At 71.7% G+C, this 112,785-nt stretch carries 109 protein-coding genes, 1 tRNA gene and 1 riboswitch (2 of these 111 cut by a window edge); of the genes, 45 read left to right on the top strand and 65 right to left on the bottom strand.

Going from position 1 to position 112,785, the window contains the following annotated elements; translation table 11 throughout:
• The 8 genes from BM127_RS10395 to BM127_RS10430 all read left to right on the top strand — a co-directional run.
• Positions 1–959, top strand: the 3' portion of a protein-coding gene (locus BM127_RS10395; protein WP_091198309.1) for an ABC transporter substrate-binding protein. It extends 292 nt beyond the left edge of the window; 959 of the gene's 1,251 nt are visible here — the last part of the coding sequence; the start codon falls outside the window, past its left edge; it ends in the stop codon at positions 957–959.
• 1 nt (position 960) lies between these two features.
• A complete protein-coding gene (locus BM127_RS10400; protein ID WP_091198311.1) occupies positions 961–2,061 on the top strand; it encodes an ABC transporter ATP-binding protein in 1,101 nt (366 codons plus the stop codon).
• The gene (locus tag BM127_RS10405) at positions 2,058–2,972 is read left to right on the top strand and encodes an ABC transporter permease (protein WP_091198314.1); all 915 of its coding nucleotides are present in this window, start codon (positions 2,058–2,060) and stop codon (positions 2,970–2,972) included. Before BM127_RS10400 ends, BM127_RS10405 begins: the two co-directional genes overlap by 4 nt.
• A gap of 1 nt (position 2,973) precedes the next feature.
• Positions 2,974–3,843 (top strand): ABC transporter permease, encoded by an 870-nt coding sequence (locus tag BM127_RS10410; protein ID WP_091198316.1) that lies wholly within the window; start codon positions 2,974–2,976, stop codon positions 3,841–3,843.
• A gap of 14 nt (positions 3,844–3,857) precedes the next feature.
• A complete protein-coding gene (locus tag BM127_RS10415) occupies positions 3,858–5,153 on the top strand; it encodes a saccharopine dehydrogenase family protein (RefSeq protein WP_231263201.1) in 1,296 nt (431 codons plus the stop codon).
• Between the two features lie 61 nt (positions 5,154–5,214).
• The gene (gene gabT, locus BM127_RS10420) at positions 5,215–6,564 is read left to right on the top strand and encodes a 4-aminobutyrate--2-oxoglutarate transaminase (protein ID WP_091198322.1); all 1,350 of its coding nucleotides are present in this window, start codon (positions 5,215–5,217) and stop codon (positions 6,562–6,564) included.
• Positions 6,565–6,576: 12 nt separating this feature from the next.
• Positions 6,577–8,025: an NAD-dependent succinate-semialdehyde dehydrogenase gene (locus tag BM127_RS10425; protein ID WP_091198325.1), complete on the top strand. Its 1,449-nt coding sequence runs from the start codon at positions 6,577–6,579 to the stop codon at positions 8,023–8,025.
• Entirely contained in the window at positions 8,022–9,395 is a 1,374-nt protein-coding gene (locus tag BM127_RS10430) for a transaminase (protein ID WP_091198327.1), read from the top strand. The genes BM127_RS10425 and BM127_RS10430 overlap by 4 nt, the downstream gene beginning before the upstream one ends.
• Positions 9,396–9,429: 34 nt before the next feature.
• On the opposite strand, the gene BM127_RS10435 is transcribed toward BM127_RS10430, so the two are convergent.
• Complete coding sequence (locus BM127_RS10435) at positions 9,430–10,017, bottom strand: mismatch-specific DNA-glycosylase (RefSeq protein WP_091198329.1); 588 nt, start codon at positions 10,015–10,017, stop codon at positions 9,430–9,432.
• A gap of 69 nt (positions 10,018–10,086) precedes the next feature.
• Here BM127_RS10435 and BM127_RS10440 point away from each other — a divergent pair, with 69 nt between their 5' ends.
• Positions 10,087–10,509: a hypothetical protein gene (locus BM127_RS10440; protein WP_101228809.1), complete on the top strand. Its 423-nt coding sequence runs from the start codon at positions 10,087–10,089 to the stop codon at positions 10,507–10,509.
• 208 nt (positions 10,510–10,717) lie between these two features.
• On the opposite strand, the gene tuf is transcribed toward BM127_RS10440, so the two are convergent.
• The 7 genes from tuf to BM127_RS10475 all read right to left on the bottom strand — a co-directional run bounded on the left by tuf (position 10,718) and on the right by BM127_RS10475 (position 18,609).
• Entirely contained in the window at positions 10,718–11,911 is a 1,194-nt protein-coding gene (gene tuf / locus BM127_RS10445) for an elongation factor Tu (RefSeq protein WP_091198335.1), read from the bottom strand.
• A gap of 78 nt (positions 11,912–11,989) precedes the next feature.
• Positions 11,990–14,053 (bottom strand): elongation factor G, encoded by a 2,064-nt coding sequence (fusA, locus tag BM127_RS10450; RefSeq protein ID WP_231263233.1) that lies wholly within the window; start codon positions 14,051–14,053, stop codon positions 11,990–11,992.
• A 137-nt stretch (positions 14,054–14,190) separates the two neighbouring features.
• Positions 14,191–14,661: a 30S ribosomal protein S7 gene (gene rpsG, locus BM127_RS10455; protein ID WP_091198340.1), complete on the bottom strand. Its 471-nt coding sequence runs from the start codon at positions 14,659–14,661 to the stop codon at positions 14,191–14,193.
• Positions 14,661–15,032, bottom strand: a complete 372-nt coding sequence (gene rpsL, locus BM127_RS10460; protein ID WP_056599611.1) for a 30S ribosomal protein S12 — start codon at positions 15,030–15,032, stop codon at positions 14,661–14,663. The genes rpsG and rpsL overlap by 1 nt, the downstream gene beginning before the upstream one ends.
• Positions 15,033–15,219: 187 nt before the next feature.
• Positions 15,220–16,491, bottom strand: coding sequence for an MFS transporter (locus tag BM127_RS10465; protein WP_091198343.1), 1,272 nt, complete (start codon positions 16,489–16,491; stop codon positions 15,220–15,222).
• 39 nt (positions 16,492–16,530) lie between these two features.
• Entirely contained in the window at positions 16,531–16,974 is a 444-nt protein-coding gene (locus tag BM127_RS10470) for a MarR family winged helix-turn-helix transcriptional regulator (RefSeq protein WP_091198346.1), read from the bottom strand.
• 156 nt (positions 16,975–17,130) lie between these two features.
• Positions 17,131–18,609: an NCS2 family permease gene (locus BM127_RS10475; protein WP_231263199.1), complete on the bottom strand. Its 1,479-nt coding sequence runs from the start codon at positions 18,607–18,609 to the stop codon at positions 17,131–17,133.
• 70 nt (positions 18,610–18,679) lie between these two features.
• On the opposite strand from BM127_RS10475, the gene BM127_RS10480 reads away from it, so the two are divergent.
• The gene (locus BM127_RS10480; protein ID WP_231263198.1) at positions 18,680–18,967 is read left to right on the top strand and encodes a DUF2530 domain-containing protein; all 288 of its coding nucleotides are present in this window, start codon (positions 18,680–18,682) and stop codon (positions 18,965–18,967) included.
• Positions 18,964–19,605 carry a class I SAM-dependent methyltransferase gene (locus BM127_RS10485; protein ID WP_091198351.1) on the top strand — a complete coding sequence of 214 codons (642 nt, stop codon included), beginning with the start codon at positions 18,964–18,966 and terminating at the stop codon, positions 19,603–19,605. Before BM127_RS10480 ends, BM127_RS10485 begins: the two co-directional genes overlap by 4 nt.
• 20 nt (positions 19,606–19,625) lie before the next feature.
• Here BM127_RS10485 and BM127_RS10490 read toward each other — a convergent pair whose 3' ends face one another.
• The gene (locus BM127_RS10490; protein ID WP_091198354.1) at positions 19,626–20,405 is read right to left on the bottom strand and encodes a DUF3027 domain-containing protein; all 780 of its coding nucleotides are present in this window, start codon (positions 20,403–20,405) and stop codon (positions 19,626–19,628) included.
• Between the two features lie 113 nt (positions 20,406–20,518).
• On the opposite strand from BM127_RS10490, the gene BM127_RS10495 reads away from it, so the two are divergent.
• The gene (locus tag BM127_RS10495) at positions 20,519–21,952 is read left to right on the top strand and encodes an MFS transporter (protein ID WP_231263196.1); all 1,434 of its coding nucleotides are present in this window, start codon (positions 20,519–20,521) and stop codon (positions 21,950–21,952) included.
• A gap of 21 nt (positions 21,953–21,973) precedes the next feature.
• Here BM127_RS10495 and BM127_RS23015 read toward each other — a convergent pair whose 3' ends face one another.
• Positions 21,974–22,369 carry a cold-shock protein gene (locus tag BM127_RS23015; RefSeq protein WP_139227709.1) on the bottom strand — a complete coding sequence of 132 codons (396 nt, stop codon included), beginning with the start codon at positions 22,367–22,369 and terminating at the stop codon, positions 21,974–21,976.
• Between the two features lie 219 nt (positions 22,370–22,588).
• Here BM127_RS23015 and BM127_RS10500 point away from each other — a divergent pair, with 219 nt between their 5' ends.
• Complete coding sequence (locus BM127_RS10500; RefSeq protein ID WP_175507370.1) at positions 22,589–24,685, top strand: S8 family serine peptidase; 2,097 nt, start codon at positions 22,589–22,591, stop codon at positions 24,683–24,685.
• 60 nt (positions 24,686–24,745) lie between these two features.
• On the opposite strand, the gene BM127_RS10505 is transcribed toward BM127_RS10500, so the two are convergent.
• From BM127_RS10505 to BM127_RS10530, 6 genes are all read right to left on the bottom strand, one after another.
• Positions 24,746–26,116: an MFS transporter gene (locus BM127_RS10505; protein ID WP_091198362.1), complete on the bottom strand. Its 1,371-nt coding sequence runs from the start codon at positions 26,114–26,116 to the stop codon at positions 24,746–24,748.
• A gap of 53 nt (positions 26,117–26,169) precedes the next feature.
• Positions 26,170–26,943, bottom strand: coding sequence for a 3-hydroxybutyrate dehydrogenase (locus BM127_RS10510; protein WP_091198365.1), 774 nt, complete (start codon positions 26,941–26,943; stop codon positions 26,170–26,172).
• Between the two features lie 93 nt (positions 26,944–27,036).
• Complete coding sequence (locus BM127_RS10515) at positions 27,037–28,893, bottom strand: helix-turn-helix domain-containing protein (RefSeq protein WP_091198368.1); 1,857 nt, start codon at positions 28,891–28,893, stop codon at positions 27,037–27,039.
• Between the two features lie 14 nt (positions 28,894–28,907).
• Positions 28,908–30,038, bottom strand: coding sequence for an RDD family protein (locus BM127_RS10520; protein ID WP_091198372.1), 1,131 nt, complete (start codon positions 30,036–30,038; stop codon positions 28,908–28,910).
• A gap of 14 nt (positions 30,039–30,052) precedes the next feature.
• Positions 30,053–31,204: an FHA domain-containing protein gene (locus BM127_RS10525; RefSeq protein WP_091198375.1), complete on the bottom strand. Its 1,152-nt coding sequence runs from the start codon at positions 31,202–31,204 to the stop codon at positions 30,053–30,055.
• Entirely contained in the window at positions 31,201–32,016 is an 816-nt protein-coding gene (locus tag BM127_RS10530; RefSeq protein WP_091198377.1) for a PP2C family protein-serine/threonine phosphatase, read from the bottom strand. Before BM127_RS10530 ends, BM127_RS10525 begins: the two co-directional genes overlap by 4 nt.
• 69 nt (positions 32,017–32,085) lie before the next feature.
• Here BM127_RS10530 and BM127_RS10535 point away from each other — a divergent pair, with 69 nt between their 5' ends.
• The 3 genes from BM127_RS10535 to BM127_RS10545 all read left to right on the top strand — a co-directional run bounded on the left by BM127_RS10535 (position 32,086) and on the right by BM127_RS10545 (position 36,726).
• Entirely contained in the window at positions 32,086–34,353 is a 2,268-nt protein-coding gene (locus BM127_RS10535; RefSeq protein ID WP_091198379.1) for a helicase C-terminal domain-containing protein, read from the top strand.
• Positions 34,354–34,446: 93 nt separating this feature from the next.
• Positions 34,447–34,974, top strand: a complete 528-nt coding sequence (locus BM127_RS10540; RefSeq protein ID WP_091198382.1) for a CGNR zinc finger domain-containing protein — start codon at positions 34,447–34,449, stop codon at positions 34,972–34,974.
• 102 nt (positions 34,975–35,076) lie between these two features.
• On the top strand, positions 35,077–36,726 hold the full coding sequence (locus BM127_RS10545) for a DNA repair helicase XPB (RefSeq protein WP_091198385.1): 1,650 nt from the start codon (positions 35,077–35,079) through the stop codon (positions 36,724–36,726).
• 57 nt (positions 36,727–36,783) lie between these two features.
• On the opposite strand, the gene BM127_RS10550 is transcribed toward BM127_RS10545, so the two are convergent.
• Together BM127_RS10550 and BM127_RS10555 are read right to left on the bottom strand one after the other, a co-directional pair.
• Positions 36,784–37,824, bottom strand: a complete 1,041-nt coding sequence (locus BM127_RS10550; RefSeq protein WP_091198388.1) for an NAD(P)-dependent alcohol dehydrogenase — start codon at positions 37,822–37,824, stop codon at positions 36,784–36,786.
• A 66-nt stretch (positions 37,825–37,890) separates the two neighbouring features.
• Positions 37,891–38,352, bottom strand: a complete 462-nt coding sequence (locus BM127_RS10555; protein WP_091198391.1) for a MerR family transcriptional regulator — start codon at positions 38,350–38,352, stop codon at positions 37,891–37,893.
• 93 nt (positions 38,353–38,445) lie between these two features.
• Between BM127_RS10555 and BM127_RS10560 the strand changes: the two genes are divergently transcribed.
• Together BM127_RS10560 and BM127_RS10565 are read left to right on the top strand one after the other, a co-directional pair.
• The gene (locus BM127_RS10560; RefSeq protein WP_198554238.1) at positions 38,446–39,315 is read left to right on the top strand and encodes an oxygenase MpaB family protein; all 870 of its coding nucleotides are present in this window, start codon (positions 38,446–38,448) and stop codon (positions 39,313–39,315) included.
• Positions 39,312–39,890 carry an HD domain-containing protein gene (locus BM127_RS10565; protein ID WP_091198393.1) on the top strand — a complete coding sequence of 193 codons (579 nt, stop codon included), beginning with the start codon at positions 39,312–39,314 and terminating at the stop codon, positions 39,888–39,890. Before BM127_RS10560 ends, BM127_RS10565 begins: the two co-directional genes overlap by 4 nt.
• A gap of 3 nt (positions 39,891–39,893) precedes the next feature.
• Here the strand turns inward: BM127_RS10565 and BM127_RS10570 are convergent, their stop codons facing one another.
• Positions 39,894–40,616, bottom strand: coding sequence for a GntR family transcriptional regulator (locus tag BM127_RS10570; RefSeq protein WP_091198396.1), 723 nt, complete (start codon positions 40,614–40,616; stop codon positions 39,894–39,896).
• A gap of 126 nt (positions 40,617–40,742) precedes the next feature.
• Between BM127_RS10570 and BM127_RS10575 the strand changes: the two genes are divergently transcribed.
• On the top strand, positions 40,743–41,357 hold the full coding sequence (locus BM127_RS10575; protein WP_372476582.1) for an alpha-ketoglutarate-dependent dioxygenase AlkB: 615 nt from the start codon (positions 40,743–40,745) through the stop codon (positions 41,355–41,357).
• Between the two features lie 10 nt (positions 41,358–41,367).
• On the opposite strand, the gene BM127_RS10580 is transcribed toward BM127_RS10575, so the two are convergent.
• The 18 genes from BM127_RS10580 to BM127_RS10665 all read right to left on the bottom strand — a co-directional run bounded on the left by BM127_RS10580 (position 41,368) and on the right by BM127_RS10665 (position 60,272).
• On the bottom strand, positions 41,368–42,084 hold the full coding sequence (locus tag BM127_RS10580; RefSeq protein WP_091198402.1) for an SRPBCC family protein: 717 nt from the start codon (positions 42,082–42,084) through the stop codon (positions 41,368–41,370).
• A complete protein-coding gene (locus BM127_RS10585; protein WP_091198405.1) occupies positions 42,084–42,932 on the bottom strand; it encodes an FAD binding domain-containing protein in 849 nt (282 codons plus the stop codon). Before BM127_RS10585 ends, BM127_RS10580 begins: the two co-directional genes overlap by 1 nt.
• Entirely contained in the window at positions 42,929–45,397 is a 2,469-nt protein-coding gene (locus BM127_RS10590) for a xanthine dehydrogenase family protein molybdopterin-binding subunit (protein WP_091198407.1), read from the bottom strand. Before BM127_RS10590 ends, BM127_RS10585 begins: the two co-directional genes overlap by 4 nt.
• The gene (locus BM127_RS10595) at positions 45,394–45,867 is read right to left on the bottom strand and encodes a (2Fe-2S)-binding protein (protein ID WP_091198410.1); all 474 of its coding nucleotides are present in this window, start codon (positions 45,865–45,867) and stop codon (positions 45,394–45,396) included. The genes BM127_RS10590 and BM127_RS10595 overlap by 4 nt, the downstream gene beginning before the upstream one ends.
• A 421-nt stretch (positions 45,868–46,288) precedes the next feature.
• Positions 46,289–47,512, bottom strand: a complete 1,224-nt coding sequence (locus BM127_RS10600; protein ID WP_091198412.1) for a GAF domain-containing protein — start codon at positions 47,510–47,512, stop codon at positions 46,289–46,291.
• A 109-nt stretch (positions 47,513–47,621) separates the two neighbouring features.
• Positions 47,622–48,521, bottom strand: a complete 900-nt coding sequence (locus BM127_RS10605; RefSeq protein ID WP_091198413.1) for an exonuclease/endonuclease/phosphatase family protein — start codon at positions 48,519–48,521, stop codon at positions 47,622–47,624.
• Between the two features lie 65 nt (positions 48,522–48,586).
• Positions 48,587–49,720, bottom strand: coding sequence for an XdhC family protein (locus BM127_RS10610; protein WP_175507372.1), 1,134 nt, complete (start codon positions 49,718–49,720; stop codon positions 48,587–48,589).
• Positions 49,713–50,840, bottom strand: coding sequence for a vWA domain-containing protein (locus BM127_RS10615; protein WP_091198415.1), 1,128 nt, complete (start codon positions 50,838–50,840; stop codon positions 49,713–49,715). The genes BM127_RS10610 and BM127_RS10615 overlap by 8 nt, the downstream gene beginning before the upstream one ends.
• Positions 50,837–51,703, bottom strand: coding sequence for an AAA family ATPase (locus BM127_RS10620; protein ID WP_091198416.1), 867 nt, complete (start codon positions 51,701–51,703; stop codon positions 50,837–50,839). The genes BM127_RS10615 and BM127_RS10620 overlap by 4 nt, the downstream gene beginning before the upstream one ends.
• Positions 51,704–51,758: 55 nt before the next feature.
• Positions 51,759–52,310, bottom strand: coding sequence for a nucleotidyltransferase family protein (locus BM127_RS10625; protein WP_091198418.1), 552 nt, complete (start codon positions 52,308–52,310; stop codon positions 51,759–51,761).
• Positions 52,307–52,813 (bottom strand): hypothetical protein, encoded by a 507-nt coding sequence (locus tag BM127_RS10630; protein ID WP_139227711.1) that lies wholly within the window; start codon positions 52,811–52,813, stop codon positions 52,307–52,309. The genes BM127_RS10625 and BM127_RS10630 overlap by 4 nt, the downstream gene beginning before the upstream one ends.
• Positions 52,814–52,901: 88 nt before the next feature.
• Positions 52,902–53,507, bottom strand: coding sequence for a hypothetical protein (locus BM127_RS10635; protein WP_091198421.1), 606 nt, complete (start codon positions 53,505–53,507; stop codon positions 52,902–52,904).
• 92 nt (positions 53,508–53,599) lie between these two features.
• Positions 53,600–55,234, bottom strand: a complete 1,635-nt coding sequence (gene groL / locus BM127_RS10640; RefSeq protein ID WP_091198423.1) for a chaperonin GroEL — start codon at positions 55,232–55,234, stop codon at positions 53,600–53,602.
• Between the two features lie 193 nt (positions 55,235–55,427).
• Positions 55,428–56,948, bottom strand: a complete 1,521-nt coding sequence (locus BM127_RS10645; protein ID WP_091198425.1) for a pilus assembly protein TadG-related protein — start codon at positions 56,946–56,948, stop codon at positions 55,428–55,430.
• Positions 56,945–57,376 carry a TadE/TadG family type IV pilus assembly protein gene (locus tag BM127_RS10650; RefSeq protein ID WP_091198427.1) on the bottom strand — a complete coding sequence of 144 codons (432 nt, stop codon included), beginning with the start codon at positions 57,374–57,376 and terminating at the stop codon, positions 56,945–56,947. Before BM127_RS10650 ends, BM127_RS10645 begins: the two co-directional genes overlap by 4 nt.
• A 323-nt stretch (positions 57,377–57,699) precedes the next feature.
• Positions 57,700–58,587, bottom strand: a complete 888-nt coding sequence (locus tag BM127_RS10655; protein ID WP_091198429.1) for an ATP-grasp domain-containing protein — start codon at positions 58,585–58,587, stop codon at positions 57,700–57,702.
• Complete coding sequence (locus BM127_RS10660) at positions 58,584–59,426, bottom strand: hypothetical protein (protein ID WP_091198431.1); 843 nt, start codon at positions 59,424–59,426, stop codon at positions 58,584–58,586. Before BM127_RS10660 ends, BM127_RS10655 begins: the two co-directional genes overlap by 4 nt.
• 9 nt (positions 59,427–59,435) lie before the next feature.
• Positions 59,436–60,272, bottom strand: coding sequence for an SGNH/GDSL hydrolase family protein (locus BM127_RS10665; RefSeq protein ID WP_198554239.1), 837 nt, complete (start codon positions 60,270–60,272; stop codon positions 59,436–59,438).
• Between the two features lie 128 nt (positions 60,273–60,400).
• Between BM127_RS10665 and BM127_RS10670 the strand changes: the two genes are divergently transcribed.
• Complete coding sequence (locus BM127_RS10670; protein WP_175507373.1) at positions 60,401–61,624, top strand: DUF2157 domain-containing protein; 1,224 nt, start codon at positions 60,401–60,403, stop codon at positions 61,622–61,624.
• A complete protein-coding gene (locus BM127_RS10675; RefSeq protein ID WP_091198434.1) occupies positions 61,621–62,118 on the top strand; it encodes a GDYXXLXY domain-containing protein in 498 nt (165 codons plus the stop codon). The genes BM127_RS10670 and BM127_RS10675 overlap by 4 nt, the downstream gene beginning before the upstream one ends.
• 3 nt (positions 62,119–62,121) lie before the next feature.
• Here BM127_RS10675 and BM127_RS10680 read toward each other — a convergent pair whose 3' ends face one another.
• The 6 genes from BM127_RS10680 to BM127_RS10705 form a co-directional block, all read right to left on the bottom strand.
• Positions 62,122–62,583, bottom strand: a complete 462-nt coding sequence (locus BM127_RS10680) for a DUF6174 domain-containing protein (RefSeq protein ID WP_091198436.1) — start codon at positions 62,581–62,583, stop codon at positions 62,122–62,124.
• A gap of 60 nt (positions 62,584–62,643) precedes the next feature.
• Positions 62,644–62,919 (bottom strand): MoaD/ThiS family protein, encoded by a 276-nt coding sequence (locus BM127_RS10685; protein WP_091198438.1) that lies wholly within the window; start codon positions 62,917–62,919, stop codon positions 62,644–62,646.
• Between the two features lie 51 nt (positions 62,920–62,970).
• A complete protein-coding gene (gene thrC / locus BM127_RS10690; protein ID WP_091198440.1) occupies positions 62,971–64,242 on the bottom strand; it encodes a threonine synthase in 1,272 nt (423 codons plus the stop codon).
• 9 nt (positions 64,243–64,251) lie between these two features.
• Positions 64,252–64,392: riboswitch (SAM riboswitch) on the bottom strand.
• 68 nt (positions 64,393–64,460) lie between these two features.
• Complete coding sequence (gene otsB / locus BM127_RS10695; RefSeq protein ID WP_091198442.1) at positions 64,461–65,291, bottom strand: trehalose-phosphatase; 831 nt, start codon at positions 65,289–65,291, stop codon at positions 64,461–64,463.
• 55 nt (positions 65,292–65,346) lie between these two features.
• Positions 65,347–65,880 carry a LytR C-terminal domain-containing protein gene (locus tag BM127_RS10700; protein ID WP_091198444.1) on the bottom strand — a complete coding sequence of 178 codons (534 nt, stop codon included), beginning with the start codon at positions 65,878–65,880 and terminating at the stop codon, positions 65,347–65,349.
• 47 nt (positions 65,881–65,927) lie between these two features.
• Positions 65,928–66,221 (bottom strand): DUF3263 domain-containing protein, encoded by a 294-nt coding sequence (locus BM127_RS10705; RefSeq protein WP_091198445.1) that lies wholly within the window; start codon positions 66,219–66,221, stop codon positions 65,928–65,930.
• A gap of 179 nt (positions 66,222–66,400) precedes the next feature.
• Between BM127_RS10705 and BM127_RS10710 the strand changes: the two genes are divergently transcribed.
• On the top strand, positions 66,401–67,843 hold the full coding sequence (locus tag BM127_RS10710; RefSeq protein ID WP_091198447.1) for an alpha,alpha-trehalose-phosphate synthase (UDP-forming): 1,443 nt from the start codon (positions 66,401–66,403) through the stop codon (positions 67,841–67,843).
• A gap of 4 nt (positions 67,844–67,847) precedes the next feature.
• Here the strand turns inward: BM127_RS10710 and BM127_RS10715 are convergent, their stop codons facing one another.
• The 4 genes from BM127_RS10715 to BM127_RS10730 all read right to left on the bottom strand — a co-directional run bounded on the left by BM127_RS10715 (position 67,848) and on the right by BM127_RS10730 (position 71,547).
• Complete coding sequence (locus BM127_RS10715; RefSeq protein ID WP_091198449.1) at positions 67,848–69,413, bottom strand: FMN-binding glutamate synthase family protein; 1,566 nt, start codon at positions 69,411–69,413, stop codon at positions 67,848–67,850.
• Between the two features lie 102 nt (positions 69,414–69,515).
• Positions 69,516–70,238 carry an anti-sigma factor gene (locus tag BM127_RS10720; RefSeq protein ID WP_139227713.1) on the bottom strand — a complete coding sequence of 241 codons (723 nt, stop codon included), beginning with the start codon at positions 70,236–70,238 and terminating at the stop codon, positions 69,516–69,518.
• Positions 70,225–70,863 (bottom strand): RNA polymerase sigma factor, encoded by a 639-nt coding sequence (locus tag BM127_RS10725; protein ID WP_198554240.1) that lies wholly within the window; start codon positions 70,861–70,863, stop codon positions 70,225–70,227. Before BM127_RS10725 ends, BM127_RS10720 begins: the two co-directional genes overlap by 14 nt.
• A gap of 42 nt (positions 70,864–70,905) precedes the next feature.
• The gene (locus tag BM127_RS10730; RefSeq protein WP_198554241.1) at positions 70,906–71,547 is read right to left on the bottom strand and encodes a fasciclin domain-containing protein; all 642 of its coding nucleotides are present in this window, start codon (positions 71,545–71,547) and stop codon (positions 70,906–70,908) included.
• Positions 71,548–71,644: 97 nt separating this feature from the next.
• Between BM127_RS10730 and BM127_RS10735 the strand changes: the two genes are divergently transcribed.
• The 6 genes from BM127_RS10735 to pdxY all read left to right on the top strand — a co-directional run bounded on the left by BM127_RS10735 (position 71,645) and on the right by pdxY (position 78,115).
• Positions 71,645–72,892 (top strand): alpha/beta fold hydrolase, encoded by a 1,248-nt coding sequence (locus tag BM127_RS10735; protein ID WP_091198457.1) that lies wholly within the window; start codon positions 71,645–71,647, stop codon positions 72,890–72,892.
• Positions 72,889–74,244 (top strand): MFS transporter, encoded by a 1,356-nt coding sequence (locus BM127_RS10740; RefSeq protein ID WP_091198459.1) that lies wholly within the window; start codon positions 72,889–72,891, stop codon positions 74,242–74,244. Before BM127_RS10735 ends, BM127_RS10740 begins: the two co-directional genes overlap by 4 nt.
• Positions 74,241–75,686 (top strand): pyridoxal phosphate-dependent decarboxylase family protein, encoded by a 1,446-nt coding sequence (locus BM127_RS10745; RefSeq protein ID WP_198554242.1) that lies wholly within the window; start codon positions 74,241–74,243, stop codon positions 75,684–75,686. The genes BM127_RS10740 and BM127_RS10745 overlap by 4 nt, the downstream gene beginning before the upstream one ends.
• Entirely contained in the window at positions 75,683–76,372 is a 690-nt protein-coding gene (locus BM127_RS10750) for a uracil-DNA glycosylase (protein ID WP_091198461.1), read from the top strand. Before BM127_RS10745 ends, BM127_RS10750 begins: the two co-directional genes overlap by 4 nt.
• Positions 76,373–76,402: 30 nt before the next feature.
• On the top strand, positions 76,403–77,176 hold the full coding sequence (locus BM127_RS10755) for a dioxygenase family protein (RefSeq protein WP_091198463.1): 774 nt from the start codon (positions 76,403–76,405) through the stop codon (positions 77,174–77,176).
• Between the two features lie 75 nt (positions 77,177–77,251).
• A complete protein-coding gene (gene pdxY / locus BM127_RS10760; RefSeq protein WP_091198465.1) occupies positions 77,252–78,115 on the top strand; it encodes a pyridoxal kinase PdxY in 864 nt (287 codons plus the stop codon).
• Between the two features lie 74 nt (positions 78,116–78,189).
• Here the strand turns inward: pdxY and BM127_RS10765 are convergent.
• Positions 78,190–78,262: transfer RNA gene (locus BM127_RS10765), tRNA-Thr, on the bottom strand.
• 61 nt (positions 78,263–78,323) lie between these two features.
• Here BM127_RS10765 and BM127_RS10770 point away from each other — a divergent pair.
• Positions 78,324–80,168 (top strand): glycoside hydrolase family 13 protein, encoded by a 1,845-nt coding sequence (locus BM127_RS10770; RefSeq protein ID WP_198554243.1) that lies wholly within the window; start codon positions 78,324–78,326, stop codon positions 80,166–80,168.
• Positions 80,169–80,493: 325 nt separating this feature from the next.
• The gene (locus tag BM127_RS10775; RefSeq protein WP_091198469.1) at positions 80,494–81,702 is read left to right on the top strand and encodes a DUF4032 domain-containing protein; all 1,209 of its coding nucleotides are present in this window, start codon (positions 80,494–80,496) and stop codon (positions 81,700–81,702) included.
• A gap of 1,612 nt (positions 81,703–83,314) precedes the next feature.
• On the opposite strand, the gene BM127_RS10785 is transcribed toward BM127_RS10775, so the two are convergent.
• The 3 genes from BM127_RS10785 to cysS form a co-directional block, all read right to left on the bottom strand.
• Entirely contained in the window at positions 83,315–84,820 is a 1,506-nt protein-coding gene (locus tag BM127_RS10785; protein ID WP_091198473.1) for a metallophosphoesterase, read from the bottom strand.
• Entirely contained in the window at positions 84,817–85,788 is a 972-nt protein-coding gene (gene rlmB / locus BM127_RS10790) for a 23S rRNA (guanosine(2251)-2'-O)-methyltransferase RlmB (protein ID WP_091198475.1), read from the bottom strand. The genes BM127_RS10785 and rlmB overlap by 4 nt, the downstream gene beginning before the upstream one ends.
• A 62-nt stretch (positions 85,789–85,850) precedes the next feature.
• The gene (gene cysS / locus BM127_RS10795; protein ID WP_091198477.1) at positions 85,851–87,251 is read right to left on the bottom strand and encodes a cysteine--tRNA ligase; all 1,401 of its coding nucleotides are present in this window, start codon (positions 87,249–87,251) and stop codon (positions 85,851–85,853) included.
• Positions 87,252–87,363: 112 nt separating this feature from the next.
• Between cysS and BM127_RS10800 the strand changes: the two genes are divergently transcribed.
• Complete coding sequence (locus BM127_RS10800) at positions 87,364–88,572, top strand: peptidase C39 family protein (protein WP_091198479.1); 1,209 nt, start codon at positions 87,364–87,366, stop codon at positions 88,570–88,572.
• A gap of 12 nt (positions 88,573–88,584) precedes the next feature.
• Here BM127_RS10800 and BM127_RS10805 read toward each other — a convergent pair whose 3' ends face one another.
• A complete protein-coding gene (locus BM127_RS10805; protein ID WP_091198481.1) occupies positions 88,585–90,102 on the bottom strand; it encodes a molybdopterin-dependent oxidoreductase in 1,518 nt (505 codons plus the stop codon).
• A gap of 37 nt (positions 90,103–90,139) precedes the next feature.
• On the opposite strand from BM127_RS10805, the gene ispF reads away from it, so the two are divergent.
• A complete protein-coding gene (gene ispF, locus BM127_RS10810) occupies positions 90,140–90,637 on the top strand; it encodes a 2-C-methyl-D-erythritol 2,4-cyclodiphosphate synthase (protein ID WP_091198483.1) in 498 nt (165 codons plus the stop codon).
• Positions 90,637–91,320 carry an IspD/TarI family cytidylyltransferase gene (locus BM127_RS10815; RefSeq protein ID WP_091198485.1) on the top strand — a complete coding sequence of 228 codons (684 nt, stop codon included), beginning with the start codon at positions 90,637–90,639 and terminating at the stop codon, positions 91,318–91,320. The genes ispF and BM127_RS10815 overlap by 1 nt, the downstream gene beginning before the upstream one ends.
• Here the strand turns inward: BM127_RS10815 and BM127_RS10820 are convergent.
• Together BM127_RS10820 and BM127_RS10825 are read right to left on the bottom strand one after the other, a co-directional pair.
• A complete protein-coding gene (locus BM127_RS10820) occupies positions 91,301–91,771 on the bottom strand; it encodes a 2-C-methyl-D-erythritol 4-phosphate cytidylyltransferase (protein WP_231263193.1) in 471 nt (156 codons plus the stop codon). The two genes, BM127_RS10815 and BM127_RS10820, sit on opposite strands and share 20 nt — an antisense overlap.
• A gap of 113 nt (positions 91,772–91,884) precedes the next feature.
• Positions 91,885–92,370 (bottom strand): CarD family transcriptional regulator, encoded by a 486-nt coding sequence (locus tag BM127_RS10825; RefSeq protein WP_091198488.1) that lies wholly within the window; start codon positions 92,368–92,370, stop codon positions 91,885–91,887.
• 157 nt (positions 92,371–92,527) lie between these two features.
• Here BM127_RS10825 and BM127_RS10830 point away from each other — a divergent pair, with 157 nt between their 5' ends.
• The 3 genes from BM127_RS10830 to BM127_RS10840 are packed head-to-tail and all read left to right on the top strand — an operon-like array spanning position 92,528 to position 94,461.
• Positions 92,528–93,226, top strand: a complete 699-nt coding sequence (locus BM127_RS10830; RefSeq protein ID WP_091198490.1) for a UbiA family prenyltransferase — start codon at positions 92,528–92,530, stop codon at positions 93,224–93,226.
• A 21-nt stretch (positions 93,227–93,247) separates the two neighbouring features.
• Positions 93,248–93,721: a hypothetical protein gene (locus BM127_RS10835; protein WP_091198492.1), complete on the top strand. Its 474-nt coding sequence runs from the start codon at positions 93,248–93,250 to the stop codon at positions 93,719–93,721.
• The gene (locus BM127_RS10840) at positions 93,718–94,461 is read left to right on the top strand and encodes a phosphoglyceromutase (RefSeq protein ID WP_091198493.1); all 744 of its coding nucleotides are present in this window, start codon (positions 93,718–93,720) and stop codon (positions 94,459–94,461) included. Before BM127_RS10835 ends, BM127_RS10840 begins: the two co-directional genes overlap by 4 nt.
• Positions 94,462–94,717: 256 nt before the next feature.
• On the opposite strand, the gene phoU is transcribed toward BM127_RS10840, so the two are convergent.
• Complete coding sequence (phoU, locus tag BM127_RS10845; RefSeq protein ID WP_091198495.1) at positions 94,718–95,368, bottom strand: phosphate signaling complex protein PhoU; 651 nt, start codon at positions 95,366–95,368, stop codon at positions 94,718–94,720.
• 119 nt (positions 95,369–95,487) lie between these two features.
• On the opposite strand from phoU, the gene BM127_RS10850 reads away from it, so the two are divergent.
• From BM127_RS10850 to BM127_RS10860, 3 genes are all read left to right on the top strand, one after another.
• Positions 95,488–96,717: a sensor histidine kinase gene (locus tag BM127_RS10850; RefSeq protein ID WP_091198497.1), complete on the top strand. Its 1,230-nt coding sequence runs from the start codon at positions 95,488–95,490 to the stop codon at positions 96,715–96,717.
• Positions 96,714–97,391 (top strand): response regulator transcription factor, encoded by a 678-nt coding sequence (locus BM127_RS10855; RefSeq protein WP_091198499.1) that lies wholly within the window; start codon positions 96,714–96,716, stop codon positions 97,389–97,391. The genes BM127_RS10850 and BM127_RS10855 overlap by 4 nt, the downstream gene beginning before the upstream one ends.
• A gap of 206 nt (positions 97,392–97,597) precedes the next feature.
• The gene (locus BM127_RS10860; protein WP_231263192.1) at positions 97,598–98,518 is read left to right on the top strand and encodes a DMT family transporter; all 921 of its coding nucleotides are present in this window, start codon (positions 97,598–97,600) and stop codon (positions 98,516–98,518) included.
• A 6-nt stretch (positions 98,519–98,524) separates the two neighbouring features.
• Here the strand turns inward: BM127_RS10860 and BM127_RS10865 are convergent, their stop codons facing one another.
• The 4 genes from BM127_RS10865 to BM127_RS10880 all read right to left on the bottom strand — a co-directional run bounded on the left by BM127_RS10865 (position 98,525) and on the right by BM127_RS10880 (position 101,728).
• Positions 98,525–99,046, bottom strand: a complete 522-nt coding sequence (locus BM127_RS10865) for a type III secretion system chaperone family protein (RefSeq protein ID WP_091198501.1) — start codon at positions 99,044–99,046, stop codon at positions 98,525–98,527.
• Positions 99,043–100,299, bottom strand: a complete 1,257-nt coding sequence (gene mshA / locus BM127_RS10870) for a D-inositol-3-phosphate glycosyltransferase (protein WP_231263191.1) — start codon at positions 100,297–100,299, stop codon at positions 99,043–99,045. The genes BM127_RS10865 and mshA overlap by 4 nt, the downstream gene beginning before the upstream one ends.
• Before the next feature lie 121 nt (positions 100,300–100,420).
• Positions 100,421–100,795, bottom strand: a complete 375-nt coding sequence (locus BM127_RS10875) for a hypothetical protein (protein WP_091198503.1) — start codon at positions 100,793–100,795, stop codon at positions 100,421–100,423.
• Between the two features lie 51 nt (positions 100,796–100,846).
• A complete protein-coding gene (locus BM127_RS10880; RefSeq protein WP_091198505.1) occupies positions 100,847–101,728 on the bottom strand; it encodes an RNase H family protein in 882 nt (293 codons plus the stop codon).
• Between the two features lie 25 nt (positions 101,729–101,753).
• Between BM127_RS10880 and BM127_RS10885 the strand changes: the two genes are divergently transcribed.
• Together BM127_RS10885 and BM127_RS10890 are read left to right on the top strand one after the other, a co-directional pair.
• Positions 101,754–102,506: an SDR family NAD(P)-dependent oxidoreductase gene (locus tag BM127_RS10885; RefSeq protein WP_091198506.1), complete on the top strand. Its 753-nt coding sequence runs from the start codon at positions 101,754–101,756 to the stop codon at positions 102,504–102,506.
• A 20-nt stretch (positions 102,507–102,526) separates the two neighbouring features.
• Positions 102,527–103,216 carry an aspartate/glutamate racemase family protein gene (locus tag BM127_RS10890; protein ID WP_091198508.1) on the top strand — a complete coding sequence of 230 codons (690 nt, stop codon included), beginning with the start codon at positions 102,527–102,529 and terminating at the stop codon, positions 103,214–103,216.
• Here the strand turns inward: BM127_RS10890 and BM127_RS10895 are convergent.
• A complete protein-coding gene (locus tag BM127_RS10895) occupies positions 103,213–104,097 on the bottom strand; it encodes a hypothetical protein (protein WP_139227714.1) in 885 nt (294 codons plus the stop codon). The genes BM127_RS10890 and BM127_RS10895 overlap by 4 nt on opposite strands.
• Positions 104,098–104,221: 124 nt before the next feature.
• Between BM127_RS10895 and BM127_RS10900 the strand changes: the two genes are divergently transcribed.
• Both BM127_RS10900 and BM127_RS23020 read left to right on the top strand, forming a co-directional pair.
• Positions 104,222–105,616 (top strand): OFA family MFS transporter, encoded by a 1,395-nt coding sequence (locus BM127_RS10900; protein WP_091198512.1) that lies wholly within the window; start codon positions 104,222–104,224, stop codon positions 105,614–105,616.
• Positions 105,613–105,741: an MFS transporter small subunit gene (locus tag BM127_RS23020; protein WP_269213067.1), complete on the top strand. Its 129-nt coding sequence runs from the start codon at positions 105,613–105,615 to the stop codon at positions 105,739–105,741. The genes BM127_RS10900 and BM127_RS23020 overlap by 4 nt, the downstream gene beginning before the upstream one ends.
• Here BM127_RS23020 and BM127_RS10905 read toward each other — a convergent pair.
• The 3 genes from BM127_RS10905 to BM127_RS10915 all read right to left on the bottom strand — a co-directional run bounded on the left by BM127_RS10905 (position 105,731) and on the right by BM127_RS10915 (position 109,383).
• On the bottom strand, positions 105,731–106,975 hold the full coding sequence (locus tag BM127_RS10905) for a class I SAM-dependent methyltransferase (RefSeq protein ID WP_091198514.1): 1,245 nt from the start codon (positions 106,973–106,975) through the stop codon (positions 105,731–105,733). The two genes, BM127_RS23020 and BM127_RS10905, sit on opposite strands and share 11 nt — an antisense overlap.
• 225 nt (positions 106,976–107,200) lie before the next feature.
• Positions 107,201–108,499, bottom strand: coding sequence for a hydroxyacid-oxoacid transhydrogenase (locus BM127_RS10910; protein WP_091198517.1), 1,299 nt, complete (start codon positions 108,497–108,499; stop codon positions 107,201–107,203).
• The gene (locus BM127_RS10915) at positions 108,496–109,383 is read right to left on the bottom strand and encodes an NUDIX domain-containing protein (RefSeq protein WP_091198519.1); all 888 of its coding nucleotides are present in this window, start codon (positions 109,381–109,383) and stop codon (positions 108,496–108,498) included. Before BM127_RS10915 ends, BM127_RS10910 begins: the two co-directional genes overlap by 4 nt.
• A 30-nt stretch (positions 109,384–109,413) precedes the next feature.
• On the opposite strand from BM127_RS10915, the gene BM127_RS10920 reads away from it, so the two are divergent.
• Entirely contained in the window at positions 109,414–110,436 is a 1,023-nt protein-coding gene (locus tag BM127_RS10920) for an acyltransferase family protein (RefSeq protein WP_139227715.1), read from the top strand.
• Here the strand turns inward: BM127_RS10920 and BM127_RS10925 are convergent.
• Both BM127_RS10925 and BM127_RS10930 read right to left on the bottom strand, forming a co-directional pair.
• A complete protein-coding gene (locus tag BM127_RS10925; protein WP_091198523.1) occupies positions 110,372–111,196 on the bottom strand; it encodes a lysophospholipid acyltransferase family protein in 825 nt (274 codons plus the stop codon). The two genes, BM127_RS10920 and BM127_RS10925, sit on opposite strands and share 65 nt — an antisense overlap.
• A 37-nt stretch (positions 111,197–111,233) precedes the next feature.
• Positions 111,234–112,505 carry a geranylgeranyl reductase family protein gene (locus BM127_RS10930; protein ID WP_231263190.1) on the bottom strand — a complete coding sequence of 424 codons (1,272 nt, stop codon included), beginning with the start codon at positions 112,503–112,505 and terminating at the stop codon, positions 111,234–111,236.
• A gap of 108 nt (positions 112,506–112,613) precedes the next feature.
• On the opposite strand from BM127_RS10930, the gene BM127_RS10935 reads away from it, so the two are divergent.
• Positions 112,614–112,785, top strand: the 5' portion of a protein-coding gene (locus BM127_RS10935) for a TlpA family protein disulfide reductase (protein ID WP_091198526.1). It continues 410 nt past the right edge of the window; only the first 172 of its 582 coding nucleotides appear in the window; its start codon is at positions 112,614–112,616; the stop codon falls past the right edge of the window.

The following is a 112,785-nucleotide window of genomic DNA, read 5'->3' on the forward strand; positions in this document are numbered from 1 at the left end:
TCATGGAGCAGACCGGGATCGACGTGTCCTACAGCGAGGACATCGAGGACAACGACTCCTACTACGCGAAGGTCGCGCCGCAGCTGCGGGCCGGTCAGAGCATCGACCGTGACATCTTCACGCTGACCGACTGGATGGCCACGCGCGTCATCCGCGACCAGCTCTGCCAGCCGCTCGAGCTGATCCAGATGCCCAACGTCGTCGGGAACCTCCTGCAGCCGCTCAAGGACGCCTCCTTCGACCCGGGCCGCGCCCACTCGATCACCTGGCAGAGCGGCTTCGCCGGGATCGGCTACAACCGCGACAAGGTCGGGCGCGAGCTCAAGTCGCTCGACGACCTGTGGACCGACGACCTCAAGGGCCGCATCGTGGTGCTGTCGGAGTTCCGCGACACGGCCGCCCTGGTCATGCAGAGCCAGGGCGTCGACATCGAGAGCGACTGGGGCCGGGCCGAGTTCGAGAACGCCGTCGGCTTCATCGAGCAGAAGATCGACGAGGGCTACATCCGCAAGGTGAAGGGCAACTCCTACCTGGAGGACCTCACCAGCGGCAACGCCGTCGCCGGCATCACGTGGAGCGGTGACATCTTCGTCCTCGCCTACGACACCCAGGACCCGAGCTGGACCTTCACCATCCCGGAGTCGGGCGGGACGCTCTGGTCGGACAACATGATGGTGCCGATCACCTCCACCCGTCGGCGCAACGCCCAGCGGCTCATGGACTACTACTACGACCCGGCGGTGGCCGCCCAGGTCGCGGCCTGGGTCAACTACGTCTGCCCGGTCGACGGTGCGCAGGCGGAGATGGAGAAGATCGACCCCGACCTCGCCGAGAGCCCGTGGATCTTCCCGACGGCGGAGTTCATCGCCGACAACAACATCCAGCAGTTCCGGGTGCTCAACAGCGACGAGGACATCGAGTACTCCGACATGTGGTCCAGCAACGTGATGGGGAACTGACATGGCCGGGTTCAAGGAAGCCCAGGGAGACCTCCGCCTGGAGAGCGTCACCAAGACCTTCGGTGACTTCGTGGCGGTCGACGACATCGACCTCCACGTGCCGCGGGGGTCGTTCTTCGCCCTGCTCGGCCCGTCGGGCTGCGGCAAGACCACCACGCTCCGGATGATCGCGGGCCTCGAGCAGCCGACCTCGGGGCGGGTGCTCATCGGCGACACCGACCTGACCGGCTCACGTCCCTACGAGCGCCCGGTCAACACCGTCTTCCAGTCCTACGCGCTGTTCCCCCACCTGACGATCCGCGACAACGTCGCCTTCGGCCCCAAGCGCCGCAAGGCCGCCGATGCCGCCACCCTCGCGGCGGACGCCCTCGAGCTGGTCCAGATGACCCAGTTCGCCGGCCGCAAGCCGGCCCAGCTCTCCGGCGGCCAGCAGCAGCGCGTGGCGCTGGCCCGGGCGCTGGTCAACCACCCCGAGGTGCTCCTGCTCGACGAGCCGCTCGGTGCTCTGGACCTCAAGCTGCGTCGCGAGATGCAGGTCGAGCTCAAGCGCATCCAGACCGAGGTGGGCCTCACCTTCATCCACGTCACCCACGACCAGGAGGAGGCCATGACCATGGCCGACACCGTCGCGGTGATGAACAAGGGCACCATCGAGCAGCTCGGCGCTCCCGCCGACCTCTACGACCTCCCCCGCACCCGCTTCGTGGCCAACTTCCTCGGGCAGGCCAACACCGGCGTGGGCGCGATCGAGGGCACGGACGGCGACCACCTGGTGGCGGACGTCCTCGGGACCAAGGTCCGCATCAACAAGGCCCGCTCGCAGGTCCACGACGGCAACGTCCTGTTCGGCGTACGGCCCGAGAAGGTCCAGGTCTCGCGGACCAAGCCCGACGGTGTCGGCAACGACGTCAAGGGCGTGGTGCGCGACGTGTCCTTCCTCGGGGTCGCCACCAGCTACCTGGTCGACATGCCCAGCGGCACGACGTGGAGCTGCTACGAGCAGAACCTCGACGTCGACCCGATCGACCTGCGCCCCGGTGACGAGGTCTGGCTGACGTGGAACCCCGGCCACGCGTTCGGTGTCGCGGCGGAGGACCAGTGACAGCCCTCGCCCACGCTGCGGTCGACCCCGGGGGCGTCGACCCGGCGCCACCCGCGCCCGAGGCAGCCAAGCGGAGCTGGACGGCGTACCTACTGCTCCTCCCCGGCGTCCTGTGGCTCGGCGTCTTCTTCCTCCTGCCGCTCGTCCAGCTGGCCGCGGTCAGCCTGCAGAGCCGCTACCCCGGCTTCGCCGGCTACTACTACCGCGACCTCAACTTCGCCAACTACGCCAGCGCGCTGACCGACTACGCCCCGCACTTCGCGCGGTCGTTCCTCTACGCCGGGCTCGCGACGCTGCTCGCCTTCGCGCTGGCCTACCCGCTGGCCTACGCCATGGCCTTCAAGGCGGGCAAGTGGCGCAACCTGATGATGATCTGCGTGATCGCGCCGTTCTTCACCTCCTTCATCCTGCGCACCTTCGCGTGGTCGCAGATCCTCGCCGACGAGGGCTGGGTCGTGGGCGGCCTGGAGCTCCTGCACCTGCTGCCGGGTGGACAGATCATCAACACGCCGGTCGCGGTCGTCGCCGGCCTGACCTACAACTTCCTGCCGTTCATGGTGCTGCCGATCTATGCCTCGCTCGAGCGTGCCGACCCGCGCGTGATCGAGGCCGGCGGCGACCTCTACGCCAACGGCTTCACCACGTTCCGGACCGTGACCCTGCCGATGTCGATGCCGGGCGTGCTCGCCGGCACGCTGCTGACCTTCATCCCCGCTGCCGGTGACTTCGTCAACATGGAGCTCCTCGGGCCTCAACAGGGGAAGATGGTCGGCAACGTCATCAACGACCAGTTCCTCGCCATTCCCGGCGGCTACCCGGTCGCCGCCGCGCTGTCCTTCACGCTGATGGCCGCGATCCTGGTGATGGTCTTCCTCTACGTACGCCGCTTCGGCACCGAGGAGCTGGTGTGAGATGAGCACCACGACGACCACCACCGCGAACGGGCCGGCCTACCGGCCGTCGGCCGCCAAGCGTGCCCAGGTCTGGCTCGCCAACCACTTCGCCATGCTCACCGCGATCCTGGTGCTGCTCTACCTGTTCCTGCCCGTGGCCTACACGTTCGCGTTCTCGTTCAACGACCACGGCAAGACCAACATCGTGTGGCAGGGCTTCACGTGGGAGCACTGGCAGGACCCGTGCGGGGTGCCCGGCGTCTGCGGGTCGCTGGTGACCTCGCTGCAGGTCGGTGCGATCTCCACCCTTGTGGCGACCGTGCTCGGCACGATGATGGCGCTCGCCATGGTCCGCTACCGCTTCCGCGGCAAGGCGGCCAGCAACGTGCTGATCTTCGTGCCGATGGCGACGCCCGAGATCGTGATGGGCGCCGCGCTGCTGACGATCTTCGTGCAGGGCTTCTCCAACATCGGCATCAGCCTCGGCTTCACGACGATCGTCTTCGCCCACATCATGTTCTGCCTGAGCTTCGTGGTCGTGACGGTCAAGGCGCGGATCCAGTCCCTCGACCCGCGCATCGAGGAGGCGGCGCAGGACCTCTACGCCAGCCCGATGCAGACCTTCTGGAAGGTCACCTTCCCGCTGATCCTGCCCGGCATCGCCGGTGCCGCGATGCTCGCCTTCTCGCTGTCCTTCGACGACTTCATCATCACCAACTTCGTCTCCGGCAACGAGAGCACGTTCCCCAAGTTCGTCTACGTCGCCTCACGCCGGGGCATCCCCGCCGAGGCCAACGTCATCGGGTTCTCGATGTTCGTGCTCGCCGTCCTCCTGGTGGTCGGCGCCCAGTTCGTCGGGTCGGTGCGGGCCTCGCGGGTCAAGGAATGAGTACGAGGAGCCACATGCCTGAGTCAGGGTCCGAACCGATGCGCGTGCTGATGGTCGGCGCCGGTGGCGTCGGCGACGCCGCAGCGAGGATCGCCGTCGAGCGCGACTTCTTCGAGGCGTGGGTCGTCGCCGACTACGACCTCGGGCGCGCCGAGCACACCGTCGCCGCGGCGACCGGACGGCGCAGCGGCGAGGAACGCTTCAGCGCCGCGCAGGTCGACGCGTCCGACGCCGACGCGGTGGGCGCACTGGCACGCGAGGTCCGCGCGACGCACGTCTTCAACGCCGTCGACCCGCGCTTCGTGATGCCGATCTTCACCGGCGCCCTGGCGGCCGGGGCGAACTACCTCGACATGGCGATGAGCCTGTCCGCACCGCACCCCGATGCGCCCTACGAGAAGGTCGGCATCAAGCTCGGCGACGAGCAGTTCGCCCTGGCCGGCGAGTGGGAGGCAGCCGGAAGGCTGGCGCTGCTCGGCATCGGTGTCGAGCCCGGTCTCTCCGACGTCTTCGCGCGCTACGCCGCCGACGAGCTGTTCGACCACATCGATGAGCTCGGCACCCGTGACGGCGCCAACCTGGTGATCCGCGACGACGACGGCAACGAGGTGTTCGCGCCCGGTTTCTCGATGTGGACGATCATCGAGGAGTGCCTCAACCCGCCCGTGGTGTGGGAGCGGGAGAGGGGCGGTGGTGACCTGGAGTCGGGGTTCTTCACGCTGCCGCCCTTCTCCGAGCCCGAGGTCTTCGACTTCCCGGAGGGGATCGGTCCGGTCGAGTGCGTGCACGTCGAGCACGAGGAGGTGCTCCTCATGCCGCGCTGGGTCGACGCCGACCGGGTGACGTTCAAGTACGGCCTGGGCGAGGAGATGATCAGCATCCTGCGCACGCTCCACACCCTCGGGCTCGACTCCACCGAGCCGGTCACGGTCAAGGGGGTGCAGGTGTCACCACGCGACGTGGTGGCCGCCTGCCTGCCCGATCCCGCGACGATCGGTCCCCGGATGGAGGGCAAGACCTGCGCGGGGCTGTGGGTCACCGGCACCGGCAAGGACGGCGCCCCGCGCTCGACGTACCTCTACCACGTGGTCGACAACGCCGACACGATGCGCGACTACGGCGCCCAGTGCGTGGTGTGGCAGACCGCCATCAACCCGGTGGTCGCCCTCGAGCTGCTGGCCACCGGCACCTGGTCGGGCACGGGCGTGCTCGGTCCCGAGGCGCTGGCGCCGAAGCCGTTCCTCGACCTGCTCGCCGCACCCAAGCCCGAGGGATACGGGTCCCCCTGGGGGATCGAGGAGAAGTCATGAGCACCCCACGACGTTCTTCTCCCCGCTCCGCTCCTCCGAACAACGCCGTAGGGACCCCGCAATGACGCTCTCACAGGAACGGATCCTCGCCACCGAGATCCCCGGCCCCCGCTCGCGCGCGCTCCAGGAGCGCAAGGTGGCGGCGGTCTCGGCCGGGGTCGGCACCACGCTGCCGGTGTACGTCGAGCAGGCGGGCGGCGGCATCCTCCGCGACGTCGACGGCAACCAGCTCATCGACTTCGGGTCGGGCATCGCGGTCACCACGGTCGGCAATGCCGCGCCGCGGGTCGTCGAGGCGGTGCAGCGGCAGGTCGCCGACTTCACCCACACCTGCTTCATGGTCACTCCCTACGAGGAGTACATCGACGTCTGCGAGAAGCTCGCCGAGCTCACCCCCGGCGGCCACGAGAAGCGCTCGGCGCTCTTCAACTCCGGCGCCGAGGCGGTCGAGAACGCGGTCAAGGTGGCGCGCCACCACACCGGTCGCGACGCGATCGTGGTCTTCGACCACGCCTACCACGGGCGTACGAACCTCACGATGGCGCTGACCGCCAAGAACATGCCCTACAAGCACGGCTTCGGGCCGTTCGCCGGGGAGATCTACCGCGCCCCCATGGCCTACCCCTACCGCTGGCCGGGCGGCGCCGAGGCGTGCGCCGACGAGGCCTTCGACGCCTTCGTCACCACCGTCCACACACAGGTGGGCGAGGACAACTGCGCCGCCGTCCTGATCGAGCCGATCCAGGGCGAGGGCGGCTTCATCGTGCCACCCGCGGGCTGGCTGGCGCGGGTGGCCGACTGGTGTCGCGACCAGGGGATCCTCCTCATCGCCGACGAGATCCAGACCGGCTTCGCGCGCACCGGCGACTGGTTCGCGTGCGAGCACGAGGGCGTCGTGCCGGACCTGGTGACCACCGCCAAGGGCATGGCCGGAGGCCTCCCCCTGGCTGCTGTCACCGGCCGCGCCGAGGTGATGGACTCCGTCCACGTCGGCGGACTCGGCGGCACCTACGGCGGCAACCCGGTGGCGTGCGCCGCCGCCCTCGCCGCCATCGGCACCATGGAGGACCTCGACCTCCCTGCCCGCGCCCGGGAGATCGAGGCGATCTTCGTGCCCCGCCTCCAGGCCCTCGCCGACCGCCACCCCGACCGGGTGGGCGACATCCGGGGCCGCGGCGCGATGCTGGCCGTCGAGCTGGTCAGCGACGGCGCCGGACGTACGCCCGACGCGGCGCTCGCGGGCGCCGTGCACCGCGCCTGCTCGGCGCAGGGGCTGGTGACGCTCACCTGCGGCACCTTCGGCAACGTGTTCCGCTTCCTCCCCCCGCTCTCCATCGACGACCGCCTCCTGTCGGAGGGCCTCGACATCTTCGAGGCCGCCTTCGACGAGGCAGCCGCCGCACGCCAGTGAGAGGCTGCTGACATGCCTGACCTGATCGAGACCGTGCCCCGACAGCTCCTCATCGGCGGCGAGTGGGTGGATGCCGCCGGAGGCGCGACCTTCGAGGTGACCAACCCTGCCGACGACGAGGTGCTCACCCGCATCGCCGACGGTGCGCCGGCTGACGGCGAGCGCGCCCTGGCCGCCGCGGCCGCTGCCCAGAAGGAGTGGGCGGCGACCGAGCCCCGCACGCGCGGCGAGATCCTGCGCAGCGCCTTCGAGCTGCTCACCGAGCGGGCCGACGACTTCGCCCGGTTGATGACGCTCGAGATGGGCAAGACGCTGGCCGAGGCGAAGGGCGAGGTCGCCTACGGCGCCGAGTTCTTCCGGTGGTTCTCCGAGGAGGCCGTCCGGATCCACGGCCGCTACTCCCCCGCGCCCGCCGGCAACACCCGCCTGATCACGATGAAGGCGCCCGTGGGCCCCACGCTGATGATCACGCCCTGGAACTTCCCGCTGGCGATGGGGACCCGCAAGATCGGGCCGGCGATCGCCGCCGGCTGCACCATGGTGGTCAAGCCGGCCCACGAGACCCCGCTGACCATGCTGGCGCTGGCGGCGCTGATGGAGGAGGTCGGGCTCCCGCCGGGCGTGCTCAACGTCGTCACCACCACCGACTCCGGCGGGGTGTGCGAGCCGATCATCCGCGACCCCCGGCTGCGCAAGCTGACCTTCACCGGCTCGACCGCGGTGGGCAAGGTGCTGGTGGCCCAGGCCTCGGAGCAGCTGCTGCGCGTGTCGATGGAGCTCGGCGGCAACGCCCCGTTCATCGTCTTCGGCGATGCCGACCTCGACGCAGCCGTCGACGGCGCGATGCTCGCCAAGATGCGCAACATCGGCGAGGCCTGCACCTCGGCCAACCGCTTCCTCGTGCACTCCTCGGTCGCCGAGGAGTTCGCCGGGCGGTTCGCCGAGCGGATGGGCGCCCTCACCGTCGGCGACGGCACCGAGGAGGGCGTCGACGTCGGGCCCCTCATCACCGAGAAGGCCAGGGCCGGCGTGCACGAGCTGGTGGAGGACGCCGTCTCGGCGGGGGCGACCGCGCTCGTCGGTGGCAAGGTCCCCGAGGGGCCGGGCCACTTCTACCCGCCCACGGTGCTGGTCGACGTACCCGAGTCGGCGCGCGTGTTCCGCGAGGAGATCTTCGGACCGGTCGCGCCGATCACCACCTTCGACAGCGAGGCCGAGGCGATCGAGCGCGCCAACGACACCGAGTACGGCCTGGTGGCCTACGTCTTCTCCCGGGGGCACGCCCGCGTGCTGCGGGTCAGCGAGGCGCTGGAGTTCGGCATGGTCGGGGTCAACACCGGCATCGTGTCCAACCCCGCCGCACCCTTCGGCGGGGTCAAGCACTCCGGCTTCGGCCGCGAGGGCGGCTTCGAGGGCATCGAGGAGTACCTCGAGACCAAGTACGTCGGCAGCGCGCTGTGAGCCCGGCCGCGACCAGCATCGACCGTGCCCGCCTCGCGGCACTGCACGCCGCGGAGGAGCAGCGCTTCGTCGACCTGCACCCCACCTCGGCGCGGCTCGCCGCGGAGGCCGGCGAGCACCTCCTGGCCGGCGTCCCGATGCCGTGGATGACCCGCTGGCCGGGTTCGTTCCCCCTGTTCGTGGAGTCTGCGGCGGGCGGCGGCTTCACCGACGTCGACGGCATCTCCTACGTCGACCTGTGCCTGGGTGACACCGGGTCGATGACCGGCCACTGCCTGCCGGCGGTCGCGGACGCCGTGCGCGAGCGCACCGAGCGCGGCATCACCACGATGCTCCCCTCGACCGACGCGTCCTGGGTCGCCGGCGAGCTCAGCCGCCGCTTCGGTCTCCCCCGCTGGCAGATGGCGATGACCGCCACCGACGCCAACCGCTTCGTCCTGCGCTTCGCGCGCCACCTGACGGGTCGCCCGAAGATCGCGGTGATGGACTGGTGCTACCACGGCACCGTCGACGAGACCCTGGGCGTGCTCGAGCACGGCCGGGCCGGTGACCGGGTCGTGGCCCGCCCCGGCGCGCTGGGCCCGCAGGTCGACGTCGCCCTCACGACCGCGGTCGTGCCGTTCAACGACCTCGACGCGCTCGAGGCACGGCTCGCCGAGGGCGACGTCGCCTGCCTGCTGATGGAGCCGGCACTGACCAACATCGGCATCGTGCTGCCCGACGAGGGCTATCTCGCGGGGGTCCGCGAGATCACCCGCCGGCACGGCGTGCTCCTGGTCAACGACGAGACCCACACGATCTGCGCCGGTCCGGGCGGCGCGACCGCCGCCTGGGACCTCGACCCTGACTTCGTCGTGATCGGCAAGCCGATCGGCGGCGGCATCCCCGTCGCGGCGTACGGCATGAGCGCGGAGGTCGCCGCACAGCTGGAGGGTCCGATGCTGGGCCACGACATCGACGTCGCGGGCGTCGGCGGCACGCTGTCCGGCTCCGCGCTCGCCATGGCGGCCGTACGGGCGACCCTGTCGACGGCCCTGCGCCAGGAGGACTTCGACGTCGCCGTTCCGCTGGCCGAGCTCTTCACCGACGGCATCCGCGGCGTCATCGACGAGCACGGCCTCCCGTGGCACGTCCAGCGGCTCGGGTGCCGTGCCGAGTACTGGTTCTGCCCGCCGCCCCGCGGCGGGGCCGAGGCAGCCGCGGCCGTGGACGAGGAGCTCGACGCGTTCTTCCACCTCTGGACGGTCAACCGGGGCGTGCTGCTCGCGCCGTTCCACAACATGTCGCTCTTCTCGCCCTTCCACACCTCCGCCGACGTCGACGCCCACACGTCCGCGTTCCGGGGTGCGGTCGAGGCCCTCGTCGGCTGACCTGACGGACTCGCGTGCCCCCGGGGGTTCGGGCTCAGGTTCCCGGTGCGCCGATGACCCCTGCCGCCCGCGCCGCCTCGGCGTAGGCGGCGGCCAGCGTGTCGACGCTCTCGTGGGCGTTGAGGCCCGACGGGTTGGGCACGACGAAGACCCGGGAGTCGCCCCAGCCCTCGGGCTGCTCGCCGACGCGGGCGCGACGCTCGCCGAACGCGGAGCGGTAGGCCGTGACGCCGGCGATCGCCACCACGTCCGGACGCCGCTCGGCCACGAGTGCCCGCAGCCGTTGCCCGCCCAGCCGCAGCTCCTCCGGCGTCAGCTCGTCGGCGCGGGCGGTGGCCCGTGCCGCCACGTTGGTGATGCCGATCCCCTGCCGCACGAGGGCGTCGCGGTCAGCGGCGGTCATGCCCGCGGACGGGTCGACCGGCTCCGTCAGGATCCCGGCGCGCAGGAGCGCGGGATAGAAGCGGTTGCCCGGTCGGGCGAAGTGGGTCTGGGTCGCCGCCGTCCACAGCCCGGGGTTGATCCCCACGAACAGCAACCGCAACGGCTGCCCGGCCTCGGGCAGGAGGTCGGGGACCTCGATGTCGCGGAACGTCTCCAGCTCGGCCCTCGTGAACCCCATGGCACCATCGTGCCGGGTCGCGTTCCGCCGGCTCTCGCCGACGCCCGGATCCGGGCGTACGGTGAGTGGATGCGGAGCTGGCTCCAGGACTTCGGTCTGCTGCTGCTGGCCTGGATCGCGATCCAGGTCGTCTTCGACGCGGTGTTCTGCAGCCCCTGGGAGTGGGAGCGGCGGACCGTCGGGCGACTCCTCCGGCGCGTGAGACCCACGCCCCACACGGCCGAGGTGGTGCGGCTCCGCCGGCCCATCGAGCAGGTGGGCGCCGACGTACGCCGCCTGCGTCGGGCGTTCGGCCAGGAGGGCATGCGCTTCGCGAAGTACGAAGGGACCCGACAGGCCTACGACGGCGTCCTCGCCGAGGCGGCCGACACCCTCGAGCTCACCCACTTCCTGGCCGACCTGCCGCCCGGCGTCGACCGGGACCTCGAGCGCGTACGGGTCGAGGGGCTCCTCGAGGACGCCGGGCTGCTCCCGCCGCTGCACGCCGCCTGAGCCGGGCGCCCCTGCGTGTCGGACAGGACAAACCCCATCCACCGGAGGGGGCGGCCCGCCTGCCGGTGCTCAGGGAGGTCGACTTCGTCCTGTCGGACGCGCACGCCCGCACCTGGTCGTACGCACTGCCAGGGAAGCACGAGACCCCGCCTCCCTTGCGGGAGACGGGGTCTCGGATGATGCGGTGCCGGTCAGTGACCGGCGGTGATCACTTGGTGATCTTGACGACCCGGCCGGCGCCGACGGTGCGGCCACCCTCACGGATCGCGAACCGGAGGCCCTCGTCCATGGCGATGGGCTGGATGAGCTCGACCGACATCTCGGTGTTGTCACCCGGCATGACCATCTCGGTGCCCTCGGGCAGGGTCACAACACCGGTCACGTCAGTCGTACGGAAGTAGAACTGGGGACGGTAGTTGTTGAAGAACGGCGTGTGACGGCCGCCCTCGTCCTTGCTGAGGATGTAGACGGACGCCTCGAAGTTGGTGTGAGGCGTCGTGGTGCCCGGCTTGATGACGACCATGCCGCGCTCGATGTCCTCGCGCTTGGTGCCACGGAGGAGCAGACCGACGTTCTCGCCCGCCTGGCCCTCGTCGAGCAGCTTGCGGAACATCTCGACACCGGTGACGGTCGACTTCTGGGCGACCTCGCGGATGCCGATGATCTCGACCTCCTCGTTCACCTTGACGATGCCGCGCTCGATGCGACCGGTGATGACGGTGCCACGACCGGTGATCGTGAAGACGTCCTCGACGGGCATCAGGAACGGCTTGTCGGTCTCGCGCTCGGGGGTCGGGATGGACTCGTCCACCGCGGCCATGAGCTCGACGATCGACTCGCCCCACTTCTCGTCACCCTGCAGGGCCGGGAAGGCCGCCACGCGGACAACGGGGATGTCGTCGCCCGGGAACTCGTACTCGGAGAGGAGCTCGCGCACCTCCATCTCGACGAGCTCGATGAGCTCCTCGTCGTCGACCATGTCGCACTTGTTGAGCGCCACGACCAGGGCCGGCACGCCGACCTGGCGGGCGAGCAGCACGTGCTCACGCGTCTGGGGCATCGGGCCGTCGGTGGCGGCAACCACGAGGATCGCGCCGTCCATCTGAGCGGCACCGGTGATCATGTTCTTGATGTAGTCCGCGTGACCCGGGCAGTCGACGTGCGCGTAGTGGCGCGCCTCCGTCTGGTACTCGACGTGCGCGATCGAGATCGTGATGCCGCGCTGACGCTCCTCGGGAGCCTTGTCGATCTGGTCGAAGGCCGAGGCCTCGTTCAGGTTCGGGTACTTGTCGTGCAACACCTTGGTGATCGCCGCGGTCAGCGTCGTCTTGCCGTGGTCGATGTGACCGATCGTGCCGATGTTGACGTGCGGCTTGGTCCGCTCGAACTTCGCCTTAGCCACTGGGGCTCCTCCTGGTTGGGTTTGTACTGAAATCGTGGATGTGGAACGGGTGGTGCTGGACCGAGGGTCCGGGTGGAACTACTCGCCGCGAACCTTCTTGACGATCTCCTCGGCGATGTTCGAGGGAACCTCGGCGTACGAGTCGAACTCCATCGAGTACGACGCCTGACCGGAGGTCTTCGACCTCAGGTCGCCAACGTACCCGAACATCTCGGACAGGGGCACAAGGGCGTTCACGACCATGTCGCCGTGACGCTCCTCCTGCGCCTGGATCTGGCCGCGGCGCGAGTTGATGTCGCCGATGACCGTGCCGAGGAACGTGTCGGGCGTGGTGACCTCGACAGCGAACATCGGCTCGAGGAGCACGGGCTTGGCCCGGCGTGCGGCCTCCTTGAACGCCTGGTTGCCGGCGATCTTGAAGGCGAGCTCGGACGAGTCGACGTCGTGGTAGGCGCCGTCCTCGAGCGAGAACTTCACGTCGACCATGGGGTAGCCGGCGAGCACGCCGAACTCCATGGCCTCCTGGCCGCCCTGGTCGACCGAAGGGATGTACTCCTTCGGCACGCGGCCGCCGGACACGTTGTTCTGGAACTCGTAGCCGCCACCGGTGCCCGTCTCGGGGTCGATGTTGGGGCCGAGGTTGACCACGACCTTGGCGAACTGGCCCGACCCACCGGTCTGCTTCTTGTGGGTGTAGGAGTGCTTCTCGACCAGGTTGCGCACGGTCTCGCGGTAGGCCACCTGCGGCTTGCCGACGGTGGCCTCGACGCGGAACTCGCGCTTCATCCGGTCGACGAGGATCTCCAGGTGGAGCTCGCCCATGCCGGCGATGATCGTCTGACCGGTCTCCTCGTCCGCCTTGACGGTGAACGTCGGGTCCTCGTCCGACAGGCGCTGGATGGCCGTGCCGAGCTTCTCCTGGTCACTCTTGGTCTTGGGCTCGATCGCGACCTCGATCACCGGGGCCGGGAACGTCATCGACTCGAGCACGACCTGGTGCTGCGGGTCGCAGAGCGTGTGACCGGTCTTCGTGTCCTTGAGACCCATGACGGCCACGATCTGGCCGGCGCCGACCGACGCGATCTCCTCACGCTTGTTGGCGTGCATCTGGTAGACCTTGCCGATCCGCTCCTTGCGGCCGTTGACCGAGTTGACCACGGTCGAGCCGGCCTCGAGCTTGCCGGAGTAGACGCGGACGTAGATCAGCTTGCCGAGGTGCGGGTCGGTGGCGATCTTGTAGGCGAGGCCGGAGAACGGCTCGTCGTCGGACGGCTGGCGGACGATGACCTCGTTCTCGTCCTTGACCGAGTGGCCCTGGATGCCGTCGATGTCGAGCGGCGAGGGCAGGTAAGCGACGACCGCGTCGAGCAGGGGCTGGACGCCCTTGTTCTTGAACGCGGTGCCGCACAGGACGGGGTTCAGCTTGTCGGCCAGCGTGGCGCGACGGATCGCGGCCTGGAGGTCCTCGACGGAGAAGTTCTCCTCGCCCTCGAGGTAGCGCTCCATGATGGCGTCGTCGGCGTCGGCCAGGGTCTCGATGAGCATCGCGCGGTACTCGGCGGCCTGCTCGGCGAGCTCGGCCGGGATCTCCTCGACCTCGTAGTCCTCACCCATCGTGGTCTCGCCGCGCCACACCAGGGCGCGCATGCCGACCAGGTCGACGACACCGATGAAGTCGCCCTCGGCGCCGATCGGCAGCTGGAGGACCAGGGGCGTCGAGTTGAGGCGCTCCTTCATCATGTCGACGCAGCGGAAGAAGTCGGCACCCGTGCGGTCGAGCTTGTTGACGAAGCACATGCGGGGGACCGAGTACTTGTTGGCCTGGCGCCACACCGTCATGGTCTGCGGCTCGACACCGGCGACACCGTCGAAGACCGCCACGGCGCCGTCGAGGACGCGCAGCGAGCGCTCGACCTCGGCGGTGAAGTCCACGTGGCCGGGCGTGTCGATGATGTTGATCTGGTGCTCTTTCCACCAGCAGGTCGTCGCGGCGGACGTGATCGTGATGCCGCGCTCCTGCTCCTGCTCCATCCAGTCCATGGTGGCACCACCGTCGTGCACCTCACCGATCTTGTAGGTGATGCCGGTGTAGAAGAGGATGCGCTCGGTGGTGGTGGTCTTGCCGGCGTCGATGTGCGCCATGATGCCGATGTTGCGGACCTTGTTGAGGTCGGTGGTGATGTCGACGGCCACGTCTGTGTCTCAGTCCCTCGAAGTAGTGGGGTTGTGGGGGTGAGAGGCCGTACGCCGCGCGGAGCGGGTCGTACGGCCTCTCGTCCTCACCAGCGGTAGTGGGCGAAGGCCTTGTTGGACTCGGCCATCTTGTGGGTGTCCTCGCGCTTCTTCACAGCGGCACCGAGGCCGTTGCTGGCGTCGAGGATCTCGTTCATGAGTCGCTCGGACATGGTCTTCTCGCGACGGTCGGCGGCGTAGCCGACGAGCCAGCGCAGGGCCAGCGTCGTGCTGCGGTTGGCCTTGACCTCGATCGGGACCTGGTAGGTCGCGCCGCCGACGCGGCGGGACTTGACCTCGATGGCCGGCTTGACGTTGTCGAGCGCGCGCTTGAGCGTGACGACCGGGTCGGTGCCGGTCTTCTCGCGGCAACCCTCGAGGGCGGTGTAGACGATGCGCTGGGCAACGGCCTTCTTGCCGTCCTGCAGGACCTTGCTGACGAGCTGGGTGACCAGCTGCGAGCCGTAGACCGGGTCAGAGACGAGAGGGCGCTTGGGAGCGGGACCCTTGCGAGGCATTACTTCTCCTTCTTCGCGCCGTAGCGGCTGCGGGCCTGCTTGCGGTTCTTGACACCCTGGGTGTCGAGCGTGCCGCGGATGATCTTGTAGCGCACACCGGGAAGGTCCTTCACACGGCCGCCGCGGACGAGCACGATGGAGTGCTCCTGCAGGTTGTGACCGACACCCGGGATGTAGGCGGTGACCTCGACGCCACTGCTCAGGCGCACGCGGGCGACCTTGCGGAGGGCGGAGTTCGGCTTCTTCGGGGTGGTGGTGTAGACGCGGGTGCAGACGCCACGGCGCTGCGGGGATCCCTTCAGGGCAGGCGTCTTGGACTTCGACACCTTGTCCTGGCGGCCCTTGCGGACCAGCTGGTTGATGGTGGGCACCTGGTGGTTCCCTCTCTCTGTTTCTCGTCTCGGTCCGACGCTGTGCCGGACTCGGTGGTGTTGCGTTCGTGCTGTGCCTGTCGCCGGCTGGGCCGGGCTCAGAGACTGAGCAGTGGCTTCCGAGCATGCGGATGGGTCTGGTCGTGCCAGACACAAGGAATGAGGCTACTCGGGCCCTACGACAGGGTCAAAATGCCGCGGGAGCCGCTGCGACGGCCGCTTCCTCGCCCGGTTCGCCGGTGGGCGCGACCCGGTCGCGCCGGACCCGCTCCGCGCGCAGGTAGACCGCTGCCGACACCGCCACGCCGGTGATGGTGAGCAGTCCCCCACCCAGCAGCGTCCAGCGGGCGCCGTACTCGTGACCGATCCACCCGATGATGGGTGCACCGACCGGGGTGCCGCCCATGAAGATCATCAGGTAGAGCGCCATCACCCGCCCCCGGACGCCGGCGTCGGTGTGCAGCTGCATGTAGGTGTTGGCGCTGGTGATGAAGGTCAGCGCGGTCAGTCCGGTGATCGGGGTCAGCAGCGCGAAGGTGAGGTAGGTGGGCATCAGGCCCGCCAGCACCACCGTGGCGCCGAACGCGAGCGCGGAGCCCACGACCAGGCGGTGGCGTACGTGCTCGCGACGCGCGGCCAGCAGGGCCCCGGTCAGCGAACCGACGGCCAGGAAGCTGCCCAGCAGGCCGAACTCGGTCGGTCCCTTGCCGAAGACCTCGGTGGCCATCAGCGCGGAGGTGATCTGGAAGTTGAGGCCGAAGGTGCCGGCGAAGAAGACCAGGCTCAGCACGAGCAGGAGGTCGGGGCGGGCGCGGACGTAGGCGACGCCCTCGCGGATCGCACCCGGCCCGCGGTCGGCGGGGGCGGCGGCGTCGATGCGGCTGGCGTCGAGGTGGCGCAGGGACCAGATCGGCGCGGCGTACGACACGGCGTTGACGAGGATGACCCAGCCCGTGGCGACCGCTCCCCCGCCCAGCGCGGCGATGAGCAGTCCGGCCAGGCCGGGGCCGACCAGGCGCGCGGCGTTGAAGCTCGCCGAGTTGAGGCCGACCGCGTTGGTCAGGTCGACCGGGTCGACGATCTCCGACACGAACGACTGGCGGGCCGGGGCGTCGAACGCCGAGGCCGTGCCGAGCAGGAGGGCCAGGACGTAGACGTGCCACACCTCGGCCGTGCCGGTGACGGCGAGCACGCCGAGGACGGCGGCAGGCAGCGCCATGCCCAGGTTGGTCAGCTGGAGCAGCCGCTGCTTGGGCATCCGGTCGGCGACGAGACCGGCGAACGGGGTCACCAGCAGGAACGGCAGGAACTGCAGTCCGGTGGTGATCCCGAGTGCGGTCGCGCCGGAGCCCACGGCGAGCTGGAGGACCAGCCAGTCCTGGGCGACGCGCTGCATCCAGGTGCCGGTGTTCGACACGACGCCGCCCGCTGCGTAGCGGCGGTAGTTGGGGTTGCTCAGGGAGCGGAACGTGGGGCTCGTGGTGACTCCTCGGTCAGGTCAGTCGGTCAGGGCAAGTCGGGCGAGGATCGGTGCGGCCTCGCGGAGGGTGGCGCGCTCGGCCGGCGTGAGCCTGCCGAGCTGCTGGGCGAGCCAGGCGTCGCGGCGCTGCCGGTCGGCGAGCACGGCCGCCCGGCCGGAGTCGGTGAGCGAGACGACGACCTGGCGGCCGTCGGTCTCGTGCGGGCGGCGTACGACGTAGCCGTCGGTCTCCAGACAGTTGACCGTCCGGGTCATCGACGGCGGCTGCACGCGCTCGGCGCGCGCCAGCTCGCCGACGGTCTGCTCACCGAGGCGTACGAGGAGCCCGAGGACGACCATCTGCCCGATGCTCAGGTCGTTGTCGGGGTGGCGCTCGGACACCAGGCGGCGGCGCATGCGCATCACGGACGCCCGGAGCTCTGAGGCGAGCCCGGCGTCGGTGCGGAGGTCGGCGGTCGGCATGGTAGTTAGCATAACTCATTACCTGTGCTAACAATTCCGCAGCTGTAGGAGTCACCGCCTCAGCGGTGACCCCCGCGCGGATGGGCCGTTGCAACAGCCGAACCGCGCAGGAGTCACCGCTTCAGCGGTGACTCCTGCGCGGTTGGGGGAAGTCCGTCAGGTGAGCCAGGAGGTCAGCGGGGCGATCGCGAAGTAGACGACGAAGAGCGCTGCCACGAGCCACATCAGTGGGTGCACCTCGCGGAACTTCCCGATGACCAGCTTGATCAGGACGTACGCCAGGAAGCCGGCGCCGATGCCGACGCTGATCGAGTAGGTGAACGGCATGAGCACGATGGTGAGGAAGGCCGGGATGGCGATCTCGAGGTCGTCCCAGTCGATGCCCTTGACCTGCTGCATCATCAGGAACCCGACGAGCACCAGCGCCGGGACGGCCGCCTCCGACGGGATCGCCTCGACGATCGGGGCGAAGAACGTCGTCAGCAGGAACAGCAGGCCGGTCACCACGGACGCGAGGCCGGTGCGGGCGCCCTCGCCGACGCCGGACGCCGACTCGATGTAGGACGTGTTCGACGAGACTCCCGCGGCGCCACCGGCGACGGCGCCGATCGAGTCGACGATGAGGATGCGCTGCGAGTGGGGCGGGATGCCCTCCTCGTCGTTGAGCCCGGCCTCGGCGCCGATCGCCGTCATGGTGCCCATGGTGTCGAAGAAGTCGGCGAGCAGCAGCGTGAAGGCAAGGAGCAGCGCGGCCAGGAAGCCGACGGACGAGAAGGCGCCGAAGAGGGAGAACTCGCCGAGGGTGCCGAAGTCGGGCACGTCGACGAACCCGTTGAACTCGGGCACGTTGAGCGACCAGTTGCCCGGACCGTCGACGGCGACCGACCCGAGGTCGAGCACGGCCTGGAGGACGAACGCCAGCACGGTGGTGGCGACGATCGAGATGAGGATCGCCCCGCGCACCTGGCGCACCCAGAGGGCGATGATGAGGATGACCCCGATCGCGAAGACGAGGACCGGCCAGCCGGTGAGCGTGCCGCCGTTGCCGAGCTGGACCGGGACGGTCGTCTGGAATGCGTCGGGGATGCGGGTCACGAAGCCGGCGTCGACGAAGCCGATCAGGGCGATGAACAGGCCGATGCCGACCGAGATCGCGATCTTCAGCTGCTGCGGAACGGCGTGGAAGACCGCCTTGCGGAAGCCGGTCAGCACCAGCACGAGGATGATCAGGCCCTCGAGGACGACCAGGCCCATCGCGTCGGCCCACGTCGACCGCGTCGCGATGGCGTTGGCCACGAACGCGTTGAGCCCGAGACCGGTGGCCAGCGCGAGGGGGAAGTTGGCCACCGAGCCCATCAGGATCGTCAGCAGGCCCGCGACCAGGGCGGTGCCGGCGGCGATCACGGGGAGGTTGGACCCGTCCCCGGGACCACCACCGAGGAAGGCCCCCGTCGAGTCCGGCACGAAGCCGAGGATCAGCGGGTTGAGCACGACGATGTAGGCCATCGTCAAGAAGGTGACGACGCCGCCGCGGACCTCGCGGCCGACGGTCGAGCCTCGTGCAGTGATCTGGAAGAACCCGTCGAGGCCGGTGGCCTTCCGGGGAGGGGGCGCGGTGGTGGTGTCATCAGTCACGGGACGGGAGTGTGGCAGAACGGTGCTACGTCCGTGTTTCGTGCACCGTCTCGCGTGTAGCGTGCTCGACGTGGACCTGGGCGACGAGCAGCCGACGCAGCACGAGATCGGCAACCGGACCTTCATCGTCGCGCAGGTCGAGCCTCTCGACGTCGACGGCGTCCGCACCACGGAGGTCGGCACCGCCCTGTGGTTGCTCGGCTTCCTCGGCCTGCTCCCCTTCTGGGGCACCCTCGAGGAGAGCGGCCGCACGTGGTGGCTCTGGACCTGCCTGGCCGGCTTCGGCCTCGGGCTGTGCGGTCTGGAGTACTGCCGCCGTCGCCGCAAGGAACGCGCCGCTCAGCAGGCCGGCGGATGAGCACCCCGCCCACCCGGTGGGCGCTCGCCGGCGCGGGCAACCGCGGCTACGGGGCGAAGTTCGCGCAGCTGGTCGAGGAGGGCGCCGACGTCGACGGTGAGGCCCGCCTCGCCGACGTGCTCGTCGCACGCCGCGCCCGCATCCTCGACATCGGCTCCGGGATGGGTCGCGTGGCTGCCGCGCTGCAGGCACGTGGACACGAGGTGACCGCGGTGGAGCCCGACGCGGACCTGGTCGCGCAGTCGCGACGGACCTACCCCGACCTGTCCGTCATCCATTCCGACGTCCTCGACGTGGACCCCGCCGACCTGGGAGCGGCCTTCGACCTCGTCGTCCTGGTCGGCAACGTGATGGTCTTCCTCGCCGCCGACACCGAGCGCGAGGTGCTGCGGCGGGTGCACGACGTCCTGGCACCGGGCGGTCGCGTCCTGGTCGGGTTCCATCCCGTCGACGGGCCTGCGACGGCACGCGCCTACAGCCCCGACGAGTTCGCCGCCGACGCAGCCGCCTGCGGACTTCGCGTCGACCTGCGCGCGGGCTCGTACGAGCTCCACCCGCCGGCCGCCGACTACGCCGTGTGGGTGCTCTCGCGCGACGACCGGCCGCAGACGCTGACGTCGTTCGGCCACGCCCTCTAGCCGGACAGCGGCTGGGCGGCTCAGATCCGCTCGTACTCGTCGTCGGTGAGGGTGTCGAAGGCGTGGTCGGGCATCGGCAGCGGCTGCTGCTTGCGGGCCAGCTTGACCTCGGAGTGGGCGCCGCAACCGTGGTCGAGGCTCACGACCTTGCCGTCGTCGTTGGCGTTGCCGTTGGCGCAGACACCGAAGGACTCGGACAGCGACCCGTTGATGCGCAGGAGGAAGCCGCAGGTGGTGCAGGTGTCCGGGGCGCTCTTGGCCAGCGGCGACTCGGGGCCGGCGGGGCCGGCGTACCAGCGCTCCGCGGCCATGTCGATGCCCTCGCGGCTCAGCGTGCGGATGCGTCCCAGCCCGAGGTCCTCGGCCACGCGGCGCACCTGGGCGCGGGCGTCGCCGTCCAACGGCTCGTCGAGCGGGTCGTCGCCGACGAGGTAGGTCGGCACGAGCCGCGGGTCCTCGTCCTCGACGGGCAGCAGGTCGCCGGGCGACAGGTCGCCGGGCTGGAGCCGCTCCTTGTAGGGCACCCAGGCCGGCGCGACGATCGCGTCGTCGCCGGGGAGCAGCACGACCTCGTTGACGGTGAGGTCCTTGCCGCGCTTGGCCCGCGTGAGCGTGACCGACCAGTACCAGCCGGGGTAGCCGGGGCGCTCGCACGCGAACTGGTGCGTCACCACGCGCTCGCCCTCGGCGTGCGCGCCGAGGTGCTCGCCCACCTCGGACGGCTCAGCGACCTCGAGGACGATGCCTCGGGCCACGTCGACAGCCTTGACGAGGGTCGAGTCCGGCTTGCCGGCACGCATGGGGAGAGAGATCACGGGTGCATCATCGCAAACGGTCGGTGGTCCTGTCCCGCCGGGACCGAAGCCGGGACGGCGCGGCGCCGGTGTCAGGGCGGTAGTCCAAGATGGTGCCCGTGACCACCGACCGCCCTGACCCGACCCCGGGTCCGCGGCCGGAGTCCGCCCGTCCGGCACCGTCCGGTGCCGTGCGCCGCTCCCTGTCGGGGGCCGCGAAGGGCGCGAAGGCGGCCGGTCGTGGTGCCAAGGTCGCCGGCCGCGGAGCCGGCACCGCAGGCCAGTACGCCGTGTCGCAGGCGCGGCGGGCGACGCGGGCCGAGGGCGCCGGCGACTCGGGCCTCTCGCGGCTCATCGAGCTGCACGCCTTCAACGCCGCCGGCGACGCCGCCGTGGCGATCTCGCTGGCAGGCACCCTCTTCTTCCAGGTCCCCACCGGCGAGGCGCGCGGACAGGTGGCCCTGTTCCTGGGCCTGACGATGCTCCCGTTCGCGATCGTCGCCCCCCTGATCGGCCCGTTCCTCGACCGCTTCAGCCACGGCCGCCGCTGGGCGGTCGGGGCGACCATGGCGATCCGCTGCTTCCTCTGCTGGGTGCTGGCCACCGCCGTGATCACCGAGTCGCCGTGGCTGTTCCCCGCAGCGCTCGGCGTCCTCGTGGCGTCCAAGGCGTACGGAGTCACCCGCGCGGCCGCCGTGCCGCGGCTCCTGCCACCCGACCTGACCCTGGTCAAGGCCAACGCGCGGGTCTCCCTCGCCGGCATCGTCGGCGCCGGCATCTCGGCCCCGCTCGCCATCCTCGCCTCGACCTTCGGGCCGGAGTGGTCGCTGCGCTACGGGTTCGTGGTGTTCGTGCTCGCCACCATCTGGGCGATCCGCCTGCCGGAGAAGGTCGACGCCAGCCAGGGCGAGGGCGAGCTGGTGCTCACCGGTCCGACGACCACGGGCACCACTGCGAGCACGAGCCGCCGACCGAAGACCCGCATCCCCGCGGCTGTGGCGTTCGCCCTCCGCGCCAACTGCGGACCGCGGTGGCTCTCGGGGTTCCTCACGATGTTCATGGCGTTCCTGCTGCGCGACAACCCGATCGGCGACTGGAAGCCCGAGGTGCTGCTCGGCCTGGTGATCGGCGCGGCCGGCCTCGGCAACACCCTCGGCATCGCCATCGGGTCACTCCTGCAACGCCTCAATCCGGCCATGACCGTCGTGCTCGCCCTGCTGGCCGACGCGGTCGTCGCCGTCGTGGCAGCACTGTTCTACGGCCTGCCCACGCTGGTGCTGCTCGGCCTCACTGCCGGCCTGGCGCAGTCGCTCGCGAAGCTGTCGCTCGACTCGACCATCCAGCGCGACGTGCCCAGCCGGATCCAGGCGAGTGCCTTCGCCCGGTCCGACACCACCCTTCAGCTGGCCTGGGTGATCGGCGGGTTCGTCGGCATCGCCATGCCGCTGGTGCCGCAGCTGGGCCTCGGCATCGCGGCGGCCGCGCTGGGAGCCTGGGCGACCTTCGTGCTGGTCAGCCGCCCGCCCGGCACGGCAGCGACCGCGCGGACCTGACCGCCCGACTGCGGAACCGGCTCAGAGCTCCAGCTCGTCGGCGAGGGCGCGCAGCACCTTCGCCGTGCCGCTGCTGGCGGCACGCTCGGGGTGGCGACCCCGGCGGTAGGTCTCCTCGACACCCTCGAGCATCTTGATCAGGTCCTCGACGATCGTGACCATCGCCTCGGGCTGCTTGCGCTGGGCGCTGCGCTGGTTGCGGGTGACCGAGGCGGGGGCGTCGACGACGCGGACCTGGAGGGCCTGGTCGCCCCGGCGGCCCTGGGCGATGCCGAACTCGACCTTGGTGCCCGCCTTGAGGGTCCCGGTGCCCTCGGGCAGGGCGTCGGAGTGCACGTAGACGTCCGGGCCGTCCTCCTGGGACAGGAAGCCGAAGCCCTTCTCCGCGTCGTACCACTTCACCTTGCCACTGGGCACGGGACTTCTCCGCTCGACTCAACATCCTGGGGCCACGTGGGTTCACGGGCGCGGCACAGGATAGGCGTCCGGACCGGCGCTCCACCAACGGGTTCGGCAGCCCCGGGCTTTGATTTGCGTGCACACGTGCTGGGACCATGGGACCCTCGGTGGTTCCGCCCGCACCTGGCGGGCACGAGTGAGGCGACGAAGGGGTGGGGCACCGTGTGGTCACGACCGGTGGGACGGATCCTCGGATGCAGCCTGCTCGCGCTCGGGCTCGCACTCCCCGCCGCCGGAGCCGCGCTCGCCGACGACGCTCCGGCGTCCGGCTCCCCCGCGACCGGACCGCTGACCCTCGTCACCCTCCAGGGCGCCGGGACCAGTGCGGGCTCGAAGGACGCCGCCGAGCTGCTCGCCCGCCAGGACGCCCTCCTGGCCGCCATCGGCGCGGGCGAACCCGTCTACCGCTGGACCACCGCACTCAACGGCTTCGCCGCCCACCTGAGCGAGGACCAGCTCTCCGTCCTCGACGACCAGCCCGGCATCGCTGCGATCGAGGCCGACCAGGTCCGCCCGCTGGCCGGTCGTACGACGATGGCGAGCGTGCGGGGCGCCACCACTCCCCGCCTGCGCGGTGGAGCGGGTGTGGTGATCGGCGTGGTCGACTCGGGCATCGCACCGGAGTCCCCCGCCTTCGCCGACGTCCCCGGCCTGGGCCGCGACCCGCGGAGCTTCGCCGGCGCGTGCGCCGAGGGCGAGGGCTGGTCGAGCGCGGACTGCACCCGCAAGGTCGTCGGGGCCCGCTGGTTCGTCGAGGGTTTCGGCGCGGACCGGGTCCGCTCCTCGGAGTCGCTGTCGGCGCGTGACGTCCTGGGCCACGGCACCCAGGTCTCCTCGGTCGCCGCCGGCAACGCCGGGATCAGCGTCCGCGTCGACGACCGCGATGCCGGCCGGTACGGCGGCGTCGCCCCACAGGCGCGGATCGCCGCCTACAAGGCCTGCTGGGGTGCGCCCGACCCCGCCGGCGACGGCTGCTCGACGGCCGACGTGGTCGCCGCGGTGGACGCTGCCGTCGCCGACCGCGTCGACGTGCTGAGCCTCGCGCTGGCCGGCGGCGAGGGCATCGACACCTTGCAGCGCGCCCTGCTCGGCGCCGCGGAGGCCGACATCGTGGTGGTCGGTGCGTCCGGCAACACGTCCGGCTCGGCGTACGCCGCGCACGCGGGGCCGTGGGTGACGACCGTGGGCTCGGCCGTGGGCCGGATGTCGCGCGGGCTGGTCGCGCTGCCCGGCGGGCGCTCCTGGACCGGCGGCGGCCGACCTGCTGCCGTGGCGGGACGCGCCGTGCTCGCCCAGGACGCACCTGCTCCCGGGGTCTCGCGCCGCGCTGCGGGTCAGTGCCGTCGCGGTGCCCTCGACTCGCGGCGCGTCGCGGGCCGCATCGTCGTGTGCCGACGGGGCGGCATCGGCCGCATCGACAAGTCGGAGGCCGTCTCCCAGGCAGGTGGACGCGCGATGGTGCTCGTCAACCTGCGTCCGGGCGCCGTGTCGGCCGACTTCCACTCCGTGCCGACCGTCCACCTGTCCGCGGCTGCCGGTCGGGAGCTCGGCCGCTGGGTCGCCCGCCACCCCGGCGTACGGGTGCGGATGTCCCGCGCGAGCGGCACCCCCGGCACCCGGCGTACGGCACCGTGGAGCGCCTCGGGCGACCCCCGCGGCGTCGCCCTCAAGCCGGACGCGGTCGCCGACGGCGACGCGGTGCTCGGTGCCGTGCCCGAGACGAGCGGACGCAGCTGGGGTGTCTTCAGCGGCAGCTCCGCGGCCACCGCCCACGCGAGCGGGCTGGCCGCCCTCCTGCTGGCCGAGCGCGACGCCCCGGCCGCCGTGGTGCGCTCCCTGCTCGTCACCTCGGGCACGCCCATCCGCGGTTCGTCGGTCCTGGCCCAGGGCAGCGGAGCCCTGCCGGGCGTCGCCCCGACCGGTCACCTGGCCCTCGACGTGCCACGTCACGCCTGGCGTCGCGCCCTCCGTACGCACCGGCTGGACGCGCTCAACACCAGCTCGCTCCTGATGTCGGCGCGGCAGACGACGGCGGTCCGCACGGTCACCAACGTCGGCCCACGCCCGGAGTACTTCTCGGTGACGGCGCGCGGGTTCACCTCGCACCGGGTCACGGTGCGCCCCCTGGCCGTACGCCTCCGGCCGGGTCAGTCCGCACGCTTCACCATCACCGTGTCCGGGCCCACCGGGCCCGGTCGCCTCGACGACGGTGAGCTCGTCTGGCTCGGCGCCCTCGGCGGCACCACCCGCGTGCCGGTCGCCCTGACCCGCTGACGTACGACGACGGGCCGCCGCCCCCGGAGGGACGACGGCCCGTGCCGACCGGAAGTGCGCTCAGGTGTCGAGCACCCGGTCGTGGCGCAGGGAGGTCGCCTTCGTCTCCTGGGCGAACAGGACCGCGATGACTGTGAGCACCGAAGCGATCGTCATGTAGATCGCCACCTTGTCGACGTTGGCAGTGCCCTCGCTGGCGCTGCCGAGGAGGTCGATCGCGATGATCGGGGCGAGCGCGCCGGCGAAGATCGAGGCGAGCTGGTAGCCCACGGAGGCGCCGGTGTAGCGCACCGAGGTGCCGAACAGCTCGGAGAAGAACGCCGCCTGCGGGGCGTACATCAGCGCGTGCAGGACCAGGCCGACGCAGATCGCGAGGATGATCTTGGGCTCGGAGCGCGAGGCGATCAGGTCGAAGAAGAACCACGACCACACCGCGACCCCGACGGCACCGGCGAGGTAGAGCGGACGCCGACCGACCTTGTCGCTGAGCGCGCCGACCAGCGGGATGGTCACGAAGTGGACGACCGAGCCGATGAGCAGCGCCTTGAGGATCAGCGGCTTGTCGTCGGCCGTGCCGGCGTAGAGGGTGAGGAACGAGATCGAGATGATCGTGAAGAGGTAGTAGGAGATGTTCTCCGCCATCCGCATCCCCATGGCCACGAAGACCTCCTTGGGGTACTTGCGGAAGACCTCGATGATCGGCATGTGGGCCGACTCCTTGGTCTCCATCTCGGCCTTGGTCTCCGCGAAGACCGGCGACTCCTCGATCGACAGGCGGACCCACAGGCCGACACCCACCAGGACGGCGCTCAGCAGGAACGGGATCCGCCAGCCCCACGCCTCGAACGCGGCGTCGGACTGCACGGCGGCCAGCACCCACAGCACGCCGGTGGCGAACAGGTTGCCCAGCGCCACACCGGCCTGCGGCCACGACGACCAGAAGCCGCGCTGCGAGTCGTCGCCGTGCTCGGCTGCCATCAGGACGGCACCACCCCACTCACCACCGACCGCGAAGCCCTGGACCAGGCGGCACAGCAGCAGGAGCAGCGGGGCCGCGACGCCGATGGCGGCGTACGTCGGGAGCAGGCCGATCGCGAACGTCGCCACGCCCATGAGGAACAGCGAGAAGACCAGCATCTTCTTGCGACCGACCTTGTCGCCGAAGTGGCCGAAGACGACCCCGCCCAGCGGACGCGCCACGAAACCGAGCGCGTAGGTGCCGAAGGCCAGCAGCGTGGCGGTGGCGGGCTCGCTCTCGGGGAAGAACAGCGTGCCGAACACGAGCGCCGCGGCCGAGCCGTAGAGGAAGAAGTCGTACCACTCGACGGCGGTGCCGATCAGGGACGCGAAGACGACCTTGACGATGCCGGTGCGCTCGGGCTGAGCACCCGGCGCGCCGGTCCCGGTCGTGGTGGAGGTGTCGGTGGACATGAGCTGCCTTTCATCGGGGGGAGGTGCTGGCGTGGTGGTGCGGAGCCACGGGGTCAGGCGGCGGTCCAGCCGCCGTCGAGGAGCAGGGAGGTGCCCGTCATGGACGTGGCGGCGGGACCGCAGAGGAAGGCCACCGCGTCGGCGACCTCCTCGGGCTCGACGAGACGCTTCACCGGGGTGCGGGCCAGCAGCACCGTGTCGAGGACCTCGTCCTCGGCGATGCCGTGGGTGCGCGCCTGGTCGGCGAGCTGGCCCTCGACCAGCGGCGTACGCACGTAGCCGGGACAGACGGTGTTGCTGGTGACGCCCTTGTCGGCGGCCTCGAGCGCGATGACCTTGGAGAGTCCCTCGAGGCCGTGCTTGGCGCTGACGTAGGCGGACTTGTAGGCCGAGGCGCGGTGGCCGTGGACGCTGGAGACGTGGACCAGCCGACCCCAGCCGCGGTCGTACATCCCGGGCAGGACGCGGCGGGCCAGCAGGAAGGGGGCGTGGAGCATCAGCGCGTGGATCGTGCGGAACTGCTCGGGGTCGAAGTCCTCGACGGGTGCGACGTGCTGGATGCCGGCGTTGTTGACGAGGATGTCGACGTCCAGGTCCAGCGCCTCGATGGCAGCCTGGTCGGTGAGGTCGACGACGTGCGGCGTGCCGTGCACCTGCGCAGCGACCTTGGCCACGCCCTCCTCGTCGCGATCGAGGAGGTGGACCTCGGCCCCGCTCTCGGCGAGGCGGGCCGCGACCGCGGCACCGATGCCGCTGGCCGCCCCGGTCACCAGGGCCCGGCGTCCGCGCAGGGCGGGTCCGGCGGAGCGTGCGAGGTCGGTGGTCATGCCCTCACCGTAGGGAGGCGCGTGACGGACAGCACATGGTCTTCAACGCCACATTTCAGCACTCAGCATGTTCTCCGGGCACATGGCCGAGGGTCAGTCCGCCTGCAACCTGGCCAGCTTCAGCGCGAGCTGGAGGTCCAGCGCGCGGACCGGCCCGCGCCAGTCGGGACCGAGGAGCTCGCCGATCCGGTCGAGCCGTTGGGTCACGGTGTTGGGGTGCACGTGCAGGGCGGCCGCAGTGTCCTTGAGGTGCCCGCCGCTCGCGAACCACTCCTCGAGGGTGGCCACCAGCCCGGTGCCACGCCGCGCGTCCCACTCCCGCACCGGACCGACCATCGTCTCGACGAAGGCCGCGACGTGCTCGGGGTCGTTGTCACCGAGGAGCAGCCGGGCGACGCCGAGACCGGCGGGGTCGCTCACGTCGCCGACGCGTCCCAGCCGGACGAGGGTGTCCAGGCAGCGCCGGGCCTCCGCGTGCGCGGCCACCAGCCGGTCCTCGTGGAGCGCGTCGCTCGTCGCCGCCACGCCCACCGTGGCCACACCGCCGGCGCCGGACATCGCCGCCTGCAGGTCGGTGCCCACGCGCTGCGGGTCCTCGCTCGGCACCACCATCACCACGGCTCCGCGGTGCTCCCCGGCCAGCCCCGACATCCGGCGGGCGAGGGACACGGCGGCGCGGCTCGCACGGTGCCGGTCGGCGCCGTCGATCGATGCCGCGGCCACGACCACGGGTCCGTCGAGGCTTGCGCTGTGACGTCGTACGCGGTCACGCAGGCGCTCTCGCGCCTCCGGCCCGGCCTCCAGCAGGTCCACGAGCAGCTGGCCGCCGAGGCGCTCCTCGGCATCGCTGACGGACCGCGCGAAGAGCAGCACCAGCGCGGTCACGAGGGCGCCGCGCTCGAGCGTACGACGACCGGCGAGGTCGAGCGGCGCCTCGCGACGCAGCACCAGGGTGGCGACGTGCTCCGTGCCGGCGCGGGCAGCGGCCACGAGCCCAGACTCGACCACGACGCAGCGTCCCGAGGCCACCGCGGCGGGCACCGCGTCGGTCCAGGCAAGTCCGATGTCCTCACCCGCCTGGAGCTCACCGGCGGGCGTCCACACCGACACCGCACCGTCGAGCACGCTGGACAGCACCTCGGCCACCTCTGCGACCCCTCCCCCGCCGAGCAGGAGGTCGGTGAGGCGGTCGTGTGCCAGCGCCGCGGCGTCGACGGCCTCGGTGTGGCGGGTCAGCGAACGGTTGGCCTCGTCGAGCTCGACGAAGAGGCGCGCGTTCTCCAGGGCGACCACGGCGTGCGCCGCGAACGAGGTGAGCAGGCTGACCTCCGACTGCGGGAAGCGGCGCACGGTGCGGTGGACCGCCAGCAGGGCCCCGATGACCACGCCGTCGAGCACCAGCGGGACGCCCAGGATCGCGCGGATCTGCTCGCCCGCCACGGCCTTGTCGATGAAGCCCTTGTGCACGAAGCGGTCGTCGGCGGCGTAGTCCTCCGTGAAGTAGGCGGCGCCGGTCTGGGCGACCAGTCCGAGCAGGCCGGTGCCGAGCGGCAGCCGCAGCGTCTGGAACTCCCGGGTCAGGGCACCGTCGGTGACCTTCATGTAGGACGCGCCGTCGCCGTCGCCCTCCCCGTCGTCGTTGAGCGACAGGTAGGTCATGTCGCAGTGCAGCAGCTGGCGCGCGCGCCGCACGATCGCGGCCAGGATGGTGTCGACGTCGCGGATCGCGGTGAGGTCGGAGGCCGTCTCGTAGAGCGCCGACAGTTCGGCCTCGCGCGAGCGCATCCGCGTCATCAGGTCGCGCAGCCGCAGGGCGACGTCGTACTCCGTGCGGAGCGCCGCCGCCTTGTCGTCACCGACGCCGCGCTCGAGCTGCGCGAGGTGCTCGTCGAAGGCGGCACGAGGCGCCTCGTCGTAGAGCAGGTCGAGGAAGGTCGGCACGAGGCCCATCCTGCCGTGCGGGCTCAGGCCTCGCGCGTGAGCGTCATCTCGCGGTCGCCGTAGACGACCTTGTCCCCGTCGACGAGCGACGCGGGCTTGCCGGGGGCGAGCTGGCGCGTGACCCCCTGGCGGACCAGGACCGTCCCGTTGGTCGAGCCGCGGTCCATCACCACGATCGTCCCGTCCGGCGCCGGCCCGAACTGCGCGTGCGTCTTGGAGACCGACATGTCGGCGGACGACAGCGGGATCAGGTGGGCGACCTGCTCGCCGTTGCGCGCCTCGGGGCGCCGCCCGACCAGGGCCAGGCCGGCGATCACGAAGCTCTCACCGTTGTCGAAGTGCACCCGCCACCGCAGGGGCGGGGCCGCCGGGCGCTGCTGGGGCGGCAGCTGCGGCTGCTGCGGCTGAGGGGGGCGCTGCTGGGGCGTGGCCTGCTGCGGCGGAGCCGGCTGCGAAGGGGCCGGCTGCGAAGGGGCCGGCTGTGCGACGTGCGCGGGCGGCGGCTGCATCCCCGGTGGAGGACCCGGCCGGGTCTCCGGCGGCGCGACGACGTCGGCCGGGAGCGGCTGCCGGCGCACGGACTGCTCGGTGCGCTCGGGCGTGCGGACCGACTCGACCGGCGGCGCCGGGACCAGGCGCATCGCGGTGAGGTTGACGATGTGGCGCGGGCCCTCGTCGGCTCCGGTGTCGGCGACCTCGACCGCGGGGCGTACGTCGACCACGACGGACCTGGCGAGGTGGTCGTGCCACCCACGGCGCTGACGACCCCGGTCCTCCACGGCCGTCCAGGCGAGGGTGGCGATCCCGATCCCGAAGGTGAACAGGCCGGCCGCACCGAGCACCAGCGAGCGCAGCAGCGCGGGTCCGATCCCGATCGGCGTGCCGGTGCCGTGGTGGACGACCCGCAGACCGGCGGCCGCCTTGCCGGGCGAGTTGCCGGTGACGCCGAGCACGATCGCGAGGACCAGCCAGAACAGCACCATCGCGCCGCCGACGGCCGCGACCGTGGTCCACACGTCGTCGGTGACGATCGCGGTGACCACTCCGACGGCGACCAGCAGCCCCCAGGCGAGGAGGCGGTCGACGGCGAACGCGGTGAAGCGTCGCTCGAGCTGGGCGATCGGGTACGTCAGGGGGACCTGCTGCTGCGTCACGGCGGTGGGGGTCCTCAGGGGTTCGTGACCTGGATGGTGACGCCGTCGCCGAGGTCGAGGACCGCGCCGGGGATCAGGCTGACGGCGATGCCGGGGGTGAGCTCCTCGGGGTCCAGGCCGGGCTGGGCCAGGACGGTGCCGTTGGTGGAGCCCAGGTCGGTCGCGATCGCCGAGCCGTGGTCGGCACCGGCGCCCGGTCGGATCTCGAGGTGCGTCGAGGAGATCTCCTGGTGGGGGCTGGACACCGTCACGACGTGGGGCTGGTCGTGGGAGGCGAAGCGGCGGGCCTCGGGGGCCCGGCCGACCAGGATCGTGCGGTCGACGGAGATCACGTCACCGGTGGAGAAGACCAGCGAGGCCACCGGCTGCGACACGACGTCGGGCGCGATCTCCTGGCCGGGGACGGGCGGCCGGTCGAAGTCCACCTGCGGCGGGCCCGCCATGGTCTGGCCGTCGCGGTCGGTCCAGTCGTCCTCGACGACCGGCGTCTCGCCGGTCGGGGTGGGGTCGTCCTCGGGCTCGCCGAAGGTCAGCGGTGCCGCGGAGGCCGGCACCTCGACCGGCACGGGTTCGGGCTCGGGGGTGGGGTCCGGCTCGGGGGTGGGTTCGGGCTCGGGGTCCGGGGTCGGCTCGGCGTCCGGGGTCGGCTCGGGCACGACGGCCAGGACCGGCTCCTCCGGCTCGGCCGGGGGCGCGGGGGCCTCCGGGACCTCGGCTGCGGGCGCTGCGCCGGCGCCGGACGGCGTACCGAACTCGACCACCGACACCCGCGACAGCCCGGGGGTCAGGACGTGCTCGACGGCGCTGTCGCCGGTCAGGGTGACGCGGATGCTGGAGACGCCGGTGAGGACCTGCTCGCTCCAGGCGGTGCCGGGCGCGGCGCTGACGATCTCGTCCCCGGCGGTCGTGGAGACGGACGCCGTCGGCGCACCGCGGACGAGCAGGCGCGTCGAGTCGTCGCTGTGGGCGACGAGCGCGAAGTGGTCGAGCGAGGACAGTCCCCCGGCGAGCAGGGCGTCCAGGACGGCGTCGGCAGTGGCACCGGTGTCGGCGAGGTCCCACAGCTCGGCCACGCGACCGCGCTGGCTGCCGGGCAGCAGGACCGTCACGTGGTCGCCCACGACGGCGTACCAGTCCCCCGGCGCGAACCTGGCCTCTGCACTCACTGTCGTCCCCCGAGCTTGGATTCGAGACTCTGCAGCTGGCGCTGCGAGTCGTAACTGGCGTCCTTGACCAATCCCACCACATCCACCACGACCGCCGTGGCGTTGTCGCGCCCCCCGGCCGCCACTGCCGCGCGGACCAGCCTGTCGGCCGCGTCACGCGGGTCAGGGACCGTCTCGAGGATGTCCTCGATCTCCTGGTCCTCGATCATCCCGGTGACGCCGTCGCTGCAGAGCAGCAGGCGCTCGACCGAGCCGAGGGGCAGCAGGAAGAAGTCGGGCTCGATGCCCTCGGGGCTGCCGAGCGCGCGGGTGATGACGTGCCGCTCCGGGTGGACGGCCGCCTCCTCGGGGGTGATCTGGCCGGCGTCGATCAGCTCCTGCACGACCGAGTGGTCGACGCTGATCTGCTCGAGCCGGCCCTCGGTGATGCGGTAGATGCGGGAGTCACCCACGTTGGCCAGCAGCCACTTGGTGACCCCGTGGTCGTCGACGAGCACCGCGACGACGGCCGTGGTGCCGGCGTGCCAGCCCGGCGAGAGCGCACGGTGGGCGTTGCCGTAGTCGACGATCCGGGCCTGCGCGCGGGCGAACGCGTCGGCGACGTGCTCGGCGCCGCGGGCCGGGTCGTAGACCTCGGCGAGGCGCTGGAACTCCTCGACGACCATCCGGCTGGCCACGTCGCCCCCGGAGTGGCCGCCCATGCCGTCGGCGACGACGAAGACCGGGGGCGCGACCAGGAAGGAGTCCTCGTTGACCTTGCGCACGAGGCCGACGTCGCTCGACGACCCGTGGTGCAGATCGACGTTCCTCATGCCCAGCCCTCTTCGCCCGGTGTCGAGATGTGGGGCGGCGGCGCCGACCCGGCGAGTAGCGTAAGAGGGATGTCCAGTCGTGGGCGGGCGACACCCGCACGAACACTTGCCGACCAGCTCAGGAGCTGGCCGGACGAGCGGCTCGTCGCGCTGCTCAGGGCCCGTCCGGATCTCGCCACACCCGCCCCTCAAGATTCGTCGCAGCTGGCCTCCCGGGCCGCCACGCGCTCGTCGATCCACCGCGCCCTCGACGGCCTCGACCGTCTGGAACTTTCCGTGCTTGATGCCCTGCTGGTTGCAGGTCAAACCACTTCTGCGGACCTGATCTCGATCGTCCACGCCGACGAGGCCCGGACGTCGCGCGCGCTGCAACGGTTGCTCGACCTCGCCCTCGCGTGGGAGGCCCCCGGCGGCATCCGCGCGCTGAGCGGCGTGGCCGACGCGATGCGGGGCCTGCCGGTCGGCACCAGCGGACTCCGGCCCTGCAGCCCCGAGCCCGCCGCCCCCGAGGAGGTGGCCGCCCGGCTCGCCGAGCTGGGCCCGGCGGCGACCGCACTGCTGCGCCACGTGGACGCCCACGGCGGGGAGGGCACCACCGGGTCCGCGCGCCGCACGGTCACGCCCGCCCAGGCCGCCACCCCCGCCGAGGAGCTGATCAGCCGCCGCCTGCTGGTGCCGCGTGAGGGCGACGCCGTCGTGCTGCCGGGCGAGGTGGGCCTCGCGCTGCGCGGCGGTCGCACGACCACCGATCCGGTCGACGAGGTCCCGGACCTGGCCACCACCGCACGCGACGCCGCACTGGTCGCCCGGACGGCGGCGGGCGCCGCCTTCGACGTCGTACGACGGGTGGAGCTGCTGCTGGACCACTGGGGCCTCCAACCGCCGAGCGTGCTCCGCAGCGGTGGGCTGGCCGTGCGCGACCTCAAGCTGGTGGCGCGCGAGCTGCACGTCGACGAGGCCGGGGCCGCCCTCATCGTCGAGGTGGCCCTGGCCTGCGGGTTGATCGCCGAGGGCACCGAGCCTGACGGGACGCCCGCCTGGTTGCCCACCGAGGAGTTCGACATCTGGTCGGGGACCCCGATCTCCGAGCGGTGGGCCCGCCTGGTCGGCGGATGGCTGTCCAGCAGCCGCGTGCCCTCGCTCGTGGGCTCACGTGACGCCGCCGGCAAGTCGTGGAACGCGCTGGCCCCCGAGCTCTCCAGCGGGCTCGCCGAGGAGGCGCGGCGGCTGGCCCTCCAGGTCCTGGCCGAGGTCCCGGACGGCAAGGTGCTCGCCGTCGGCACCGGCGTCGCCTCCCTGGTGCAGCGCATCGGTTGGCTGCGCCCGCGCCGCCCCACGGTCTTCGCCGAGCTCGTCTCGGCGGCGTTGGTCGAGGCTGCCGCCCTGGGTGTCAGCGGCGCCGGAGGCCTGCCGCCCAGTGGCCGGCTGGTGGCGGAGGGCGACCTCCCCGCCGCCGCCCGGGCCATCGAACCGCAGCTTCCGCGGGCGGTCGACCAGGTCCTGCTCCAGGCCGACCTCACCGCCGTGGCCCCTGGGCCGCTGGAGACCGAGGTGGCCCGCCGGATGCACCTGCTCGCCGACGTCGAGTCGCGCGGCGGTGCGACGGTCTACCGCTTCACGTCCGGATCCTTGCGCCGAGGCTTCGACGCCGGCTGGTCGGCCCTCGAGGTGCGCGAGTTCCTCACCTCCGTGTCGCAGACCCCGGTCCCCCAGCCGCTGGACTTCCTCGTCGACGACGTCGCCCGCACCTTCGGGTCGGTGCGGGTGGGGCACGCCGAGGCGTTCCTGCGCGCCGACGACGAGGCCGCGCTCGCTGCGCTCGTCCACGACCCGCGGGCGCGGACGCTGGGCCTGCGGCTGCTCGCCCCGACGGTCGCCATCGCGACCTCCCCGATCGACGTGCTGCTGCCGCGGCTGCGCGAGCTGGGCGCCGCGCCGGTGGTCGAGGCCGCGGACGGGACGGTCCGGGTGAGCCGGCCGGACCTCCAGCGGGCGCGCAGCCGGCGCGGACGTCGTCCCGCCGGCGCCGTCGAGGCGCGCCAGGCCGCTCAGGTGCAGGCGGTGGCCACGGCGATCCGCGCGGGCGACCGGGCCGAGTCCTCGCGGCCGTCGACCGCGACGACCACGAGCCCGTCCGGGGCACTGGCAGCACTGCGCGAGGCGATCGAGTCCGGCAGCACCGTGGTCATCGGCTACGTCGACAACCACGGTGCCACGGGCGAGCGCGTCGTCGACCCGCGACGCCTCGACGGTGGCCGGCTCTCGGCCTTCGACCACCGCGCGGACGACGTACGCGAGTTCGCGGTGCACCGCATCACCGGAGTCCGTCGGGCCTAGGCCCCACCCCACGACGTCCTTCTCGTCTGCTCCGCTCCTCCAACAACGCCGCGGGGACCCGGCGCTCCGATGCTCGACCCGTAAACTTGCGCTGTGGACTTCATCCGCTACGCCGAGCGTGCCGCGGCGCTCGTCAACGCCGAGCTCGCGGACGAGGCGGCGCTCCGCGAGCACCTGGCGGACCGGTCGTGGCTGCACCGCTCGGTGGACGAGGCCGACGTGACCTCGCTGCGGGCGTTCCAGGCCGAGCTGCGACCCGTGTTCGAGGCCTCCGGGGTGGACGACGTGTCCCTCGTCGTGAGCTCGCTCAACGACCTCCTCGCCACGCACCCGGTCACGCCGATGATCTCCGACCACGACCCCGACCACCTCCACATGCACGTCGCCAACCGGGCAGCGTCCGTGTCGGAGCTGTTGGTCGGTGAGTCGCTGATGGGGCTGGCCACGCTGGTGTGCGACCTCGGGGCGACCCGGCTCGGCATCTGCTCGGAGCCGCGCTGCGAGCACGTCTTCGTCGACACCTCCCCCAACCAGTCGCGCCGCTACTGCTCCGACCGCTGCTCCTCGCGGGCCAACGTCGCCGCCTTCCGGGCCCGGCAGCGGGCAGCGTCCGCCAGCTGAGCCGTACGCCGCGGGCACCGCGTGCGTCCGTCCGTAGACTCGTCAGGTGCTGATCACCCCACGAGATCGCTCGCTGCGCTCGCGATCCTCCAAGGACCCCGCATGAGCGACGGTCCACTCATCGTCCAGTCCGACAAGACGCTGCTCCTCGAGGTCGACCACCCGTCGGCACCGGAGGCGCGCAAGGCGATCGCGCCCTTCGCCGAGCTCGAGCGATCGCCCGAGCACATCCACACCTACCGCCTGACGCCGCTCGGCCTCTGGAACGCCCGCGCCGCCGGCCACGACGCCGAGCAGGTCGTCGACGCGCTGCTGAAGTGGTCGCGCTACGCCGTCCCGCACGCGCTGCTGGTCGACGTCGCCGAGACCATGGGCCGCTACGGCCGGCTCCGGCTGGAGAAGCACCCGGTCCACGGCCTGGTCCTGTCCTCGACCGACCGCCCGGTGCTCGAGGAGGTGCTGCGCGCCAAGAAGATCGCCGGCATGGTCGGCGCCCGGCTCGACGACGACACCGTCGCCGTCCACCCGAGCGAGCGGGGCAACCTCAAGCAGGCGCTGCTCAAGATCGGCTGGCCCGCCGAGGACTTCGCCGGCTACGTCGACGGCGAGGCGCACGCCATCGACCTCGACCAGTCGACCTGGACGCTGCGGCCCTACCAGAGCGAGGCCGCCCAGTCCTTCTGGGACGGCGGCTCCGGCGTCGTCGTCCTCCCCTGCGGCGCGGGCAAGACCCTGGTCGGCGCGGCCGCGATGGCGCACGCGCAGGCCACCACGCTGATCCTGGTCACCAACACGGTCAGCGCGCGCCAGTGGAAGGACGAGCTGATCGCCCGCACGTCACTGACCGCGGACGAGATCGGGGAGTACTCCGGCGCCGTCAAGGAGGTGCGCCCGGTCACCATCGCGACCTACCAGGTGCTGACGACCCGGCGGAAGGGCGTCTACCCGCACCTCGAGCTGCTCGACGCCCGCGACTGGGGCCTCATCGTCTACGACGAGGTGCACCTGCTGCCCGCCCCGATCTTCCGGATGACCGCCGACCTGCAGGCACGGCGTCGCCTCGGCCTCACCGCCACGCTGGTGCGCGAGGACGGTCGCGAGGGCGAGGTCTTCTCGCTCATCGGGCCCAAGCGCTACGACGCGCCGTGGAAGGACATCGAGGCGCAGGGCTACATCGCACCGGCCGACTGCGTGGAGGTGCGGGTCACCCTGCCCGACGGCGAGCGGCTGGCCTACGCCACGAGCGACCCCGACACCCGCTACCGCCTCGCCTCGTGCACCCACGCCAAGATCGACGTCGTACGAGATCTCGTGCGGCAGCACGCCGGGCAGCCCACGCTGGTGATCGGGCAGTACATCGACCAGCTCGACGAGATCGCCGCCATGCTCGACGCCCCGGTCATCAAGGGCGAGACGCCGGTCAAGGAACGGCAGCGGCTCTTCAACGCCTTCCGCTCCGGCGAGATCGGCCTGCTGGTCGTCAGCAAGGTCGCCAACTTCTCCATCGACCTGCCCTCGGCCGAGGTGGCCATCCAGGTGAGCGGGTCGTTCGGCTCGCGCCAGGAGGAGGCCCAACGCCTCGGCCGGCTGCTGCGCCCCAAGACCGAGGGACGCAGCGCGCACTTCTACACGATCGTCTCGCGCGACACCGTGGACGCCGACTTCGCGCAGAACCGGCAGCGGTTCCTCGCCGAGCAGGGCTACGCCTACCGGATCATCGACGCCGGGGACCTCACGGCCGAGCCGAGCTGAACGACCGGTCGACAGTGGCGCCCGGGGACGGCAGGTCCCCGGGCGCCACTGTCGTGCTCAGGCGAGGGTGCTGGCGTCGATGACGAAGCGGTAGCGCACGTCCGAGGCGAGCACGCGCTCGTAGGCCTCGTTGACCTGGTCGACCGGGATCACCTCGACCTCGGAGGCGATGCCGTGCTCGGCGCAGAAGTCGAGCATCTCCTGGGTCTGCGCGATCCCGCCGATCATCGAGCCCGAGAAGGAGCGTCGGTTGGTCAGCAGCGAGAAGACGTTGACGTCGAGCGGCTCAGCGGGCGCGCCGACGTTGACCATGGCGCCGTTGACGGCCAGCAGCCCGAGGTGGGCGCTGATGTCGATCTTCGCGCTGACCGTGTTGATGATCAGGTCGAAGGTGTCGGCGAGCGCCTCGAAGGTCTCCGGGTCGCTGGTCGCGTAGTAGTGGTCGGCGCCGAGGCGCAGGCCGTCCTCCATCTTCTTCAGCGACTGAGACAGCACGGTGACCTCGGCCCCCATGGCGTGGGCGATCTTGACCGCCATGTGGCCGAGGCCGCCGAGACCGACGACGGCCACCTTCTTGCCGGGACCGGCCTGCCAGTGCTTGAGGGGCGAGTACGTCGTGATGCCCGCACACAGCAGCGGCGTGGCGGCCGCGGCGTCGAGGCTCTCGGGGACCGACAGGACGTAGTCGGCGTCGACGACGACGTGCGTCGAGTAGCCACCCTGCGTCGTCGTGCCGTCGCGGTCGGTGGCGGCGTACGTCCCGACCATGCCCTGGCGGCAGTACTGCTCGTCGCCGGCGCGGCAGTTGTCGCACTCGCCGCACGAGTTGACCATGCACCCGACGCCGACGCGGTCGCCCACCGCGTGGCGGGTCACGTCGGACCCGACCTCGGTGACGGTGCCGACGATCTCGTGCCCGGGGACGAGCGGGAACGGCTGGGGGCCCCAGTCCCCGTTGACGGTGTGGATGTCGGAGTGGCAGATGCCGGCGTACTCGATGGCGATCAGTACGTCGCCCGCGCCGACGTCGCGGCGCTCGATGGTGGTCGGGGCCAGGGGCTGGCCGGAAGCGGGTGCTGCATAGGCGTTGACGCGCATGCTGAAGTCCTTCGTCTCGGGGTGGCGGTGCTCCGGGTCCCGAGGTCGGGTCCCGGTGGGTGGCGACTAGGCGCCGGTGGCCTGTCGGAGCTCGTCCGCGAGCTCGAGCGCCTGCGCCGAGATCTGCTCGGCGTGGGCGTTGTCACCGACGCGGACGGCCTGCCAGTAGGCGATCTTGAGGGCGACGTAGCGCTGGCGCAGGACCAGGGCCTCGGCCTCGGCCGCCAGGCGCTGCTGCTGCTCCTCGAGCAGCCGCTGCTGGTCGGCTGCCGCGTCTGCGCCCAGCCGGTTGTTGGCCATGTAGCGACGCATGTCGCTGACCGACATCCCGGTCGCGGCGAGGCACGACACCCACATCAGCTGGTCGAGGTCGCCCTCGTCGTACACCCGGTGCCCGCTGCTGGCCCCACGGCTGACCGGCGCGATGACGCCGATCTGCTCGTAGTAGCGCAGCGTGCTGGCGGGCAGCCCGGTCAGGGCGGCCGCCTCCTTGATGGAGTAGCTGCGGGCACTGGCGTGGATGGTCACGTCATCGACGGTAGGAACTTCGAGTACTCGAAGTCAAAGACCGGCGGGGTGACGTGGCTCTCGTCCGTGGACCCCTTGGCTAATCTCGGGAGCGTGACCCTCCGCGAGCGCCTCGGCGCCGAGCTGTTCCGCAAGGTGGCAGGCCCCAACGGCGACCAAGCGCGCGAGCGCGTGCACGGCACGCCCGGACCGCGGTGGTTCGCTCCCGACTCCCCCATCGCCCGCGTCCACGGCGACGCCTCCATGTTCATCGGCGGGATCCGCGCCATCATGCTGCAGTCGCTCCACCCCGCGGCGATGCAGGGGGTGGCCGACCACTCCGGCTACCAGGGCGACATGTGGGGCCGGCTCGCACAGGTCTCCACCTACCTCGCGATGACGACCTTCGGCACCGAGCGCGACGCCCTGCAGATCATCCGCGCGGTCCAGCGCGCCCACGAGTCCGTCACCGGCACGATGCCCGACGGCACGCCGTACGCCGCCAACGACCCGCACCTGCTTGCGTGGGTGCACGTCGCGGAGATCGACAGCTTCCTCACCGCCCACGACCGCTACGGTCAGCGCCGGCTCGTAGGACCCGAGCGCGACGAGTACGTCGCCCAGACCGGCGTCGCGGCCGGCCACCTCGGCGTCGTCGACCCGCCCCAGACCGAGGACGAGCTGCGCCGGATGCTCGCGGCCTACGGCCCCGAGCTGCGCGGCACGCCGGCGGCACACGACGCCATCCGCTTCCTCCTGCTGCATCCCGACCTGCCACTGGCGGCCCGCCCCGGCTACCTGTCGCTGGCCGCGGCCGCGATCGGGCTGCTGCCGACCGAGGCGCGCCGCGAGCTGCGCCTGCCCCCGGTGCCCCCGGTGACCAACCGCGTGCTCGGCACGCTCGGCACCCGCACGATCCGCTGGGCGATGTCGACCGGGCACGAGCAGGCCCGGACGCTCCAGCGGGAGACCGCGCAGGCATGAGCCTCACCGACCGCTGGCCGCTGGCCGACCAGCACGACCTGCGCGACGAGCTGCTCGCCGCGTGGGACCGGCCGGGCTACCACGACCGGCTCCACCTCACGGAGGTGCTCGACCGGCTCGACCTGATCGCGGGGGCCGGCGCGGACATCGACCCCACGACCGTCGGCCTCGCTGCGTGGTTCCACGACGCGGTCTACGACGGTGGCGACGACGACGAGGAACGCTCCGCCCAGTGGGCCGAGCGCGCCCTGCCGCCCGCGTACGCCGACGAGGTGGCGCGCCTGGTGCGGATAACCGTCCACCACCGGCCCGCCGACGACGACCCTGCCGGGTGCGCCCTGAGCGACGCCGACCTGGCGATCCTGGCGGCACCGAGGGAGCGCTACGACGTCTACGTCGCCGGCGTGCGCGCCGACTTCGCCGACGTGGCCGAGGCGGACTTCCGGGCCGGGCGGGCCGCGGTGCTGCAGGACCTGGCGTCGAAGCCGTACCTCTTCCACACGCCGCAGGCGCGTGGGCTCTGGGAGTCCGCGGCGCGCGCCAACCTCGCGAGGGAGATCAGCGAGCTGACGTGAGGCTCAGCGGTCGGCGAGCTGGAGGTAGACGGTGAAGCGGTCGTGGCGGTAGCACGTGCGTGACACCTCGACGATCCGACCGTCGGACACCGCACGACGCGAGTGGCGCAGCACCGGGTCGCCCTCGGCGATCTCGAGCACCGTCGCCTCCTCCGCGCTGGCGCGGTCGGCACTGATGGAGTCCTCGACCTCGGTCGGCCTGAGGCCGCGGGCGGCAAGCGCTTCGTACAGGCTGGTGGGCGTGCCGTGCTGGAGGAAGCCCGGCAGCAGGACCTCGTTGAGGTAGGCGTCCTCGACGCAGACGATCCCCTGGTCGGCGCGACGGAGCCGACGCCAGTGCAGGACGGGGTCGCCCGGCGAGATGTCGAGCGCACGGGCCACGCCGGGACCGGCCTGCTCGACACGGGCGAGCAGGGTCTGCGACTCGGGGAGCATGCCGCGGCGGCGGATCTCCTCGGTGAAGGAGGTGAGACGGCCGGCGTTCTTGGGCGGCTGCGCGACGAAGGTGCCCCGCCCGGGGATCCGCTCGAGCAACCCCTCCGCGACGAGCGCGTCGAGCGCCTGTCGTACAGTCATCCGCGCCACGCCGAAGCGGGCCACGAGCTCACGCTCGGAAGGTGCCGCGGAGCCCGGCGGCTGCGCCTCGATGAGGCTGCGGACGTGCTCGCGGACCTGGACATGCTTCAGCGCCCGCTGGCGGGGCACGACGAGATCGACCTGGTCCATACCTTTCAAGATAGGACTGGGCTGGACCGCCGTCTAGAAATTGACAAAGCCTGTGGTAAAGCCTTGACGGTACCTTCGATTTCAGGCCCTCGAACATGCGTTCGACACATCGGGTATGCTCGTGCGGTGGACTTCCAGACGTCCCTGTTCGCCGACGCCACCGCCCACTCCGCGGCGGTGCTCGCCCCTGAACGTCGCCACCTCTCCCGGGGCGCGTGGGTCGACGTGCAACGCGACTGGCTGACCGATCCCGATGACGTCTTCACCGCGCTCGTCGAGCGGGTGCCGTGGCGCTCGGAGCGACGCGAGATGTACGACGCCGTGGTCGAAGTCCCGCGACTCGTCCACACCTACCTGGCCGAGGATCCGCTGCCGCACCCCGCCCTCGCCCGGGCCCGTACGGACCTGAGCGAGCACTACCTCCCCGAGCTCGGGGAGCCGTTCGTGAGCGCCGGGTGCTGCTACTACCGCGACGGCCGCGACTCCGTCGCCTGGCACGGCGACACGATCGGTCGCGGCCGCACCGCCGACACCATGGTGGCGATCGTCAGCGTCGGTGACCCGCGACGGTTGCTGCTCCGGCCCAGAGGCGGGGGCACCTCGGTCGCCGTGACCATGGGCCACGGCGACCTGGTGGTGATGGGGGGCACGTGCCAGCGCACCTGGGAGCACGCGGTGCCGAAGGTGGCCCACTCCGGCCCGCGCCTGTCGGTGCAGTTCCGCCCGCTCAACGTCTTCTGAGCGGGCGGAGTCAGGACCGTCGCTGGACCAGGCGCCGCAGGATCGCCAGGCCGACGAGTGCCGCGAGGGCCTGCTTCCAGTAGGACTTCAGGATGATCGGCAGCACGGCGCTGCCGAGGTCGAGCGCCTCGACCGGCTGCGGTGCCGGCGGCGGCTTCGGCGGGGTGGGCCTGGGCGGAGGCGTCGCGGACAGCGGCGTGGTGGACGACGGAGCCGCCGACTCCGTCACCCCAGCCGCTGCGGCCACCGGCGCTGCCGGCTCCGGCGCTGCGGGCTCCGGCTCCGGAGCCGCCAGCCGTTGCTCGAGGCACGCCACGAACTGGCCGAGCAGCTTGTCCGAGACGTCCTGCATCACGCCGCGGCCGAACTGCGCCGGCTTGCCCGTGATCGCGAGGTCGGTCTCCACCGAGACGTCGGTGGCGCCGCCGTTGTCGGCCATCGAGACCGTGACCTTCGCCCCCGCCGTACCGTTGCCGCGCTTGTCCTTGCCCTTCGCGTCGACGACGAAGCGGTGCGCCACCTCGTCCTTCTCCACGAAGGTCCCCGAGCCGTTGTACTGCAGGGCGATCGGGCCCAGCTTGACCTTCACCGAGCCCGCGAAGGACGACTCGTCCGCCTCGGTGACCTGGGCTCCGGGGAAGCACTCGGCCACGGACGCGATGTCGTTGAAGTGGGCCCAGGTCTCCTCGACGCCGATGGGGACGGTGAACTGGTGGCTCAGCTCCACTACTGCGCCCCCGCGGCCTTCAGGACTGCGCGACCGGTGAGCACGCGGGCCAGGTGCTGGCGGTACTCGGCAGCACCGTTGAGGTCGGAGGGCGGGTTGGTGCCCTCGGCCGCGAGCTCGGACGCCTCGCGTACGCCGTCCTCGGTCGCGCTCGCTCCCGCGAGGGCGGCCTCGGTGGCGCGCGCCCTCAACGGGGTGGAGCCCATGTTGGTGAGTCCCACGCGCGCCTCGTCGATCGAGCCCTTCACGGTCGCAGCGACGGCCACGATCGGCCACTGGTGCGCGACGCGCACGAACTTCTCGTAGTGGGCGCCCCAACCGGTGTGCTTCGGCACCCGCACCTCGGTGAGGATCTCGTCCTCGCCGATGGCGGTCTCGAACAGGTCGACGAAGAAGTCGTCGGCCTCGACCGTGCGCGTGCCGCCGGGTCCGGCGATCACGAACTGGGCGCCCAGCGCCAGCGCCGGAGCACCGAGGTCGCCCGCCGGGTCGGCGTGGGCGAGGGCGCCGCCGAAGGTGCCGCGGTGCCGGATCTGCGAGTCGGCCACCTCGGCAGCCGCCTTGGCGAGCAGCAGTGCGTGCTCGTGGACGAGCGCATGGTCACGGACGTCGTGGTGCGTGGTCATCGCGCCGATGACGATGGCGTCGCCGTCGTCACGGATCCCACGCAGCGAGCTGATGCCGCCGAGGTCGATGACGACCTCGGGGGCGTTGAGCCGCATCCGGAGGACGGGGAGCAGGCTCTGCCCCCCGGCCAGGATCTTGGCCTCGTCACCGTGCTCGCCGAGAGCGGCCAGCGCCTCCTCGACCGAGGTCGGTGCGAGGTAGTCGAACTTCACCGGGATCACTGGCCTGCTCCTTCGTCCTGGTTGAGGGCGCCGTCCTTGAAGTGGGGCATCGCGTCCGGAGGTGTCTCGGTCGCACCGCCCGCCTTCGAGCCCTGGATCGCCCGCCACACGCGCTCGGGCGTGCACGGCATCTGGATGTCGTTGATGCCGAGGTGGCGGATCGCGTCGACGACGGCGTTGACGACCGCGGGCGTGGACGCGATGGTGCCGGCCTCGCCGACGCCCTTCGTGCCGAGCGTGTTGGTCGTGCAGACGCTCGGGTCGTCGGTGTGGACGACGTCGAAGGAGATCGTGTCGGCCGACGTCGGCAGGAGGTAGTCGACGAACGATCCGCTGACCAGAGTGCCGGCCTCGTCGTGCACCGCCTCCTCCCAGAGCGCCTGGGCGATCCCCTGCACCAGGCCGCCGTGGACCTGGCCGGCGACGATCAACGGGTTGATGATGACGCCGATGTCGTCGCAGCAGGTGTACTTGCGCATCTTCACCGCGCCGGTCTCGGTGTCGACCTCCATGGCGCACAGGTGCGTGCCGTGGGGGTAGTTGAAGTTCACCGGGTCGTACGTCGCCTCGGCGTCGAGGCTCGGCTCCATGTCCTCGGGGTAGTTGTGCGCCGCGAAGGCCGCCGTCGAGAGCTCCTGGATCGCGATCCCCTGGTCGGTGCCGGCGACGGTGAACCTCCCGTCGTTGTACTCGAGGTCGTCCTCGCTGGCCTCCAGCAGGTGGGCCGCGAGGTGCTTGGCCTTGTCGATGACCTTGTCGACCGCGCGGACGAGCGCCTCGCCGCCGACCACCAGTGAGCGCGAGCCGTAGGTGTCGAGGCCCTTGTGCGCGATCTGGGTGTCGCCGTGCAGCACCTCGACGTCCTCGAACGGGACGCCCAGCCGGTCGGCGACGATCTGGCTGAACGCCGTCTCGTGGCCCTGGCCGTGCGCGCTCGCGCCGGTGACGATCTCGACCTTGCCGGTCGCCAGCATCCGCACGCTCGCGTGCTCCCAGCCGCCGGCGCCGTAGTCGAGGCTGCCGAGCACGCGGCTCGGCGCGAGTCCGCACATCTCGGTGAAGGTGGAGACGCCGATGCCCAGCTGGACCCGGTCACCGCGGTCGCGGCGCTCCTTCTGCTCGGCGCGCAGGGCGTCGTACCCGAAGGACTCCTTGGCCAGCCTGGTCGCGGCCTCGTAGTTGCCGGTGTCGTACTCCAGACCGGCGATGGTCGTGAAGGGGAACTCCTCGTGCTTGATCCAGTTGCGCTCGCGGATCTCGAGGGGGTCCACCCCGACCTCGGCGGCCAGCTCGTCCATCAGCCGCTCGATGGCGTACGTCGCCTCCGGGCGCCCGGCGCCACGGTAGGCGTCGGTGAAGGTCGTGTTGGTCAGGACCGTCTGGCACTCGAAGCGGTAGGACGGGAACTTGTAGATGGCGTTGAACATGAAGGCACCCAGCACCGGGACACCACCGCCGACGACGGCGATGTAGGCGCCCAGGTCGGCATCGAGGTGCACCTTGAGACCGGTGACCTTGCCGTCCTTGTCGGCCGCGAGGGTGAGCGTCTGGACCTGGTCGCGGCCGTGGTGGGCCGCCATCAGGCTCTCGCTGCGGGTCTCGGTGTACTTCACCGGCTTGGAGAGACGACGGGCCACGGCCCAGGCGATCCACTCCTCGGGCGTGGTCTGCAGCTTGCCTCCGAAACCACCACCGACGTCGGGGGCGATCACCCGGATCTTCGACTCGGGTACGCCGGTGGTGGCCGCCAGGGCGAACCGGAGGATGTGCGGGATCTGGGTCGCCGACCACATGGTGATCTGCTCGCCCGTCGGGTCGACGACGACGCTGCGGGGTTCCATGAACGCCGGGATCAAGCGCTGCTGGCGGTACTCACGCTCGATGAGGATGCCGTCCGCGCGGGCCGTCTCGATGGCGGCGTCCACCTCGGAGCCGGTGCCTGCCTCGGCCGAGTCGAAGACCCACAGGGCCGACTTGTTGGTGCCGAGGTCGGGGTGGGCGAGGACCTGGTCCTCGAGCGCCTTCTTGATGCCGATCACGGCCGGCAGCTCGTCGTACTCGACGTCGACCAGCTCGGCAGCGTCGCGCGCCTCGGCGGCGCTGCGCGCCACCACCACGGCGACGATCTCGCCGGCGAAGGCGACGCGGTCGGCGGGCATCGGCGAGTGGGTCGGGGTCTTCTGGTCCGGGGTGATGGGCCAGGCGTTGATGCACACGCCGAGCTCGGCGCCGAAGTCCTTGCCCGAGAGCACCGCGACCACGTTGGGCGAGGCCTTGGCGGCCTCGGTGTCGACCGAGGTGATGCTCGCGTGGGCGAAGGGGCTGCGCACCATCGCCATGTGCAGCATCCCCGGCAGGGTGATGTTGTCGGTCCAGCGGGTGCGACCGGTGATGAGGCGCTGGTCCTCCTTGCGGCGGCGGTCCTTGCCGATCTCGGCGGCGGGACGGTCCTGGGTCGCAGTCATGCCTTGGCTCCTTCGGCGGCGTGGAGCACGCTCTTGACGATGTTGTGGTAGCCGGTGCAGCGGCAGAGGTTGCCCTCCATGCCGAGCCGCACCTCCTCCTCGGTCGGGTCGGGGTTCTCGCCCAGCAGGTCGACGGCCTGCATGATCATCCCGGGGGTGCAGAAGCCGCACTGGAGGCCGTGGCACTCACGGAAGGACTCCTGGACCGGGTGGAGCTCGCCCTCGGCGGTGTCGGCGAGGCCCTCGATGGTCGTGACAGTGCGGCCGTTGGCCTGCACGGCGAGCACGTTGCACGACTTCACGCTCGTGCCGTCGAGGTGCACGGTGCAGGCGCCGCAGTTCGACGTGTCGCACCCGATCACGGTGCCGGTCTTGCCGAGCTTCTCGCGCAGGTACTGCACCAGCAGCATGCGGGGCTCGACGTCATCGGAGACCGCAGCCCCGTCGACGGTGAGTTCGATCTTCGTCATCAGGCAGCTCCATGTGTGAGGTGGGTCACTCCACCTCAGAACGTAGGCCGCGCTGGTTGGCCAACGGTTGGGGGCGGGCAGACCGCGAGCGAGGAACGAGCTCGCGGTCTCGGCCGTCCCGGTCGAGCAAGCGGCGCGGGTGAGCTCGCGAACCCGCGGCGGCGCGTCGAGACCCACCTCCAGCAGACGTCGTACGACGCGTCGAGGGGACGCGGCGGGCGAGCCTGCGAGCCCGGTGCAGCGCGTCGAGACCCACCTCCAGCAGACGTCCTACGACGCGTCGAGGGGCCGCGGCCGTGCGACCCGCCACCCCCTTCAGCCCCGCGAGCACCAGAGGTGGGCCGAGTTGTGCGCGGTTGGGCCGTTGCAACGGCCGACCCGCGCGGGAGTCACCGCTCAAGCGGTGACTCCTGCAACAGCCTCAGCGCGCCGAGGCCAGCTTCCCCTTCAGCAACGGAGCGACCGGGTGGTGGACCGGGAGGGAGGCGAGGCACGCCTCGACCACCGCGGTGTCGTAGGGGGCGAGGTCGCTGTAGCGCAGCACCGCGTCGGGGTCGGGATGGGCCAGGAGGGCCTCGCGCACGCTCACCGCGAGGTAGTCGCCCATCTGCACGAGCGCGGGCGAGTCGGTGCCGGGCAGCAGGTCGCCGCCGTAGGCGCGTACGGCCGCGCGGACGTCGCCGCGGCGCAGGAGCCGCTGGACCTCCTCGATGTCGGTGGCCACCGGCATGGTCAGCCGGTAGGGGCGCGAGGAGAGCTGGCCCGACAGCGCCGCGCGCAGGTGCGAGACCTCGGCCTTGAGGGTCGACGTGGTGACCGCGGAGTCGCCGTAGAGCAGCGAGTGCAGGTGCTCGACCGACAGCCCGCCCGGGTGCAGCGCGAGGAGGGCGAGGATCTCGGTCTGGCGCCGGTTGAGCAGCAGCCGCTGCCCGTCGAGCCAGACCTCGGCGGTGCCGAGCAGGGTGAGCGTCAGCCCCGGCTCGTCGGGGCCGACCGTCCCGGCCGTCGTCGTACGACGATCGGTGGGCAGCGCGGCCTCGATGAGCCTCGCCATCACGCGTGCGGTCGCGAGGCCGATGGGGTGGGTGCGGTCCCACGTGGTCGACAGGTCGATGACCCCCAGGGGCCGGCCGGTGGCCGGGTCGAAGACGGGTGCGGCCCAGCAGACCCAGTTGTGGACGACCTCGGCGTAGTGCTCGGCACTGAAGACCATCGACGGGGTGCCGGTCCGCCCGGCGATCGCGAGGGCATTGGTGCCGACGCTGAGCTCGTCCCACCGTCCACCCGGCACGAAGTTGACGGTCTCGGCCTTGCGCCGCATCGCCCGGCCGCCGTAGGTCCACAGGATCCTGGTCTGCTCATCGGTGATCGCGATGACCAGGTCGCCGTCCTCGGCCGTGCGGCGCAGCTCGTCCTGCACCCGCGAGACGGCGGTCTGCAGCGGCGACTGGCTCCAGAACTCGGCGGTGTCACCCTCGTCGGCGAGCGGGGCGTGGGTGACGGCGGGCGAGACGACGCCCGAGAGCTGCCAGCTGCGGAGGATCTCCGGGCGGACCGCGGACTCCTCCTCCGCGCCCTCGGCCACGAACTGCGTCCAGGCACGCACGGCGCTCACGCGGCGTGCGTGCAGGTCATCGTTGTTCATTCGCGGCTCCCACGGGGTCGCGGCAAACCTAGCCCGAGTGTGACGCTCGCAACAGGGACCGCTCGGTTCCGGGCGTCATCGTGGCCGGGGGGACCGGAGCCGGTGCGGGTCAGCGCCGGCGCGTGAAGGTGGCGACGATGCCGGGGTGGTCGGTGACCAGGCGGCGGTAGGACTCGTAGGAGTCGATGCCGAAGGCCGAGTCGCGCTCGCCCATCACGTAGTCGATCCCCGACCCGCCCTTGCGACCGGTGTAGTTGGTCTCCAGCTGCAGGGGCCCGGTGATCCGACCCTTCACGAGGGCGTCGGTGGTGTCCCGGTTCTCCGTCACGTTGCAGTCGCACATCGCGACGAACTGATGGCTCGGGCGCGCGTCCTGCGCGAGGAACCGGATCCTCGCAGCCATCCGCCACATCGCCTCGACGCCGGCGCGGTTGGCGTAGTTCGGACCGCCCGTGCGTCGGTTGTGGAGGTGGTTGGGCAGGTGGAAGCTCACGGCGCGGATGACGTGGCCGTTGACGCGGTGCCGGAGCACGGCCACCACGCCGTACTGGTCGTGCGCGGTCTGCCCGGTCTGGCGCCGCCAGGTCCTGCCGGTCAGGAGGGCCGACCAGGTCTTCTCCAGCTCCCAGACGTCCTTGTCGAAGGCGATCGGGTTGTCGTCGGTGCCGGTGGGGCCGCTGGGCATGAGGAGCGTCCACGACTTCGGCAGGCTCGCGCGCAGCGCCGGGCGACTGAAGAGCCGCTCCTGGAACCCGACGACCGAGGCGCCGCCCCCGATGACCTGCCGGATGTCATGACGCATGCCCGGGACCCGCATCCCCTTGCGCAGGTTGAGCGTCGCCACGCTGAAGCGGCCGCCCGGGACCGACGCAGCGGACCCTGACCGTGCCTCTTCGCGGGCCTGCGAGGGCGACCCGACCAGCGTCGTGCCGGCCGCCAGCAGGACCACCGAGAGGACCAGGGCGGACAGGCGGGCGAGGGCGCGGTGGAACGGGGTGACCGAAAGCATTCGAAAGACCATAGGTGAGGTGCTCCCACCCCGCCAATCGACGGCGTGCCGCCGCCCCACCCGGCTCAGTCGTCGTGGTGGATCCGGCCCTCGGTCGACGCGAGGCGCTCCCCCGTCCCACCCCACTGCCGCGCCACGATCTCGGCAGCGATCGACACGGCGGTCTCCTCGGGGGTGCGGGCACCGAGGTCGAGGCCGATCGGCGAGGAGAGCAGCGCGATCTCGTCGGCGCTGAGACCGGCCTCGACGAGCCGCTCCATCCGCTCCTCGTGCGTGCGGCGCGAGCCCATCGCGCCGATGTAGCCCGGGCGTACGTCGTCCTCGAGCCGCAGCGCGACCTCGAGCAGCGGTACGTCGAACTTCGGGTCGTGCGTCAGCACGGCCAGCACCGTGCGCCGGTCGATGCGGCCGGCCTCGAGCTCCGCGCCGAGGTAGCGGTGCGGCCAGTCGACGACCACCTCGTCGGCTCCCGGGAAGCGCGAGGTGGTGGCGAACACCGGGCGGGCGTCGCACACCGTCACGTGGTAGCCGAGGAACGAGCCGACCTTGGCCACCGCGGCCGCGAAGTCGATGGCGCCGAAGACCAGCATCCGTGGCTTGGGGGCGAAGCCCCACACGAAGACACGCATCCCCTCGCCCCGGCGCTCGCCGTCGGGGCCGTACGTCAGCGTGGCGTTGCTGCCGGCGGCGAGCAGGCCCAGCGCGTCGTCGTGGACGGCACCGTCGGCCCGCGGCGAGCCGAGGCTGCCGTCGGCTGCGACGTCCGGGCGGACGACCATGCGCCGGCCGACCCACGCGGGGTCGGGGTGCTCGATGACGGTGGCGAGGGCGACCGGGCGGCCGGCCTCGATGTCGGCGGCGACCTCGCCCAGCTGCGGGAAGGTGGTGCGGGAGACCTGTTCCACGAAGACGTCGAGGATGCCGCCGCAGGTCAGGCCGACGGCGAAGGCGTCGTCGTCGGAGACGCCGTACCTCTCGAGCACCGGCTCGCCCGACACGACGACTCCCTGCGCGAGCTCGTAGACCGCCCCCTCGACGCAACCGCCCGAGACCGATCCCACCGCCGTCTCGTCTGGTCCGACCAGCATCGAGGCGCCGGCCGGCCGTGGCGCGGACCGGAAGGTGGCCACCACCGTCCCCACGCCGATCGTCTCGCCGGCCTCCCACCACTGCATCAGCTCGGGCAGCACGTCACGCACGCGCGATCACCTCCGTGAGGTCGGCGAAGGTCGCCAGCGAGTGGCCGGCGAGGAAGTCGTCGCAGTGGGGCAGGGCGGCGACGACCCCGCCCTGGAGGGGCTCGTAGCCCTCCTTGCCGCGGTGCGGGTTGACCCAGATGACACGGTGGGCGACCCGCTTCAGCCGGGCCATCTGCTCCCCGAGCAGCACGGCGTCGCCGCGCTCCCAACCGTCGCTGAAGACCACCACGACGGCGCCGCGCGCCAGACCGCGCTGGCCCCACCGGTCCATGAAGACCCGCAGGTTCTCCCCCAGCCGCGTGCCGCCCGACCAGTCCGGCACGACCTCGCCGGCGGCGACGATCGCGCGGTCGGCGTCCGGGGATCGCAGGGCGCGGGTGACGTGGGTCAACCGCGTGCCGACCGTGAAGGTCTCCACCGTGCCGCCCGTGGTCCGCACGCTCTGGGTGAGGCGGTGCGCCAGGCGCAGCAACGCATCGGCGTAGAGGCTCATCGAGCCGCTCACGTCGACCAGCAGCACCACCCGCCGCGGGCGGGTGCCGCGGCGCCGCCAGGCGATCTCGCCGGGCTCGCCGAGGTGGCGCAGGGAGTTGCGCAGCGTGCGGGAGGCGTCCACCTGGCCGCGGTGCCACCTCCGGTGCCGGGCCGTACGCCGACTCGGCGGGCGCAGCGAGAGCCGGGCGAACATCGCGTCGAGGCGCCGCTTCTCGGCGTTGTCGAGCGTGGCGACGTCGCGGTGGCGCAGGACCTCGGCGGCCGACGCGGCAGCGCGGATCACGTCCTCCTCGTCGTCGCCGCCGTCCCCGCCGCTGCTCTCGGCGTCCGGCAGGAGGTGGGCCGTGGAGGGGCGCGAGCGCTCCCGAGGCTTGGAGAGGGGCAGCCCGTCGCGGTGGTCGAACCAGTTGGCGAACACCTGGTCGTAGCGGGCCAGGTCGTCGGGCGATCCGCAGAGCGTGGCCCGACCGGCCCAGTAGGTCGCCTGGCGGTCGTCGGCGCCCACCTCCGCGACTGCGGTCAGGAAGCCCTGCGAGCGGTCCTGGGTGACAGCCACCCCGGACGAGCGCAGGGCGCGGGCGAAGCCGAGCAGGATCTCGTCGGCGGCGTGCTCGGTGGGGTTCACTTGGCGAGCATCCGGTCGAGCGCCGCCTTCACCTTGTCGGCGTCCTCGCGATACTTCAGCAGCGCCCCGAGGGTCGCCGCGGCCGACGCCAGGTCGAGCTCGGCAGTGCCGAGGTAGGTCAGCGCACGCGCCCAGTCGAGGGTCTCGGCGACACCGGGCGGCTTGAGCAGGTCGTCGCGCGTGCGCAGCTGCTGCACCAGGCCCACCACCTGCCGGGCCAGCGCCTCGCTGACCTCGGGGGCGCGCGAGCGGACGATCTCGACCTCGCGCTCGAGGCCGGGGTGGTCGATCCAGTGGTAGAGGCAGCGACGCTTGAGCGCGTCGTGCAGCTCGCGGGTGCGGTTGGAGGTGAGCACCACCAGCGGCGGCTCGGTCGCGGTGACGGTGCCGAACTCGGGGATGGTGACCTGCCAGGTCGACAGCACCTCCAGCAGGAACGCCTCGAACTCGTCGTCGGCGCGGTCCACCTCGTCGATCAGCAGCACCGCCGGCGCCTGCCGCAGCGCGGCGAGCACCGGTCGCGACAGCAGGAACCGCTCGTCGTACAGGCTCTTCTCGGCCTCGTCGGAGTCCACGTCCCCGGAGGCCTCGAGGGCCCTCAGGTGCAGGATCTGGCGGGGGAAGTCCCAGTCGTAGAGCGCCTGGCTGGCGTCGATCCCCTCGTAGCACTGCAGCCGCACGAGCGGCAGCTCGAGGCTCTGGGCGAGGGCATCGGCCAGGGCGGTCTTGCCGGTGCCCGGCTCCCCCTCCAGGAGCAGCGGCCGCTGCATCCGCGAGGCGAGGAACACGACCGTGGCGAGATCCTCGTCAGCGAGGTAGCCGGTCGCGCCCAGACGGGCGGAGACGTCGGCAACGGAGTCCATGCCGTCAGGCTACGACCCGGCACGTTGGCCGGACGTTGGACGGGCACCGCAGCGGTTAGCGCGCGTCCACGTCGGCACCGGTGGCGATGTCGCCGCACTCGACGAGCGTGACCTCGTGGGCGGCGAGGTAGTCACGCGCGCCGCGGTCGCCGGTCGCGACCTCGATGACGCCTGCCCAGTGGTCCCGGCCGATCAGCACCGGGTGCCCCGGCACGCCGTCGTACGACGACCGGGCGAGGACGTCGGGTCCCGACGAGGCGGCGACGAGCCGGGCCACGACCGCCGCGTCGACGTCGGGGAGGTCGACCAGGGAGACGATCGCGGCACCGTGGGAGGTCGATCCCAGCGCGGAGAGGCTGGCGCGCAAGGAGGCGCCCATCCCCTCGGCCCAGTCGTCCGCGCGGACCCGCGAGACCGACATCGGCAGCAGTGCCGCCGCCTGCTCGGCCTCGGCGCCCAGCACCACGACGATCTCCGCGCACGGGCTCAGCGCCTGCACCGAGCGCAGCAGCCACGACGTGCCGTCGGCGTCGCGCGCCAGCGCCTTGGGGCCGCCGAAGCGCCGCCCCGCCCCCGCGGCGAGGAGCACGCCGACGACCGAGGTCACTGGGCGAAGGCCTCGTCGTAGAGCGCCCGGAGCTCGGGAGTCTCCTCCGCGGTGAAGCCGCAGAGCGTGACGCGGTCGTCGGTGGCGCTGACCAGATAGGTCGTGCCCTCCTGGAAGTCGACCGCCATCAGGAGGTCCTGGAGGTCCTGGCTGGGCGACTCGACCGTGACCGTCGCGGCCTCGTCGCCGGCGTACCAGTCGTCCACCGACAAGGTGGCGGTGCCGCCGTCGAGCGAGGTCACCGTGCCGGCGAAGGCGGTGTCGAAGGAGGCCAGGGTCTCGGCACTGGGCACCGCGCACTTGCCGGCCATCGAGCCGTCTGCGGTGAGGGCGAGCGTGCTGTCCGCGGCAGCGGACGTGGGCGTCTCGCTCGCGGAGTCAGTGCCGGCGTCGGTGCCGGTGTCGGTGCCGGTGTCGGTGTCCTGCGCGCCACACGCGCTCAGGCCGAGGGCCAGGACTGCCACCAGGGCCGGCAGCAGTTGCGTCGTACGGAGTCGGCTCATGACGACCATCCCTTCGTCTGGCGGGCAGAACTCCCTGCCCCCTCACCTGATCGGACGGACCGTGCTCCCGCGTGGTTCCGCCGGGCCATCACCGGGTCGCCGCCTCGGTGCGGTCCTCGCCCTCCTCCTCGTCGATGCGTCGCTTGATCCGGCGAATCCCGGGGACCTTGGCGAGCATGTCGTTGAGCTCCCGGGTGACGGTGAGCATGTCGTGGATGTCGGGGGCCACCGAGCCGAGCGTGGCGAGGACCGGCATCACGTCGCTCTCCATCCGCGCGGTCAGCTCGGGCAGGTGGTCGATCAGCCCCACGAGCGCCTTCACCTCGTCGGGGTGCGTGGTCTCGGCGAGGGTCTCGAGGGTCGGCTGCAGGATCGTCAGGGACGGCACCATCGCGTCCAGCAGCTCGGTGACCCGTGCCACCTGCACGTCGGCACCATCGACCACCGCCGCCACGCGCTGCACCTCCAGGGTGGCCGCGTCGACGACGGCTCCGACACGTGCGACTTCCGCCTCCGCACTGTCCACGACCAGCGCGACCCGGTCCACAGCGCTCGACGCACGCTCGACGAGCCCCTCGGCGACGTCGAGGAGTGCCAGCACCCGGGGGACGGCACCGATCAGTGCCTCGATCTGGTCACCGCCCCGCTCGATGGCGGCAAGGACGTCACGGGGTCCGGGGACGGGGAGGCGCATGGGGCATTCCTACCAGCGGCACCCATCTGCCCCGGACGCAGCGATGCCCCGGTCCGAGGACCGGGGCATCGCTGGTGTGTCTTGTGGACTGATCAGAAGTCCATGCCGCCCATGCCGCCCATGCCGCCGTCGCCGCCACCCATGGCCGGAGCCTTCTCGGGCTTGTCAGCGATGACAGCCTCCGTGGTGAGGAACAGTGCAGCGATCGACGCAGCGTTCTGCAGCGCCGAGCGGGTGACCTTGGCCGGGTCGATGATGCCTTCGGCGATCATGTCGACGTAGTCACCGGTCGCGGCGTTGAGGCCGTGACCCGCAGGCAGGTTGCGCACCTTCTCGGACACGACGCCACCCTCGAGACCGGCGTTGATCGCGATCTGCTTGAGCGGGGCCTCGATCGCCACGCGGACGATGTTGGCGCCCGTGGCCTGGTCGCCGGTCAGGTCCAGCTTGGCGAACGCCTCGGTGCCGGCCTGGACGAGCGCCACGCCGCCTCCGGCGACGATGCCCTCCTCGACGGCAGCCTTCGCGTTGCGTACGGCGTCCTCGATGCGGTGCTTGCGCTCCTTGAGCTCGACCTCGGTGGCCGCGCCGACCTTGATGACGGCCACGCCGCCGGCGAGCTTGGCGAGACGCTCCTGGAGCTTCTCGCGGTCGTAGTCGGAGTCCGACTTCTCGATCTCGGCGCGGATCTGGTTGACCCGGCCCTCGATCTGGGCCTGGTCGCCGGCACCCTCGACGATGGTGGTCTCGTCCTTGGTGATGACGACCTTGCGGGCCTGGCCGAGCAGCTCCAGACCGGCGGTCTCGAGCTTGAGGCCGACCTCCTCGGAGATGACCTGGCCACCGGTCAGGATCGCGATGTCCTGCAGCATGGCCTTGCGGCGGTCACCGAAGCCCGGCGCCTTGACGGCGACGGAGCGGAAGGTGCCCTTGATCTTGTTGACGACCAGGGTCGACAGCGCCTCGCCGTCGACGTCCTCGGCGATGATCAGCAGCGGCTTGCCGGACTGCATGACCTTCTCGAGGAGCGGCAGCAGGTCCTTGACCGTCGACACCTTGGAGTTGGCGATGAGGACGTAGGGGTCCTCCAGCACGGCCTCCATGCGCTCGAGGTCGGTGGCGAAGTAGGCCGAGATGTAGCCCTTGTCGAACCGCATGCCCTCGGTCAGCTCGAGGTCCAGCCCGAAGGTGTTGGACTCCTCGACGGTGATGACGCCTTCCTTGCCGACCTTGTCCATCGCCTCGGCGATGATCTCGCCGACGGTGGTGTCAGCGGCGGAGATCGACGCGGTCGAGGCGATCTGCTCCTTGGTCTCGACGTCCTTCGCCATGGCGAGCAGCTGCTCGGACACGGCGGAGACGGCGGCCTCGATGCCTCGCTTGAGGTCCATCGGGTTGGCGCCGGCAGCGACGTTGCGCAGACCCTCGCGCACCATGGCCTGAGCCAGGACGGTGGCCGTCGTCGTGCCGTCACCGGCGACGTCGTCGGTCTTCTTGGCGACCTCCTTGACCAGCTCGGCGCCGATCTTCTCGTAGGGGTCCTCCAGCTCGATCTCCTTGGCGATCGAGACGCCGTCGTTGGTGATCGTGGGGGCTCCCCACTTCTTCTCCAGGACGACGTTGCGGCCCTTGGGGCCGAGGGTGACCTTGACCGCGTCGGCAAGGGTGTTCATCCCTCGCTCGAGGCCGCGGCGGGCCTCCTCGTTGAAAGCAATCAGCTTGGCCATATCGCGTGCGATTCCTATCGACGTGAGTCTGTGTGTCGACGTCAGGCGGGCTGCCCGCGACGGACGGTCCGCTCCACCGGCGATCCATTCACGCCGGCTTCTGCGGACCTCAGCGTCACCTGGGTCGTTGTCACTCTCATGACGAGAGTGCCAGCATCATGTTTAGCACTCGACCCCCGAGAGTGCAAACGACTCACTTCGGCAGCTTGACCAGCCGCACGCCGGTGGACACCTGCGAGATGGCCGTCTTGAAGATGCTCGACAGCTCGCTCCCCTGGGCCGCGCAGAAGAAGTAGTCACCGTCGATGTTCTCGGCAGTGCGCGCCGCGGGGTTGTTGCACGCACTGGCTGAGCTGGCGGCACCAGTGACGGGGTCCGGCGAGGCGGCGGCGGCGAGGATGTCGCGGACCCGCGACGTCGAGCCGGTCTCGCCCTCGGTCTTCTTGCACCTCGCCGTGTTGGCCGCGCCGAAGCCCACCGTGATGACCGTGATGTCGGCAGCCTTGGCATTGGCCGCCACGTCCCTGAAGTTGTTGCAGCCCTTCTGGGCGTTGGTGCCCGTTCCGTTCAGGCCGGCGCCGACGTCGCTGGTCGTGGTGAGCGCCGTGCTGCCGGAGGCAAGGATCTCGTCGGGCATGCCGTCGGTCTCGAAGATGAGGATCTTCTCGACCTCACCGGGACGCGCGGGCAGGGACGACAGGTTGTTGGGCGCGAGCCCCAGGAGGTAGCGCGCAGCTCCCTTCATCCCGCTGGCCAGGTGGGTGCCGTAGCTCCCGCGGCTGTATCCCGGGACGCCGGAGTTGGGCAGGCAGTTGATGCCTCGGTAGAGGTTGCTGGACGTGTTCAGGGTGGGCGTGGCCGACGAGGACTTGTAGTTGTTGCTGAAGCCGAGCGGGACCCAGCTGCCTTGAGTGACGTTCCACTCCTCGGTGCGCGAGCTGTCGTACAGCGTGGGGTCCGTCGCGCACGACGTCCCCGTGCGGCTCTTGTGCAGGGCGCCGAAGGCCACGTAGTGGAGCGAGGGCGTCATGTTCTTCAGGCTGTCGAGGATCGCCGTCTTCATGAGCGTGCGGTCACCCTCGCTCATCGAGGTCGTGCGGTCGGCCATGAAGACCACGTCGAGCGGGTTCGGTGCCTCCTGACCGCAGGACCCCTTGCAGGCAGCGGAGGCGACCGAGCCGGTCGATCCCTCGCTGCGACCGAAGACGTTGGCGAAGCCGAAGTCGACGTCCTTCTCGGCCTCCACCTCGACGGTGTTGCAGGTCGTCGAGAGGCTCGGCGCGCACGGGATCTTGCAGATCTTGGTGTTGCAGCGCAGGTCGGGGTAGTTCGACGTCGTGTACGGCGCCGGGCCCGGGTTGCACGTGCTGGGGATCTGGTCGGCGCGCACGCTCGTGGTGCTGCCGGTCGACGCGACCAGGCACCACAGGCGGATCTGCGGGTTCTGCTCGGTGAAGTCGTAGGTCAGGTCAGGGTCGTTGGCCAGCGCCATGTCCCGGGCCGCCTTCATCGCGGTCGCCCCGTCGCCGGGCATCGTGTAGGCGCCTGCGTGCGCCGCGGCGTCGACCGCGTCGTGCAGCTTCTGCCGTTCCATGGCCAGCATCGAGATGTCGATCGCGATCGCTGCCGCGCCGAAGATGACCACACTGAGGATCACCGTCATCACGGCGATCGCACCCTTCTCGTCCCGATCCCGGGACCGCCGGGCGATCACTCGATCCTCATCTTGTTGGTCTTGGCGATGCTGATCGTCTCCGACGCCAGCTTGCCGATGGGCGTGAGCCAGTTGCTGCTCGACGTGACCGTCACCTCCGCGATGCCGCCCGACTCCATGCCCGCGTTCCAGCTGGTGCAGGTCGTCGTGCCGTCGGGCAGCTTGCACCCGATCGCGATCGTGACCGTTCCCGGGAGGTCGGCCGTGCCGCGGGTGACCACGGCCCGGATCTCGCTCTCCGTGGCCCCGAGGCTCGCCTCGCGCACGCCCTCGCGGGCGGCGTTGTTGACCATGGCGTAGCGGTTGATCGCCAGGCCGAAGTCGATGATCCCGAACACCATCACGAGCAGGATCGGCACGACGAGCGCGAACTCCACCGCAGCCGCTCCGCGGTCGTTCCTGCGCCGACTGGGACGTGATCTGGGCATACCGGTCTCCTCCCACGTGCGCGGTCGCCCGGGCAGGCCCGGACACCACGACGCTCCTGACCTCGCCGACGACAGGCCGATGAGGGGGTCAGGTTCCGCATCCCCGCGCGACCTGATCCGGGGGTAACGTATCGGCATCTGGACGCCCGCGTGAGCGACTTAGGCAACCCTTTACTTCCACGGGCCAGACCGGAGTCCCCACGGTCCCGGACCGGTGCACCTCACGGTCGTCAGGTGGCCCGCCCGCGCCCCCGGGCACGGGCGGACCGAGACGTAACCTACCTGATCACCCGCTGATCGTCAGGCGCACTGGGCCGCTAGGTCTAGACAGTGGTGCTGGCACCACCACGGAGCCGCGACGCCAGGAGATCGGCGTAGGGACCCGCGTTCGCGGGCGAGACGTCGAGGTAGAGCCCTGGCTCGATCAGCTCCAGCTCGCTCACGACCCAGTCTCCGTCCCACTGCAGCAGGTCAACGCGCAGGTAGTCCATCGGGCGGCCGAAGCGCTCACCCATGGCGGCGTACGCCCGCAGCGCCAGGTCGCCGACCTCGCCCATCCCGACGGCGCGCACGGATCCACCGAACTCCTCGTTGACCCGTACGTCGTCGGCGCCGGGCTGCTTGTCGAAGCGCTGGGCCAGCCGCCCGTCGATGACGTACGCCGACACCTCGCCGTGGGTGCGGATGGACTCCACGAGCGGCTGGACGACCCAGGGCCCACCGACCTCGGGGTAGTCGGGGTGGCTGCGGACCGGCTTCCCCAGGCGAGGGTCGTCGGGGTCCGTGACCACGATCAGTCCCGCTCCCCCGGCGCCGACGCGCGGCTTCACGACCGCGGTGCCGAAGTGGGCGACCGCCTCCACCAGGCTGTCGCGGTCGTCGGCGAGGAGCGTCGGCACCGCCGGCAGGTCGCCCAGGTCGGCGAGGTAGCGCTTGTCGTGGTTCCAGGCGAACACGTCCGCCCCGTTGAGCAGCCGGGACTGGTCGAGCGCTCCGGCCCACGCGAGGAACTCGGCGTGGCGCGTGACGTAGTCCCAGGTCGAGCGCACCGCGACCAGGTCGGCGGCCGCCCACTCGACGTCCGGGTCGTCCCAGCGCACCCAGGCGGCATCGATCCCGCGCTCGGCCAGCACGGCGTCGAGGACGGCAGCACCGGGCTCCCCCTGCGGCAGGTCGCCGCTGGTCGCGAGGAGGACCCTCGTGGACGTCACTCGTCGGGCAGGTCCGAGGACCCGTAGAACGAGTGGGCGACGTCGTCGCGGTTGGTGCCCTCGCGGTTGTCACCCTTCTCGATGATCACGAGGTTGTGGTAGCAGTGCACGGCCCTGACCCACTGGTCGGTGTAGGAGGGCGCGTAGCCCTCGACGAGGAACTCCTCGTGGTTGAGGCCGTCGACCAGGTCCTTCACGAGGTCCATCGACGTGCCGCGCGCACGCGGGTCGAGCTCGCCGCCCCACGCCGGCCAGTAGGACGTCTGGATGTCCTCGATGCAGTAGATCGCCCCGTCGGGCAGGAGGGGGAAGAGGATCTGGAACGACTCGCGGACGTGGGCGGGGATGTGGCTGCCGTCGTCGATCACGACGAGGGGGACTCCCTGCTCCTCGATGATGCGGTGCAGGATCGCGGGGTCGGTCTGGTCACCGAGGTAGGTGTGGATGTGGCCGCGCGTGAGCCAGGTCTTGTCCTCGATGTCGAGGCCGACGATCGTCGCCTTCGGGAAGAACCAGCGCCACATCTTCATCGACGCGCCGCTCTTGCGGCGCTTCTTGTAGCCGCCGATGCCGAGCTCGAGCAGCGTGAAGGACTCGCGACGCAGGTGCTGCAGGTGCCGCTCGTAGTGCGGGGTGTAGCGGTGGATGCCCCACTTGTCGGTGCGGAACTCGATCGCCAGCTCGGTCAGGTTGCTGGCCAGCAGCCGACGGCGGCGCTCGGCCTTCTTGTCGGCCGGCGTGGGCGGAGCCGGCTCGGGCGCAGGGGCCGCCGGCACGCGGCCGGCCTTCTGGGCCGCCTTCTTGACGGCCTGGCCGGCTCGTCGAGCAGTGGTGCGCACCCGCGAACCCTAGCCTGACCCGCCCACCCCCGGCGCGTGGTGCCCGAACGGCAGCTCCTGCACCACGCCCAGCGCAGCCAGCACCGACGGCAGCATCGCCCTGGCCGTGCGCTTGTAGCCGTGGGCACTGGGATGGAAGCGGTCCAGGCTGAACATCTCGTCCGGGTTCGTGATGAAGAACGGCCCCACCACGTGGCTCAGCGACACCACCCACGCCCCGCGCTCCAGCGCCACCTCGCGCTGCGCGGCGGCGAGCTGTCGCGAGGCGCGCGAGCCGAGGGCACGCAGCGGTTGCGGCACGGGTCGCAGGGCACCCAGGTCGGGACAGGTGCCGACCACCACCTCCGCGCCCCGCGACCGCAGCTCGTCGATGGCGCCGGCCAGGTGGCGTACGGAATCGGCCACCGGCACCCGGTGGGTGACGTCGTTGCCGCCGACGACCATCACGGCCACGTCGGGTCGGTACGACGGTGGCAGCGAGGTGAGCTGGCTCGCGAGCATGCTGCTCTCCGAGCCGACGACCGCCGCGGTCCGCAGCCGCACCGACCGACCGGTGTCGCGTGCGATCCCGCGCGCCAGCCGGCCGCCGAGGGTGTGCTTGGGGCGCTCGGCGCCGAGCCCCGCCGCGATGGAGTCACCGAGGACCAGCAGGTCGACGGGCGCGCCGTACTTCTTCTTCCAGTGCTTGTCCCCCGCCGGCGCCTGCTCGCCCAGCGGCTTGCCGATCGCCCGCCGGGCCTGGGCGGCCTGTCGGTGCAGCAGCTCGCGGGCCCCGTACGCCGTCGCGCCGGCGAGGCCACCCGCGACAGCCAGCGCCATGCCGGCCCGGGTCAGGTGTGTCCACATCACTGCACCCATCAACCACACCGACCTGAACGCCGCCGCAACCGCGGGCGTCGCCCGGCCGAATGGCACGTCACAGATGGGCCGACGTACTCAGGACAACTCACCCCACGACGCGCCACGCTGGCCCCATGACCGCTCCCACGCCCGTCACCACCCGTCAGGTCCCACCGCGCCAGCTCGCCTGGCTCCGCACCGAGGTCGCCGACTGGACCTCCCAGGGGCTCATCAGCCCGGACCAGGCCGAGCGCATCTCGACCAGGTACAGCGCCGACACCCACACGCGCTTCAGCATCGGCCGGGTGCTGCTCTACCTCGGCGGCGGCTTCGTCGGCATCGGCCTCATCTGGCTGGTCGCTGCCAACCTCGACCAGCTCTCCCCCGTGTCGCGCTTCGTCGCGGTCACCCTCATCTGGCTCGCCTTCCTCGTCGGCAGCGAGGTCCTCGCGAGCAGGCAGGCGTCGGCCGCGCTCGTGGGAGCCGCACGGCTGCTCGCCGCGCTCGGCATCGGCGCCGTGCTCTTCCAGGCCGCGCAGTCGCTGCAGGTCCCGGCGTTCGAGCCCCGCCTCCTCGGCCTCTGGTCCGCGGCGGCCCTCCTCCACGGCTATGCGAGTCGGGCCTACCTGCCCTTCCTCGTCGGCGTCGTGAGTGGCGTCGCGTGGTGGTTCACCCAACCGATGTGGGACGAGCCGAGCGGCCTGACCGTCGTCATGCTCTTCGGCGCCGGCTCCGTCCTCGCGGCCGGGCTCGCCGTGCTGCACGACGGCCGGATCGACCCGTTCGCCTGGACCTGGCGCACCGTCGCCGCCGGCATGGCGCTGCTGGCGATGTTCGCGGCCGCCATCCCCGACATCGGCGGCGACGGTGTCGTCTGGTCCTCCTGGCTCGTGGTGGCGCTCGTGGCCGCCGGGGCCGTCGCCGCAGCCGCCGTCGCCACGCGACCCGGCACCCGAGCCCTGGAGCCGCTCGGCGCGGTCGTGGTCCTCGTCGTCGCCACCCTGATCGGCCTCTGGACGACCGGCACCGACACCTCGGACATCGACACGTCCGACTGGCTGCACGCCGCCGTCTCCGTGGCGGCGTACGTCCTGCTCGCCGTCGCCCTGGTCGCCCTCGGCACGGTCCGCGAGCACCCGCCGCTCATCTGGATGGCGATGGCCGGACTGGTCGTCTTCACGACCTTCCAGAGCTTCGCGGTGTTCGCGCCGATCGTCACCGGCGCCTGGCTGTTCGTCGTACTCGGCACCGTCTTCCTCGGCACCGGGTTCCTCTTCGACCGGGCCCGCCGCGAGCTCGCCGAGGCCCTCGACTCCGACACCTCCACCTCCGGCTCGAACGAAGGACAAGACCGATGAACCGCATCACCGTCACCGCTGTCGTCGCCGTGGGCCAGTTGGCCCTGGTCGGCCTGGCCGTCGCCCCGCAGCTCTCCGCACGCCTGGTCGGGGACACCTACCTCATGGCGGTCGCCCCGCTCGACCCGATCGACCCGTTCCGCGGGGCCTACGTCGCCCTGGACTACCCCGACCTGCGCCACGACGACTCGCAGTCCTTCGGCGAACCCGGGCTCGGCGTCCTGGACGACGGCGAGGAGGGCGACCTCTACGTCACCCTGGTGCAGCGGGGCGACGTCTGGGCCGCGGACGAGTGGACCCGCGACCGTCCCGAGGACGGGCCCTACCTCGCGTGCGACGACCGGTCGTGGCAGATCAGGTGCGGCATCGAGAGCTTCTTCCTCCCCCAGGACGAGGCCGCCGAGACCGAGGGCCTGCTGCGCGACGGCGCCGTGGCCGAGGTCAGGATCGACGGACGCGGCAACGGCGCCGTGGTCGACGTACGCGCTCCGTGAGGATCAGAGCCTGCTGAGCGTCACGGAGTAGTAGGTCTCCTCGTCGGCGATCATCTGGTCCCGGTCGATCGCGATCGACGCGGGGACACCGCGACGCGTGTAGTCGACGGTCACGGAGTCCGCCTCGGCAGACTCCTCCCGGATCATCGCGAACAGCTCGTCCACCGACCAGCCGCGTCCCGCGGACAGCGTGCGATCGTCGCGGGTCACCCGACGGGTGCTGTCGTCGCGGACCACGGTGCGTACGCCGGCGCTCGGCGCGCAGAAGCAGCTGAGCCGGACGGTGATGACGTAGTCGTCGATGTCCTTGGCCTCCCAGCGCTGCCAGGCGGCCGACAGGTCGGGGTCCTCGTTGATGCCCGGCACGAAGGGCTGGACGGGTTGCGGGTCGGCGACCGCCACTGCCGGCGACGTCCCAGCGGCGAGGGTGATCGGGACCAGGGCGGCGAGCAGGGCACGCGTCATCGTCGTCATGGTGGTGGGACGGCGACCCGGGTCGGTCGGGTTCCCTCAGCGGGGAGAGGCTCAGCCGCCGGCGACGGCCGGGATCACCGAGATCTGGACACCGTCGGGGGTGGCGGTCGCCAGGTCGTCGAGGAACCGCACGTCGTCGTTGCCGACGTAGACGTTGACGAACCTGCGGAGGTGGCCGGCCTCGTCGAGGATCCTGCCCTTGATGCCGGCATAGCTCGCGTCGAGGTCATCGAGGACCGCAGCCAGGGTGTCGCCCTCGGCGCTGACCTCGGACTCGCCACCGGTGTAGGTGCGCAGGATGGTGGGGATCCGGACGGAGACGCTCATTCAGTGACTCACTTTCGGTGGTTGAGGTGCGAGCTTGCGAGCCTCGAGACCTCAGACGATGTTGGCAGCCACGAAGGCGTCGTAGGACGGGGCGATGGTGGCGACCGCGCCGACCCGGTCGGAGACGGCGTCGAGGGTCTTGAGGCCGTGGCCGGTGTTGATCACGACGGTCTCGAGCGAGGTGTCGAGCTGGCCGGTCTCGACGAGCTTCTTGAGCACGCCCACCGTGGTGCCACCGGCGGTCTCGGTGAAGATCCCCTCGGTGCGCGCGAGCAGCACGATCGCGTCACGGACCTCGTCGTCGGTGATGTCCTCGACCGCGCCGCCGGAGCGACGGCAGACGTCGAGGACGTAGATGCCGTCCGCGGGGTTGCCGATCGCCAGGCTCTTGGCGATGGTGTCGGGCTTGACCGGGCGGATGGCGTCCGTGCCGGCCTTGTAGGCCACCGACACCGGGGAGCACCCGGTCGCCTGGGCCCCGAAGACCTTGTAGGGCTTGTCCTCGACGAGGCCGAGCCTGATCAGCTCCTGGAACGCCTTGTCGACCTTGGTCAGCTGGGAGCCCGAGGCGACGGGGATGACGATCTGGTCGGGCAGGCGCCAGCCGAGCTGCTCGGCGATCTCGTAGCCCAGCGTCTTGGAGCCCTCGGCGTAGAAGGGGCGCACGTTGACGTTGACGAACGCCCAGCCCTCCTCCTCGCCGGCGATCTCGGAGGCGAGCTTGTTGACGTCGTCGTAGTTGCCGTCGACGGCCACGAGACGGTCGGTGTAGACGGCCGAGTTGACCTGCTTGGGCGTCTCGAGGTTGCTCGGGATGAAGACGACCGTCTTCATGCCTGCACGGGCCCCGGCCGCAGCGACGGCGTTGGCCAGGTTGCCGGTCGAGGGGCACGCGAAGACCTTGGCGTCGAACTCGCGGGCGGCGCTCAGCGCGCAGGCGACGACGCGGTCCTTGAAGGAGTTGGTCGGGTTGGTGGAGTCGTCCTTGACCCAGAGGTTGTCGATGCCGAGCTCACGACCGAGGTTGTGCGCCTTGAGCAGACGGGTGAAGCCAGGCTCCATGTTGGGGCTCTGCTCGATGTCGGTCGGCACCGGCAGGAGCGCCTTGTAGCGCCAGATGTTGGCGGGCCCGGCGGCGATCTCCTCGCGGGTGACGGCCGGGAAGTCGTAGGCCACCTCGAGGGGCCCGAAGCACTCCGGACACGCGTACGACGGGCCGAGCGCGACCTCGTGCCCGCACTCGCGACAGGTCAGGGTGCGGGCGTTGCCGAAGGCGCCCTCGCGCAGCGTGTGCGTGGTGTTCTCGTCCAACAGGGTGCTCATGAGTCCTCCTTCTCATCTGTCCCCGCGACTCTCGCGTGGGTCGGATTTGGCACCTGCTCCCCTGAACTGCCGGACGAGTCCGGACAGGAGGCATCAGGGGTGGTTGCCGGGACTTCAACGGGCCGTTCCCTCAGTCCCTCGTGATGAGCAATTCTCACAGTAGGCGCGCCGTCTCACGATGTGCACATCGAGTCCACGATGTGGATGACGGCGGTCGGTCAGCGCTGGAGGAGGAGTCCGCCGAGGAGCTCGACGACACCGGCGGGACCGTCGACGACGACGTCGGCGAGCTCGACCAGGTCCGGGGCCTCGTGGGAGGCCGAGCAGACGACCAGGCCCGGCAGGCCGTCGGCGCGCAGGGCGCGGACCGCCTCGAAGGCCTCGATGTCGCCGAGGTCGTCACCACCGAAGATGACGCCGCTGGCTTCCTGCTCGGCGACGAAGGTGCGGACGGCATGGCCCTTGTGCATGTCGCCGGAGCGGATCTCGATGACGTTGCGCCCCGGCTCGATCGCGAGGTGGTGGCGCTCGGCCAGGGACCGGATCGGATCGACCAACCGCTCGAACGCACCGGTCGGGTCGTCCATCCGGCGCGTGTGGACCGCGACGGCGAGCCCCTTCTCCTCGATGAAGGCGTCGGGCGCCCCCGCCTTGCGCAGCACCGAGGGCAGCTCGCGCTCGAACGTCGCGAGCCCGGACGGAGGGCGCGGCGAGCGGATCCGCTGCTCGGTCGCCGACCACCGCTCGTTGCCGTACTGGCCGAAGACGAAGAGCTCGGCACCCCGGTCGAGCATGGCGTTGCCGAGGGCGTCGAGATCGCCCATCGCGATCGCCTGCCGCGCCGGGCGACCCGTAATCACGGCGACCGCGCGCACGACCTCGGCCAGCTCGAGCAGGACACCGGGCGCCCCCGGGTGCAGGCGGGCGGCCTCGGGGTCGTCGACCACCGGGGACAGCGTGCCGTCGAAGTCGAGGCCGACGACGGTGCCGCGGAGGACGTCGCGTACGGCGTCGTAGTGGGCGCGCGCGTCGTCGGAGGTGAACTCCATGGGATCAGCCAATCACGCGCGGGCGCCGCCCGTGGCACGGGTCCAGATCAGCGGGTCACTGCGGGGCGTCGGCGGTGAGGATGATCGTCAGCCGATCCTTCTTCATCTCGCCCACCGCCGGTGAGGTGCGCTTGATGCCGAGGTCGAGGGCCAGCTGCTTGCCGGCGGCCTTGAGCCGGGGCGGGAAGTAGACCGTGGTGGTGGGGACGACGCCGTACCAGTTGTCCTCGCCGACGACGGCCCACCCGACGGTGGTGGCCTTCGACGCCGTGGTGGCCGCCAGTCCCTTGATGCCGGAGTTGTTGAAGACCTCGACGTAGACCTCGCCGCGCTTGACCTGCGGCTCGGGCTTGGGCGTCCTGGTGGGGACGGCCGGCTCCGGGGTCGGCGTCTGCTCGGCGCTGGCGATGGTCGCGGTGTCGACGCGGCGCTCGGTCGGCGCCTGGTCGCGGGTCGCGACGAAGGTGATCGAGGCCATCGCGACGGCGAGCACCGACAGCATCACGAGGGGCGAGGGGAAGGCGACGCCGCGTTCGTCACGGGGACGACGACGGGTCGAGGGGCGGTCGGGACTGGGGAAGGAGTCCATGGGGAAGGTGACCAATCGTGAGTGGTGGTGGGTCAGGTCTCGCGGTGTCAGATCTCGAAGCCGAGCCGGCGCGCCGAGCGCTGCCGCTGGCGGGACGAGCGGAGGCGGCGCAGGCGACGGACCAGCAGCGGGTCCTCCTCGAGCGCCTCGGGACGGTCGATCAGGGCGTTGAGGACCTGGTAGTAGCGCGTGGAGGACATGTCGAACTTCTCGCGGACGGCCTGCTCCTTGGCACCGGCGTACTTCCACCAGTGACGCTCGAACTCGAGGATCTCGCGGTCGCGCTGGCTCACACCGGCAGCAGTCTGCTGCTCGGTCGGGATGTGCTTCGCGGCGTCCATGTGCCATCTCCTCCTCGACCCCACGTCCACCCGTGACCGAGTGGACTGGCAGCAGTCTAGGTGACGAACGACAACGATGTCATTCGCCTCCGGCGAGTCGTCTGGACAAACCCGACGAGAACCCCGGGAGGACACCGCGGGGTGACCCCGACGTCACTCGTCGTCGTTAGGGTGGCGGGGTGACCCGACCTCCGCAGGCAGACCTCGTGATCGTGGCCAACCGGTTGCCGGTCGACCGCGACCAGCTGCCGGACGGGACCGTCTCGTGGCGCCGCTCCCCCGGTGGCCTGGTGAGCGCCCTCGAGCCGGTGATGCGGGCCAACGACGGCGCCTGGATCGGCTGGCCCGGGTCGGCGGACGACGACGAGTTCGAGCCGTTCGTCGAGGACGGTCTCTCGCTCATCCCCGTGTCGCTCAGCAGCGCGGAGGTGGAGGAGTTCTACGAAGGCTTCTCCAACGGCACCCTCTGGCCGCTCTACCACGACCTCGTCGCCAAGCCGGAGTTCCACCGCGAGTGGTGGGAGTCCTACGTCCGGGTCAACCAGCGCTTCGCCGACAAGGCCGCCGAGGTCGCGGCCGAGGGCGCGACGGTGTGGGTGCAGGACTACCAGCTGCAGCTGGTGCCGCAGATGCTCCGCGCGCAGCGCCCCGACCTGCGCATCGGCTTCTACCTCCACATCCCGTTCCCCCCGGCCGAGCTCTTCTCCCAGCTGCCGTGGCGCCGGCAGATCCTCGAGGGGCTCCTCGGCGCCGACCTGATCGGCTTCCAGCTGCCGGGTGCCGCCGCCAACTTCGTACGCCTCGTGCGCAGCCGCGTGGGCCACAAGACCCACCGCGACACCATCTACCTCCCCGACGGCCGACCGGTGAAGGCGACCGCGTTCCCGATCTCGATCGACACGGCCGGCTTCGAGGAGCTGGCCCGGTCCGAGGCCGTCACCCAGCGGGCCAAGGAGATCCGCGAGGCGCTGGGCAACCCGCGGCGGATCTTCCTGGGTGTCGACCGCCTCGACTACACCAAGGGCATCCACTCCCGGCTGCGGGCGTTCGGCGAGCTGGTGCGCGACGGCCACCTCGACGTCGAGGACGCCGTGTTCGTCCAGGTCGCCACCCCGTCGCGCGAGCGGGTCGAGCAGTACCGCATCCTCCGCGACGACATCGAGCGGCTGGTCGGGGGCATCAACGGCGACTACGGCCGGATCGGGCGCCCGGCGATCTCCTACATGCACTCCTCGTATCCGCGCGAGGAGATGGCTGCGCTCTACCGTGCTGCCGACGTCATGGTCGTCACCCCGTTCCGCGACGGGATGAACCTCGTCGCCAAGGAGTACGTCGCCTGCCGCTTCGACGACGCCGGGGCGCTCGTCCTCTCGGAGTTCGCCGGTGCGGCCGCCGAGCTCCGTCAGGCCTGGCTGGTCAACCCCTACGACATCGACGGGATGAAGGCGACGCTCCTCGAGGCGTTCGCCGCCGACGAGAAGGAGGTCGCCCGCCGGATGCGGGCGATGCGTCGCACGGTCGTGACCCACGACGTCGCCCGGTGGGCCGACTCCTTCCTCAGCGAGCTCGAGGGGCTGCCCGACCACCACGACAAGACCGTGCGCCGCTCGCGCTCGACCTGAGGGGTCAGGGCCGGGTCTCGGCCCTCGCGTCGTGGGTGGCTCCCTGGGCCACCATCAGCGCCTCGATCTCGGTCACCAGGTCCTTGCCCAGGCGCGGCCACGACGGGTCGTAGCCGTAGGCCTCGGCGAGCCCGACCGCCGACCGGGTGCCGTCGAGGAGGTCGACGTCACGGGGCGCGATCAGCCCGGGGTGCACCACGCCGATGGCCTCGGAGACCTTGAGCAGGTCGCGTCGCAGGGAGCGTACGTAGTTGGCGGCGCGGACGCTCTTGAGGCTGACGTCGAGGCCGCGGGTGTAGCGCGGGTTCTGGGTGGCCACGCCGACGGGGCAGTGGTCGGTGTGGCACTTCTGGGCCTGGATGCACCCGATCGACATCATCGCCTCGCGGCCCGCGTTGACCATGTCGACGCCGAGCGCGAAGGCGACGATGGCGTTCTCCGGGATGCCGAGCTTGCCGGCGCCGATGAAGACCACGTCGTCCGACAGCCCCGCGGCGGCGAAGCGGCGGTAGACCTCCGCGAAGGCGATCCGGAACGGGTAGGCCACGGAGTCGGCGAAGATCATCGGCGCCGCGCCCGTGCCGCCCTCGCCGCCGTCGATGTTGACGAAGTCGACGCCGCGCGTGCCTCGCGACATCTCGTCGGTGAGCTCGTCCCACATGGTGAGGTTGCCGACGGCCGACTTGATGCCGACCGGGAGGCCGGTCGCCTGGGCCACGAGCTCGACGAAGTCGAGCATGGAGTCGACGTCGTGGAACACCTCGTGACGGCTCGGGGAGGCGCAGTCCTTGCCCTCGGGGATGCCCCGGATCTCGGCGATCTCCCGACTCACCTTCTCGCCCGGGAGCATGCCGCCGAGGCCGGGCTTGGCGCCCTGGCTGAGCTTGACCTCGATCGCCTTCACCGGTGCGGACTGGACGAGGTCCACGAGCCGCGCGAGGTCGAAGCGGCCGTGCTCGTCGCGGCACCCGAAGTAGGACGTGCCGATCTGGAAGACGATGTCGCCGCCGTGCCGGTGGTGCGGCGAGAGCGCGCCCTCGCCGGTGTTCTGCAGGCACCCGGCCATCGCGGCACCCCTGTTGAGCGACTCGATCGCCTTGCCCGACAGCGAGCCGAAGCTCATCCCGGAGATGTTGACCACGGACTGCGGCCGGAAGGCGTGCGTACGCCCGCGGGGGCCGCCGAGCACCTTGGCGCAGGGCAGCACGATCTCCTCCTGCGCGTGCGGCATGGTCGCCGCGCCCGGACCGGTGAAGGTGCGGTGCTTGATGATCGGGTAGCCGGCGGTCTGCTCGACGTCGTTGTCGGTGCCGAACCCGAAGTAGTTGTTCTCCAGCTTGGAGCTGGCATAGACCCAGCGCCGCTGGTCGCGGCTGAAGGGGCGCTCCTCGTCGTTGCTCGTGACGATGTACTGACGCAGCTCGGGCCCGAACTTCTCGACGAGGAACCGCCCGTGGCCCGCGATCGGGAAGTTGCGCAGGATCGCGTGCTTCTTCTGGACCAGGTCGTGCACCGCGGTCGCGGCGCCGGCGGCGACCGTGCCGCCCAGGATCGCGTACCTCCACCTCATGACGGGTTCCTCACGCCAGCTTCTGCTTCATGCCGCGGTCCTCATGGGTCGTTCCTAGTGCCCCGGGACCGGGTTGTCGAGGACCTGGCGCGGCCGGGTGGCTCAGGCGAGCTCGCCGCGCGCGAGGCTCACACCCGAGTGGGTGGGGTCGCCGTCCTCGGGCTCGACCGAGATGTCGACGATCCGGTAGCCCTCCTCGATGAGGCCGCGCGGGACCTGGAACTCGCCCGTGTCCCAGTCGGCCAGCACTCCGAGGGCGACCATGCGGGTGCCGTCGACGTTGATCAGCCAGACCTCGTGGAAGCCGTCCTCGTCGCCGAGCTCGCGGGCGCTCACCCGGAGCGTGACCATGTCGTCGACGCTGACGGCGCGCGCGACGCCCCGGTCGGCGTCGCTGTCGAGGGCGGTGAGGTCGGCGGCCGCGACCACCGAGCCGGGGTCCTCCGGCTCCGGGGCGGCGGGCTCGGGCACGGTGACCCGGCCGATGCCCAGGCCGGCGACCAGGGCAACCGCTGCGGCGAGCCCCGCGGCCCACACGGGGATGCGGGGGCCGCGACGGGAGGCGGCAGGGACGGTCGAGGCCAGCGGTCGTACGACGTCGTCAGCGGGCGGAGGGCGGGTGCGGGCCTGCGCCATCACCCGGTCGCGCACCCCGGCGGGCGCGGGCACGAGCGACTCCTCGCCCACCAGGCGGCGTACGTCGGACAGGGCGGCGAGCGTGACAGCGCACTCGCTGCAGGACTCGACGTGGCGGCGCACGTCGGACGGGCTGTCGTCGGGCGCGAGGACGAGCTCGGCCAACCGGTCGGGATCAACGTGACTCACGGCGCACCCCCTCGAGCTGCTGGTGGAGCGTGACCAGGCCACGGCGGACGTGGCTCTTGACGGTGCCGAGGGGCAGGCCGACGGTGTCGGCGATCTCGGCGTGGCTGAGTCCCTCCCAGAAGGCGAGGAACACGATGGTGCGGCGCGGGTCGGGGAGCTCCTCGACCGCCTGCCGGACGACGAGCCGGTCGGCGACCTCCTCGTCGGCGGCCTCCACGACGGCGTGCGCCTCGGGCTGGGCGGCGACCGCCGCGGCGCGGTCGGCGTCGCGGGACCGGGCGAGGCGTACGTCGGACACCTTGTGGCGGGCGATCCCGATCAACCACGCCGGCAGAGCGTGCGGACTGGGGACGAGCGTGTGGCGGCTGCGCCACGCGGCCACGAACACCTGCTGGGTGGCCTCCTCGGCGTCACCGGCGTCGCGGAGGGCGCGGAGCGCATAGGTGTGGACCAGGGCCGACCACCGGTCGTACACCTGCTCCAGCGCGGTCTCGTCGCCCGCGACCAGCCGGGCGGCGAGGGAGCGGACGCCATCGTCCTGCTCCTCCTCGACCTCGCTCATGCCAGTGACCACCGCGCCACCGTAGCGGCGGGACGGGAGGGTGGGGAACGCCACCGTGCTCATCGGCGCTCCCCACCCGTCGTTCCGGTGTCGCTGTCCGGTGACTCAGAGGTCGATCGGACGGAGCACGCGGTCGATGCCGTGCGCGATCTGCTTGTTGCCCTTGTTGAGGTCGAGGGCCTTCAGCACGACCTTCGGGTCCTGGTCGTTCTTGTCCCGGTCCTTGAGCGTGATCGAGAGGCTCGGCTTCGTCTTGATGGAGACCTTGACCTTCCCGCCCTGCGCGGTGGTGAGCTTGGCACCGTCAGCCTTGAGCACCTTGCCGCTGGTCAGCGTCTTGCCCGGGACCACGTGGTAGAGCAGGATCGTCTCGATGGTGTCGACGCCGGCGAGCGCGACGAGGGACTCGAAGATCTTCTTCTCGCTCTTGATGGTCTGACCGGTGAGGTCCTTGGCCAGGAGACGGAACGCCTGGTCGGTCGGGGCGAACACGGTGAGGCGCTGGCTGCCGTCGGCGATCAGGGCGACCGGGGAGCCGGGCTTCGCGCCGACCACGGCGAGCGCCGCCTCGGTCACGATGTCGAAGTCGGCCTTGTTCTTGTCGAACTGGTCGCCGTCGGAGGTGAGCAGCGCGGCGAGGCTGTTCTCACCCGGAGCCACCTTGGCGGAGGCCGCGGGTGCGGTCGCCGAGACGGCGCCGAGCGCGAGGGCCGAGGTGGCGAGCAGTGCGGATACGCGTCGCATCATCAGGGGGTCCTTCCTTGGGGGGCGCCGATGCGCGCCCGTCACCCCCTTCTCCGCACGAGACCCACCACTGGATGCACCCGGGCCGTAGATTTCTCCCATGGACCTGATCCCCAAGCCCGACCAGGTGATCGCAGCGGCCGGCAACGTCGCGCACACCCTGCTGTACGGCGGGCTGGCCGACCTGCGGCCGATGCCCCGCACCCTGATCGACGACGGGGAGCTGCGCGAGGTCTACCACTACCGTCCGGCCCCCGACGTTCTCGAGTCCGGCGACCCCGTGCTGCTCGTGACGCCGCTGGCCGCACCGGCCCTGTGCTTCGACCTGCGCCGCGGCTGCTCGCTGGTCGAGCACCTGGTGTCACAGGGCCGCCCGACCTACCTGCTGGAGTACGGGCAGGTGTCGTTCAAGAACCGGTCGCTCGGCATGGAGCACTGGGTCGACGACGTCCTGCCCGATGCCATCCGCGCCGTGCACGAGCACTCCGGCGGTCGTGGCGTGCACCTCGTCGGCTGGAGCCTGGGCGGGATCTTCGCGATGCTCGTCGCGGCCGACCGGCAGGACCTGCCGATCGCGTCGCTGACCATCCTGGGGTCTCCCGTCGACGTGACCAAGGTGCCACTGGTCGCCCCGGTGCGACCACTCCTCAACCTGACGACGGGCACGGGCGCCATCACCCGGGCCTACCGGGCACTCGGCGGCATCCCGACGCCGCTGGTCAACTGGGCCTTCAGCGCCGCGTCCGCGCAGAAGATCGTCACCAAGCCGCTCGCCGTGCTGACCCATCTCGACGACACCGACTACCTGGCCCAGATGGAGGCGGTGTCCCGGTTCATGTCGAGCATGACCGCCTACCCGGGCCGGACCTTCGGCCAGCTCTACCACCGCTTCGTACGGGGCAACTCGCTCGCCCGGGGCCAGATGGAGCTCGGTGGTCGCACGATCGACCTCGCCGCGATCGCGGTCCCGGTGCTCGTCTTCGCGGGCAACACCGACGGCATCGCGCCGCTCCCGGCCGTCCGCGCCGTCGTGCCGCTGCTGACCGGCTCCCCCCGCGTCAGCTTCGAGGTGGTGCCGGGAGGCCACCTCGGCATGCTCACCGGCCGCGCCGCCCGCGGCACGACCTGGCAGGTCATCGACGAGTGGGTCGACGAGTGGTCGGCCGGCGCGGTGCCGTCGCCGCCGAAGAAGCCTGCCCGCAAGTCCCCCGCGAAGAAGACCGCCGCCGCCAAGAAGACCCCCGCCAAGAAGACCCCCGCCAGGAAGACCGCCTCCGCCGGGACCATCGGCTCCAATCCCTCCCGACGCTACGGCTCGTCGGGGTCGCGGGCGCTGGGCCAGCGGTGACGACTGCGGCCGAGCCGGCGCGGCTCTCGCGCGGCGTACGGATCGGCTACGGCAGCGGGTCCGTCGCGACCGGCGCCTTCGGCACCGTGCCCGGCCTGATGCTCCTGCCCTACCTCACCGACGAGCTCGGCATCGCGGCGCTGTGGGCGGGCGTCATCGTGTTCCTCCCCAAGGCGTGGGACGTCGTCCTCAACCCGATCGCCGGCCGCGTCAGCGACCGCACGGTCGACCCGGCCGGGCCGCGCCGGCCGTGGCTGATCCGGGCCGGACTGATGCTGGCAGGTGCCTTCGCCCTCATCTTCGCCGCGCCGGACCTCGGGAGCTCGGTGCTCGAGGCCTCGTGGGTCCTGGTGTTCTTCGTGCTGGCGGCCTCGGCGTACGCCTTCTTCCAGGTGCCCTACGTCGCGATGCCCGCAGAGATCACGACGTCGTACGACGAGCGCACCCGGCTGATGACGTGGCGCGTCGCGATCCTGGCGTTCACGATCATGCTGGCGGGCGCCACCGCACCGGTGATCCGCGACGCGGTCGGCGGACGCGACGGCTATCGCGTGATGGGCGTCGTGATGGCGGTCCTCATCGTCGTCGGCGTGGTGAGCGCCTGGTGGGGCACCCGCCACGCGCCGGTCGGGGCGGTCGCCGCAGGCGCGGGCTCGTTGCGCGAGCAGCTGCGGATCGTCGGTCAGGCACGCGACTTCCGGGTGCTGCTCGCCACGTTCGTGCTGCAGGCGCTGGCGACCGGCTGCATGCTCGCCGGCGTCGACTACCTCGCCGGCGACGTGCTCGAGAGCTCGGGAGCCGCGACCGTCCTGTTCGTCTGCTTCGTCGGGCCGGCCCTGCTGCTCACGCCGGTGTGGACCGCCGTCGGGATGCGGATCGGCAAGCGTCGGGGCTACGCCATCGCCTCGGTCGTGCTCGCGGCGGGCGCGCTCCTCGCCGCCACGGCGCGGATCGCTCCTCCGGCCGTCGTGTTCGCGGCGACCGCGCTGGTGGGCGTCGGCTACGCCGGATGCCAGGTCTTCCCGATGGCGATGCTGCCCGACGCCGCCGCCGTCGACTCCGCGCGCACCGGGGAGAACCGCGCCGGTGTGTACACCGGCGTGTGGACCGCCGGCGAGACCCTTGGCCTGGCCCTGGGGCCGGCGGTGTTCGCCGTCGTCCTCGCGCTCGGCGGCTACCTGTCCAGCGAGGGCCGCGAGATCACCCAGCCGGACTCGGCCCTGACGGCGATCACCCTGGGCTTCTCGCTGCTGCCCGCGGCCCTGACGCTGCTCAGCCTCTGGTGGCTGCGGCAGTACACCCTCGACGCCACCGAGGTGGCGGCGGCTGAAACCGAAGGAGCACTCGCGTGAGCGACCCACTCGCTCGCCTGCGGGCGATGCAGGGAGCGGACCTGCCGGTGCACGGCGGCCGAACCCTGGCCTACGTCTACGACGCCGGCGACCCCGAGATCGACCGGATCGCACGCGAGGCGGTGGCGGCCTATGCCGGGTCCAACGCGCTCGACCCGACGGCGTTCCCGTCGCTGCTCCAGATGGAGAACGAGCTCGTCGGCTTCGCCTGCGGCCTGCTCGACGCACCGGACACGGCCGTCGGGACGGTGACCTCCGGCGGAACGGAGTCGATCCTGCTCGCCGTGCAGGGCGCGCGGGACAGCCGACCCGACGTCCTACGGCCCCGGATGGTGCTCCCCAGCACCGCGCACGCCGCGTTCCACAAGGCCGCGCACTACTTCGGCGTCGAGGCGGTCCTGGTGCCCGTCGGTCCCGACTTCCGCGCCGACGCCGCGGCGATGGCCGCCGCGATCGACGACGACACCGTGCTGGTCGTCGCCAGCGCACCGTCGTACGCGCACGGGGTGGTGGACCCGGTGACCGAGATCGCCGCAGCCGCGGCCACCCGCGGGATCCGCTGCCACGTGGACGCCTGCATCGGCGGCTGGGTGCTGCCCTACGCCGCCCGGCTGGGGCGCGCGGTGCCTGCGTGGACCTTCGCCGTCGAGGGCGTCACGTCGATCTCGGTCGACACCCACAAGTACGCCTACGCGCCGAAGGGCACGTCGCTGCTGGTGCACCGCAACGCAGCACTGCGCCGGCTCCAGTTCTTCGCATCCGCTGCGTGGCCGGGCTACACGATGCTCAACACGACCACGCAGTCCACCAGGTCGGGCGGCCCCATCGCCGGCACCTGGGCCGTCGTCGAGCACGTCGGCGACGAGGGGTACGTCCAGCTCGCGGACCTCGCGTTCGCGGCGGTGGACGCGATCGTCGCGTGCGTCGAGCGGGAGCCGGCGCTGCGGCTCGTGGTGGCGCCGGACTCGACCCTCGTCACGCTCGCGACCGACGACTCGCTGGACCCGTTCACACTGACCGACGAGCTGGTGTCGCGCGGGTGGTACGTCCAGCCGCAGCTGTCGTTCGCCGACGACGGCCCGAGCATCCACCTCTCGGTGAGTGCCGGGACGCTGGCCCACGTGGAGGAGTTCGCCTCGGCCCTGACCGAGTCCGTCGCTGCAGCCCGGTCCGTGGGGCCGGTCGCCGTGGACGACGGGGTGGTGGCCTTCATCGCCGCGCTGGACCCGGCCGCCCTGAGCGACGACGACTTCGACGGTCTGCTGGCAGCATCCGGTCTCGTCGGGGCCTCGGCCGACGGCGACCTCGAGCTTCCGACGCGGATGGCGGAGGTCAACGCGATGCTCGACGTGGCGTCCCCCGCGATGCGCGAGGCACTGCTGATCGCGTTCCTCGACCGGCTCCAGCGACCGGACCGGCCGACGACAGGGGTCTCGTCGTGACTGCCCTGGCCGGCCTCGTCGACAAGGGCCTGGTCGCACCCGACTGGGCGCAGGCGCTGGCACCGGTGGACGAGCAGATCGCTGCGATGGGTCGTTTCCTGCGCGAGGAGCTGGCGGCCGGCCGCGGCTACCAGCCGTCGGGCGACCTGGTCTTCCGCGCCTTCCGGCGCCCGCTGGCCGACGTACGCGTCCTGGTCGTGGGTCAGGACCCCTATCCCAACCCGGCCCACCCGATCGGCCTGAGCTTCGCCGTCGAGCGCCGGGTGCGACCGTTGCCGCCGAGCCTGCGCAACATCTACGCCGAGCTGCGCGACGACCTCGGCATCGAGCCGCCCCAGCACGGCGACCTGTCCGCGTGGGCCGACCAGGGGGTGATGCTCCTCAACCGTGTGCTGACGGTCCGCCCGGGAGACTCCAACTCCCACCAGGGCAAGGGCTGGGAAGCCGTCACCGAGCGGGCGATCACTGCGCTCGCCGAGCGCGGCGGGCCCTGCGCCGCGATCCTGTGGGGCAACCCGGCGCAGAAGCTCAAGCCCCTGCTCGGCCCGATCCCCTGGGTGGCATCCGCGCACCCGTCACCCCTGTCCGCCCACCGCGGATTCCTCGGCTCCAGGCCGTTCAGCCAGGTCAACCACCTGCTCGAGGAGCAGGGCGCGTCACCGGTGGACTGGACCCTTCAGGAATAGATCGTTGAAATCTGTACTATAGAGGATGTCATGACTGCTTCCATGCCTGCGCTCTACATCGGCCACGGTGCGCCGCCGCTGCTCGACGACCCGATCTGGTCGGGACAGCTGGCCGCGTGGTCCCGGGACCTGCCGCGCCCCACAGCCATCCTCATCGTGAGCGCCCACTGGGAGTCCGCCCCGGTCAGCCTGACCGCGAGCCACGCTCCGCTGGTCTACGACTTCGGCGGATTCGCGCCGAAGTACTACCAGATGACCTACGAGACGCCGGATGCCACGGCGCTCGCGCAGCGGGTCGCGGCGATGATGCCCGACGGCGAGCCGGTCCACCAGCACGCGACGCGCGGGCTCGACCACGGCGCCTGGGTGCCGCTGCGGATCATGTACCCCGACGCCGACATCCCGGTGCTCCAGATGTCGCTGCCGACCGACGACCCGCACCGCCTGATGAAGCTCGGCGAGCGGCTGCGTCCGCTGCGCGACGAGGGCGTGCTGATCATCGGGTCGGGGTTCCTGACCCACGGGCTGCCGTTCCTCAAGGAGTTCCGGATCGAGGCGGAGGCGCCCGGCTGGTCGACCGACTTCGACCTCTGGGCCGCCGATGCGCTCGCCCGCGGGGACGTCGACCTGCTGTCCGACTACAAGGCCAAGGCGCCCGGAATGCCGTACGCCCACCCGACGGTCGAGCACTACACGCCGCTGTTCGTCACCCTCGGCGCGGCGACGGCCGCCGACGCTCCAGGCATCCAGGTCATCGACGGCTACTGGATGGGGCTCTCGAAGCGTTCGCTCCAGGTGGCCTGACGGGTCGTCGAGGCACGAGGCGGCACGACGTCAGGCCAGATCGAGCAAGCCTGGTCAGGGAGATACCGTGAGCACGTGCGCGTCCTCTCGATCCAGTCCCACGTCGCCTACGGCCACGTCGGCAACTCCGCAGCCGTCTTCCCGCTCCAGCGACTCGGCCACGAGGTGTGGCCGGTCCTCACGGTGAACTTCTCCAACCACACCGGCTACGGCGCGTGGCGCGGGCCGCTCATCCCCGCCGAGGACGTCGCCTCGGTGATCACCGGGATCGGCGAGCGCGGTGCCTTCGAGACCTGCGACGCGGTGCTCTCGGGCTACCAGGGTTCGCCGGAGATCGCGGACGTCATCGCCGACGCGGTCGCGCAGGTCAAGGCAGCCAACCCCGCGGCGACGTACACGTGCGACCCGGTCATGGGCAACGCAACGTCGGGCTGCTTCGTCAACCCGGCGATCCCCCCGAAGTACCGCTCGACGGTGATCCCGGTCGCCGACGTGCTGACGCCCAACCAGTTCGAGCTCGGGTTCATCACCGACAACGACGGCCTCAGCGGCTCGTCGTCCCTCGACGACATCCTGTCCGCGGCCGACGAGGTCCGCGCGCTCGGCCCGGCGACGGTGCTGGTCACCTCGGTGATCCGCGACGGCGCCCCCGAGGACTCGATCGAGATGCTCGCGGTGACCGAGCACGGCGCCTGGCTCGTGACCACGCCGCGGCTGCCGATGAAGGCCAACGGCTCGGGCGACATCACCGCCGCGCTCTTCACCGCACACCTGCACGGCACCGGATCTGCGGCCGACGCCCTGGCACGCACGGCCTCGTCGGTCTTCGCAGTGCTCAAGGAGACCCTCGACTCCGGCGAGCGCGAGCTGCGGCTGATCGCCGCCCAGGACGCCATCGCCGCACCGGCGTGCGAGTTCGAGGTCCAGCAGGTCCGCTGAGGGACCGAGCAGATGGATCGTGGAGCTCGCGTGCTGGATGTCAGCACACAAGCTCCACGATCTCGTCGGAGCGGAGCCGGTGACAGGAGTCGAACCCGCGACATTTTCTTTACAAGAGAAACGCTCTACCAACTGAGCTACACCGGCGTGCGTCCGAGGACGCGGCGGCAATCCTAGTCAGCACTTTCGGGCTGCGAGGATGGACCCCGTGAGCCTCCTCCACCTCCCCCACCACGACGGCTCCCCGCTCCACGTCTCCGACGAGGCGCCGGCGCTGGGCGACACGGTCGTCGTCCGGGTGCGTACGAGCGCCCAGGACCCCGTCGACGCGATCTGGCTGCGGACGACGTACGACGCCGAGCCGGTGTTCCACCCCACGACCGCCACCCGCGAGGGCGACGTCGTGTGGTGGGCGGGTGAGCTGCCGGTGCACAACCCGGTGACGCACTACCGCTTCCTGCTCGTCCGCGCCCTCGCGGACGGGCAGAGCGAGCAGGAGTGGCTCACCGGCGCGGGCCTGGTCGCCCACGACGTGCCCGACTCCGCCGACTTCCGGCTCGCCGCCTACGCCGCGGCTCCCGACTGGGGCCGTGACGGAGTCGTCTACCAGGTCTTCCCCGACCGCTTCGCGCGCTCCTCGGCGGCCGCCGGCCGCCCCACCCCGGACTGGGCACTGGCGGCGGAGTGGGACGAGGAGGTCGCGTTCGAGGGCCACGACCCGCGCACACCGATGCAGCTCTTCGGCGGCGACCTCGACGGCATCACCGAGCACCTCGACCACATCGCGGAGGTCGGCGCCGACGTCGTCTACACGACGCCCGTCTTCCCCGGCGAGAGCAACCACCGCTACAACGCCACCACCTTCACCGAGGTCGACCCGCTGCTCGGCGGCGACGAGGCGTACGCCCGGTTGAGCGCCGCCGTCCACGCGCGGGGCTGGCGGATCCTGGGTGACCTGACGACCAACCACACGGGCGACACCCACGAGTGGTTCCTGGCCGCCGCCGACGACCCCGCCAACCCGCACCGGTCGTTCTACTACTTCGACGACGACGGCTCGTACGCCTGCTGGATGGGCCACGGCACGCTGCCCAAGATCAACCACGCCGACCGCGACGTGCGGCACGCGATGGTCGAGGGTCCGGACTCGGTGGTGGGCCGCTGGCTGCGACCCCCGTACGACGTCGACGGCTGGCGCATCGACGTCGCCAACATGACCGGACGCCTGGCCGACATCGACGTCGCGCACGAGGTCGCCCGCGCCGTGCGCGCCACCGCGGCCGAGCTCCGTGCGGACCCGTGGGTGATCGGTGAGCACAACCACGACGCGACCGGCGACGTGGACGGCGACGGCTGGCACGGCACGATGAACTACTCCGGCTTCTCGTGGCCCGTCTGGTCCTGGCTCCGCGATCCCGGCTCCCCCGCGCGCGCCTTCGGTCGCCCCGTGCCCGTCCCGCGACGCGACGGGACGGCCGTCGTCGACACGTTCCGGGCCTGGCAGGGCACTCTCGGCTGGCGGGCGACCGCGTCGAGCTGGAACATCCTCGGCTCCCACGACTCCGCGCGGATCCGCACCGTCGTGGGCGGGGACGCGGCTGTGCACCGCGTCGCGGTCGGGCTGCAGTTCACCCTGCCCGGCGTCCCGATGATCTTCGCCGGCGACGAGATCGGCCTCGAGGGGGTCAACGGCGAGGACTCCCGCCGCACCATGCCGTGGGCCCGTCGCGAGGAGTGGGACCGCGCCACCCTGACGACGTACGCCGACCTCGCCGGGCTGCGGCGCTCGCACCCGGCCCTCCGCCGCGGCGGCCTGCGCTGGGCGCACGTCGATGCCGACACGATCGCCTACGTGCGCGAGCACCCGGAGCAGTCGGTGCTGGTGGTGGCGCGACGGGCGGCGGCCGGCGCCTTCGACCTGCCCGTGGGACCGGCCCGGCACCTGTTCGGGTCTGAGATGGGCGGCGGCGATCTCGCGCACGCCGACGGCCGTGTCGAGGTGCCGGCGTCGGACGGGCCGCGGTTCGACGTGTGGGAGCTCAGCAGCGAGTGACCCCGGCCTCGGCGCCGCGCTCGGTCTGCCCCGCTGGCTCCACCACCATGCAGGCAGTTCGCCCTCGATCCTGCACGTGTGAGCGTGGCCGACCGGACCCTCGGGCCGAACTGCCGTCACGGTGCTCCCCCGTCGGCCTCGCGCCCGGCGCAGACGCGCGTTCCCGAGGGCATCGGCGGGGCTCCCTCCAGCCCCTCCAGCCCTTCCAGCCCCAGGGGTGGGGGAAGTCTGTCGGAGGTGGGCCGTTGCAACGGCCGAACCGCGCGGGAGTCACCGCTCAGGCGGTGACTCCCGCAGGGGAACCCCCGCGACTAAGGTCATCGCCATGGCCATGCGGATCGTTGCCAGCCGGCCGGACCCGGCCATCCTCACCCTGCCGTGGGACCTGCCGCTCGAGGAGTGGTCCGACGACGTCGTCGTCCCACTGCCGCGGGGTCTCTCGCGCCACATCGTGCGGATCGTGCGCCTGCGCGACCGGGTCTACGCCGTCAAGGAGACGCAGGACGACATCGCGTTCCGGGAGTACCGGATGCTGCGCAACCTCCAGCGCATCGGCGTGCCCGCCGTCGCCCCCCAGGGCGTGGTCACCGGCCGTGAGGGCAAGGACGGCCAGGAGCTCCCTGCGGCGCTGATCACCCAGCACCTGCAGTTCTCCCTCCCCTACCGCAGCCTGTTCAGCCGCGGGATGACCGCGGAGCACGTCCCGACGCTGATCGACGCCATCGTCGTGCTGCTCGTGCGACTGCACCTGGCCGGCTTCTACTGGGGCGACGTGTCGCTCTCCAACGTGCTGTTCCGCCGCAACGCGGGCGAGTTCGCGGCCTACCTCGTCGACGCCGAGACCGGTGAGCTGCACGACGAGATCAGCGACCGGATGCGTGAGTACGACATCACCGTCGGCTGCGAGAACATCTTCGCCGAGCTGATGGACCTCAGCGCCAGTGGAGCCGTCCAGCAGCCGATCGACGGCTTCGCGATCATCGACCACCTCCGCTCGCGCTACGAGGCGCTGTGGGGCGAGCTCACCGGGCTGGAGGAGTTCAGGGCCGACGAGATGTGGCGCATCGAGCGGCGCGTGGAGCGGCTCAACGACCTCGGCTTCGACGTCGACGAGCTCGACATCGTCACCGACCTCGGGGGCGACTCGATCCGCATCCAGCCGAAGGTCGTCGACCTCGGGCACCACACCCGGGAGATCCAGGCGCTCACCGGCATGACCGTCGAGGACAACCAGGCCCGGCGGCTGCTCAACGACCTGGCCTCCTTCACCGCCCACTACGACCTCGGTCGCGAGGACCGCCACCTCGTGGCGAGCAAGTGGATGCACCAGATCTTCGAGCCGATCATGGCGCTGATCCCGCCCGATGCGACCGGCAAGCTCGAGCCGGCCGAGATCTTCCACGAGATCCTCGAGCACCGCTGGTACCTCTCCGAGCAGCGCGGCACGGAGGTCGACATCCACGAGACGGCACGCGACTACATCGCCCGCTTCCTCACCGCGAAGCCCGACGAGGCGATCACGGGCGAGGAGTAGGCCAGGGAGCAGGTCACACCACGACGCGCGGGCCGCGCGCTCCAGCCACCAGCGCGCAGACCGGCGTACGTCGTCGTCGAGCGTCGGGTCCCGGACGATCTGCGCGAGGGCAGGGTGACCGCTCATGCCGGCGGCGTAGGTCGCGGCACGCGAGGTGGCCGGGTCCGCCAGCGCCCGGCGTACGTCGTCGCGGGGCAGGTGGACGCCGGACGCCCCGACGATCCGGAGACCGGCCGAGCGGAGCACCGGGTCCGGGGAGCCCAGCCACTCCTGCGCCGGACCCACCGTGCGTCCCGCCAGCCCGCCGAACAGGCGACGGGCCATCCGGTGCCGGATGCGCTCGTCCGGCTCGTCGTCCACCAGCGCCGCGAACCGCTCCCACGTGGGCACGGCGATGGCCGGCAGCGCGCCGAGCAGGAAGTGGCTGGTGACGGCCCGCGTCTCCCAGTGCCCGTAGCCGGCGTCGAAGACCAGCCGCGTCAGCACCGGTTGGTCACCCACGCCGACCTCGCTGCCGACAGCTGAGGCGAGGGTCGCGCAGCGACGCCACTGCCGGTTGGCCTCGACGCGGTCGAAGCGCTCCACGTGCGGTGCTGGCGGCAGCCGACGGCGGGGCGTCAGGCCGAGCGAGCGCCAGGTGTCCACCGGCACCAGACGGACGAGGTGGGCGATCCACTCCTCGTTCTCCGAGCCGGGCTCGGACAGGTCGAAGGCGGCCATCAGCGACGGCGCGACGCCCGGCCAGAACGATCCGGGGGGACTGATCTCCGCCATGTTCTCCAGCGCCAGTGCAGCGCACGAGCCGACGTAGGACCGGCCCCCGGTCAACAGCTCGAGGCACCACTCCACGGCCTCCGGCGTCACGGACTCACCCATCGCGCTGAAGAGGTCGGCCAGGCCCTGGGCATGGGGGTGCGCGACCTCCTCCCGCGCCGCGCGGAGGACGAGGAAGCCGTAGTCGCTGCACCGGACGTGGGCCAGGGCCTCGTAGCGGGTGGCGTAGCCGGGCCCGCACGAGCGGCCGAGCTCGTGCACGAGTCGTCGGACGAGGCGGCGCGCGAGCGGGACCGGCAGGCCGATGGTGCCCGGCACCGAGATCGCGCGGGCCCAGCGCAGCCACTCACCACCGGTCACGGGGTCGCCGGCATCGAGCCGCTCGATGAGGTCGGAGAGCGCGGACGGGTCGGTGCCGGGTGTTCCCGGTCCGGCGTCCGGCGGGCTGTCCCACGGGAAGGTCCTGGCCATCGAGTCGATGGGCGCGCGCAGGGAGCCGTCCGGCAGGCCGAGCACCCGCTCGTAGGCGTCCACGAGCGATCCGTCTCGCAGCCGGCCGGTCTCGACGCGGAGGAGACGCGCAGGAGTCGTCCCGACCCGATCTGCGACCGTCGAGATCGCGCTGTCGTCGAGGGAGGACGTCAGCCTCGCCATCTGCATCGTCCACGCGATCCGTGCCGCCACGTCGATGGTGGTGCCGTTGAGCGCCGTCTCGTCGTCGAGGACGGTCGTACGGGGCGCTTCGGACACGCCGTCAGTGTCGGAGCGCAAGGATCCCCTGACACCGAAATCCCACGATCCGATCGTCAAGAATCCCAGCAGGATCGGACGGTGCTCCTCAGCCCGGCTCGACGGGGGTGTAGTCCCCGACCAGCCACGACCCGTCGGTGCGCAGCCGCACCCACTGCAGGCCGACCGGGCGTCCGTCGGCGTAGGTGATCAGGCTGACGTCCGCGTCGCGCCGCGGCTTGCTGCCGAGCGCGATGGCGTACGCCGCTCCGCCGGTCGTGCCGTTGGTCCAGGTGTAGCCGGTGGAGCCGTCCTCGCCCTCGACGGCCTCCGGACCGGCCTGCACGTGGGTGTGCCCGCCCACCACGAGGTCGACACAGCCGCGGGCCAGGGCCTCGCGGCCGAGGTTGGCGTCGTGGACCAGGACGGTGCTCACCCGGTCGCCGTCCTCGGCGACGGAGCAGGCCGCGTCGGCCAGGCGGTCGCCGACCTCGGTGAAGCTGAGGCCTGACTCCTCGCGCCAGTTGCCCAGGCCGCTGCTGCGCGGGTCGTCGACACCGAGGAGGGTGCCGCCCCAGGGAGCGTCGACGGGCTCGCCGTCGAGCATCGTCCACCCGAGGTCGGCGAGGTAGGAGCTGACGAAGGTGCCGTGGTCGTGGTTGCCGGCCACGCCGAAGCGGTCCCAGTCGTCGAAGGCGCCGGCCAGCGAGTCGAGGCTGAAGGCCTCCCATGGCTGCCCGGTCGAGGTGTCGTCACCCGCGTCGAGCACGACGGTGGCACCGGCGGCCTCGCCGATGGCACGGGCGACCCGGTCCATGCCGATGTTGTCGTGGCGGTCGCTGACCAGGAGCGCGACGGTCTCGCCCTCCTCCGCCGCGCGGACGTCGAGCTCAGCGGCCCCGTCGGCCGCAGTGGAGTAGAACTCCTTGCTCCTGTCATAGGTGTCGACGGCGCTGAGCACGAGCCGCTTGCTCTCGGTGGTGACCGGACCGGTCCGGATCTCGATGTCGCGGACCTCGTCGGGGAGCACCACGTCGGCCCCCACGAAGTCGTCGAGGGTCTGCCACTCCCCCTGCTCCTCCTGCGTCTCCTCGCTCGACTGCCAGGGCTGCCAGACGAGCAGCGGCAGGACGAGCAGCAGCCCGAGGGCGACCAGTCCCTGCCGCGTGCCCAGCCCCCGGAAGAGCTGGCCGCGCCGGTGACGTCCGAGCAGCAGGAAGACCGCGACGGGCACCAGGCCGATCCCGAGTCCGCGGACCGCGGCCGCCACCGCCATGTCGACCACGACACCCTGCACCTTGTCGACCTGCGCGGTCGGGTCGCCGGCGATGTAGGCGTAGCGCTCGACGAGCTTGTCGACCGAGCCGACCTCGGTCTTGCCCAGGGTCAGCGTCACCCCGATCGGCCCCACGTCGCGGAACCGGAAGTCCGGCAGCAACGGTCCCGTCTGGACCACCGCGTCGCCTGCCATCGTGGGTCGTACGACGGTGTCGTGGCCGACCAGCACCACCGTGCGGCTGCTGTTGAGGAACAGCGACGCCGCGACCGTGAGCCCGAGCACGATGCTGAGGGCAGCCAGCAGGGCGCCGACGAGCAGCCGGCGCGGAAGGGTCATCGCGGGAGACGAGCCTGCGAGATCGAGTAGAGGGCGACGGATGCGGCGACACCGGCGTTGAGCGACTCCAGCTGGCCCGCCATCGGGATCGAGACGATCTGGTCGCACGTCTCGGCGATCAGGCGCCCGAGACCCTTGCCCTCCGACCCGACGACCACGACGAGCGGCCCGTCGGCCAGACCGTCGGGCGCGACCAGCTCGGGGAGCGAGATGTCACCGTCGGCCGCGAGGCCGACGACCATGCAGCCCGCCTCCTGGTAGGCCTTGAGCTGGCGGGTCAGGTTGACCGTCTGCGCGATGGGCAGCCGGGCCGCCGCACCGGCGCTGGTCTTCCACGCCGACGCGGTCATGCCGGCGGCACGCCGCTCGGGGATCAGCACGCCGTGCGCGCCGAAACCGGCCGCCGAGCGCACGATGGCGCCGAGGTTGCGGGGGTCGGTGACCGAGTCGAGCGCCACGATCAGGGCGGGCTCCTTGGCCTCGTCGGCGCGGTCGAGCAGGTCGTCGGCGTGGGCGTACTCGTACGCCGGCAGCCGGGCGGCGAGGCCCTGGTGCACGGCCCCGCTCGTCATCCGGTCCATCTCGTTGCGGGTGACCTCGAGGAGCTTGACGCCCTGCTCGGCGGAGAGCTTGAAGGCCTCGCGGAGCCGGTTGTCGCGCTCGGCGCCCTCGGCGACGTAGATCGCGGTGACGGGGACGCCGCCACGCAGCAGCTCGACGACGGAGTTGCGGCCGGCGGCCCACTCGGCGTCGGTGGAGTTGCGACGTCGCGTGCCCTGCCCCTGCTTGGACTTGGCGCGCTCCGCCTTGGCGGCGTCCTTGTGGGCCTGGTGGTAGGGCCGGTCGGTGGCCTTGGGCGTGGGCCCGCGGCCTTCGAGACCACGGCGCACCCGGCCACCCGAGCCGGCGGTCGGGTTGCCCTTGCCGGTCTTCTTGATGGCGCCCTTGCGCTTCGAATTACCAGCCACGGAGTGACTCCTTTCGGTGATTGAGGAGGGCGCGCGGCGCCCGTCTCGAAATCCCTGCCACGTCACACGCTCCACTTCGGTCCGGTCGGGGTGTCCTCGACCTCGATGCCTGCTGCTGCGATCTGGTCGCGGATGGTGTCGGCGCGGGCCCAGTCCTTGGCCTCGCGCGCCGCGGTCCGCTCGGCGAGGAGGCCCTGCACCAGGGCATCCACGACGGCGGAGAGCTTGTCGTCCGAGCTGTCCGTGGCCCACGCCTCGTCGGCGGGGTTGAGGCCGAGCACGTCGAGCATGGCGACCACCTCGCCGAACTTCTGGCTCAGCGCCTCCGACGCCCCGTCCGCGAGGAGCTTGTTGCCCTCGCGGACCGAGTCGTGGATGACGGCGACCGCAGCGGGGGTGCCGAGGTCGTCGTCCATGGCGCGGATGAAGGTGTCGGGCATCGCGGCGAACCACTCCCCGACGGCCGGCGCGGCCCGGTCGAGGAAGTCCTCGATGCGTCGGAACCCCTTGGCCGCCTCGTCCAGGGCCTCGAAGGAGAACTCGACGTGCGAGCGGTAGTGCGCGGCCACCATGTAGTAGCGCAGCTCGATGCCCCGCACGCGCTTGAGCACCTCGGGGATGAGCAGGGAGTTGCCGAGCGACTTGCTCATCTTCTCGCCCGCCGTGGTGATCCAGGCGTTGTGCAGCCAGTAGGACGCGAAGGGGCGCCCCGCGGCGCGGGACTGCGCCTGCTCGTTCTCGTGGTGGGGGAAGCGCAGGTCGACGCCGCCGCCGTGGATGTCGAAGGCGGGCCCGAGGTACTTGCCGGCCATCGCCGAGCACTCGATGTGCCAGCCCGGACGACCGGGGCCCCACGGGGACGGCCAGGCCGCGGTGGCCGGCTCGCTCGCCTTCTTGTGACCCTTCCACAGCGCGAAGTCGCGGGGGTCGCGCTTGCCGCGCGGGTCGGCGTCGCCGGCAGGCTCCATGTCCTCGATGCGTTGGCGGGTCAGCTCGCCGTAGGCCGCCCAGCTGCGCACGTCGAAGTAGACGTCGCCGCTGCCGTCCTCGGCGGCGTACGCATGTCCGCGCGCGACGAGCTGCTCGATCAGCTCGACGATCTCGGGGACGTGGCCGGTGGCGCCGGGCTCGTAGGTCGGCGGCAGCACGTTGATCGCGGCCAGGGCGGAGTCCAGCTCGCGCTTCATCGCGGCGGCCAGGGCGTACCAGTGCACGCCCTGGTCGGCCGACTTGGCCAGGATCTTGTCGTCGATGTCGGTGACGTTGCGGATGAAGTCGACGTCGTAGCCGGTGGCGGCGAGCCAGCGCCGGAGCACGTCGAAGTTCACCGCGGACCGCACGTGGCCGACGTGCGGCTCGGACTGCACCGTCAGGCCGCAGACGTAGATGCCCGCCCTGCCCGGGACGAGGGGGACGAAGTCGCGCGCCTCGCGCGTCGCCGTGTCGTGCAGCCTCAGAGTCACCCGTCGAGTCTAGGGGCGTCGAGGCCCGCGCCCCGATTCGCTGGGCGTAGCGCGACGAGCGAGGAATGTGACTCGTGGGACGGGTGAGGCCCTGCGGGGTTATCGTCGTGCGGTGCTCCGACGCCCCGCCGCCCTCGCCCTCGCCCTCCCCCTGCTGCTGAGTGGCGCGCTTCACGCCCCGGCCGGGGCCGACCCCGCGCCCTCGAGCCGCCAGCGAGCCACGCCCCAGGTCGCCCTCGCGTCCTGGAACACCTACGCCGACCTCAAGTCCGGCCAGCGCAAGGGCCTGAAGATGGGCCGCGGGCAGGTGTCCCTGAAGACGCCGAAGCCCCGGACGGTGGCCGGGCGGTCGTACGAGGCCGGCACCTGGACCTCGCCCTGGGCCACGCCGGGCTTCGGTGCGACCGCACTGATCCCGACCTGGGAGGCCACCACGCCCGGCAAGACCCTGGTCCGCGTCGAGGTCCGCGCGCGGGCCGCCGACGGCACCACCGGCACGTGGGACACGGTGGCCGACTGGTCCCGCACCGGGCGGCCGGTCCCGCGCACGACGTACTCCGGGCAGGCCGACGACCTCGGGCGCGTCAGTGTCGACACCTGGTTCGCCACGACCGCGGTCACGTCCTGGCAGGTCCGGGTGACGCTCATGCGACCGAAGGGCTCGAGCCTGGGCGTCAGCCTCGAGCGCGTCGGCGCCGTCGCCTCCGCGGACGCGTCGACCCCGCGTCCGACCTCGAAGCCCGGCCCCGGCGTCGGCACCGTGCTGCCGGTGCCGACCTACTCCCAGATGGTGCACAGCGGGCACTACCCGCAGTGGGGCAGCGGCGGGGAGGCGTGGTGCTCGCCCACGTCGACTGCCATGGTGCTCGGCTACTACGGCATCTCCCCCACCCCGACCGGCATCGCCGCCGGCCACGTCGACCCCGTCGTCGACCACACCGCCAAGATGGTCTTCGACCACGGCTACGACGGCACCGGCAACTGGGCGTTCAACACCGCCTACGCCGCGACCCTCGTCGCCGGCGACTCCTACGTCACGCGGATGCGCGACCTGCGCGAGGCGGAGGACTACATCGCGGCCGGGGTGCCGCTCATCGTGTCCGTCGCGTTCGGTCGCAACCAGCTCACCGGGGCGCCGATCTCCGCGAGCAACGGCCACCTGCTGGTCGTGGTCGGCTTCGAGGCCGACGGCGACGTCGTCGTCAACGACCCTGCGGGCGCGACCAACGCCGAGGTGCGTCGCGTCTACGACCGTGCGGAGTTCGAGCGGATCTGGATCGCCGCGTCCGGCGGGACGGCGTACGTCATCCGCAACAGCTGAGGCCCTGCTGGATCAGGAAGCGCTGATCTCGATGGCGTGCAGGCCGGTCGAGCCGTCAGGGTCGGGACGAGCGATGGCGCTCGTCTGGGTCTCGCCGTCCTTGCCGACCGCGCGCACGCGGACCTCGTGGTCGCCCTCGCCGACGTCGAGGGTCACCGCCCACTGCACCCAGGTGTCCACCGACGGCACCTCGCCGAGCTCGGCCGGCTGCCACGCTCCGCCGTCGACCTGCACCTCCACGCCGTCGATGCCGGTGTGCTGGTGCCACGCGACGCCGCCGAAGGTGACCTCGCCGGCGGCGACTTCGTCGCCGGAGCGGGGTACGTCGATGCGCGAGGCGATCTTGACCGGGCCCTCGGCCGACCAGCCCTTGGTGGTCCAGTAGCCGACCGCGTCGGCAAAGGTGCTGACCTCGTAGTCGACGACCCACTTGGTCGCGGAGACATAGCCGTAGAGCCCCGGCACGATGGTGCGCACCGGGAAGCCGTGCTCGATGGGCAACGGGCGCCCGTTCATCGCCACCGCCAGCATCGCGTCGCGGTCGTCGGTGAGGGTCTCGAGCGGAGTCGCGCAGAACCAGCCGTCGTGCGAGGTCTGGAGCACGCAGTCGGCCTCGGCGCTGACGCTCAGGTCGGCCAGCAGGTCCGCGATCCGTACGCCGCTCCAGCGGGCGTTGCCGACGAGCCCGCCGCCGACCTCGTTGCTCACGCAGTTGAGGGTGATCCAGGACTCGGTCATCTGCCGCGCGACGAGGTCGGAGTAGCTGAGCGTCACCTCGCGGTCCACCAGCCCGTGGATGCGCAGCGACCACTCGTCGGGCTCGATGGTGGGCAGCGCGATCGTGGTGTCGATCCGGTAGAAGTCCTCGTTGGGCGTCTCCCACGGTGCGATGCCGGGCAGACCCAACGAGGTCGCGGCCGGCGCCTGGCGGCGGGTGACACCGGGGATGCGCAGGAGCCGGCGGCTCACCTCGACGTGACGACGTCCCGCCCCGACGAAGCGGCCTGCGACGGCGATGCCGACGGACGCGACGGCGACGACGCCGGCGACCATGAGGAAGACCCGTCGCTCGTGCGACTCCAGCTCGGGCCGGCGCTGGCCCCGGTGGAGTGCATCGGTCAGGGCCGAGTGGACGGTGACCCAGGTAACCAGGCCGACCACGACGGGCAGCGCGTCGACCACGCCGGCGGCGCGCTGGAGCAGGACGGAGGCCAGCCCGAGTCCTGCCAGGGCGAACCAGACCAGCATCGGCCACCACCACCCGCGGCGGGCCAGGAGCCCGGCCCCCGCGAAGCAGGCGAGGAGGAGGACGAGGATGCCCGCGACTAGGGCCGGCTTGTCCCAGTGCCCCAGGACCGAGATCGCGCGCTCCGCGGCAGCACCGGGGGTGAGCTTGATGACCTGCTCGGCCACCGCCACCACTGGGGACTCGCGGATGGTGAGCACCATCGCCGTGGCATAGCTCGTCGCCAGTCCGGCCAGTCCGGCGAGGACTCCGGACAGCACCCAGGGCGTACGGCGTGTGGTCACGGGTCCATTGTGGCGCGCCCTCGGGCATGATGCCGACGTGACGTCTCCCCACGCCGATCCCGCTCCCGGACCGCGCATCGGCATCGGCACCGACGTGCACCGTCTCGTCCCCGGAGTGCCGATGCACCTCGCCGGGCTCTCCTGGCCGGACGAACCGGCCGGACTCGAGGGGCATTCCGACGCCGACGTGGCCGCGCACGCCGCGTGCGACGCCCTCTTCTCGGCCGCCGGCCTGGGCGACCTCGGCACCAACTTCGGCACGGCCGAGCCCGAGTGGGCGGGTGCGTCGGGCGCGACCCTGCTCGCCGAGACCGCCCGCCGGGTCCGGGCCGCGGGCTGGGAGATCGGCAACGTCGCGGTCCAGGTGATCGGCAACGTTCCCCGCCTCGGACCCCGTCGTGACGAGGCGACGACCGCCCTGTCTGCGGCGGTGGGGGCGCCCGTCAGCCTCTCGGCCACGACGACCGACGGCCTGGGCCTGACCGGGCGCGGCGAGGGCGTCGCCGCGATCGCCACCGCCCTGGTCACCCGCTGATGGCCACCGCGGTCGTCATCCTGGCCGCCGGCTCGGGCAGCCGGGTGGGCGCCGAGGTCAACAAGGTGCTCCTGCCGTTGCGTGGCGCAGCCGTCCTGGCGTGGTCGGTGCGCACCGCCCTGGCGCTGCACGACGTACGACGCCTGGTGCTCGTCGTGCGCCCCGAGGACCGGGCCGCCGTGGCGGACGCCGTCGCGCCGCACCTGGGCGAGCGCGAGGTGCTGGTGGTCGACGGCGGCGCCACCCGGCACGCCTCGGAGTGGGCGGCGCTCCAGGTCCTGGCCGACGACGTCGTCTCGGGCGACGTGGACGTGGTGGCCGTGCACGACGGCGCCCGGCCACTGGCAGGGACCGCGCTCTGGGAGGCCGTGATCGACGCGGCGCGCACGGTCGGCGGCGCGATCCCGGTGGTGCCGGTGACCCAGCTGCTGCACGCCGACCTGACCCCCGTGACCGACGAGGTGGGCGCGGTGCAGACGCCGCAGGCGTTCCGCGCACCCGAGCTGCTGGCCGCCTACCGGTCGGCGGCGCGCGACGGATTCGAGGCCACCGACACGGCGGGCTGCGTGGCGGCGTACGCCGAGCTGGCCGTCGCAGCGGTGCCGAGCAACGCGCTCAACCTCAAGGTGACCTTCCCCGAGGACGTGGCCCTGGCGGTGGAGCTCAGCCCTCGAGGGTCGTGAGGGCGTCGAGCAGGCGTACGTCCTCGATCGACGCCACCCGTCGGCCCTCGGCGGGCGCGGGGACGGTCTGCACGACATGACCTGCAGCGGCCAGGTCCGCCACGGCCTGCGCCAGGTCGCTCGACGGACACGCCGCGAGCTCGGCCACGACGTGGGCCGGGACCACCAGCGGTGAGGTCACCGCGACCAGCGACTCGCGGTCCAGGGTCTCGCCGACCCGGTCGTCGTCGAGGACCTTCACGGTGTCGGTCACCGGGCGCACCCCGACGACCACGCTCCCGGACGCGCGTGCCTGCTCGAGGCACGCGGCGATGAAGGACGGCGGGGTCATCGGGCACAGCGCGTCGTGGAGCACGACGTCGCGGCCCGCGTCGACGAACGCCTCCCACTCGACGACGGCGTCGACCAGGTCGACCCCGGACTCCCCCAGCGCCCAGGCCGCACAGACCACGAGGGCCTCACCGTGCAGCAGCGCGTAGGGGAGCGACCCCCGATCGTGGTCCAGAACGAGACCGAGGCCCCTGGGAACTTCATCCCAGGGGCCTCGGTCGATGGCGTTGCTGTTCAGGAGGCGAGCACCTCGTCGAGGATGGCCTCGGCCTTGTCCTCGTTGGTCTTCTCGGCCAGGGCCAGCTCCGAGACCAGGATCTGGCGCGCCTTGGCCAGCATCCTCTTCTCGCCGGCCGAGAGCCCACGGTCACGCTCGCGGCGCCACAGGTCGCGGACGACCTCCGACACCTTCATCACGTCACCGGAGTGCAGCTTCTCGAGATTGGCCTTGTAACGACGCGACCAGTTGGTCGGCTCCTCGACGTGGGCGGCCCGCAGCACGTCGAAGACGCGGTCGAGGCCTTCCTTGTCGACGACGTCACGGACGCCGACGAGATCGAGGTTGCAGGCCGGCACACGAACCACGAGATCCTGCTGGGCCACAATGCGGAGGACCAGGTACTCCCTGTCCTCCCCCTTGATGGTGCGGGTCTCGATCTCCTCGATGACCGCGGCCCCGTGATTGGGATAGACGACCGTTTCGCCAACGGTGAAAGTCATATGTTTAGTTCCCCTTCCTAGGTGACCATTCTAACACGGGTTCGAATCTCCTCCGGACGCGTTTGTGCAGGTCAGAGGCCCGCCGCGGGCTTGACAGATCGCCGGTTCCTGTGGTGAACCCGCCTCGGGGACGGCGTCGCTGGGACATACTTCCGCCATGTCGACCTCCCCGGCGCTGCTCCTCGTCCGTGCCGCGCACCCACGCCAGGCCGTGGCGACCGCAGCGGTGCTCGCCGCGGCGGCAGCCGTGTCCGGACGCCCGCTGCGCGAGGTCGTGCTGGTGGCCGGCACCGTCCTGGTGGGCCAGTCGATCCTGGGCTGGGCGGACGACCTCACCGACCGCCCGCGCGACCAGCGGCACCGCCCCGACAAGCCGCTCGCCGGCGACGCGCTCGACCCGGGGACGGTGTGGTTCGCGCTCACCTGCGCCGTGCTGCTCGTCGTACCTCTCTCCGTCGCCCACGGCCGGCTGGCCGGGATCTCCTACCTCACGCTGCTCGCCGTGTCGGCGATCGGCGACCGGTTCCTGCACGCGCGGGTGCTGTCGTTCGTGCCGTGGATGGTGAGCTTCGCCCTCTACCCCGCCTTCCTGGCCTACGGCGGCTGGAACGGCGTCGGCACCGACAGCCCGCCCACCGTGGCGCTCACCGTGCTCGCCGCCGCCCTCGGCCTGGGGGTCCACGTCCTCACCGCCCTGCCCGGGCTGGTGCACGACCACGAGGAGGGCGAACGCTCCTTCCCGCTGGTCCTGGCACTCCGCACGGGTACGCCCCGGCTGCTGGTGGGCGCGAGCGTGTTCACCGGCGTCGCGACGGTCGCGATCCTGATCGCAGGGCGCACCGTCGGGCTGAGCTGAACCGACGCTAGGCTGTGGGCCATGCAGCTCCGACCCCTCGCGACCGCCGCTGCGGTGCTCGCGCTCGCCGTTCCGCTGTCCTCCTGCGGCTTCGACTACGCCACGGACCGTGAATACGACGTCAACAGTGGCGCCACCAACCGTGACGGCGAGGTCGACGTCCTGTCCGCCGTGGTCGTCTCGGCCGCCGAGGGCTCCGGGACGTTCATCGCCTCCTTCTCCAACAACGACCCCGCCGCCGAGCAGACCTTCACCGGTGTCGCCGGGGCCGACGGGGAGTCGGTCACCGCGGCGGAGTTCGAGCCCATCACGATCAGCCCCGGCGGGCTGGTCAACCTCGCCGACCCGGCCGCCGGCATCGTGCTGACGGGCGACTTCGGTCCGGGCAACGTCGTCCCGCTGTCGATCGACTTCGGCAACGGCGAGCGGATCTCGCTCAACGTCCCGGTCGTCGCTGACGACACCGGCTACTGGGAAGGCATGGACGCCTCATGACGCACACCCTGATCCTGCTCCGCCACGGCGAGAGCGACTGGAACGCCAAGAACCTCTTCACCGGCTGGGTCGACGTGGCCCTGACCGAGAAGGGACGCGGCGAGGCGGTCCGCGGCGGCGAGCTGCTGCGCGAGGCGGGCGTGCTGCCCGACGTCGTCCACACCTCGCTCCAGCGCCGCGCGATCAACACCGCGGCCCTGGCGCTCGACGCAGCCGAGCGCCACTGGATCCCCGTGAAGCGCAGCTGGCGCCTCAACGAGCGCCACTACGGCGCCCTCCAGGGCAAGGACAAGAAGCAGACGCTCGAGGAGTACGGCGAGGAGCAGTTCATGCTCTGGCGCCGCTCCTTCGACGTCCCCCCGCCGCCGCTGGACGACGCCGACGAGTTCTCGCAGGCAGGCGACCCGCGCTACGCCGACCTCGGCGACGACCTCCCGCGCACGGAGTGCCTCAAGGACGTGATCGCCCGGTTCCTCCCCTACTGGGAGTCCGAGATCGTCCCCGACCTGCAGGCCGGCAAGGTCGTGCTGGTCGCCGCTCACGGCAACAGCCTGCGCGCGCTCGTCAAGCACCTCGACGGCATCTCCGACGAGGACATCGCAGCCCTCAACATCCCCACCGGGATGCCGCTGGTCTACGAGCTCGACGAGTCGATGCAGCCCACCGTCAAGGGCGGGCAGTACCTCGACCCCGAGGCGGCCGCAGCCGCCGCGGCCGCCGTCGCCAACCAGGGTCGCTGACCGGCGCGGACCGAGGACCGAGGTCCGCGCGTGGGGTCGGCGAGATCGAGCAAGCCCCACGGCCGAGGCGCGGTCGCGGGACACCTCCCGCGAGCGGTGGTCCCAGCCACGTTTCCGCGCGCTCGACCCGTACCACCCCCATCCCTGAGGCCCCATGAGCACCAGGGGTGGGGCGAGTCTGTCGCGGTGTGGCCGTTGCAACGCCCCAGTCGCGCGGGAGTCACCGCTGAGGCGGGGACTCCTGCAGCAGCAGACGTCAGTCGCGGTTCGGCTGCTCGCCGGTGACCACGAAGACCACCCGGTTGGCGACCGACACGGCGTGGTCCGCGATCCGCTCGTAGTAGCGGCCGAGCAGCGCGATGTCGACCGCCGCCTCGACGCCGTGCGTCCAGTCGGTGGAGAGCAGCTCGGTGAAGCTGCGCCGACGCAGCTGGTCCATGATCTCGTCGTCGCGGCCCAGCTCGATCGCGGCGTCGACGTCACGGTCGACGATGATGCTGCGCACCCGCCGCACCATGTCCTCGGCCGTCTCGGCCATCCGCTCCATGACCGGGCGCAGCTCGTCGGGCACCGCCACAGCGGGCACGCGCAGGCGGGCGATCTTGGCGACGTGCACCGAGAGGTCCCCCATCCGCTCGAGCTCGCTGACCATCCGCAGCGCGGAGACGATCATCCGCAGGTCGCCGGCGACCGGCTGCTGCAGCGACAGCAGCGCGAAGGCGGTGTCGTCGACCCGCTCGCGGGCGGCGTCGATCGCCTTGTCCCCGCTGATGACCTGGTCGGCGGTGTGGATGTCGCCGGTCATCAACGCCTTGGTGGCCTCGCGTACGGCGATCTCGACCTGTCCGCAGATGTCGGAGAGGTCGGCGAAGATGCCGTCGAGCTGGTCATGGAAAGCCTCACGCATGAGCGCACTGTAGGCAGTCGAAGCGAACAGTTGTACGCAGCCGATGAACGGCGCGTGAACACTGGGCGCCGGGCGTCCATCGGGAGGGTCGGGTCCGGCGCCACGCGTACGATGTGAGCGTGGATCCGACGATGCAGGCTGGTCTGGCCGCGATCGTCGGGGCCATCATGGCGGGCGGTGCGGTGCTCGCGTGGCACATCAGCGACCGCCAGCGCCACACGCTCCCCACCGCCGAGGAGCCCGCCGTGCAGGCCGGTGTCGCCGCGGTCCTCAGCATCCTCCGCTCGAGCGCGGTCGTGGTGGACGAGTCCGACCACGTCCTCAAGGCCTCGGCGCCGGCGTACGCCTTCGGGCTGGTGCGCGGCGACACGGTCGTGGTCCCCGAGCTGCTGGACGTCGTCGCGCAGGTGCGCCGCGACGGGCAGATCCGCGAGAGCGAGCTCGACCTCCCGAGCCCCGACGGGGGATCGGTCCGCACCCTCACCGCCCGCGTCGCGCCGCTGGGTGCACGACTGGTGCTCGCCCTGATCGAGGACCGCACCCGCGAGAAGCGGGTCGAGGCGGTGCGCCGCGACTTCGTCGCCAACGTCAGCCACGAGCTCAAGACGCCCGTCGGCGCGATCCGGCTGCTCGCCGAGGCGGTGACCGACGCCTCCGACGACCCGGAGGCCGTCCAGCGCTTCGCCAACCGGATGCTCACCGAGAGCGACCGACTCTCCAAGCTCGTGCAGCAGATCATCGAGCTCTCCCGCCTCCAGGGCCACGACCCCCTGGAGAAGCCGGTCATGGTCGACCTCGACGCCGCGGTCGCCACCGCCGTCGACACCAGCGCCATGGAAGCCGTCGCCAAGGAGATCACCGTCGACTCCCGCGGAGAGCACGGCCTGGAGGTCTTCGGCTCGCAGGAGCAGATCGGCGCAGCGGTGAGCAACCTCGTCGCCAACGCCGTGGCTTACTCCGGCCGGGGCTCCCGGGTGGTCGTCACCACGCGCTCGAAGGGCGAGCAGGTCCAGATCTCCGTCGTCGACCAGGGCATCGGCATCCCCGCCGAGGACATCGACCGCATCTTCGAGCGGTTCTACCGCGTCGACCCGGCCCGCCACCGCTCCACCGGCGGCACGGGCCTCGGGCTCGCGATCGTCAAGCACGTCGCCGCCACGCACGGCGGCGACATCGCCGTGTGGTCGGTCCAGGGCCAGGGCTCGACGTTCACCCTGACGCTCCCCCGCAATCCCGAGCCGGGCCAGGGGTCGGGCCGCCCGACCACCCCGGTCGAGGTGGTCGGGCCCGAAGAGGCCGCCACGCGTTCCACTCCATCCACCCGCACACAGCAGGAGACCCACAGATGACCCGGGTACTCGTCGTCGAGGACGAAGAGAGCTACAGCGATGCACTCGCCTACATGCTCCGCAAGGAGGGCTACGAGGTGGCGATCGCCGCTGACGGCAACACCGCCCTCACCGAGTTCGACCGGTTCGGTCCGGACATCGTGCTCCTCGACCTGATGCTGCCCGGGGTCCCGGGCACCGAGGTGTGCCGCCAGATCCGCCAGACCTCGTCGGTCCCGGTGATCATGGTGAGCGCCAAGGACGACGAGGTCGACAAGGTGGTCGGCCTCGAGCTCGGCGCCGACGACTACGTCACCAAGCCCTACTCCCCGCGCGAGCTGGTCGCCCGGATCCGCGCGGTGCTGCGGCGCGGCCAGGAGCCCGACCTGATGCCCGACACGCTCGAGGCCGGCCCCGTGCGGATGGACGTCGAGCGCCACGTCGTGACGGTCGACGGGAGCGAGCAGCGCCTCCCCCTCAAGGAGTTCGAGCTCCTGGAGATGTTCCTGCGCAACCCGGGTCGCGTGCTGACCCGCGGCCAGCTCATCGACCGCGTGTGGGGCTCCGACTACGTCGGCGACACCAAGACCCTCGACGTCCACGTCAAGCGGCTGCGCGCCAAGCTCGAGCCCGACCCGGGCGAGCCGAAGTACCTCGTCACCGTGCGCGGGCTGGGCTACAAGCTCGACCTGTGACCCCGGAGGGGTCACAGGTCGAGCGCGCCGACCGCACAGTGGCGCACGAGGAACGAGTGCGGCACGTGGGTGCGGTCGGGTCGAGCGAGCCGGACCGCTGAGGAACGAAGCGGTCAAGGCGTGTCGAGATCGGCGGCGGCGGGATCACGGCGTACGACGTCCGGAATCCGCTGGCGGGTGGTCATGACCGTCCGTAGCCTTGACCCGTGACCACCCCCCAGCCGGTGCTCGTCGAGCCCACCGCCCCCGTCCGCACCGCACCGCCGGCCTGGTTGCCGGTCGCGGCCGGTGGGGTGACGCTGGTGATGTGGGCGTCGGCCTTCGTGGTGATCCGGCACGTCGCGCACGACGTGAGCCCGGGCGCCCTCGGTGCGGGCCGTCTCCTCGTGGCCGCACTCGTGGTGCTGCCGCTGGTCCTGCGGCGCGGCTGGGTGGCCCCGACCCGGCGCGAGTGGACCCTGCTCTCCCTCGGTGGGGTCGGCTGGTTCGGCATCTACAACCTCGCCCTCAACGCCGGCGAGCGGCACGTCGACGCCGGCACCGCCGCGATGATCATCCAGATCGGGCCGGTCATCGTCGCGCTGCTGGCCGTGCCCCTCTTCGGCGAGCGCATGCACGCCTGGCTCATCGCGGGGATGCTCGTCGGCTTCGCCGGCGTGGCCGTGATCGCCCGCGGCTCGACGAGCGATGCCGGCGCCAGCGTGCTCGGGGTCGTCCTCGTGCTGGTGGCCGCAGCGATGTACGCCGTGGGCGTCCTGACGCAGAAGGTGCTCCTGCGGCGGCTCCCGTCGGTGCAGGTCGTGTTCGTGTCGTTCCTGATGGGCGCGGTGATCTGCCTGCCCTTCGCCTCCGACCTCCCGTCGATCGTCGCGGACGGTGGCAGCGAGCTGTGGTGGATCGTCTACCTCGGCGTCCTGCCGACGGCAGTCGCCTTCACCACGTGGGCCTACGCGCTGACCCACACGGACGCCGGTGCGCTGTCGCTCACGACGTTCCTGGTGCCCGGGATCGCCACGCTGATCGCGTGGTTCACGATCGACGAGGTCCCGCCGTCGCTGACCTTCGTGGGTGGCGCGCTGGCGATCGTCGGGGTGCTGATGACGCGGCGCAGGCCGAAGTCCGGCTGACCGGGGTCACGCAGGGTCCGGGCCGACCTCGAGCCAGCCCCGGAACGCCTCGAGGTTGCGGGTCGACTCGCCCCGCGAGATCCGCCACTCCCACTCCTTGCGGATGGAGGAGGCGAAGCCCAGCTCGAGGATGGCGTTGAAGGACTCGTCGGCGTTGGCGAGCACCGAGCCGAGGAGCCGGTCGAGCTCGTCGTGGCTGATCGACGTCAGCGGCAGCCTGGCCTCGAGGTAGATGTCGCCGGTGCGGTCGACCGCGAACGAGACGGCGTACATCCGCAGGTTGCGCTCGAGCAGCCACCGGTAGACGCGGGCGTGGTTCTCGTCGGGGTTGCGGCACACGAAGGCATGGACGCCGAGGGCGTGCGCGCTGACGTCGAGGCGCACCGGGGTCTGGAGCTTCTTCTCGCCCGGAAGGGTCAGCGAGAAGCTGGCGCCCTCGATCGAGTCGCGCACGGTCTCCTCGTGCTCGATCTCGTTGTCGGCGAGATAGGTGCGGATGGTGTCGACCGCCCGCGAGGCGTCACTCATGAGGCCATCTCAGCACGCATCCGGCCGCCGGCCCGTGCGTAGGCCTCGAGGGTCCGCTCGGCGGTGCGCTCCCAGGAGAAGTCCTGCGCGTGGGCGACGGCGCCGCGGCCGAGCCGCTCCACGAGGGCGGGGTCGTCGATGAGGCGGCGCAGGCTGGCGGCCCAGTCGCGGGGCTCGTGGGTGTCGACCAGCAGGCCGCTGATGCCGTCGCGCACCACGGTGGTCAGCCCGCCGACGGCAGCCGCCACCACCGGCGTACCGGTCGCCTGCGCCTCCACGGCCACCAGCCCGAAGGACTCGTTGTAGGACGGCACGGCGACGGCGGTCGCCGCGGACGACCAGACCGCGAGCTCGCGCTGGGTCACGGGCGGCACGAACCGCACGACGTCGCTGATGCCGAGGTCGGCGGCTAGGTCGGCCAGGGCGGTGGGGTGCTCCAGTCCGGAGCCGGACGGTCCACCCACGACGGGTACGACGAGGCGCCGGCGCAGCGACGGGTCCTGCTCGAGCAGCACGCCGACCGCGCGCAGCAGCACGTCGGGCGCCTTGAGCGGCTGGATCCGTCCGGCGAAGAGCAGCACCACCGAGTCCTCGGGCAGGCCGAGCTGGCGACGCGCCTCGGCGCGACCGCGCGGCGCGAAGACCTCGAGGTCGACGCCCGGGTGGATCACCTCGACCGCGTCGGGGCGGGCGCCGTAGAGGTCGACGAGCTGCTGGGCCTCGGTGTCCGTGTTGGCCACGAGCAGGTCGGCGGCCTCGACCACCTGCTCCTCGCCGATGACCCGCGACAGCGGCTCCGGGGTGTCGCCGTCGGCGAGTGCTTCGTTCTTGACCTTCGCCATGGTGTGCATCGAGTGCACCAGCGGCACGTTCCAGCGGTCGCGGGCGAGGGCGCCGACCTGCCCGGACAGCCAGTAGTGGGAGTGGACCGCGTCGTAGTGGCCGAGCGGCTGGATGGCCTCGGCGCGGAGCACCTCGCGGGCGAACGTGCACAGCTGGCCGGGGAGCTCACCCTTGGTCAGGCCCTCGAACGGGCCGGCGGCGATGTGGCGTACGAGCACCCCGTCGGCGGCCTCGACCACCTGGGGCAGGGCCGAGGAGGTGGCGCGCGTGAAGACGTCGACCTCGACCCCCTGCGCCGCGAGCCGCTTGGACAGCTCGATGACGTAGACGTTCATGCCACCCGCGTCACCCGTGCCCGGCTGGTCCAGGGGTGAGGTGTGCAGGCTGATCATGGCCACCCGCTCGCCCACGCTGTCTCCTTCGTCCACGCGCCCCGGAACGGGCACCTCCGGCACAACCCCGCGGGGGGTCGCAGGATTCCCGGGGGCGCCCGGGAGGGTCCGGGGAGGCCCGTGACAGGTCAGCGGCGGGTCAGCGCGAGTGGGCGCCGCCGGCGGCGTGGCGCTCGGAGGACCCGCCGCGTCCGCGGACCAGTGCGGTCGCACCGAGCAGGGCGACCACGATCCCCCAGGCGCCGTCGTACCACGCCGAGCCGGAGGTCCGGAACGCCTCGACCAGCGACAGGGCGAACAGGCCGGACGCGAGGCCGACGACGACGCGCATCCCCGTGGCACCGCTCCTGACGAGCGTGCTGCCGAAGAGCGCAGCGGCCACCATCACGCAGGCGAGGCCGACGAAGCGGAGCGTGGCGGGCAGGGGGTCGCTGCCGCCGCCGAGGAGGGCGTAGAGGATCCACAGCACCCCACCGAGGAGTGCGGCGGCAGCAGAGATCTTCGCGGGAGGCATCCGGGGAGTCTGCCACGGCGGACCCCTCACAGCACGTCCCGGCGACGGGGCTCAGGTCTCGTCGGTGCCCTGGTGGAAGCGTTGCTGCCAGCCGCCACCGACGCGCACCCACAGCGAGCTGCGCAGGGTCGAGCGACCGTCCGCCGACGCCCGCCAGACCAGCAGGATCGCGTCCTGCCCGGCGCGGTCCGTGGAGACCACCTCGAGGTCCACCGGGGGGATCGGTGCGATCGCGTCGAGGAGGTCGTCGCGGGACCACAGCCGCCCCGAGCGGCCGACCTCCTGCCAGTCGGGGTGGAGCAGGGCAGCGACCGCGGCACGGTCAGCGCGCACCTCGTCGCTCAGGAGGGCACGCTCCATCGCGATGACGTGCTCCTCGTCCGTGGGTGCCGCGTCCTCCGCCTCGAGCCCGGAGAACAGGTCGGGCTCCTCCTCGACCTGCCCCACGCTCGCCGCGGGGTGGGCGACGACGCTGTCGGCGAACCCCGGCCCCGGGTCGGGCAGCCGGCCGTCGCGGTAGGCCGTCGCAGCCGCGTTGGCGCGCACGTCGGCGGCCTCGTTGAGCGGGTGCCCCGCGTGGCCCTTGACCCACTCGAACACCACCCGGCGGCCCTGCATCGCCTCGTCGAGCGCCTTCATCAGCTCGACGTTCATCACCGGCTTGCCGTCGCCCTTCTTCCAGCCCTTGCGCTTCCAGCCCTTCATCCACTTCGTGACGGAGTCGATGACGTACTTGCTGTCGCAGAAGACGTGCAGCTCCTCATCGAGGTGCGCGGTCTGCTGGAGGAGGTCGAGGACCGCCATCAGCTCGCCCATGTTGTTGGTGCCGTGGGGCCAGCCGCCGGAGGCCCAGCAGCCGTCGTCGACGTACCACGCCCAGCCGGCCGGACCGGGGTTGCCGAGTGCCGAACCGTCGGCCGCCGCGATGATCATCGGGCCATCTTGGCAGGATGGGTGCATGACCCAGGACCTGACCCAGACCCGCACCGCCGTCGTCACCGGTGCCTCCAGCGGCATCGGCGCGGCGAGCGCCCGCGCGCTCGCTGCGCAGGGCTTCCGCGTCGTGTGCGCGGCCCGGCGCACCGACCGGATCGAGGAGCTCGCGGCTGAGATCGGCGGGGAGGCCGTCACCTGCGACATCAACGACGCCGACTCGGTGGCCGCCCTCGCCGCGGCGGTGCCCGTCTGCCACGTGCTGGTCAACAACGCCGGCGGCGCGGTCGGGGTGGACCGGGTCGAGGACGCCGACCTCGACGACTGGCGCTGGATGTACGACGTCAACGTGCTCGGGCTGGTGCGCGTCACCCAGGCGCTGCTGCCCGCGCTGCGGGCCAGCGGCGACGCAGTGATCGTCAACGTCGGCTCGACGGCCGGACGCTGGGCCTACGAGGGCGGCGCCGGCTACACCGCTGCCAAGCACGCCGTGAAGGTCGTCTCCGAGACGCTGCGGCTCGAGCTCAACGGTGAGCCGATCCGGATCTGCGAGGTGGCACCGGGGATGGTGCGCACCGACGAGTTCGCGCTGGTCCGCTTCGGCGGCGACCGCGAGAAGGCGGACGCGGTGTACGCCGGGGTCGACCAGCCCCTGCTCGCCGAGGACGTCGCCGACGCCATCTCCTGGGTCGCCACCCGGCCCTCGCACGTCGACATCGACGAGCTGGTGATCAAGCCCCGCGCCCAAGCAGCGGCACACAAGGTGCACCGGTCCTGAGAGGTGGCAGACTGCCGCGCGTGAAGACCATCGGACTCGTGGGCGGCATGAGCTGGGAGAGCAGCGCGGTCTACTACCGCGACCTCAACCTCGGGATGCGGGAGCGGCTCGGCGGCCTCTCGTCGCCCAAGCTGGCCCTGACGACGGTCGACTTCGCCGAGGTCACCCACCTCGAGGACGACGAGCGCTGGGACCAGGTGGGCGCGCTGCTCGCCGAGGCGGCCCGGGGGGTCGAGCGCGCGGGCGCCGACTTCCTCCTGCTCTGCACCACGACGTTCCACAAGGTCGCCGACCAGGTCGAGGAGGCCGTGGGCATCCCGGTCCTCCACCTCGCCGACGTCGTCGCCGCGGCGGTGCAGGCCGCCGGCGTGGAGACGGTCGGGCTGATCGGCACCAAGGTGGCGATGTCGGAGTCCTTCTTCGTCGACCGGCTCGAGAGCCACGGCCTGAAGGTCGTCGTGCCCGACACGGCCCACCACGACTTCCTCAACGACGCGATCTACGAGGAGCTGGTGCACGGGGTCGTCCTGCCCCGCACCCGCAGCCGCGTGGTGTCGATCATCGAGGAGCTGTGGGACGCCGGCGCCGGTGGCGTGCTGCTCGGCTGCACCGAGCTCGAGCTGCTGGTCAAGCAGGCCGACGTCGAGCTCCCGGTCTTCCCGTGCACGACGCTGCACGTCCAGGCCGCGCTCGACGCTGCGCTGGGCTAGAGCGGGATCCCGCGTGCGGTCGCGAGCCAGCGCAGGCTCGTCCAGACCGGTGAGCGCAGGTCGGTCATGCCCGCCTCCGGCGGCAGCGGGACAGCCAGCACCTCCGACCGCGCGCCCTCGGTGCTGACCAGCAGGTCCCGCCCGGCCAGCGCGATCCCCTCACCCTGGTCCTGCTGCGGCAGGTCCCACGACGAGACGGGCTGCCAGGACGGGTACGCCGAGAGATGGGCCGCTGAGTAGGTCCGCATGACCACGCCGCCCCCGCCCGGCAGGAAGGTGGCGTCGGTGACGATCCCCGGCGCCTCGGCCACCTCCACCAGACGGTTGGCCCGGTCGGCGCGCAGCGGCGACGGAGCGGCGTACACGCTGCCGGAGAAGACGCCCTTGGTCACGATGAAGAGCTGGCCGGTGAGCGGGTGGCTGAGGAGTGCCTCCGCGTCGCGCGCGCCGTCGGGGTAGACGAGCTCGTACGCCCGGGGCGAGGTGGTGGTCCGGCCCCGGCCGACCGGGACCCGCAGGACCTCGACCGAGGTCCGGGCGCGCTGGTTGTCGCCGATGTCGCCCACCCAGACGTGCCCCGGGCCGGCCGGAGCCAGCGCCTCGACGTCCGTGGGCTCGGGGGTCCACGACGTCACACCCACGGTGTCGCCGGTGGCCGGATCGACCGTGAAGACCCGACCCGCGTCGCCCGAGTCGTTGGTGGTGACGACCAGGCCGGCGCCCGTCGGGCCGGCGAGCGCGACCAGCCCGCTGGACTCGACGATGTCGGGATCGGTGAACCGGAAGACCGCGTCGTCGGTGGCCGGAGTGCCGGCAGCCGCGCCGAGCAGGAAGGGCGCGACGACGCAGGCGCCGATCGCGAGTCGTCGTCCCTGCACCACGCCGCCCACCGTATCCGGGGACGCCCGACCGACCGCCGGACCGACCGCCGTACCCCCCCTGGGGGTAGGTGACACGTCAACCACCTCTCCGTAACGTGTCTGGTCACCCTCGGGAAGGAACTCCATGTCGGTCCTCGACAAGCAGGCGATCGTTGCGCGACCCGGTTACAGCCGTTGGCTGATCCCGCCGGCCGCGCTCGCGGTGCACCTCTCCATCGGCCAGGTCTATGCGTTCTCGGTCTTCAAGAACTCCCTGGTCGCCTCCTTCGACACCAGCCTCACCGCGATCGGCTGGGTGTTCTCGATCGCGATCGTGATGCTCGGCCTGTCGGCCGCAGTGCTCGGCACCTGGGTGGAGCGCTCCGGCCCTCGCAAGGCCATGCTCGCCTCCGCGATCTGCTGGGGCACCGGCTTCGTCGTCGGCTCGGCCGGCATCGCGACCGGCCAGCTGTGGCTGCTCTACCTCGGCTACGGCGTGATCGGCGGCATCGGCCTCGGCATCGGCTACATCTCGCCGGTGTCGACGCTGATCAAGTGGTTCCCGGACCGGCCGGGCCTGGCCACCGGGATGGCGATCATGGGCTTCGGTGGTGGCGCCCTGATCGCCTCGCCGCTGTCCAACCGCCTGATGAGCCTGTACGACCCCGACTTCGTGGCCACCGAGCCCGGCGCGGTCGCCTCCGGCACGGCGCTGGCACAGACGTTCCTCACGCTCGGCGTGATCTACACGCTCTTCATGCTCATCGGAGCCGCGTTGGTCCGGGTCCCGCCCGGTCACGGTGACGACAGCACCGCCGAGCACTCCCCCGGCACCAACGGGGCCCTGGTGCGCGCGTCCTCGGCGATCCGGACGCGACAGTTCTGGCTGCTGTGGGTGGTGCTGTTCTGCAACGTCACGGCCGGCATCGGCATCCTCGAGCAGGCGGCACCGATGATCCAGGACTTCTTCCGCGAGGACGGGTCCAGCGCCATCACCGCAGCAGCCGCCGGCGGCTTCGTCGGCGTCCTGTCGCTGGCCAACATGAGCGGCCGCTTCGTCTGGTCGAGCCTCTCGGACCGGATCGGGCGCAAGCCGACGTACGTCATGTACCTCGGCGTCGGCCTGGTGTTCTACCTGCTCCTCGCCCTCTTCGGCAGCGCCTCCCCGGTGATCTTCGTCGCCCTGGCCGCCGTCATCATCTCCTTCTACGGCGGTGGTTTCGCGACCGTCCCGGCCTACCTCAAGGACCTCTTCGGGACCCTCGAGGTCGGCGCGATCCATGGCCGCCTGCTCACCGCGTGGGCAGCCGCAGGCGTGGCGGGTCCGCTGATCGTCAACGGCATCCTCGACAGCGTCGGCGAGCCGGGCAACCTGGTCGCGGCCGACTACCGCCCTGCACTGCTGACCATGGTCGGCGTGCTCGCGGTCGGCTTCGTGGCCAACCTGCTGATCAAGCCAGTGTCCGACACCCACTTCGACCACGACGCGCACGCCGCCAACGAGGAGCGCGTCGCCGACCGCCAGGAGGCCACCCGATGAGCACCGCCGACGAGACTCCCACCAGCCCGCTCCTCATCACCCTCGCCTGGCTGCTGGTGGGGGTGCCCCTGGCCTACGGGCTGTGGCAGACGCTGGTGCGCGCCTCGGCGCTCGTCAACGGCTGAGGAGCTCGCCGAGCCGGGGCCGGACGTCCCACGCGGCCAGCAGGTCGTCGTACTCCCGGGCCGCCGCGGTCTCGACCTCGCTCGTGCCGCGGTGGCTCGCCCGGCCCCGCATCCGCACTGCTCGCAGCAGGGTGTTGCGGGGCGTGTGGGCGCTCTCGACGAACTCCACGACGTCGACCCGGTAGCCCTCGCGTCGCAGCAGCGAGGCCCGCAGGGCGTCGGTCAGGGTGTCGGCGAAGCGCTCGCGCAGGATGCCGTAGCGGGTGAGCATGGCGTAGGGCCCCGGCGCCTCGGTGGTGCGCAGCTGCGCAGCGATGTCGTGGTGGCAGCAGGGCGCGGCGAGCACCAGGGACGCCTCCCACTCCACCGCCCGCGCGAGCGCGTCGTCGGTCGCGGTGTCGCAGGCGTGCAGGGCCAGTACGACGTCCGGCGGGCGGGTGAGCTGCGCGTCCGCGATGGAGCCCACGACGAAGTCGGCGTCGATGCCGAGCCCCGCCGCGACCTGCGCGTTGTGGTCGGCCGACTGCTGCTTGACGTCCACGCCGGTCATCCGCACCGGCAGCCCACGGCCGCCCTCCTCGACGGACGCGGTGAGGAACCGGTGCGCGGCGAAGGTGAGGTAGGCGTTGCCGCACCCGAGGTCCACGACGCGCAGCGGGTCGTCGGCGGTGGGCGTCCGCACCTGTTCCTGGGCCATGGCCTCGGTGAGGCTCGCGTCGAGCAGGCGCAGGAACTCCTCGACCTGGCGGTACTTCGCCTGGCGGGTCGGCTTCACCCGGCCGTGCGCGTCGCTGATCCCCAGGGCGACCAGCACCGGGTCGTCCTCGGCTAGCAGGCGGCCCTTGGCCCGGTCGTGCGCGTGCGACACCTCGACCGCCTCGGCGCGGGCGGAGGTGTGCAGCAGCGGCGCGCCCTTCTTGGTCACCCGCAGCTGGTGGGTCTCGGTGGTCGTGTCGACGTGCCAGTGGGCGAAGGGCTCGGCGAGCAACGCGTCGAGCGCCGCCTCCGCTGCCTCGCCGAGCGCGTGGTTGGCGGTGTGCGCCTGCGTGGCGTCGTACGACGTCACCTGCAGGTGGCTGCCCGCCTTGAGGTCGACGACCCGGATCTCGAGGCGCTGCACCTCCCGACCGCCGACCACCGGCTGCGGCTGTCCTCTGCGGCGGCCGCTGGCCAGGGCCCGCACGAGCTGGTCGGCGTCGAGGATCGCCGCCCGGAGCCGAGCGAGCTCGCTCACAGGACCGCAGCGAGGACGACGATGAGGATGAGGGCCGCGAGAGCCACCGGGATCACGAGTCGGCGGTGGCGGGGGTTCATCCGCCCATCCTAGGTCGACAGGTGGCAGGGGTCCGCACAGAACTGCGGCCGTACGACAACCAGGAGGCCCCCTGACCCGTCGTACGGCCGCAGTTCCTCTGGACGTCCGGGGCGACGGCCCCGACGCCTCGGTCGCCGCCCTTGCTCACCAGTGCTCGAGGGACCCCGCGAACACCGTGGCGAGGTCCTCGCCGGTGACCTCGATGGGCGCGGTCGCCAGCAGGCGCTGCTGCTTGAGGGCACCGTCGACCAGATCGCCGACGTCGGCGGCGCCGTAGCCGAGCTCTGCCAGCCCGCTCGGCAGGCCCACGTCGCGCATCAACCCGCGCAGCACGGACGGCAACGTGTCGCGCCCGAGCGGCACGTGTTCTCCGGAGGAGGGACCACCCAGCAGCTCAGCCGCCCGGAGGTGCCGCTCGGGCGAGGCCTCGAAGAGCAGTGCGAAGGCAGCGGGCGCGGTCATCACCACGGCCATGCCGTGGGGCACGATCGGCTCGTCGGCGGGATAACCGGCGGGGCGGTAGTCGCGCACCCGCCCCGCGACGGGGTAGGCGCAGGCGTGCGGCACGTGCACCCCCGCGTTGCCGAACCCGAGGCCGGCGAAGGTGGCGGCCAGCGCCATCTGCTCACGCGCCTCGGCATCCGAGCCGTCGCGCACCGCCCGGCGGAAGGAGCCGGCGAGGAGCGAGAGCGCCTTCTCCGACCACATGTCCGCGATCGGGTTGGCTCCGCAGTAGGGCACCCGCTGACCCGGCTGCTTGGCGTCGAAGTCGGCGAACCACCGGGCGGTGTAGCTCTCCAGCGCGTGGCACAGGATGTCCATCCCGCACGAGGCGGTCACCAGCGGCGGCTGCGTCATGGTGAGGCCCGGGTCGACGACGGCCAGCGTGGGTCGGAGACGGGCGTGCGAGATGCCGGTCTTGACCTTGAGGGCGAGCACGTCGAGGACACAGATCGTCGTCGACTCCGCGCCGGTGCCGGTCGTGGTGGGCACCGCGACCAGGGGCAGCAGCGGCTGCTCCGGCGGCCGGCCGGCGCCGACCGGTGCGTTGACGTAGTCCATCAGCTCGCCGGGGTTGGTCAGCAGCAGGTCGACCGCCTTGGCCGTGTCGATCGCCGAGCCGCCACCCACGGCGACGACCGCGTCGAAGGGGCCGGAGTCGCGCGCGAAGGCGATCGCCGCCTCCATCGAGGCGTCCGTGGGCTCGACCCGCGTTCCCTCGAAGACGGCCACGTCGAGGCCCACCGCCCGGATCCCGTCGGCGATCCTCGCCGGGTGGCCGGTCGCGGCGACGCCGGGGTCGGTCACGAGCAGCACCCGCCGGGCCGAGCCGCCGGCCGTCGTCGCGGGGACCAGCTGCTGCAGGTCCCAGCCGATCTCGTCGCTGGCTCCCCGGCCGAACTTCAGGCCCGGCGCGGCATAGGTGAAGACCGACTCGCTCACGAGACCGTCCTCAGAGCGTGGCGTACGACGTCGAGCACCTCGACCGCGCCCGACTCGATGTCGGCGACCGGCACCCAGGCGGCGGCGTCGGTCGTGCCGTCGACCTCGAGGACGCGCGGCGCACCGTCCCCGACCGTGGCGCCGAAGATCAGGTGGACGCCGTGGTAGTCCTCGATCCGTCCGGACGGGGCGTTGCCGAAGAAGTGGGTGTCGTGCACGCCGACCAGGCCGGTCACCTCGCAGGGCAGGCCGCACTCCTCCTCGACCTCGCGCGCCAGCGCGACCGCGGGGTGCTCGCCGTGGTCGACCCCGCCGCCCGGCAGCGTCCAGCGCCCCGGGTGCGCGGCGCGCGCGGACAACCGGGTCAGCAGCACCTCGTCCGCCCGCCGCGCGACGGCGTACGCCGCCACCCGCTGGAGGCGGAACGGCAGGTGGTCGACCAGCGCGTCTGTCACGAGGCCGGTGACCGGCACTGCGCGCGACACCACGTCGTCGAGCGGCTTCCAGGCCGCCTCGCTGGTGGACCCGTCGACCTCGAGGACGCGGGGTGCGGGCGCGTCCGGCGCGGCCCACCCGTCGTAGACGATGCGGATGGCGTGGGCGTCCACCAGCAGCCCGTCCCTCGACGCCCGTGGCAGGTGCGCGCTGTAGACGCGTGCGGTCTCACCCACCGTGGCCTCGAGCCCGGTCTCCTCGTGGATCTCGCGGATCACGGCTGCCCGAGGGTCCTCGCCGTGGTCGATCCCACCGCCCGGCAGGGTCCACAGCTCGGTGCGCGAGACCCGCGGCGAGAGCCGGCTCAGCAGGAGCTCGACCCGCCCCTCGCGTTCGCGGAGCATGACGGCGTACGCCCCCACGCGCTGGCGCCTCGGAAGGGATCCCATGGCTCCAACCTAGTGAAGTAGCGTGTGCGCGTGGCTCCCCCGTCCCGTGATCCGTGGCTCGACAACGTCAAGATGGTCCTGGTCACCCTGGTCGTCGTCGGGCACGCGATCGGGCTGGTGGAGGAGACCCAGGGCAGCCACTGGGTCTACGACTTCATCTACCTCTGGCACATCCCCGCGTTCGTGTTCGTGAGCGGCTACCTGTCGAAGTCCTTCGAGTGGGACCGGCGCCGGATGAAGAGCCTGCTCTACACCCTGGCGATCCCCTACCTGCTCTTCGAGCCGGCGCTGTTCTACTACCGCCGCGAGGTCGTCGGGGAGGACGTGACCGGTCCGCTCTGGCTCGAGCCGCACTGGACGATGTGGTACCTCATCGTGCTGCTGATGTGGCGGCTGATCACCCCGATCCTCAAGCTGCACTGGCTCTTCCTGCCGCTCTCGGTCGTCGTCAGCCTGCTGGGCGGTCTCTGGGACACCGACGCCCTGATGATCCCCCGCTTCCTCGGGCTGCTGCCGTTCTTCGTGCTCGGCCTGCACCTCAAGCCGCGGCACCTCGCGCACCTCGACGACGTGTGGGTCCGGGTCGCCGCCGTGCCCACGCTCGTCGGGATCGGGATCATGGCGGTCTACACCGACACGTGGGCCGAGACCGCCCTGCTCTGGTACGACACCGGCTACAACGAGATCCCGATCGACAACGAGATCGTGTTCCAGACCCGGCTCACGATCATGATGGTCGGGCTGCTCGGCGCGTTCGCGGCGATGTCGCTCGTGCCCCGGCGCTCGCTCGGCTGGTTCACCACGATGGGCACCGCGACCATGGTCGTCTACCTGTTCCACGGCTTCGTGATCAAGACCGTCAAGGTCCTGGGGTGGCCGGACTTCACCGCGACCTATCCCGTGACGGGCCTACTGCTGACGATCCTGGGGGCGATCGCACTCACGCTCGTGCTGGCCAGCCCGCCCGTACGCCGCGTGCTGGAACCCTTCACCAACCCGCTCGGATGGCTGGAGGCTCGCCGGGCCCGGCACAGGGCCCCCACGTCGGTCTGACCGCCGCCCGCGGCACCACGTCGAGGTGGGCCGCCTCCTCGCGCGTCGGGGCGTGGCCGCCCAGGTGGGCCGGGTGCCACGGGGCGAGCTCGCCCGGCTGGGGGACGTGGTGGGGCAGGCATTGGAGCGCCTCGAGCTGCTCGGTGAGCAGTCCTCCCAGCCGACCGGTCCACGCCGTCAGGTCCTCCCCGGACGAGACGGTCACGGGCTCGCCGAAGGAGATGTCGACCCGACGCCCACGCGTGAGGCTCGGGCGCGGCTTCCTGCCGCGCGCATCTGGGACACCGACGGACCAGACGCGCTGGGAGCCCCAGATCGCCACGGGCACCACCGGCACCCCCGTCTCCCGGGCCAGACCCGCCGTGCCGCGCATCAGTGAGCGCACCGTGTAGGAGTAGCTGATCCCGGCCTCGGGGAACGCGCACACCGCCTCGCCGTTGCGCAGCAGGCGCCGAGCCCTGAGGTACGCCGCTGCCGGTGCCTCGCGGTCCACGGGGACGTGCTGCATGCGGTCCATCGCCGCTCGGACGACCGGCACGTGCCAGATGTCGTGGCGGCACATGAAGCGCAGGTAGCGGCCACGCGTCACGGCGGCCTGCTCGATCATCACGAAGTCGGGATAGCTGACGTGGGTGGCGGCCAGCAGGACCGGGCCGCTCGGCGGGAGGTGCTCGATCCCGCTCCACCGCGTGTCCACGCCGAGCAGGCGCAGCGCCGCCCGGCCCAGGAGGTTGGTGGCGCGGTAGACGGGCTCGCTCATGCCTGTCGTTCGTCGTGCAGCCGCGACCGGATGTGGCTCACGCGAAGGGTGGCCGGGCGTCGCGCGCCATCGACCGCCGGCCGGCCCAGCGCCACACCCGGGCAGCGCGGTCGCGGTCGGCGTCGTCGACGAGGTTGCCCATCCAGCGCAGCGCCAGGGTCATCAGCCAGTCCGAGCGCATGCCGGCGGGCCCCAGGGCGGCGACCACCTTGGGCTGGGTCGCGATCCCGGCCAGACGACGGGCGATGGAGAAGGACTCCCCGTAGTGCTCGACCAGGGTCGAGCGCCAGGCCTCGCCGAGGCCCGTGCCGCTCGCGATGTGCTCGGCGACGAAGCGCCCCGTCTCCAGGCCGTAGTCGATGCCCTCGCCGTTGAGCGGGTTCACGCACGCCGCGGCGTCGCCGATCAGTGCCCAGTTGGGCCCGGCCACGTTGCTGACCGCACCACCCATCGGCAGGAGCGCGGAGGTCGGCGCCCGCAGGTCGCCGGAGAGCCCGAAGTCCTTGCCGATGGTGTCGGCATAGGTCTGCATCAGGGGCTTGATCGCCACCTCGGCCGGGCGCGCGCTGGTGGCGAGGGTGCCCGCGCCGAGGTTCACCGTGCCGTTGCCGAGCGGGAAGATCCAGCCGTAGCCGGACACCAGCTCGCCCTGCTCGTCGCGCAGCTCGAGGTGGGAGCTGATCCAGGGGTCGTCGGACTGCTCGGAGTCGACGTACGACCGGCCGGCGACCGCGTAGACGGTGTCGCGGTGCCACTCGCGACCGAGGATCTTGCCCAGCGGGGACCGGACGCCGTCGGCGACGACCAACCACTGGCAGGCGATCTCGTAGTCCTCCTCGCCGCCGGTCGAGGTGCCGGCCTGCGAGCCCCGAAACCTCACCGCCGCGATCCGCTCACCCTCACGTCGTACGCCGACCGCGCGGGCGCCGTCGACCGCTCGGGCGCCGCTGGTGATGGCCACCGAGCGCAGGTGGTCGTCGAGCTCGGTGCGCGCGACCGCGGATCCCCAGTCGGGCAGCGAGCCGCCGGGCCACGGCAGCAGCAGGGTCTGGCCGAAGCCGTGGGCGCGGAGCCCCTCGTTGACCGTGTGGGAGCGCAGCCAGTCCTCGAGACCGAGCTTCTGCATCTCCCCGATCGCGCGCGGGGTGAGGCCGTCACCGCACGTCTTGTCCCGCGGGAAGGTCGCCGCATCGGCCAGCACGACGTCGAGTCCGGCACGCGCCGCCCACGCGGCGGCGGCCGATCCGGCGGGTCCGGCACCGACGACGAGGACGTCGGCCGAGGTGGGCCGCGCGGAGGAGGTGGTCACACCCGAAATTGTCTCAGGCACGTGGGCGGTGGGCGGCACGTGCCCTCGTAAGACTCTCGTAAGCCGCCGGCACCCGCTGCGGTCGGGCGTCGCTGTCATGCTGGATCCATGAGACGTCTCGCGTTCGTCGCCGTCCTCCCGCTGGTCCTGGCCCTCGCGTCGTGCGGCCAGGACGCAGCCACGCCGAGTGACGCCGCATCGGCCGGCGAGCCGGCGGAGAGCTCCACCACGAGCACCCCCAGCCCCACCACGACGCCGAGCACGAGCGCCGACGACGACC

It is taken from the genome of Nocardioides alpinus (genome assembly GCF_900112035.1).
Taxonomy (GTDB): domain Bacteria; phylum Actinomycetota; class Actinomycetes; order Propionibacteriales; family Nocardioidaceae; genus Nocardioides; species Nocardioides alpinus.

What these genes read in the sequence shown, in the direction of transcription:
- BM127_RS10400 (WP_091198311.1), top strand. Translation starts at nt 961, where the DNA reads ATGGCCGGGTTCAAGGAAGCCCAGGGAGACCTCCGCCTGGAGAGCGTC.
- BM127_RS10410 (WP_091198316.1), top strand. Translation starts at nt 2,974, where the DNA reads ATGAGCACCACGACGACCACCACCGCGAACGGGCCGGCCTACCGGCCG.
- BM127_RS10415 (WP_231263201.1), top strand. Translation starts at nt 3,858, where the DNA reads ATGCCTGAGTCAGGGTCCGAACCGATGCGCGTGCTGATGGTCGGCGCC.
- gabT (WP_091198322.1), top strand. Translation starts at nt 5,215, where the DNA reads ATGACGCTCTCACAGGAACGGATCCTCGCCACCGAGATCCCCGGCCCC.
- BM127_RS10425 (WP_091198325.1), top strand. Translation starts at nt 6,577, where the DNA reads ATGCCTGACCTGATCGAGACCGTGCCCCGACAGCTCCTCATCGGCGGC.
- BM127_RS10435 (WP_091198329.1), bottom strand. Translation starts at nt 10,017, where the DNA reads ATGGGGTTCACGAGGGCCGAGCTGGAGACGTTCCGCGACATCGAGGTC.
- BM127_RS10440 (WP_101228809.1), top strand. Translation starts at nt 10,087, where the DNA reads ATGCGGAGCTGGCTCCAGGACTTCGGTCTGCTGCTGCTGGCCTGGATC.
- fusA (WP_231263233.1), bottom strand. Translation starts at nt 14,053, where the DNA reads ATGGCGCACATCGACGCCGGCAAGACCACCACCACCGAGCGCATCCTC.
- rpsG (WP_091198340.1), bottom strand. Translation starts at nt 14,661, where the DNA reads ATGCCTCGCAAGGGTCCCGCTCCCAAGCGCCCTCTCGTCTCTGACCCG.
- BM127_RS10470 (WP_091198346.1), bottom strand. Translation starts at nt 16,974, where the DNA reads ATGCCGACCGCCGACCTCCGCACCGACGCCGGGCTCGCCTCAGAGCTC.
- BM127_RS10485 (WP_091198351.1), top strand. Translation starts at nt 18,964, where the DNA reads ATGAGCACCCCGCCCACCCGGTGGGCGCTCGCCGGCGCGGGCAACCGC.
- BM127_RS10490 (WP_091198354.1), bottom strand. Translation starts at nt 20,405, where the DNA reads ATGCGTGCCGGCAAGCCGGACTCGACCCTCGTCAAGGCTGTCGACGTG.
- BM127_RS10505 (WP_091198362.1), bottom strand. Translation starts at nt 26,116, where the DNA reads ATGTCCACCGACACCTCCACCACGACCGGGACCGGCGCGCCGGGTGCT.
- BM127_RS10510 (WP_091198365.1), bottom strand. Translation starts at nt 26,943, where the DNA reads ATGACCACCGACCTCGCACGCTCCGCCGGACCCGCCCTGCGCGGACGC.
- BM127_RS10515 (WP_091198368.1), bottom strand. Translation starts at nt 28,893, where the DNA reads ATGGGCCTCGTGCCGACCTTCCTCGACCTGCTCTACGACGAGGCGCCT.
- BM127_RS10530 (WP_091198377.1), bottom strand. Translation starts at nt 32,016, where the DNA reads ATGAGGAACGTCGATCTGCACCACGGGTCGTCGAGCGACGTCGGCCTC.
- BM127_RS10535 (WP_091198379.1), top strand. Translation starts at nt 32,086, where the DNA reads ATGTCCAGTCGTGGGCGGGCGACACCCGCACGAACACTTGCCGACCAG.
- BM127_RS10545 (WP_091198385.1), top strand. Translation starts at nt 35,077, where the DNA reads ATGAGCGACGGTCCACTCATCGTCCAGTCCGACAAGACGCTGCTCCTC.
- BM127_RS10550 (WP_091198388.1), bottom strand. Translation starts at nt 37,824, where the DNA reads ATGCGCGTCAACGCCTATGCAGCACCCGCTTCCGGCCAGCCCCTGGCC.
- BM127_RS10565 (WP_091198393.1), top strand. Translation starts at nt 39,312, where the DNA reads ATGAGCCTCACCGACCGCTGGCCGCTGGCCGACCAGCACGACCTGCGC.
- BM127_RS10570 (WP_091198396.1), bottom strand. Translation starts at nt 40,616, where the DNA reads ATGGACCAGGTCGATCTCGTCGTGCCCCGCCAGCGGGCGCTGAAGCAT.
- BM127_RS10590 (WP_091198407.1), bottom strand. Translation starts at nt 45,397, where the DNA reads ATGACTGCGACCCAGGACCGTCCCGCCGCCGAGATCGGCAAGGACCGC.
- BM127_RS10595 (WP_091198410.1), bottom strand. Translation starts at nt 45,867, where the DNA reads ATGACGAAGATCGAACTCACCGTCGACGGGGCTGCGGTCTCCGATGAC.
- BM127_RS10600 (WP_091198412.1), bottom strand. Translation starts at nt 47,512, where the DNA reads ATGAACAACGATGACCTGCACGCACGCCGCGTGAGCGCCGTGCGTGCC.
- BM127_RS10605 (WP_091198413.1), bottom strand. Translation starts at nt 48,521, where the DNA reads ATGCTTTCGGTCACCCCGTTCCACCGCGCCCTCGCCCGCCTGTCCGCC.
- BM127_RS10620 (WP_091198416.1), bottom strand. Translation starts at nt 51,703, where the DNA reads ATGGACTCCGTTGCCGACGTCTCCGCCCGTCTGGGCGCGACCGGCTAC.
- BM127_RS10630 (WP_139227711.1), bottom strand. Translation starts at nt 52,813, where the DNA reads ATGAGCCGACTCCGTACGACGCAACTGCTGCCGGCCCTGGTGGCAGTC.
- BM127_RS10635 (WP_091198421.1), bottom strand. Translation starts at nt 53,507, where the DNA reads ATGCGCCTCCCCGTCCCCGGACCCCGTGACGTCCTTGCCGCCATCGAG.
- groL (WP_091198423.1), bottom strand. Translation starts at nt 55,234, where the DNA reads ATGGCCAAGCTGATTGCTTTCAACGAGGAGGCCCGCCGCGGCCTCGAG.
- BM127_RS10650 (WP_091198427.1), bottom strand. Translation starts at nt 57,376, where the DNA reads ATGCCCAGATCACGTCCCAGTCGGCGCAGGAACGACCGCGGAGCGGCT.
- BM127_RS10665 (WP_198554239.1), bottom strand. Translation starts at nt 60,272, where the DNA reads ATGTGGACACACCTGACCCGGGCCGGCATGGCGCTGGCTGTCGCGGGT.
- BM127_RS10670 (WP_175507373.1), top strand. Translation starts at nt 60,401, where the DNA reads ATGACCGCTCCCACGCCCGTCACCACCCGTCAGGTCCCACCGCGCCAG.
- BM127_RS10675 (WP_091198434.1), top strand. Translation starts at nt 61,621, where the DNA reads ATGAACCGCATCACCGTCACCGCTGTCGTCGCCGTGGGCCAGTTGGCC.
- BM127_RS10680 (WP_091198436.1), bottom strand. Translation starts at nt 62,583, where the DNA reads ATGACGCGTGCCCTGCTCGCCGCCCTGGTCCCGATCACCCTCGCCGCT.
- BM127_RS10685 (WP_091198438.1), bottom strand. Translation starts at nt 62,919, where the DNA reads ATGAGCGTCTCCGTCCGGATCCCCACCATCCTGCGCACCTACACCGGT.
- thrC (WP_091198440.1), bottom strand. Translation starts at nt 64,242, where the DNA reads ATGAGCACCCTGTTGGACGAGAACACCACGCACACGCTGCGCGAGGGC.
- otsB (WP_091198442.1), bottom strand. Translation starts at nt 65,291, where the DNA reads ATGGAGTTCACCTCCGACGACGCGCGCGCCCACTACGACGCCGTACGC.
- BM127_RS10700 (WP_091198444.1), bottom strand. Translation starts at nt 65,880, where the DNA reads ATGGACTCCTTCCCCAGTCCCGACCGCCCCTCGACCCGTCGTCGTCCC.
- BM127_RS10705 (WP_091198445.1), bottom strand. Translation starts at nt 66,221, where the DNA reads ATGGACGCCGCGAAGCACATCCCGACCGAGCAGCAGACTGCTGCCGGT.
- BM127_RS10715 (WP_091198449.1), bottom strand. Translation starts at nt 69,413, where the DNA reads ATGAGGTGGAGGTACGCGATCCTGGGCGGCACGGTCGCCGCCGGCGCC.
- BM127_RS10725 (WP_198554240.1), bottom strand. Translation starts at nt 70,863, where the DNA reads ATGAGCACGGTGGCGTTCCCCACCCTCCCGTCCCGCCGCTACGGTGGC.
- BM127_RS10730 (WP_198554241.1), bottom strand. Translation starts at nt 71,547, where the DNA reads ATGATGCGACGCGTATCCGCACTGCTCGCCACCTCGGCCCTCGCGCTC.
- BM127_RS10735 (WP_091198457.1), top strand. Translation starts at nt 71,645, where the DNA reads ATGGACCTGATCCCCAAGCCCGACCAGGTGATCGCAGCGGCCGGCAAC.
- BM127_RS10755 (WP_091198463.1), top strand. Translation starts at nt 76,403, where the DNA reads ATGACTGCTTCCATGCCTGCGCTCTACATCGGCCACGGTGCGCCGCCG.
- BM127_RS10775 (WP_091198469.1), top strand. Translation starts at nt 80,494, where the DNA reads ATGGCCATGCGGATCGTTGCCAGCCGGCCGGACCCGGCCATCCTCACC.
- BM127_RS10785 (WP_091198473.1), bottom strand. Translation starts at nt 84,820, where the DNA reads ATGACCCTTCCGCGCCGGCTGCTCGTCGGCGCCCTGCTGGCTGCCCTC.
- BM127_RS10815 (WP_091198485.1), top strand. Translation starts at nt 90,637, where the DNA reads ATGGCCACCGCGGTCGTCATCCTGGCCGCCGGCTCGGGCAGCCGGGTG.
- BM127_RS10825 (WP_091198488.1), bottom strand. Translation starts at nt 92,370, where the DNA reads ATGACTTTCACCGTTGGCGAAACGGTCGTCTATCCCAATCACGGGGCC.
- BM127_RS10830 (WP_091198490.1), top strand. Translation starts at nt 92,528, where the DNA reads ATGTCGACCTCCCCGGCGCTGCTCCTCGTCCGTGCCGCGCACCCACGC.
- BM127_RS10835 (WP_091198492.1), top strand. Translation starts at nt 93,248, where the DNA reads ATGCAGCTCCGACCCCTCGCGACCGCCGCTGCGGTGCTCGCGCTCGCC.
- BM127_RS10840 (WP_091198493.1), top strand. Translation starts at nt 93,718, where the DNA reads ATGACGCACACCCTGATCCTGCTCCGCCACGGCGAGAGCGACTGGAAC.
- phoU (WP_091198495.1), bottom strand. Translation starts at nt 95,368, where the DNA reads ATGCGTGAGGCTTTCCATGACCAGCTCGACGGCATCTTCGCCGACCTC.
- BM127_RS10855 (WP_091198499.1), top strand. Translation starts at nt 96,714, where the DNA reads ATGACCCGGGTACTCGTCGTCGAGGACGAAGAGAGCTACAGCGATGCA.
- BM127_RS10865 (WP_091198501.1), bottom strand. Translation starts at nt 99,046, where the DNA reads ATGAGTGACGCCTCGCGGGCGGTCGACACCATCCGCACCTATCTCGCC.
- BM127_RS10875 (WP_091198503.1), bottom strand. Translation starts at nt 100,795, where the DNA reads ATGCCTCCCGCGAAGATCTCTGCTGCCGCCGCACTCCTCGGTGGGGTG.
- BM127_RS10880 (WP_091198505.1), bottom strand. Translation starts at nt 101,728, where the DNA reads ATGATCATCGCGGCGGCCGACGGTTCGGCACTCGGCAACCCCGGTCCG.
- BM127_RS10885 (WP_091198506.1), top strand. Translation starts at nt 101,754, where the DNA reads ATGACCCAGGACCTGACCCAGACCCGCACCGCCGTCGTCACCGGTGCC.
- BM127_RS10900 (WP_091198512.1), top strand. Translation starts at nt 104,222, where the DNA reads ATGTCGGTCCTCGACAAGCAGGCGATCGTTGCGCGACCCGGTTACAGC.
- BM127_RS23020 (WP_269213067.1), top strand. Translation starts at nt 105,613, where the DNA reads ATGAGCACCGCCGACGAGACTCCCACCAGCCCGCTCCTCATCACCCTC.
- BM127_RS10915 (WP_091198519.1), bottom strand. Translation starts at nt 109,383, where the DNA reads ATGGGATCCCTTCCGAGGCGCCAGCGCGTGGGGGCGTACGCCGTCATG.
- BM127_RS10925 (WP_091198523.1), bottom strand. Translation starts at nt 111,196, where the DNA reads ATGAGCGAGCCCGTCTACCGCGCCACCAACCTCCTGGGCCGGGCGGCG.